The 115,343-nt window shown below is 36.4% G+C and carries 108 protein-coding genes, 3 tRNA genes, 1 rRNA gene and 1 other RNA gene (1 of these 113 running past the window's edge); 58 read left to right on the top strand and 55 right to left on the bottom strand.

Annotated features, from left to right (window positions below; all coding sequences use genetic code 11):
- The 7 genes from LB465_RS10760 to LB465_RS10730 all read left to right on the top strand — a co-directional run.
- A protein-coding gene (locus LB465_RS10760; RefSeq protein ID WP_224469865.1) for a radical SAM protein crosses the window boundary here: on the top strand, positions 1 to 950 show its 3' portion. 289 nt of this gene lie to the left of the window's left edge; the window shows 950 of its 1,239 coding nt (coding positions 290-1,239); its start codon lies off the left edge, out of view; the stop codon is at positions 948 to 950.
- A gap of 1 nt (position 951) precedes the next feature.
- Entirely contained in the window at positions 952 to 2,049 is a 1,098-nt protein-coding gene (locus LB465_RS10755; protein ID WP_224469864.1) for a class I SAM-dependent methyltransferase, read from the top strand.
- Positions 2,036 to 2,965, top strand: a complete 930-nt coding sequence (locus LB465_RS10750; RefSeq protein ID WP_224469863.1) for a glycosyltransferase — start codon at positions 2,036 to 2,038, stop codon at positions 2,963 to 2,965. The genes LB465_RS10755 and LB465_RS10750 overlap by 14 nt, the downstream gene beginning before the upstream one ends.
- 11 nt (positions 2,966 to 2,976) lie before the next feature.
- The gene (locus LB465_RS10745; RefSeq protein WP_224469862.1) at positions 2,977 to 4,134 is read left to right on the top strand and encodes an ATP-grasp domain-containing protein; all 1,158 of its coding nucleotides are present in this window, start codon (positions 2,977 to 2,979) and stop codon (positions 4,132 to 4,134) included.
- Between the two features lie 70 nt (positions 4,135 to 4,204).
- Positions 4,205 to 4,441, top strand: a complete 237-nt coding sequence (locus tag LB465_RS10740) for a hypothetical protein (RefSeq protein WP_224469861.1) — start codon at positions 4,205 to 4,207, stop codon at positions 4,439 to 4,441.
- Between the two features lie 107 nt (positions 4,442 to 4,548).
- Entirely contained in the window at positions 4,549 to 5,256 is a 708-nt protein-coding gene (locus LB465_RS10735; RefSeq protein ID WP_224469860.1) for a DUF4145 domain-containing protein, read from the top strand.
- Between the two features lie 300 nt (positions 5,257 to 5,556).
- Positions 5,557 to 6,234, top strand: a complete 678-nt coding sequence (locus LB465_RS10730; RefSeq protein ID WP_224469859.1) for an EcsC family protein — start codon at positions 5,557 to 5,559, stop codon at positions 6,232 to 6,234.
- On the opposite strand, the gene LB465_RS10725 is transcribed toward LB465_RS10730, so the two are convergent.
- From LB465_RS10725 to LB465_RS10665, 13 genes are all read right to left on the bottom strand, one after another.
- Positions 6,222 to 7,349: a helix-turn-helix transcriptional regulator gene (locus LB465_RS10725; RefSeq protein WP_224469858.1), complete on the bottom strand. Its 1,128-nt coding sequence runs from the start codon at positions 7,347 to 7,349 to the stop codon at positions 6,222 to 6,224. The genes LB465_RS10730 and LB465_RS10725 overlap by 13 nt on opposite strands.
- Before the next feature lie 17 nt (positions 7,350 to 7,366).
- On the bottom strand, positions 7,367 to 10,864 hold the full coding sequence (locus LB465_RS10720) for a DEAD/DEAH box helicase family protein (protein WP_224469857.1): 3,498 nt from the start codon (positions 10,862 to 10,864) through the stop codon (positions 7,367 to 7,369).
- A 53-nt stretch (positions 10,865 to 10,917) separates the two neighbouring features.
- Positions 10,918 to 11,502 carry a hypothetical protein gene (locus tag LB465_RS10715; protein WP_224469856.1) on the bottom strand — a complete coding sequence of 195 codons (585 nt, stop codon included), beginning with the start codon at positions 11,500 to 11,502 and terminating at the stop codon, positions 10,918 to 10,920.
- A gap of 16 nt (positions 11,503 to 11,518) precedes the next feature.
- Positions 11,519 to 12,808 (bottom strand): hypothetical protein, encoded by a 1,290-nt coding sequence (locus LB465_RS10710; RefSeq protein WP_224469855.1) that lies wholly within the window; start codon positions 12,806 to 12,808, stop codon positions 11,519 to 11,521.
- Between the two features lie 36 nt (positions 12,809 to 12,844).
- Positions 12,845 to 14,380 carry a reverse transcriptase/maturase family protein gene (locus tag LB465_RS10705; RefSeq protein ID WP_224469854.1) on the bottom strand — a complete coding sequence of 512 codons (1,536 nt, stop codon included), beginning with the start codon at positions 14,378 to 14,380 and terminating at the stop codon, positions 12,845 to 12,847.
- A 338-nt stretch (positions 14,381 to 14,718) separates the two neighbouring features.
- On the bottom strand, positions 14,719 to 15,927 hold the full coding sequence (locus LB465_RS10700) for a restriction endonuclease subunit S (protein WP_224469853.1): 1,209 nt from the start codon (positions 15,925 to 15,927) through the stop codon (positions 14,719 to 14,721).
- A 3-nt stretch (positions 15,928 to 15,930) separates the two neighbouring features.
- Positions 15,931 to 17,568, bottom strand: coding sequence for a class I SAM-dependent DNA methyltransferase (locus LB465_RS10695; protein WP_224469852.1), 1,638 nt, complete (start codon positions 17,566 to 17,568; stop codon positions 15,931 to 15,933).
- A gap of 74 nt (positions 17,569 to 17,642) precedes the next feature.
- The gene (locus LB465_RS18495) at positions 17,643 to 18,170 is read right to left on the bottom strand and encodes an HNH endonuclease (RefSeq protein WP_224469851.1); all 528 of its coding nucleotides are present in this window, start codon (positions 18,168 to 18,170) and stop codon (positions 17,643 to 17,645) included.
- A 149-nt stretch (positions 18,171 to 18,319) separates the two neighbouring features.
- Positions 18,320 to 19,234 (bottom strand): hypothetical protein, encoded by a 915-nt coding sequence (locus tag LB465_RS10685; protein ID WP_224469850.1) that lies wholly within the window; start codon positions 19,232 to 19,234, stop codon positions 18,320 to 18,322.
- A gap of 2 nt (positions 19,235 to 19,236) precedes the next feature.
- A complete protein-coding gene (locus LB465_RS10680) occupies positions 19,237 to 21,720 on the bottom strand; it encodes an N-6 DNA methylase (protein WP_224469849.1) in 2,484 nt (827 codons plus the stop codon).
- Between the two features lie 236 nt (positions 21,721 to 21,956).
- Positions 21,957 to 22,394, bottom strand: a complete 438-nt coding sequence (locus LB465_RS10675) for a hypothetical protein (RefSeq protein ID WP_224469848.1) — start codon at positions 22,392 to 22,394, stop codon at positions 21,957 to 21,959.
- Between the two features lie 69 nt (positions 22,395 to 22,463).
- The gene (locus LB465_RS10670) at positions 22,464 to 23,360 is read right to left on the bottom strand and encodes a helix-turn-helix transcriptional regulator (protein ID WP_224469847.1); all 897 of its coding nucleotides are present in this window, start codon (positions 23,358 to 23,360) and stop codon (positions 22,464 to 22,466) included.
- A gap of 96 nt (positions 23,361 to 23,456) precedes the next feature.
- Positions 23,457 to 23,945, bottom strand: a complete 489-nt coding sequence (locus LB465_RS10665) for a YqiA/YcfP family alpha/beta fold hydrolase (protein ID WP_224469846.1) — start codon at positions 23,943 to 23,945, stop codon at positions 23,457 to 23,459.
- A gap of 380 nt (positions 23,946 to 24,325) precedes the next feature.
- Here LB465_RS10665 and LB465_RS10660 point away from each other — a divergent pair, with 380 nt between their 5' ends.
- A complete protein-coding gene (locus LB465_RS10660) occupies positions 24,326 to 25,891 on the top strand; it encodes a Fic family protein (RefSeq protein WP_224469845.1) in 1,566 nt (521 codons plus the stop codon).
- A gap of 38 nt (positions 25,892 to 25,929) precedes the next feature.
- On the opposite strand, the gene LB465_RS10655 is transcribed toward LB465_RS10660, so the two are convergent.
- Both LB465_RS10655 and LB465_RS10650 read right to left on the bottom strand, forming a co-directional pair.
- On the bottom strand, positions 25,930 to 26,223 hold the full coding sequence (locus LB465_RS10655) for a hypothetical protein (RefSeq protein ID WP_224469844.1): 294 nt from the start codon (positions 26,221 to 26,223) through the stop codon (positions 25,930 to 25,932).
- Positions 26,224 to 26,230: 7 nt separating this feature from the next.
- Positions 26,231 to 26,467, bottom strand: a complete 237-nt coding sequence (locus tag LB465_RS10650) for a hypothetical protein (protein ID WP_224469843.1) — start codon at positions 26,465 to 26,467, stop codon at positions 26,231 to 26,233.
- A gap of 478 nt (positions 26,468 to 26,945) precedes the next feature.
- Between LB465_RS10650 and LB465_RS10645 the strand changes: the two genes are divergently transcribed.
- From LB465_RS10645 to LB465_RS10635, 3 genes are read left to right on the top strand one after another with little or no spacing between them, the layout of a single operon-like run.
- A complete protein-coding gene (locus LB465_RS10645; RefSeq protein ID WP_070053922.1) occupies positions 26,946 to 27,224 on the top strand; it encodes a helix-turn-helix domain-containing protein in 279 nt (92 codons plus the stop codon).
- A 1-nt stretch (position 27,225) separates the two neighbouring features.
- Positions 27,226 to 27,933 (top strand): hypothetical protein, encoded by a 708-nt coding sequence (locus LB465_RS10640; RefSeq protein ID WP_224469842.1) that lies wholly within the window; start codon positions 27,226 to 27,228, stop codon positions 27,931 to 27,933.
- On the top strand, positions 27,917 to 28,573 hold the full coding sequence (locus LB465_RS10635) for an ATPase (RefSeq protein ID WP_224469841.1): 657 nt from the start codon (positions 27,917 to 27,919) through the stop codon (positions 28,571 to 28,573). The genes LB465_RS10640 and LB465_RS10635 overlap by 17 nt, the downstream gene beginning before the upstream one ends.
- Before the next feature lie 401 nt (positions 28,574 to 28,974).
- On the opposite strand, the gene LB465_RS10630 is transcribed toward LB465_RS10635, so the two are convergent.
- Positions 28,975 to 29,331: a BfmA/BtgA family mobilization protein gene (locus tag LB465_RS10630; RefSeq protein WP_070053919.1), complete on the bottom strand. Its 357-nt coding sequence runs from the start codon at positions 29,329 to 29,331 to the stop codon at positions 28,975 to 28,977.
- A gap of 663 nt (positions 29,332 to 29,994) precedes the next feature.
- Here LB465_RS10630 and LB465_RS10625 point away from each other — a divergent pair.
- The 5 genes from LB465_RS10625 (at position 29,995) to LB465_RS10605 (ending at position 33,976) form a co-directional block, all read left to right on the top strand.
- Positions 29,995 to 30,270, top strand: coding sequence for a hypothetical protein (locus LB465_RS10625; protein ID WP_224469840.1), 276 nt, complete (start codon positions 29,995 to 29,997; stop codon positions 30,268 to 30,270).
- A gap of 365 nt (positions 30,271 to 30,635) precedes the next feature.
- Positions 30,636 to 30,932 carry a type II toxin-antitoxin system HigB family toxin gene (locus tag LB465_RS10620; protein WP_224469839.1) on the top strand — a complete coding sequence of 99 codons (297 nt, stop codon included), beginning with the start codon at positions 30,636 to 30,638 and terminating at the stop codon, positions 30,930 to 30,932.
- A gap of 11 nt (positions 30,933 to 30,943) precedes the next feature.
- On the top strand, positions 30,944 to 31,312 hold the full coding sequence (locus LB465_RS10615; RefSeq protein ID WP_198639243.1) for a helix-turn-helix domain-containing protein: 369 nt from the start codon (positions 30,944 to 30,946) through the stop codon (positions 31,310 to 31,312).
- 119 nt (positions 31,313 to 31,431) lie between these two features.
- Entirely contained in the window at positions 31,432 to 33,471 is a 2,040-nt protein-coding gene (locus tag LB465_RS10610) for a hypothetical protein (RefSeq protein ID WP_224469838.1), read from the top strand.
- A gap of 163 nt (positions 33,472 to 33,634) precedes the next feature.
- Complete coding sequence (locus LB465_RS10605; RefSeq protein ID WP_224469837.1) at positions 33,635 to 33,976, top strand: hypothetical protein; 342 nt, start codon at positions 33,635 to 33,637, stop codon at positions 33,974 to 33,976.
- A gap of 51 nt (positions 33,977 to 34,027) precedes the next feature.
- On the opposite strand, the gene LB465_RS10600 is transcribed toward LB465_RS10605, so the two are convergent.
- Positions 34,028 to 35,290, bottom strand: a complete 1,263-nt coding sequence (locus LB465_RS10600) for a site-specific integrase (RefSeq protein WP_224469836.1) — start codon at positions 35,288 to 35,290, stop codon at positions 34,028 to 34,030.
- Between the two features lie 248 nt (positions 35,291 to 35,538).
- Positions 35,539 to 35,942: a transfer-messenger RNA gene (gene ssrA, locus LB465_RS10595) on the bottom strand.
- Between the two features lie 120 nt (positions 35,943 to 36,062).
- Here ssrA and LB465_RS10590 point away from each other — a divergent pair.
- Complete coding sequence (locus LB465_RS10590; protein ID WP_224469835.1) at positions 36,063 to 37,268, top strand: NAD(P)-dependent oxidoreductase; 1,206 nt, start codon at positions 36,063 to 36,065, stop codon at positions 37,266 to 37,268.
- Here the strand turns inward: LB465_RS10590 and LB465_RS10585 are convergent.
- The 3 genes from LB465_RS10585 to LB465_RS10575 are packed head-to-tail and all read right to left on the bottom strand — an operon-like array spanning position 37,221 to position 38,742.
- Positions 37,221 to 37,643, bottom strand: a complete 423-nt coding sequence (locus tag LB465_RS10585) for a ribosomal maturation YjgA family protein (RefSeq protein ID WP_224469834.1) — start codon at positions 37,641 to 37,643, stop codon at positions 37,221 to 37,223. The genes LB465_RS10590 and LB465_RS10585 overlap by 48 nt on opposite strands.
- A gap of 33 nt (positions 37,644 to 37,676) precedes the next feature.
- Positions 37,677 to 38,441 carry an oxygenase MpaB family protein gene (locus tag LB465_RS10580; protein ID WP_224469833.1) on the bottom strand — a complete coding sequence of 255 codons (765 nt, stop codon included), beginning with the start codon at positions 38,439 to 38,441 and terminating at the stop codon, positions 37,677 to 37,679.
- A 10-nt stretch (positions 38,442 to 38,451) separates the two neighbouring features.
- Positions 38,452 to 38,742, bottom strand: coding sequence for a hypothetical protein (locus LB465_RS10575; RefSeq protein ID WP_224469832.1), 291 nt, complete (start codon positions 38,740 to 38,742; stop codon positions 38,452 to 38,454).
- A gap of 74 nt (positions 38,743 to 38,816) precedes the next feature.
- On the opposite strand from LB465_RS10575, the gene LB465_RS10570 reads away from it, so the two are divergent.
- Entirely contained in the window at positions 38,817 to 39,653 is an 837-nt protein-coding gene (locus LB465_RS10570; protein ID WP_224469831.1) for an endonuclease/exonuclease/phosphatase family protein, read from the top strand.
- 104 nt (positions 39,654 to 39,757) lie between these two features.
- Here LB465_RS10570 and LB465_RS10565 read toward each other — a convergent pair whose 3' ends face one another.
- The 4 genes from LB465_RS10565 to kdsA form a co-directional block, all read right to left on the bottom strand.
- The gene (locus tag LB465_RS10565; protein WP_224469830.1) at positions 39,758 to 40,615 is read right to left on the bottom strand and encodes a universal stress protein; all 858 of its coding nucleotides are present in this window, start codon (positions 40,613 to 40,615) and stop codon (positions 39,758 to 39,760) included.
- Positions 40,616 to 40,631: 16 nt separating this feature from the next.
- Positions 40,632 to 42,251, bottom strand: coding sequence for a BCCT family transporter (locus LB465_RS10560; RefSeq protein ID WP_224469829.1), 1,620 nt, complete (start codon positions 42,249 to 42,251; stop codon positions 40,632 to 40,634).
- 23 nt (positions 42,252 to 42,274) lie between these two features.
- Positions 42,275 to 43,429, bottom strand: coding sequence for a hypothetical protein (locus tag LB465_RS10555; protein WP_224469828.1), 1,155 nt, complete (start codon positions 43,427 to 43,429; stop codon positions 42,275 to 42,277).
- Positions 43,430 to 43,623: 194 nt separating this feature from the next.
- Positions 43,624 to 44,442 carry a 3-deoxy-8-phosphooctulonate synthase gene (gene kdsA, locus LB465_RS10550; protein WP_224469827.1) on the bottom strand — a complete coding sequence of 273 codons (819 nt, stop codon included), beginning with the start codon at positions 44,440 to 44,442 and terminating at the stop codon, positions 43,624 to 43,626.
- Positions 44,443 to 44,585: 143 nt separating this feature from the next.
- Between kdsA and LB465_RS10545 the strand changes: the two genes are divergently transcribed.
- From LB465_RS10545 to LB465_RS10530, 4 genes are all read left to right on the top strand, one after another.
- Positions 44,586 to 45,071 carry a DinB family protein gene (locus tag LB465_RS10545; RefSeq protein WP_224469826.1) on the top strand — a complete coding sequence of 162 codons (486 nt, stop codon included), beginning with the start codon at positions 44,586 to 44,588 and terminating at the stop codon, positions 45,069 to 45,071.
- A 40-nt stretch (positions 45,072 to 45,111) separates the two neighbouring features.
- Positions 45,112 to 45,309: a hypothetical protein gene (locus LB465_RS10540; protein ID WP_224469825.1), complete on the top strand. Its 198-nt coding sequence runs from the start codon at positions 45,112 to 45,114 to the stop codon at positions 45,307 to 45,309.
- A gap of 143 nt (positions 45,310 to 45,452) precedes the next feature.
- Positions 45,453 to 47,252: a translational GTPase TypA gene (typA, locus tag LB465_RS10535; RefSeq protein ID WP_224469824.1), complete on the top strand. Its 1,800-nt coding sequence runs from the start codon at positions 45,453 to 45,455 to the stop codon at positions 47,250 to 47,252.
- 89 nt (positions 47,253 to 47,341) lie between these two features.
- Entirely contained in the window at positions 47,342 to 47,605 is a 264-nt protein-coding gene (locus LB465_RS10530; RefSeq protein ID WP_224469823.1) for a YgjV family protein, read from the top strand.
- Here the strand turns inward: LB465_RS10530 and LB465_RS10525 are convergent.
- Complete coding sequence (locus LB465_RS10525) at positions 47,602 to 48,285, bottom strand: cell division ATP-binding protein FtsE (RefSeq protein ID WP_224469822.1); 684 nt, start codon at positions 48,283 to 48,285, stop codon at positions 47,602 to 47,604. The two genes, LB465_RS10530 and LB465_RS10525, sit on opposite strands and share 4 nt — an antisense overlap.
- Positions 48,286 to 48,446: 161 nt before the next feature.
- Here LB465_RS10525 and LB465_RS10520 point away from each other — a divergent pair, with 161 nt between their 5' ends.
- From LB465_RS10520 to LB465_RS10500, 5 genes are all read left to right on the top strand, one after another.
- The gene (locus tag LB465_RS10520; RefSeq protein ID WP_224469821.1) at positions 48,447 to 51,464 is read left to right on the top strand and encodes a tetratricopeptide repeat protein; all 3,018 of its coding nucleotides are present in this window, start codon (positions 48,447 to 48,449) and stop codon (positions 51,462 to 51,464) included.
- A 40-nt stretch (positions 51,465 to 51,504) separates the two neighbouring features.
- Positions 51,505 to 53,223, top strand: coding sequence for a TonB-dependent receptor (locus tag LB465_RS10515; protein WP_317198436.1), 1,719 nt, complete (start codon positions 51,505 to 51,507; stop codon positions 53,221 to 53,223).
- A 267-nt stretch (positions 53,224 to 53,490) separates the two neighbouring features.
- Positions 53,491 to 54,618, top strand: coding sequence for a hypothetical protein (locus LB465_RS10510; protein WP_224469819.1), 1,128 nt, complete (start codon positions 53,491 to 53,493; stop codon positions 54,616 to 54,618).
- 75 nt (positions 54,619 to 54,693) lie between these two features.
- On the top strand, positions 54,694 to 56,322 hold the full coding sequence (locus LB465_RS10505) for an amidohydrolase (protein WP_224469818.1): 1,629 nt from the start codon (positions 54,694 to 54,696) through the stop codon (positions 56,320 to 56,322).
- 49 nt (positions 56,323 to 56,371) lie between these two features.
- Positions 56,372 to 57,304: a peptidylprolyl isomerase gene (locus LB465_RS10500; protein ID WP_224469817.1), complete on the top strand. Its 933-nt coding sequence runs from the start codon at positions 56,372 to 56,374 to the stop codon at positions 57,302 to 57,304.
- A gap of 203 nt (positions 57,305 to 57,507) precedes the next feature.
- Here the strand turns inward: LB465_RS10500 and LB465_RS10495 are convergent, their stop codons facing one another.
- On the bottom strand, positions 57,508 to 58,149 hold the full coding sequence (locus LB465_RS10495) for a peroxiredoxin (RefSeq protein WP_224469816.1): 642 nt from the start codon (positions 58,147 to 58,149) through the stop codon (positions 57,508 to 57,510).
- A gap of 142 nt (positions 58,150 to 58,291) precedes the next feature.
- Positions 58,292 to 58,861, bottom strand: a complete 570-nt coding sequence (locus LB465_RS10490) for a thioredoxin family protein (protein ID WP_224469815.1) — start codon at positions 58,859 to 58,861, stop codon at positions 58,292 to 58,294.
- A gap of 168 nt (positions 58,862 to 59,029) precedes the next feature.
- Between LB465_RS10490 and LB465_RS10485 the strand changes: the two genes are divergently transcribed.
- Positions 59,030 to 59,365 (top strand): tRNA-binding protein, encoded by a 336-nt coding sequence (locus LB465_RS10485; RefSeq protein WP_224469814.1) that lies wholly within the window; start codon positions 59,030 to 59,032, stop codon positions 59,363 to 59,365.
- Between the two features lie 4 nt (positions 59,366 to 59,369).
- On the opposite strand, the gene LB465_RS10480 is transcribed toward LB465_RS10485, so the two are convergent.
- From LB465_RS10480 to LB465_RS10465, 4 genes are all read right to left on the bottom strand, one after another.
- Positions 59,370 to 59,780, bottom strand: coding sequence for a hypothetical protein (locus tag LB465_RS10480; RefSeq protein WP_224469813.1), 411 nt, complete (start codon positions 59,778 to 59,780; stop codon positions 59,370 to 59,372).
- A gap of 70 nt (positions 59,781 to 59,850) precedes the next feature.
- Positions 59,851 to 62,367 carry a M14 family metallopeptidase gene (locus tag LB465_RS10475; protein ID WP_224469812.1) on the bottom strand — a complete coding sequence of 839 codons (2,517 nt, stop codon included), beginning with the start codon at positions 62,365 to 62,367 and terminating at the stop codon, positions 59,851 to 59,853.
- Between the two features lie 122 nt (positions 62,368 to 62,489).
- The gene (locus LB465_RS10470; protein ID WP_079713867.1) at positions 62,490 to 62,870 is read right to left on the bottom strand and encodes a PUR family DNA/RNA-binding protein; all 381 of its coding nucleotides are present in this window, start codon (positions 62,868 to 62,870) and stop codon (positions 62,490 to 62,492) included.
- Positions 62,871 to 62,944: 74 nt separating this feature from the next.
- Positions 62,945 to 64,702: an ABC transporter ATP-binding protein gene (locus tag LB465_RS10465; RefSeq protein WP_224469811.1), complete on the bottom strand. Its 1,758-nt coding sequence runs from the start codon at positions 64,700 to 64,702 to the stop codon at positions 62,945 to 62,947.
- Positions 64,703 to 64,838: 136 nt separating this feature from the next.
- On the opposite strand from LB465_RS10465, the gene LB465_RS10460 reads away from it, so the two are divergent.
- From LB465_RS10460 to yajC, 4 genes are all read left to right on the top strand, one after another.
- Positions 64,839 to 65,942 (top strand): Glu/Leu/Phe/Val family dehydrogenase, encoded by a 1,104-nt coding sequence (locus tag LB465_RS10460; RefSeq protein ID WP_224469810.1) that lies wholly within the window; start codon positions 64,839 to 64,841, stop codon positions 65,940 to 65,942.
- An 82-nt stretch (positions 65,943 to 66,024) separates the two neighbouring features.
- Complete coding sequence (gene nusB / locus LB465_RS10455; RefSeq protein ID WP_224469809.1) at positions 66,025 to 66,969, top strand: transcription antitermination factor NusB; 945 nt, start codon at positions 66,025 to 66,027, stop codon at positions 66,967 to 66,969.
- 48 nt (positions 66,970 to 67,017) lie between these two features.
- Positions 67,018 to 67,482 (top strand): DUF1573 domain-containing protein, encoded by a 465-nt coding sequence (locus LB465_RS10450; protein ID WP_224469808.1) that lies wholly within the window; start codon positions 67,018 to 67,020, stop codon positions 67,480 to 67,482.
- 3 nt (positions 67,483 to 67,485) lie between these two features.
- Positions 67,486 to 67,812, top strand: coding sequence for a preprotein translocase subunit YajC (gene yajC / locus LB465_RS10445; protein WP_079713859.1), 327 nt, complete (start codon positions 67,486 to 67,488; stop codon positions 67,810 to 67,812).
- Between the two features lie 204 nt (positions 67,813 to 68,016).
- Here the strand turns inward: yajC and LB465_RS10440 are convergent, their stop codons facing one another.
- Both LB465_RS10440 and pepT read right to left on the bottom strand, forming a co-directional pair.
- Entirely contained in the window at positions 68,017 to 68,610 is a 594-nt protein-coding gene (locus LB465_RS10440; RefSeq protein ID WP_224469807.1) for a YdeI/OmpD-associated family protein, read from the bottom strand.
- Between the two features lie 23 nt (positions 68,611 to 68,633).
- On the bottom strand, positions 68,634 to 69,875 hold the full coding sequence (gene pepT, locus LB465_RS10435) for a peptidase T (protein ID WP_224469806.1): 1,242 nt from the start codon (positions 69,873 to 69,875) through the stop codon (positions 68,634 to 68,636).
- A 110-nt stretch (positions 69,876 to 69,985) separates the two neighbouring features.
- Between pepT and LB465_RS10430 the strand changes: the two genes are divergently transcribed.
- The 4 genes from LB465_RS10430 (at position 69,986) to LB465_RS10415 (ending at position 72,863) form a co-directional block, all read left to right on the top strand.
- Positions 69,986 to 71,011, top strand: a complete 1,026-nt coding sequence (locus LB465_RS10430; protein WP_224469805.1) for a quinone-dependent dihydroorotate dehydrogenase — start codon at positions 69,986 to 69,988, stop codon at positions 71,009 to 71,011.
- Positions 71,012 to 71,257: a hypothetical protein gene (locus LB465_RS10425; protein ID WP_224469804.1), complete on the top strand. Its 246-nt coding sequence runs from the start codon at positions 71,012 to 71,014 to the stop codon at positions 71,255 to 71,257. It begins immediately after the preceding gene.
- A gap of 3 nt (positions 71,258 to 71,260) precedes the next feature.
- Positions 71,261 to 71,875: a LysE family translocator gene (locus LB465_RS10420; protein ID WP_224469803.1), complete on the top strand. Its 615-nt coding sequence runs from the start codon at positions 71,261 to 71,263 to the stop codon at positions 71,873 to 71,875.
- A 124-nt stretch (positions 71,876 to 71,999) separates the two neighbouring features.
- Positions 72,000 to 72,863 (top strand): hydroxymethylglutaryl-CoA lyase, encoded by an 864-nt coding sequence (locus tag LB465_RS10415; RefSeq protein ID WP_224469802.1) that lies wholly within the window; start codon positions 72,000 to 72,002, stop codon positions 72,861 to 72,863.
- A gap of 79 nt (positions 72,864 to 72,942) precedes the next feature.
- Here the strand turns inward: LB465_RS10415 and LB465_RS10410 are convergent, their stop codons facing one another.
- Positions 72,943 to 75,168 carry a TonB-dependent receptor family protein gene (locus tag LB465_RS10410; RefSeq protein ID WP_224469801.1) on the bottom strand — a complete coding sequence of 742 codons (2,226 nt, stop codon included), beginning with the start codon at positions 75,166 to 75,168 and terminating at the stop codon, positions 72,943 to 72,945.
- A 225-nt stretch (positions 75,169 to 75,393) separates the two neighbouring features.
- Between LB465_RS10410 and LB465_RS10405 the strand changes: the two genes are divergently transcribed.
- From LB465_RS10405 to guaB, 4 genes are all read left to right on the top strand, one after another.
- Positions 75,394 to 76,437 (top strand): Fe(3+) ABC transporter substrate-binding protein, encoded by a 1,044-nt coding sequence (locus LB465_RS10405; RefSeq protein ID WP_224469800.1) that lies wholly within the window; start codon positions 75,394 to 75,396, stop codon positions 76,435 to 76,437.
- Between the two features lie 70 nt (positions 76,438 to 76,507).
- Entirely contained in the window at positions 76,508 to 78,079 is a 1,572-nt protein-coding gene (locus LB465_RS10400) for an ABC transporter permease (protein WP_317198435.1), read from the top strand.
- Position 78,080: 1 nt separating this feature from the next.
- Positions 78,081 to 79,067 (top strand): ABC transporter ATP-binding protein, encoded by a 987-nt coding sequence (locus LB465_RS10395; protein ID WP_224469798.1) that lies wholly within the window; start codon positions 78,081 to 78,083, stop codon positions 79,065 to 79,067.
- 95 nt (positions 79,068 to 79,162) lie between these two features.
- Positions 79,163 to 80,635 (top strand): IMP dehydrogenase, encoded by a 1,473-nt coding sequence (guaB, locus tag LB465_RS10390; protein WP_224469797.1) that lies wholly within the window; start codon positions 79,163 to 79,165, stop codon positions 80,633 to 80,635.
- Between the two features lie 75 nt (positions 80,636 to 80,710).
- Here guaB and LB465_RS10385 read toward each other — a convergent pair whose 3' ends face one another.
- Complete coding sequence (locus LB465_RS10385; RefSeq protein WP_224469796.1) at positions 80,711 to 81,235, bottom strand: OmpH family outer membrane protein; 525 nt, start codon at positions 81,233 to 81,235, stop codon at positions 80,711 to 80,713.
- A gap of 286 nt (positions 81,236 to 81,521) precedes the next feature.
- Between LB465_RS10385 and LB465_RS10380 the strand changes: the two genes are divergently transcribed.
- The 6 genes from LB465_RS10380 to LB465_RS10355 all read left to right on the top strand — a co-directional run bounded on the left by LB465_RS10380 (position 81,522) and on the right by LB465_RS10355 (position 88,332).
- Positions 81,522 to 82,388: a peptidyl-prolyl cis-trans isomerase gene (locus LB465_RS10380; protein WP_224469795.1), complete on the top strand. Its 867-nt coding sequence runs from the start codon at positions 81,522 to 81,524 to the stop codon at positions 82,386 to 82,388.
- The gene (locus LB465_RS10375; protein ID WP_224469794.1) at positions 82,351 to 83,808 is read left to right on the top strand and encodes a peptidylprolyl isomerase; all 1,458 of its coding nucleotides are present in this window, start codon (positions 82,351 to 82,353) and stop codon (positions 83,806 to 83,808) included. The genes LB465_RS10380 and LB465_RS10375 overlap by 38 nt, the downstream gene beginning before the upstream one ends.
- A gap of 10 nt (positions 83,809 to 83,818) precedes the next feature.
- A complete protein-coding gene (locus LB465_RS10370) occupies positions 83,819 to 84,772 on the top strand; it encodes an AAA family ATPase (protein WP_224469793.1) in 954 nt (317 codons plus the stop codon).
- The gene (locus LB465_RS10365) at positions 84,772 to 85,089 is read left to right on the top strand and encodes a PLDc N-terminal domain-containing protein (RefSeq protein WP_224469792.1); all 318 of its coding nucleotides are present in this window, start codon (positions 84,772 to 84,774) and stop codon (positions 85,087 to 85,089) included. The genes LB465_RS10370 and LB465_RS10365 overlap by 1 nt, the downstream gene beginning before the upstream one ends.
- Before the next feature lie 256 nt (positions 85,090 to 85,345).
- Positions 85,346 to 87,613: an aconitate hydratase gene (locus tag LB465_RS10360; protein ID WP_224469791.1), complete on the top strand. Its 2,268-nt coding sequence runs from the start codon at positions 85,346 to 85,348 to the stop codon at positions 87,611 to 87,613.
- Between the two features lie 155 nt (positions 87,614 to 87,768).
- Positions 87,769 to 88,332 carry a TlpA family protein disulfide reductase gene (locus tag LB465_RS10355; RefSeq protein WP_224469790.1) on the top strand — a complete coding sequence of 188 codons (564 nt, stop codon included), beginning with the start codon at positions 87,769 to 87,771 and terminating at the stop codon, positions 88,330 to 88,332.
- A gap of 95 nt (positions 88,333 to 88,427) precedes the next feature.
- Here LB465_RS10355 and LB465_RS10350 read toward each other — a convergent pair whose 3' ends face one another.
- Complete coding sequence (locus LB465_RS10350; protein ID WP_224469789.1) at positions 88,428 to 88,769, bottom strand: hypothetical protein; 342 nt, start codon at positions 88,767 to 88,769, stop codon at positions 88,428 to 88,430.
- A gap of 676 nt (positions 88,770 to 89,445) precedes the next feature.
- On the opposite strand from LB465_RS10350, the gene LB465_RS10345 reads away from it, so the two are divergent.
- The gene (locus tag LB465_RS10345; RefSeq protein WP_224469788.1) at positions 89,446 to 90,198 is read left to right on the top strand and encodes an XRE family transcriptional regulator; all 753 of its coding nucleotides are present in this window, start codon (positions 89,446 to 89,448) and stop codon (positions 90,196 to 90,198) included.
- 79 nt (positions 90,199 to 90,277) lie between these two features.
- Here the strand turns inward: LB465_RS10345 and LB465_RS10340 are convergent, their stop codons facing one another.
- From LB465_RS10340 to LB465_RS10320, 5 genes are read right to left on the bottom strand one after another with little or no spacing between them, the layout of a single operon-like run.
- Complete coding sequence (locus LB465_RS10340) at positions 90,278 to 91,414, bottom strand: lycopene cyclase family protein (protein ID WP_224469787.1); 1,137 nt, start codon at positions 91,412 to 91,414, stop codon at positions 90,278 to 90,280.
- Between the two features lie 27 nt (positions 91,415 to 91,441).
- Entirely contained in the window at positions 91,442 to 91,891 is a 450-nt protein-coding gene (locus LB465_RS10335; RefSeq protein ID WP_224469786.1) for a sterol desaturase family protein, read from the bottom strand.
- A 1-nt stretch (position 91,892) separates the two neighbouring features.
- A complete protein-coding gene (locus tag LB465_RS10330) occupies positions 91,893 to 92,732 on the bottom strand; it encodes a phytoene/squalene synthase family protein (RefSeq protein ID WP_224469785.1) in 840 nt (279 codons plus the stop codon).
- Positions 92,733 to 92,735: 3 nt separating this feature from the next.
- Positions 92,736 to 94,196, bottom strand: a complete 1,461-nt coding sequence (locus LB465_RS10325) for a phytoene desaturase family protein (protein ID WP_224469784.1) — start codon at positions 94,194 to 94,196, stop codon at positions 92,736 to 92,738.
- Positions 94,197 to 94,203: 7 nt separating this feature from the next.
- A complete protein-coding gene (locus LB465_RS10320; protein ID WP_224469783.1) occupies positions 94,204 to 95,097 on the bottom strand; it encodes a MerR family transcriptional regulator in 894 nt (297 codons plus the stop codon).
- A gap of 104 nt (positions 95,098 to 95,201) precedes the next feature.
- Here LB465_RS10320 and LB465_RS10315 point away from each other — a divergent pair, with 104 nt between their 5' ends.
- Together LB465_RS10315 and LB465_RS10310 are read left to right on the top strand one after the other, a co-directional pair.
- Positions 95,202 to 96,005: an SDR family oxidoreductase gene (locus LB465_RS10315; RefSeq protein WP_224469782.1), complete on the top strand. Its 804-nt coding sequence runs from the start codon at positions 95,202 to 95,204 to the stop codon at positions 96,003 to 96,005.
- A gap of 4 nt (positions 96,006 to 96,009) precedes the next feature.
- Entirely contained in the window at positions 96,010 to 97,389 is a 1,380-nt protein-coding gene (locus LB465_RS10310) for an aldehyde dehydrogenase (protein ID WP_224469781.1), read from the top strand.
- Between the two features lie 12 nt (positions 97,390 to 97,401).
- Here the strand turns inward: LB465_RS10310 and LB465_RS10305 are convergent.
- The 3 genes from LB465_RS10305 to LB465_RS10295 form a co-directional block, all read right to left on the bottom strand.
- Positions 97,402 to 97,485, bottom strand: a tRNA-Leu gene (locus LB465_RS10305).
- A gap of 85 nt (positions 97,486 to 97,570) precedes the next feature.
- Positions 97,571 to 97,643, bottom strand: a tRNA-Lys gene (locus tag LB465_RS10300).
- A 138-nt stretch (positions 97,644 to 97,781) separates the two neighbouring features.
- Positions 97,782 to 97,854 (bottom strand) — tRNA-Lys (locus LB465_RS10295).
- A 125-nt stretch (positions 97,855 to 97,979) separates the two neighbouring features.
- Here LB465_RS10295 and LB465_RS10290 point away from each other — a divergent pair.
- On the top strand, positions 97,980 to 98,498 hold the full coding sequence (locus LB465_RS10290) for a shikimate kinase (RefSeq protein ID WP_224469780.1): 519 nt from the start codon (positions 97,980 to 97,982) through the stop codon (positions 98,496 to 98,498).
- Here LB465_RS10290 and LB465_RS10285 read toward each other — a convergent pair.
- From LB465_RS10285 to LB465_RS10275, 3 genes are read right to left on the bottom strand one after another with little or no spacing between them, the layout of a single operon-like run.
- Complete coding sequence (locus LB465_RS10285; protein ID WP_224469779.1) at positions 98,493 to 98,993, bottom strand: phosphoribosyltransferase family protein; 501 nt, start codon at positions 98,991 to 98,993, stop codon at positions 98,493 to 98,495. The genes LB465_RS10290 and LB465_RS10285 overlap by 6 nt on opposite strands.
- A 59-nt stretch (positions 98,994 to 99,052) precedes the next feature.
- Positions 99,053 to 99,658, bottom strand: coding sequence for a methyltransferase domain-containing protein (locus tag LB465_RS10280; RefSeq protein WP_224469778.1), 606 nt, complete (start codon positions 99,656 to 99,658; stop codon positions 99,053 to 99,055).
- Positions 99,636 to 100,037 carry an RNA-binding S4 domain-containing protein gene (locus LB465_RS10275; RefSeq protein ID WP_224469777.1) on the bottom strand — a complete coding sequence of 134 codons (402 nt, stop codon included), beginning with the start codon at positions 100,035 to 100,037 and terminating at the stop codon, positions 99,636 to 99,638. The genes LB465_RS10280 and LB465_RS10275 overlap by 23 nt, the downstream gene beginning before the upstream one ends.
- Before the next feature lie 80 nt (positions 100,038 to 100,117).
- On the opposite strand from LB465_RS10275, the gene LB465_RS10270 reads away from it, so the two are divergent.
- Positions 100,118 to 101,023 (top strand): FKBP-type peptidyl-prolyl cis-trans isomerase, encoded by a 906-nt coding sequence (locus LB465_RS10270; RefSeq protein ID WP_224469776.1) that lies wholly within the window; start codon positions 100,118 to 100,120, stop codon positions 101,021 to 101,023.
- Positions 101,024 to 101,229: 206 nt separating this feature from the next.
- Here the strand turns inward: LB465_RS10270 and LB465_RS10265 are convergent, their stop codons facing one another.
- The 3 genes from LB465_RS10265 to LB465_RS10255 all read right to left on the bottom strand — a co-directional run bounded on the left by LB465_RS10265 (position 101,230) and on the right by LB465_RS10255 (position 103,791).
- Complete coding sequence (locus tag LB465_RS10265) at positions 101,230 to 101,823, bottom strand: outer membrane beta-barrel protein (RefSeq protein ID WP_224469775.1); 594 nt, start codon at positions 101,821 to 101,823, stop codon at positions 101,230 to 101,232.
- Between the two features lie 122 nt (positions 101,824 to 101,945).
- Positions 101,946 to 102,899 (bottom strand): transketolase family protein, encoded by a 954-nt coding sequence (locus LB465_RS10260; protein ID WP_224469774.1) that lies wholly within the window; start codon positions 102,897 to 102,899, stop codon positions 101,946 to 101,948.
- A gap of 43 nt (positions 102,900 to 102,942) precedes the next feature.
- On the bottom strand, positions 102,943 to 103,791 hold the full coding sequence (locus tag LB465_RS10255; RefSeq protein WP_224469773.1) for a transketolase: 849 nt from the start codon (positions 103,789 to 103,791) through the stop codon (positions 102,943 to 102,945).
- A 271-nt stretch (positions 103,792 to 104,062) separates the two neighbouring features.
- Here LB465_RS10255 and tgt point away from each other — a divergent pair, with 271 nt between their 5' ends.
- The 6 genes from tgt to LB465_RS10225 all read left to right on the top strand — a co-directional run bounded on the left by tgt (position 104,063) and on the right by LB465_RS10225 (position 110,994).
- Positions 104,063 to 105,193 carry a tRNA guanosine(34) transglycosylase Tgt gene (gene tgt, locus LB465_RS10250; RefSeq protein WP_224469772.1) on the top strand — a complete coding sequence of 377 codons (1,131 nt, stop codon included), beginning with the start codon at positions 104,063 to 104,065 and terminating at the stop codon, positions 105,191 to 105,193.
- A 3-nt stretch (positions 105,194 to 105,196) separates the two neighbouring features.
- Positions 105,197 to 106,273 carry an LptF/LptG family permease gene (locus LB465_RS10245; RefSeq protein ID WP_224469771.1) on the top strand — a complete coding sequence of 359 codons (1,077 nt, stop codon included), beginning with the start codon at positions 105,197 to 105,199 and terminating at the stop codon, positions 106,271 to 106,273.
- Positions 106,274 to 106,372: 99 nt separating this feature from the next.
- On the top strand, positions 106,373 to 107,326 hold the full coding sequence (locus LB465_RS10240; RefSeq protein ID WP_224469770.1) for an acetyl-CoA carboxylase carboxyltransferase subunit alpha: 954 nt from the start codon (positions 106,373 to 106,375) through the stop codon (positions 107,324 to 107,326).
- Positions 107,327 to 107,493: 167 nt separating this feature from the next.
- Positions 107,494 to 109,059 carry a replicative DNA helicase gene (dnaB, locus tag LB465_RS10235; protein WP_224469769.1) on the top strand — a complete coding sequence of 522 codons (1,566 nt, stop codon included), beginning with the start codon at positions 107,494 to 107,496 and terminating at the stop codon, positions 109,057 to 109,059.
- A gap of 145 nt (positions 109,060 to 109,204) precedes the next feature.
- A complete protein-coding gene (locus LB465_RS10230; protein ID WP_224469896.1) occupies positions 109,205 to 110,389 on the top strand; it encodes an asparagine synthetase B in 1,185 nt (394 codons plus the stop codon).
- Positions 110,390 to 110,571: 182 nt separating this feature from the next.
- Positions 110,572 to 110,994, top strand: a complete 423-nt coding sequence (locus LB465_RS10225) for a secondary thiamine-phosphate synthase enzyme YjbQ (RefSeq protein ID WP_224469768.1) — start codon at positions 110,572 to 110,574, stop codon at positions 110,992 to 110,994.
- An 87-nt stretch (positions 110,995 to 111,081) separates the two neighbouring features.
- Here LB465_RS10225 and rplT read toward each other — a convergent pair whose 3' ends face one another.
- The 4 genes from rplT to thrS form a co-directional block, all read right to left on the bottom strand.
- The gene (gene rplT / locus LB465_RS10220; protein ID WP_075327584.1) at positions 111,082 to 111,426 is read right to left on the bottom strand and encodes a 50S ribosomal protein L20; all 345 of its coding nucleotides are present in this window, start codon (positions 111,424 to 111,426) and stop codon (positions 111,082 to 111,084) included.
- Positions 111,427 to 111,561: 135 nt separating this feature from the next.
- The gene (gene rpmI, locus LB465_RS10215) at positions 111,562 to 111,759 is read right to left on the bottom strand and encodes a 50S ribosomal protein L35 (RefSeq protein WP_079714698.1); all 198 of its coding nucleotides are present in this window, start codon (positions 111,757 to 111,759) and stop codon (positions 111,562 to 111,564) included.
- 43 nt (positions 111,760 to 111,802) lie between these two features.
- Complete coding sequence (gene infC, locus LB465_RS10210) at positions 111,803 to 112,354, bottom strand: translation initiation factor IF-3 (protein ID WP_262707995.1); 552 nt, start codon at positions 112,352 to 112,354, stop codon at positions 111,803 to 111,805.
- Between the two features lie 23 nt (positions 112,355 to 112,377).
- A complete protein-coding gene (gene thrS / locus LB465_RS10205) occupies positions 112,378 to 114,324 on the bottom strand; it encodes a threonine--tRNA ligase (RefSeq protein ID WP_224469767.1) in 1,947 nt (648 codons plus the stop codon).
- An 814-nt stretch (positions 114,325 to 115,138) separates the two neighbouring features.
- On the opposite strand from thrS, the gene LB465_RS10200 reads away from it, so the two are divergent.
- Positions 115,139 to 115,343: ribosomal RNA gene (locus LB465_RS10200) — 16S ribosomal RNA — on the top strand; the annotation flags it as partial.

The raw sequence follows: 115,343 nt of genomic DNA, 5'->3' as shown, positions 1-115,343 counted from the left end.
AAACACCGGCAGTGCGAAATTTAGCGAAAGGTGTGGCCAAGATCACTTATGTCGAAGAACCTAAATATTATTCCCTATTTACTTCTAAAAATAGAAGCGTAAAAAGAATAATAAGTGCTTGTGGCTATGATGAAATGAACTTATGGCCCTGGCATGATTGTGCCGTGGATAAAAAATGCTCTTTTTGCGGCATTAATTCTACAAATAAAGGCTTAAAAAATAATGATTGGTTACACTCATTAAATTTGAGAAATGAAGATGGTGCCGCTTTTTGGAAATCAGCTAAAGAAGAGGTTTTAGAAGAATTGACAGAAGCTATTTCTTTGGCAATCGATGATGATTGTTACAAAGAGGAAGTTCATATGATCATGATCTCCGGAAATTTGGATAATGCACAACTGGATTTGCAAGCAGAAATTTATTCAGATATGGCTAGAGTCATTTCTGAGAATTTTCCTAATAGATTCAAGGAGGGAATAGTAGCTGTTACGGCTCCACCAAATGATTTATCGTATCTGGAGGTAATGAAATCCAATGGGATAGAGATTGGAGTTTTTAACCTTGAAGCTTTTACAGAAGAAGGATTTAATACTCATTGTCCCGGTAAAGCTGTAATTGGACGACAACATCATTTGGACACTTTGGTTAAAGGTGTCGAAGTTTTTGGATGGGGCAAATCCTGGACGAATTTTGTTTTAGGACTTGAAAATATTGATGAGTTGTTGGAAGGTTGTAATTTTTTGGCCAAACAAGGAATTAATCCGAGTGCAAATGTTTTACATATTGATTATGGATCTTCATTAAAAATTGAACCTCCCACCTATGACGATGTAATTTTCTTTTATACAGAATTAGCTTCTATTCTCAAAGAAAATAAACTTTCACCGTATTATTGCGCAAAAGCACTAAGAACCAGTTTGTCCAACGAAGCTTTTGAAAATAGATTCTGATATGGCTAAAACAAATAAGATAGAAGATCAAAACGCAGTCGTTTATATCAAAAATGTTAATAATCACAAAATATATGAAGATATTGAATGGTTAATGGAAGTAGGAAGATTTCCAGTCTCCTCCAATATTCTTGATATAGGTTGTGGAACAGGTTCACTTTTAAAACAACTGGGAAAAGAAACTGAATACAATAGGTATTTAAAAGGTATTGAAGGTTCTGTAAAAATGCATAATTGTGCTTCAGAAAATCTAAAGCACATAGAGAACGCAGAGATAATCTTATCTGACTTTGAAAAATTAGATAAGGATTTGTTATTAAGCTGGACTCCTGATATTATGATCATGTCCTTTTTTTTACATCACTGTAACAACATTGACCTGGTTTTCAATAAAGCTTCTGAAATTTTAAAAAAGGGAGGTAAATTGTATCTCTTCGACCGTTTTGCGATCTCAGATAATTTCAAATCTGATTTCGAATCATACTGGAATAACTGTTACGAGAGAAAGCATGAATGGAAAGAGGAAATGCCGAATATTCAATCATTAAAAGATATTGAGTTCTATTCCCAAAAACATGGATTTGTGGTCATCAACTATAAGATCAATCCACATGACGGTAAGATTGGTTGTAATTTATTTCCTAAATCTTTCATTGAACTCTGGAAGGTTGAAGCCACTATTTTTAGCTGTTTGATAATATCTCCAGCTTTTGACCCTAAAAAAGAAGAGATTTTAAACAAACTAATTGCTGAGACAAGTATCAATGATTTCAGCCTTTTGAAAATACCTTATACTAGATCTGTTTTAGAGCAAATCTATCCGGATGTGCCTTGGGCAGAGGAGTTCTTTAAATTTGCAGAGACCTATTCTCCAAATTCTGAAGCTACTGTCGTAGTCCCTAAAAATAGTAATTCTGTCCAAATTCTGTCGGAATTGACACAATTCAAAAAATTGTATAGAGGCGATTGGAAGGACATTGTAGGCGATGTTCATTCCGAGTCCTCAAATCCTCCGTTGATCCTACCTTTCCACGTACCTGAACCATGGGAAACTTATCAGATCAAAAAATTAATAGAAGAGTATAATGGACCAATATAAAGTTTGTATAATTTCATTTTTGAGAAATGATGAACTTAAACCTCAGTCCTTTGATATTTTAAATAAAAAGTTAGCAAATCATTATACAGTTATCCCAGTTATAATCTCTGAATCTGAATTGAATGATTTAGGTAGTGATGTGATGAATATTGTAATTCCTAATAGCACAAAATATAGACGTATTAAAATAGCCTTTAATTTTGTTGATACAGATTACTATTTCTGTATGGATTCAGATATTATTTTAGACATTGATAAGACCTTAAGTTTGATCCGACATACCATCGAAAAAGATTTAGATATTTCATGGGGGAGAATCGGTGTCAGTAGAACTGGCAACCTCATTGAAAAATTAATTGACATTGACAAAATTTTATCTCATTCGATCATTAGACCTACATTATGGAAGTTAAATATTGGGATAACTATTCCAGGTCAAACCTTCCTTTTTAAGAAAGAAAGCTTGATCCAAGCTTTCAATTTCAGAAATACTTTTCTAGATGATCTGGCAGTGGGAACTTATGTTCGCAAAAATATAAGATCTCTGAAAATTTCACCTACAAAAAACACCATAGGGTTTGAAGCCCCTTCTAAAACCTTTGCGGAATTATTAGACCAAAGAAAACGCTGGGCTAATGGATATAGATCAATGATCTTAGATACGAAGAACACTAGTTCTTTCAAGTATGTTCTAATTCATGGATTCTCATATCATTTTTTATGGATCTTTTTATTTGGTCTGTTTGGTTTAGCTTTGTGGCTCAATATTTACATATTTGCTCTTACATTGATCCCGACGATCTTTTTTCTTTCTGGAAAAAGTTTACCTAAATTCTTTTACAGTATTATTTACCTGGCTATTTTCCCGTTTTTTCATATATGGTGGTTCTACTGTTTTTTAGAAAAGGACGCTTAATTGCAGTGGATATGAAAATTGTTTTAGCAGGGGTAGCCACTATTTCCCATTTTGACTCCTTAATTAGGATACTAGATTCTAATAATATTGTTTATTATTTGATCGAAAATAATTTGCTGTTTCATAAAATTCCCAAAGAATATCATGATAAGGTTTTGATGACCGACCAATTACCTTTAGATGCGGACCTAATTATCCCTTTTAATGAGTATTGGATCTCGAAGATTCTTTTTATAAAAAAAAGGTATAGAAGAATAGGCCCTTCTTTAAATGCTTTGTATGCAAGTAGATCTAAATTAAAGATGTCTGAGATATTATTGTCAAAAGGAATTAAATCTGTAGCTAGATTCCCTTTGGACAAAATTTCATGCCTAAGAACAAAAAAGATCGTTATAAGACCAGATTGCGGATATTCTGGTTATGGTATCTTATTCACGGAAAAGGATAAAGTTTCAACTTTTGATCAAATTGAAAATATTGTCTTATCTAATATACCGGGATCAATGAATAAGATCTTAGGGATAGAACATAACCAGTTAATTTGTGAAGGATTTATCGAAGGGCAAGAATACAGTATTGATGTATTCAAAAACAAAGAATCTGTCAGCATTATTAGATTATCAAAAAAGAAAATTTCATATATAGATAATGTCCCTTGTGTAATTGGTTATTTACAAATAAAAGCCACCTCTAAATTCAGTAAGCAAATAAAAAGTTGGGTAGATGCTATATTTGATAAAGATGATATTTCCTTTGCTCAGTTTGATTTTATTGAAAATAGTAATAACGAACTGTTACCAATAGATTTTTCTTGTAGGGTAGGAAGTGGTGTAAGTGACCTCATCATAAATAGCGCTAACGCTAATTTATATGCCTATTGTATTTCTAATGTTATTCGAAAAGAAAAATATGAACTTTCATTTCAAGAAAATTGGGCACAATTTAATTTTATCCCTCAGAAATATGGAGGAGTTAAACAAATAGATATTTCATGGCCTACTCCTCACATTGTTATATATAAAAAGAATATAGGTGATCTTGTGAAAAAAAAACATTTTGGAAGCGCTGGAAACCGAGTCATAGAGGTCATTGAATTTTTGGACCATCCGGAACTATTTGATCTAAGATGTAAAGAAATTAATGATCGGATCAGTGTTGATCTATCATAATATATAAACTCGAAAATAGCTGTCCCTCTAAATTTTCTGAAGAAGTAAAAAAAATTGTTACAAAAACCAAGTGAAAAATAAACTTCAAACAGGCCCTGAAAAATTATTAAAGCTTTTGCTGGTTTATTATCAGTGTGACACTGCTGCATATACACAGGATGCAGGTGGTTCAAAATTCCTTGAACCCCTTTTCTGTAATAAGAATGGAATCAAAATGTTTGATAAGGGAGAAGGTTTGCTAAGGTGTTCTTCTATTTACTGCGAGAGATATTTAAAATTAAAATATGAAATACTGAAAATCTCATAATTATATAGTTATTTTTTTTAATTCTAAAGATCAAAAACAGGAAAAATCTTTATAAGGATAGTAATTTTTATTTTTACCCATATTTAATCTTGAAAAAAACTACACGAATGACATCCAAATTTCAAATACTTGAACCACAATATCCCAAGTTATATAAGATTTGTGAGATTGCAGAAGAACTTTTTCATATTGACCACAATTCTACAGTTTCGAAATTGAGATTGTTTACTGAAAAAGTAATTGAATTAATATATAGGTTAGAGAGCATTGACTTTCCTGGAACTGATATGGTCACTCAGATAAAAGAACTACATATTAAAAATTGTCTACCGACAGGTGTAAAGGACCTATTTCATCAGATTAGGAAAGATGGAAACAATGCAATTCATAGAGGAGATCTTTCTTCAAAGCATGCTTTTCGCGTTTTGAGCGCCTGTTATCGAATTTCCATTTGGATTATTGAAACATATGACAATATTTATGTTGAAGATTTCGAATACGTATTACCGGATAGTGCTAGCAAAAAGCCGGTTCAAACTTTGGAAGCGGAAATTGTCAAATCGCCGCTTATTTCAGAAAACTCTCAGGTAAAAGTTCTTCACTTGAACAGTATTTCTGCCACTATAGGAAATCGAAGACAGAGATCAAGAGAGAGTGCTAAAAGATTAAAACTTAGTCCTATGCTTATAAGTGCTGCTTGGGGTTTACCAGCAGCTTTTCTATTAGCAGCAGGCCCCATAGGATGGGCTACAAGTGCGATTAGTGGTTTGGGCTACCTAGGGTATAAGTATAGAAAACAAAAGAAAACAAAATAGTCCCCTATTTTTTTAATTTAATCCACCGGAAATAATGGAACCACTAATGTTGCTAAAGTTTGTTCCTTTATTTATGATTGCCTATTCCTTCTCAAGATTTGGTGGTGAAGAATTATATTTCCATAGCTCATTTATTCTTGACTATAGTAGTTTTGATCAAAGTAAGTTCTGGATGTTTTAAGTAGTCATAAAAGATTTCTGAAGAAGATCAAAGTGCTCTCAACTTATGTGTATTTTAAATGCACACAACTGCACCACATTTGTCGTAAGAAAAAAATAGTAATCCTAAAACCAACGATTATGAGCAATCAGGACAACTTCAGCAACGGCAAGAACGACAACAACAAACCCACATTACTCAAAGCAATTGAACTTATTTTAGCATCTCCTGCAGCAATTAAAAAAGAGTCTGAACAGATAAGAGCGCGTGTTCTTGAAAAATATTTAGGAAAAAAATCTACTAGCGAAATTAACGCACTAGCAGCCAAAAAGATTATTTCCCGGTACTCTTATTATGCAGCGTTTGCTGGTGGAGCTAGTAGCCTACCGGGTACTATTCCGGGGGTAGGAACTGTTGTTAGTACTGTAGGTGGGACTAGTGCAGACGTTGTGCTCACAATGAAATTTCAGATTGAAATGATCATGGCCATAGCTACTATTTATGGAATGGACATTGAAAATGAAGAACAAAAACGAATTTGTTTTTTGATTGCCGGATTAGGTGCACTAAACCAATCAGCAAAAGAAGGTGGTAAAAGAATGGGAAGCCAGGCATTTATTAAATTGGTTCGTCAGCATTTAAAAGGATCAGTCTTACTTGCCGTGAAAAAAGTTTTTCAGAAGGTGGGATTAACCTTTACCAGGAAGGCTCTTGAAAAAAGTATTCCGTTTGGAATAGGTGTAGTTTTGGGTGTTTCAATTAACAAAGGACTTACCCTATACGTTGGAAAAAAAGGTTTAGATTTTTACAGTGTATGATTGTTACCGGTAATTTCTTTTTGTTCAGATCTATAGTTTATGGTCATACCCTCAGAGATCATCTTCATACGTCTATGAAGATCGTCTGGTTTTATCACCTTCACATCAGCTCCAAAAGACAGAATGAGCTGTCTTAATTCCCAGTTCAATATCACCCGAATCTGCACCGTGCAGGTAGCATCGGTAAAGGTTTGAGTGAAGTGGAGAGGCTTTGTTTTGATATAATTATATCTGGACGGGTGGAACTTTAGAAAAACACTTTCTGGAGTTGAGTCAAATGATGGCCTGCTTACTCCAATAACGTGCTTGAGATACTCTTCAATATTTACAGACGATTCTTTGTAAAACTCTTTATCGGGATGGCATGGAATGGCCTTTTTTATCCGGTCTATTGGAAATATTGGCATGTAATTTACATCAGGTCTATCTTTTCGACTAGCGAACAAAAACCATCTTTTATTGTATTGTTTTAGATAGTATGGATAAACAATAATTATTTCCGGTTTTTCCTCGGTGTAAGGCTGATATAAAATTTCCAGTGCTTCTTTTTCTTTAATGCCATCAATAATGGTATTTAAATGTTCAAGGCCAACCAGTTGTTCGTTCTCATCGTAACCCATTATCGCCGGAAGTTCCTCATCATTTAAAAGATCACTTTTAAGTTTTAGAATGATTTCATTGAGACGACGGTATTCAGGTCTTCCTTTTATTCTGGTCATTACAGATAAAGCATCTTTGATCTGCGTTAGTTCAACATCGTTAAGATTATCCGAAGTAAGATTTATGCTTATGTCTCGGTAATAATAAGCCTCTTTTCTTCGAGCCTTCTCTTTTTTTTCATAGAAATCGTTAGGATGCAAGAAATCTTCATCTCTGCTATTGTTATCATCTTTAAGTTCTGAAACAATATTATTAGACAATTTTTCCTGCTCTCTTAAATTTCGTATATCTTTCCTTATGGTTCTCAATTGAAAGATCTTATGACCTGGATAGTGTTTTTGTACTTCTATGTTAGCGGCTACAATTAAATCCTCTATAAAATAGTTTTTGGTCTTATCCCTTAAACATTTGTCTATAGCCTTTATTCTTAAAAATTCCGGAGTATAAATATTCATTATTATTAACGTATGAATTAACCTGTTGTGCTATTTATCCTTCCAATAATGTCGAAGATCTGATCAGCTTGTTTTTGACTAAAAATACCATCTACAGCGTGAGGATGATAATTACTAAAAGGTGCGTCGTACAACTTTGCTGGATCAATTTTTCCTTTCTGGGTAATGAATTGTTTGATGGTATTTAAAAAGTTGATCTGTTTTGAATTCAATTTATATTTATTAATAAAGCTAGCAAACTCTTTATCTACATGCTCTTTAGAAAGGCCGTGTAGTGAAATGATCAATGGTACCAGGTTAATTGATTGCCCCAATTCCTTTTCAACATCTTCTTTTTTCAGCTCCCCGTTAAAGATCATACTTTCTAATGATTGCAACTCTTTTTGAGTAATCTTCTCACCATTTCTTATCCGGGCAATAGTTACATTGTTTTTATTCTCCCTGAGAATCTCCTGTAACCTTATGAGATTATTCTCAAAAGGTGAGGTATATTTCGTTTCTCCTTCTCTCGTTTGGGATGGTTCTTCTTTTCCTTTTCTACCCAGAGGCGGGATATCCAGTTCATCTTCGAAATTGGTGGTTACATATTTATGATCTGCGGGATCAATATATTTAACCAGGTCTCGGAGTCCAGCTCTTATCTTCTCCAAATGTTTTACGCCGTCTATTTTCCAAAAACTCTCTTCAAGAGGTTGTTTTACCAGTTTCTCCCTAGCTTTAACTGCCGGAATTGTAGTTTTCTTCAACAATTTCTTAGAAGTTGTAGCCACCTTTACGATTTGGATTTGAAATACATTCACAAAAACTTCTGTTTCCGGAGTTTCCAGTCGTTTTATCATTAAGGTATAAAGAAGTCGATCGTAAAACCTGGCGAGATCGTTGTCTCCTCTAGGTGGCTTAATCAGAGGAGCTATTTCATTTTCCAGAATTTGGAGATCCTTATTATCAAGGTGATTCCAGAGTTCGCGGTTCTCACTTCCGAATTCCAGAACTTTCTCCATTTTCATCTTTACATCAAATCGCTCTCTATCCAGGCTGGAGACTGTATGATGAAGCTCATCGAGTAGTTTTTTTCGGAAAGCTGTAAATTCTTTCTCTTTAGGAAATTTTTTTAAATACTGAGCAAGTTGAGTTTTCAAATTAAAAACTACCTCGGTTATACTTTTTTGAATGCTAGGTGGAATACCCTCAGGATTTTCATCAAAGAATTCAAAATTGCCACACATATCGAAGATCAGAAATCTCTCTTTATCCTGTCCCGGACCAAAAAGATCAGGTCTTAAGCGGGAACCCCGGCCTATCATCTGCCAGAATTTTGTGTAAGATTTAACTGGTTTATAAAATACAAGGTTTACTACTCGTGGCGCGTCGATTCCTGTATCCATCATGTCAACGGAAACGGCTACCTGAGGAAGACGTTCTTTTTCGTCTTCGCAAAAGCGTTCTAGAAACTCCTGTGCCTTGGGCTCGCTATGGGTAATTACCTTTACATAATCGTTCCCAAATTGTTCTTTATCTAGTTCCAGAAATATATCCTTTAGGAATTCGGCATGCTTTCGATTTCGTGCAAAGATTATAGTTTTCCCAATCTCATCGCCGCCTCGCTTTTTTATTCCGTTTTCAAGAATATACCTAAGAGACTTTATAGCAGTAGGCTTATTAAACAACCACTTGTTCAATTCAGCTTGAGAAATGTGTTCATTGCCTGTGGCTGGTTCTCCATCAAGGATCTCATCTTCAAATTCTGCCTGTTCTTCCGGAGAAAGTTCACTATATTTTATTCCTGACCGCATAAATTTAGTTGGAACCGGCACCGGAGCATAATCTACCAGGTGATCTTCATCTACAGCTTCCTGAAAAGTATAAGCATCTGTAGGAGATTTGTCTGGCAGGCCGAACACCTCATAAGTATTATGATGAATATGATGCTTTGGAGTTGCAGTCAATCCAAGATAAAGTGCGTCAAAATATTCAAAAATCGACTGGTATTTTTTATAAATAGATCTATGGGCTTCATCAATGATTACCAGATCAAAATGTCCCACTCCATAAAAGCGCTCATCACCATCTTTCACCCCATCAATCAGGTTCATCATTGTTTTATAGGTAGAGAAGGCAAGCCTTGTGTTAGGACTTTCTTTATCTTCCAACAGGTTTACTGTAGAGTATTCCGGCAGATGTTTTACAAAATTTCTTTGCGCCTGTTTTACGAGGCTAATCCTATCCGCAAGAAAGAGAATACGCTTCGCCCAGTTTGCTTCAAACAAGACCTTCGATAAGGCAATGGAAGTACGGGTTTTCCCTGTTCCGGTAGCAAGAACTAATAATGCCCTGCGGTTAGTGCCTATTAGCCTACCGGTTTGTTTATCGGTCCCTGAAAAATGTTCGGCAATACTTTTTATGGCCTGCATTTGGTAGGGACGGTTAACAATTTCAGTATCTATTTCCAGGTCTCGGATATCCTTACGATTTTCCCGGCGGTACATCATTGTCTGAAGTTCCTGTTTCGTGTAGAAACCGTTTACTTTTCTTGAAGCCTTATAAAACTGGTCATCCCAGAGGAAAGTTTCATAACCATTGGAGTAAAACATAACAGGCCTGCGGCCAAACATCTCCTCCAAGCTATCCGCATATAGCTGAGCCTGATTCTCTCCCTCCTTAGCATTGCGCAAGGTTTTTTTTGCTTCCACTAGGGCCAAAGGGAGACCATCATCATCCCAAAGCACGTAATCTATATAACCTGTTTCTGATTTATTAGTAGATTGGGGCATATACTTTACCTGAAATTCCTTATCCCGTGCTCCTTTAAGATCCCAACCGGCTTCCCGTAAAGAAACATCTATAAAGTAGCGCCGGGTTTCCTTTTCATTTACAGGATGATGAATCTTATCTTCTTCTTCAGCTTTTTCCTTATTTTTTTCTAATTCCGCTTTTAAATTCTCTACTTGTTTTTTGTAAAGGTCATTTTTCCTTTCAAGTTCCTTATTCTTTTCTTCGATCTCTTTAATCTGTTCTTGCCATTTATCGACTGAGGCTTCAAAAGTTTGAATAAGATCATCCAGCTCTCTCTTAGAGAGCTTTGGAGCTCCTTCTTCCGGAACAAATTCCCATTTGAACATTCCCGGTTTTTCACATTCATCAGGGGCATAGGAGGATGCAAGAAAGCGTGTAAAGTAATATGAATTTTCGATAGCCTGCAGGCTGTCCTGTTTGCTAACCGATTTATTATGAAGAGCAAGATTTCCCGCCTTACGAATTAAATGAAGATCATTGAGTATTTTAGATGGAACCTGGTGGGTAAAATTGTAATCCTTCATCAAACCATTAAGACTAGTGTCATAGGGCATTTCCAGAGCCGGATCATTTTCAAACATCCAGTTTACTGCCAATTCTAATCCCATTCGGGAATAGGCAAGCGAGGTTCGGGGGTCGGAAATGGCAAGTTCTTCTGCTTTTTCTAAACGATTAAAGATCTCCGGCCATTTCCCGGATATAAACTGAAAATTAGATTCCATTAATTGTAATTTTTATTTCATAAAAGCCTTCTCCTATCGGTTAAAGATAAAATTTAATATCTACAAAGGATTGGAGTGCCGTAATGCATTCGCCATAACACCTCTAATTCATTAGCATATTCCTTATAGATTTTCTCCACATCCCAATCCTTGGCTTCAGGTAGCTTTTTTAGGAGTTGATGATTCTCAGCATCATTAAAATCAAAAAAACTTACTTTCCAATCTTCCAGGTCTAATTCAAGCCCGGAGATATTAATAGTGCCTGTATTGGTATTATTACTAATTACTTCCTGATTAATCCTTCCTCTTAATCCGTAGTAGCTTCCTTTTTTCCACTTGGAATAACCTCCCATCCCATTGTATAAAACACGATATTCACCTTCTTTGATCTTACAAATATGGTCCAGGCCATTTCTATTGTGAAGCAATTTCTTGATAGGCACGTGAGCTCCACCGTGGTGATCGGTTTGTTTTAATTGCTCCAGAGGAGTTTTACACCATAACCAATATAAGCCACGACTTCTAGATGGTAGTATATCTGTTCCCTTACCTTTTCCACGACCTCGGAAATCTTTCAGACTTACCAGTGTTTTACGTTGGGATGCATCTATTTTTTCAATGATATTTTTAATAAACATATATCTACTATATTGCTTACTTTATAACTATAGAGCTCATTTTCCGGTTTATTTCTTCCATGAAACTAACTAATTTTGTTAGGTCATTTTTATTATTATCCCTTTGCTGAAATTCGGAATATGGAATTCTAAGAATCAAAACATAACCAAAAGAAATATCAAATTGAGATTTACCTGAACCTGTAACCTTTTCCTCCCAGCGACAATTTTTTTTCCAATCGAAATCATCTTTAAAATGCTCATCAAAAAGATCTTCTAATTGCGTCCAGTCTTTATCCCTTTTTTTGCGTCCGGAATATTTTACGAAATTTTCTTTTGTGTATAAAGGGCTTTCTAAAACATCCTCTTTAAAATCAAGACTTGTAAAGTAAGACTGGAAGCTAGTTAACTTGGTATGATAATCTTTAATTAAGGGATATGTATGATTACCCAGACTAATTTCATTTTTAAACTGTGGTTCTCCATTTTTTGTAAAAAGATGCCATCCCTGATTTTTAGTATTTCCAGGATATATTCGAACGTCTATAGTTTTTTCATCCTTATTTACTGCAAAAAGTATCTCATCTGCCCAAGCCTTTTCACAAACAAAACCAAGCCGTTTATTATCCAAGGGTCTTAAATCTGACTGGTCTATAGCTGTAGCGAGCCTATCGTAAATAGGAGCTGAAGCTGCCTTAATCTCAAGTGAGGACAGTGAAGCCTGTGGTAACCATTGAAAATTATGAACTCTTACGTATTGAATAAAGTCTTTTAGAAAACGGGAGGAATTACTGGTTGCCTTCTGAAAATTGTTTACCTGGATAGCTTTTTCCATCAGCTTTTTCCAGTGAAAATCTACAGGAGTCACTTCTCCCGATGTGATCTCATTTTCTTGAGAAGCATTTAGTGCCTGGTTAAACAGTTGCCCCGTACAATCGTGATTATTGGGTTTCACCTCTACTATAATCGCAATATTACCAAGTGTAATTAATAGATCTGTGATAGGATCGTATTTCCTTTCGTGAGTCTGAGAGAAGAAATTCGAGGTATTCATTTCGTGTTCACTTATGCTCACCGCGTATATATGATCTACTTCCTTAATAGAAGAAACCTTTTTTTGGATATCAATTTCAATTTCCTGCTTTCCTTCAAAATTATCGAAAACACTATTATAACCTTGTTTATCCAGAACTTCGTTCAGGAAGGTGTTTAAAAAAAGTTCATTTTCCAGTAATGTCAGGGCCAGTCCCCGGGTAAGATCATTTTCTAATTGAAATTCTCTTTCTTTCTTAGTGTAGGTTTTAAATAAATTCAGGTGGTTATTCATAAGTATTAGTTGGTTAAAATTTAAAATTTTGAGTATTTATATATTTTCTGATTTGCTTCGTTCTACTTTTTTAATTGCTTTGCCCATCAAGTCATTGAATCTTGACCAGCTCTTTCTGGATTGCTTTTTAATAATATCGCTTCCGTTGAAATCTTTAAAAGTATTATTGGACTTTTCCACATAACTTAAATAATTACCCCAATCATAGCGGTAAGTTTTAGTTTTTCCGTTTTGAATCATTCGTCTCTTAGCTCCTTTGTAGGTAAACTTTTTATAAAGTTTGCTTTTATGAATTTTGTCGTCTGTACTCTCTGCATTTATTGCCAGGGAAACCGATCGTTTAAAGGCTCTTTTCATCGAACGGTTAAATTTAGAGTAACCGGACGTCTTGATTAATGCTCGTTGTCCATCAAATTCAAATCCTAAAAATTCCAGGTTTTTATTTTTTCGCTCTTCTGTTACTTCATCTATCTCATAGCCAATAAATTTTCCATCTTCGTTTGCAAAATGGTAAACTTTGGTTTTATCAGGGTGGATTTCCAGATTTACCTTATCAGCTACTAAGGAACGTAGATGTGCTATTGCTTCACCTTTTTTATCTGAGGGAACAACCATTATCAAATCATCACTATATCTTTGATAAAAACCTTGCACTTCTTTACTATTGATATAATTCTGAACCTCTCCATCAAAGTCCAACATATAAATATTAGCTAATGTGGCACTCAATGCTGTCCCCTGCGGGATACCCTTAGTTCGGGTTGATTTTGAAACTAAATGAGTACTGTTTTTATAAAATTCATCAATTTCACAGAAAGAAATGGCATTATTGTCTTTTAGAAAGCGCTTATTTTTAACTGACTTTTTCCGTTCTGTAAATGTGATTGGATCGTTCTCTGTTGCGGTTCTAACCCAAATTTCATTTTTATAATTTCTGAAAAGTAAGTCTTCATTTACATACCTCATTCTTGTGAGAGACTTGTAAACCCTGTAGTGGTCTTTCTGAAGCGTATTCGAACCGTCCCAAACTTCTGCCCATTTTTGTTTCAAAATTTTATGGTCAAGGCAATCAAAGAATTTAGTGATATCGGCAACAATAACGGTTTGGTCTGTATTTTGATTTTCCTTGATGAATTTAAAAGCTTCATATGCAAAATCAATATTGCATTTATGTTTATTTTTTGTCCCTTCAATTCTAATTTTCCTATACGCAACTATTGACTTATCGAAGCTTTTAGACTTTAGGAGATCATTGTATTTTTTTGATAACAGATAGCTGTAGTAAGAATAAATCTGAGCATCTAAATGACTAGCAAAGAATATCTCGCGGGCCTTTGGTTTAGCTTTTACCCGGTTTCTCTTTTTGCTTTTATTCTTCAATCCATTTGGATTAGCTCTGAATTTTCTTTGAAAAATGGTGCGATGCAGAAAAGGAAGAAAACTATGCTTTGCGATTTTATTTTCATCGGTAATATAATTTTCCAGTTTTGGAATATCAGAACGCTCCAAAGGAAAACCTATATGAGGATACCTCTTCAATTTAATCCAGGGATGTTCTTTTCTTTTCTCCATATTAATAAATAAGGGCCGAGTTTTCACTTGTAGCAGGCTTATGATTGAACATGCTCTTTCGACACTTTCCCCATTTCTGGCTATAATGCCGCTACACTTTTCAGGTATAGAAATTGCTTATATTAGCTTAACAATTATCGAAATAACTGCTTCAATGATGAACAACCTCAAACTGAAACACCTGGCAAGGTTAATGCTCGCCATCCTGTCATATGTAGGTGGATTAATTCCAACTCTTGACATTGGTATTTAGTACTCACTTGACGTATATCTCAAGTGATAACATTCATGCTAAACGTTCTTCTCAGCCACTCGGCCCCATTTTAATTCATATTATTTTAATTTATTTCCAATTCCTTTTCTTTCACCAACTCCCCCTTAAATGCCTTTTGCAATAAAGCCTGGAATAAATCTTCACTTTCTTTAAGCTCCTGTTTTGCCAGTTCTTTTTGCTTTTCAAGCAAACTAATTTTATCGGCAAACTGGCTTTGAAGTTTAATTGGTGGAGTTATAATCTGAAACCTTTTCATTTCTGAAAGGAGTAGATTTTTAATAGCCGAACCGGAACCTTTAGTTGCAAAAGTTTTAAGCCGCAATTCAAAAACATATTGTAGAAATTCTGGAATTAAAATTTCTTTTTTAGTTTTAATAATTGCCACACTTTTTTGGAAAGTAGTTCTCCGGGTTTCAGGGATTTCCCTAGCAATTGCCAATCTTCCAATTGTAGACCCGGTATTTACCATTACCAAATCTCCGGGCTGCAAATTAGTTCTCCTATCAACTTCTTCAAATTCCTTTTTCGGTATTTCTCTAGTATTTGAATAATTAATGTTATTATTTCTGACATCTTTAGCGCTTATGAAATAATAGCCAGAATCCTTTTCATCATTACAATTGCCGTGCTTTCCATCTGTAATAAGGTTAGTTAAATCATCAAGTTTCTTTATGTCCCACCCCATAGAATTTTTCACTGGATCCCCAAACATTTCCAAAAAGATACTTTGCGCGAGTTGGTCGTATTCTTCGAGGAGTAGTTTGGTCTTGTCGCGCAGGGCGGTTGCGTTGTCTAAGATTTCGGCAATACGTTTTTGGGTGGCTAGTGAAGGCAGGGGAATTTCAATTTTATCAATATATCGAGCCAATTGTAAATTAATAATTCCCGTGGTTTTATTTTGAAACATTTCAGTTACCCTAAATTTGTGACTTGCATAAAGTATATAATGTAAATACTTCGGTTCTATGAGATTTTTATTGGGTCTTAATATTGAAGTAAAGTTATTGCATAGAAAAACTCCTTCCTCTTCAAAGAAAACCACACGGCCAACAGGTTGGGTGGGGCTTCCTCCAGATTTTTCAATGATGATATCACCTTTCATCAATTTCTTCGTCGCGATTTTTTTATCTGATATATCGCGCTTAATAACATTGGAAAGATCGAGGACACCTTTATTTGTGAAATTTGTAGTTCTTAACACAGAGACCTTTTCTCCTTCTATACCCCATTCGCCCGTTATCGGTTTATTTATCACGTTTTTTAGAAATGCCATAGATTATAACAGTTGAGTGAGTTTTGTATTTATACTCGTTCTTTCATTATCTAAATCTTGTATCCTGCTAAGTATAACTTTCGGCGCATCGTATTGGACTTCTTCATAAACAATTTCCTTGTAGCGGTTAATGGAAAGGTCCCAGTTGTTTTCCTGAATTTCTTTTAGAGGTACAAGGAAGCTTTGTGAGGTACGGTCGGCATAATTATGGGCACAGGTGTTCTCCATAAATTTGTCAAAGCCCAGGTTTTCAGGAGTATCTTTCACTTGTAGCAACTCTCCCTCTTTAGTATGCATTTTCCCCCAGTAATCACTTTTCAAATAGCGGTAGTGATCCAGGATTTGCGGTAGGTTAAAATTATCGTGCGCCTGTGCCATTTGTTCTAATTTTTCAGGAGTAAAGTCACCTTTGGTTTGCGAGAAAGCATCAAATAGTTCCTCGTCAACCAGAAGGTTTCGTTTATCGTCCAGGGATTTACCATCAGCTTTCATATCGTAGAACCATACATAATCGGTGCCGCCGCTATTGGTTTTGGTAAATATCATAATGGCAGTGCTCACTCCGGCATAGGGTTTAAAAACTCCGCTAGGCATAGAGATCACTGCTTCCAGTTTATGATTGTCTATAATTTCCTTGCGAATACCTTTATGGGCGTTACTGCTGCCAAAAAGAACGCCATCGGGTACAATCACTGCAGCACGGCCACCGGTCTTCAATTGGCGTAACATTAAGGCCAGAAAAAGCAACTCGGTTTTAGAGGTGTTAGTGATGTTTTTTAAACTTGGAGAAATTGTTTCTTTATCTATCTTTCCTTTAAAAGGTGGGTTAGCTAAAATAAGAGAATAGGAGTCTGCTACCGTATTGTCTTTTGAAAGCGCATCCACATCGTAAATATTAGGTTCTTTTACCCCGTGCAGGTAAAGGTTCATAGACGCGATACGCAGCATCGTAGAATCGAATTCCATCCCATTAAACATCTTTTTATCGATATGCTCACGATGGTCATCTATTTCAGTAAAACTGTAATTCTGGTCTATATATTCCTTTGCATTAACCAAAAAACCGGCAGTACCGGCAGAAGGATCACAAATGCTGTCTTCCAGAGAAGGTAGCATTAAGGCTACCATCATCTTGATAATATGCCGTGGAGTACGGAACTGTCCGGAGGTTCCACCGCCTTCCATCTTGGAAAGCATATATTCATAGATATCTCCCTTGGCGTCTTGGTTGCTCATATCAATAGTTTCCATCTGGTCCATCACTGAGTCCAGCAATTGTGGCTTGGTAATCCCAAAACTCGCGTTCCGCATATGGGTGGCAAACATACTTTTCTCTGCTCCCAGGTTTCTTATAAAAGGGAAGATCCCATCTTTATTATCGATAAAAAGCTGGTGCCGTTCATCTACAGACATTTCCTTTAGGTTCTTCCAACGAAACTGTTGCTGATCTTCGCTAAAGATTTTCTTATGTGCAAGGCCTCGAAGAGCTTTTAATTCATTATTAGTCTCAATTTCATCCAAGTTTTTGATGAAGATGAGGTAGGTAAGTTGTTCCACAATGGTTATAGTATTGGAAATTCCTCCATTCCAGAAGGTTTCCCATATTTTGTCGACTTTAGATTTATGGTCGGTAGTAATCATATAATGGGTGTGGTGTTAATTTTTGTTAAAGATAAAATTTTACAACAGGAATGTAATGTGGAAAACCACAATTCCTAATCTTTGACATAGGTTTTATTTCCATTAGAATTTATATAATACTTTCCGCCTCTGGAGCCGGTCTGTATAACTTTTGAAGAGTTATAACTTGGTACAGAATAGGAGGGAGCAGAGTAACTTGGCATTTTGGGTAATTTATAAGACGCAGAATTATAAGATGGAACTTTATAGGTGCTCGTTGGAGTAGAAAAAGTTGGGATTCCGGTTGTTGTGGTACTTCTCTCCCTTGCTGTTTTAGCCTTATGTTGATCTACGCTTAGTAGCTGCATATTATATGGACTATCGGTACCACCCTTTGAAAGTGGTATTATATGATCAACCTGGTACCCAGCAGGAGTTTTAGTATAACCCCTGGATTCCAAAAATGCCTTTTTATTAGCGGCGCTGCGTTTCACTTTCGGCAAGCCAGAAGTGGAATAGGTTTGATTGGAATAGTATTCAGTTTCACCAACAGTATAAGTTTGTGCGAAGGCTACGGTAGTAAATATAAAAAAAGCTAGGAAAAAACTAAGTAAAGATCTCATAGGATTGGTTTTCTGGTTGAACGTAGTACAAATATATATAGCTAGTGTGCATTTGGAATGCATGGTATTTCGATGCTGCATTTTGGAATTTCATTTTGAAAATACTATGTAGTTAACCTTATAATTCGTAGTATCTCACAATATCTATTTTAAATATTCTCCTTGTAGATTTTTTCGAACCAGAGAAGGAGTTCCATAAGCCCCATTTTAAGTGATTCAATAGCGTAATTGGATATCATATATTGATCGTAATGTTGACTTTCCAAATGATGGATATAACTTCCACATGTAAAATAAATCCATCTTTGGAGGTTTTCAATTTCGGGATTTTGGTAAACCGCAGTTGTGGCCTGCCAGTTACTCCGAGCACTTATATTTCCTGAAAGGTGTTTTATTTTTTGATTGGTAGAATTAATATTGTTTGGTATAACTCTAATACTGGCCAGTTTAAGAAAAATACTTTCCTGTACACTTCTAATATTTGTGAGCACAGCTTTCAACTCCGAATTATCACTAGGTAAGGGCTTGGCTAATAATTTTAAAACCTGGTCTTCTACTTCCTCTGGTAAACACCCCTTCTCAAAAATTTTAAAGATTTCAGGATTAGACAACCTGGCTTTTCTCTGAGGCCTCTTATCCGCTGCATCTTTTATTTCTGCCCACAATTTCTCTATATCTTCATCTTTATTCTTATCGAAAATTTTTCCCTCAGCATAACTTTCATCTTTGAAAAGTTTAATAAAAGGACTATCTCCCTTCCTAAATTTCTTTTGTCCTGATAATATGTACCAAGGCATAAAAATCTGCTTTGCTCTAAGATTAGAAAGAGCCTTTGCAACCTGCCCGAAAGCATTATCATCTAACTCCGTTCCCCTCTGGTCGGCATTTTCGTAAAACAGGCCGTCTAAGAGAACAGCATCGTATTCCTTGTAGCTTTCTTCTAACTCAACAATTCCGTCTTTAGCATTAGTATAACCAATAAGCCTAATGTCTTTCAACAAAGCTTCATCAGCAATTAATTCAGTAGTTTCATATTTATCATCAAACCAAAGTACCTTATACATATCTATTGTTTTAAAATTATAGGAAAAGTAAGTTCTATTGTAGTTACCAAGTCACCTGGAATACCTTCAGGCCCGGTTTCATCTGTAAAACCAAAGTGTCCTTTGTGCAGTTTCATAACCTCATTAATAAACCACCCACCAGTGCCATCTCCAGCATTTTTACCCGATGAGCTTCCTTTTCTTATAAATGAACCATGAGAATAATCTGGTGGCAGAGGATTTCCAGAGTTTGAAATATCCAGTTGAACTTCGGCATTTTTGAAATCATAAATGAATTCAAAAACTATTTTATTAGAAGAATCTATCTTATTATCAAATCCATGTTTTAATGCATTTGCGACTATATTATCGAATACCTGTCTTAATTTTTCCTTGTCTCCAAGAATATAAACCGTCTTAAGGTCATTCTCTAAAAGCGCAGCTTTGTCTTTATTCACCTCCAGAAGAAAATGATCTCCATTACGAGACTTAACTTCTTTTTTATAGTTCTCGACAAACCTTATTAGATCTATTTTTTCGACCTCAAGTTCTGTAAGGTCAATTTCTGTCCCAGCCTTGTTAAGGATTTTGGTAACACTAGAAAGGTCTCTATCCATAATTCTTAAATAATCACCTAATGTGCTTGACAGCTTGTCATTTGCTTTTAAATTATATAAGTCTGGCATTTCAGTTTTAACCTGATCCTCCAGTATTTTATTGATAAACTTAAAAGCACTTCTAAGGTTTTTCATTGATCCCGCGATCTGATGACGTAAAAAACTATTTTCGTCTGCAACATCAATATTAAAATCTGTAGAAATCTTTTTGACCTCTTCTAGCTTTTCTTGATGTAACCTATGATATTCTCGGCTAAGTTTTCTTTCCTGCTCAACAAAAGTAGGAACAACAATCTCTATCTTTAAAAGATCATTCTTTCGGATTCTAGGAATTCCACTTCCGCTTCGAATTCTATCTAATTGGTTTTGAACATAATCTTTATGTAGTTCCATCACGAGATATTCAGGAAGCACTAAGTCTGTATCAACAGTAAACGCCAAAATCTTACCTCTTTCATAAACAGTTTCTTTATTATCCGGTTGAAACAGTGTAGGCTTGATGCTGTTCCCCAGAGTAGCTATTAACATTGAACTTCTGCTAAGTAAGCTTGAGGAGGATTTCACTTCCTTAATCGGTAATCTACTTAACTCTATCTTAGAATTTAATTTATCGTCCGATAGTTCCCCTATATTGATCAATCTTGCTTCAAGCTGAGTTGGTTTTTCTATAGGTATTAAACTAATTATATCAGATAATTTTTCTAATCTAATTTCATCTAATCGGTCTATGACAGGTTTTTCAAAAACATAGCGATTAATGGAAAGATTATAATCGTTTTCCGCAATAAATTCAGAGTCAACAGATTTTGAAAGTTTTGAATTATTTTCCCGGTCAATCTCAGAAAACAACCTTTTTATATCAATTTTATTTAGTTTTCCAGATTCATTACTAAACAAATCAGATCCATCTACAAATCGAATTTTATTTCCAGACATTTCTTTTGACAGAACTATCACATTAACAGATATAGACGTGAAGTGGAGGATCTTTTCAGGTAAAGAAATTACATATTTTAAATAGTTATTCTCAGACAAGTATTTCCGGAATGCTTTATCCTTCGGTTTATTACTACTAAGAAAACCATTAGGCATTACGAAAGACATTGTCCCACTCTTTTTAAGTTTTTTAAAGGTTTGCGAAACAATCAAGGTATTCGCATTACGATAATCTCCAAATTTTTCATCTTCAAGAAGGTGAGGAAATGATTCATCTAATTGCAAATTGAAAGGAGGGTTATAAGAAATATAATCGTATAAACTATCTCCCGCTGTATAGCACCAACCTTCAATACTATTCTTATTTTTAAAAAGAAAATGGGCTGGACAATCATATATCATCATTCGCATTTTAGCCAATAGCCAAACAGATATATTTAATTCTTCTCCATAATAATTAATCGTTGAAGGAAGATCTATTGCTAGTGATGCTAGTCCACCGAATGGATTATAGTATTTTTGATTTTCATCTTTAGGTAAAAAATGATTTAAAAGCAGAGTTAACTCTTTTGGTTGGAGCTCATCTCCAGTAGATTGCTTTTCAATGTAGGTTTTAATACGACTGTCAAACAAGCTTGGTATTTCACTGTCATTAATCTGTTCTGTTGCAGATAAAATTGCACTGCATAAATTTGAAAAAAATGGTTTTCTAGCTTTCTCAACTATTTCCTTCAAGTAAGCATCATAAAGCTGAATTAACTCTATATTGGAAGATTTATATATTATTCTCTTAGCATCACTATTACCCACTTTGCTCAAAGAATTAAGTAATTCTTCTTTTTCCATTAATAACAAAAAACACTCAAGCAAAGTCACTTCTTGATCTGAGAGATTACTTTTATAAAGATTTCTTACTGTTTGGAATAAAGCTATAGTTGCTAATAAAGGAATCATATAATAGGTCTTGGTTAAATTTCTTTTTGTAATCGGATTACAAATTAAAGGCAATTGTATGCAATTCAAATACACACATAAATTTTAAAAATAAATAAATATTAATTTTGATGGGATTAATTGATAGAACAAAGGCAGCTGAAATATCCTGATTATCTATTTAGTTTAGGGAGACCTGCAAATTTTCTTAATAAATGTAAATTTAAACAAACTTTGAGAGCTTTAAAAAGTTTATCTTAATTAGCTAGATCCAGCAAAGCCACCAGTACCCATCTATCAGGGATGCCTTCAAAATAGAAAACTGCTTCCCCGTATTTGTCTTTTCGTTTTAAAACTCTGCCATCCAAATACCAGATTTTAGATCCGTACTTATCACGGTACCGGATGTAATAACCATCAAACTCATATAAACGATCTCCATATTTATTTTCGAGTTTTACCGTGTTGCCATCTAAATAATAGAGGCTTTTGCCGTATTTATTCTTTAGTTTAATTTCTTCGCCGTTCCAGTAGAATAGATCCTCTCCATATTTATTTTTTTGCTTTAGCGTATTGCCATCAACCAAATAAAGCTGCTCTCCATATTTGTTCTCTTCTTTTACCGCCTGGGCATTAACAGTACCATTAAGAAAGCAACTGAAGATAAAGATTTGGGCAAGTTGTTTGATGGTCATTTAAAAGCTTATTGAGAGTGATGAGTTTAGAAAATCTATTAAGGTAAATGCCTAAATAATGGCTGTCTTTTATTTATAGTTTGCTATGCAACGCTTTAATTCCTTTTTGATTTCCAATTTTAGGCTTTCGGGTTCTACTACTTTTACCTGGTCGCCATAAGAAAGAATTTCCATTCTAAAATCGTAGGTAGGACGAATAAAATAACTAAATCTAATCTCATCATCATTACTCAAAATTAACTGCTGACTATGGTGTAGTGGAAGTGATTCTACATACCTGCCTTCCCTGGGTGTAAATGATAGGATAACTTTAACTGGTTCTTCATCTGTGCCGTTTATTATTCCGAAGCTATCTTTGAATTCTTCGTGTGCCTGGTATTTAATTGGCTTAAACTTGTCTTTGGTAATTTCCAGATTTTTAATTCGATCGAGCGAAAAATTTTTAATAATATCGTCTTTAGTATCTTCTGCAATAAGGTACCAACGGTTCCGGGCTTCTTTAAGCGCAATGGGTTTCACCTTGCGATTACTAATTGAAGCATCCCAAAATTTATAATATTCAAACGCTACTTCTAAGAAATTCTGACTGGCGTGTAGTAAACCCGCTAAATGATGTGTGCCCAGGGGTTTTCTTTCCTCAAAAATAAGTTGGTTCCCAAAACTTTTTGAAAGTCTAATGGCATTTAAAAGATCAAAATTTTCCCGTAATCTCTGAGAATGCGTTTCCTCAACATCCTCGTTGATGTAATATTTATTAGTACTTCGATTACATTTTATTACAATGTTATGAATAGAAGCAATATCCTCGAGATCTCGTTGAAAAGTACGTTGAGAAGTTAGTAGCTTTTCCTCAACAGAATCGGGATCATCAGCCATTTCATCCTGAACATCCTCATAACTCATAGGGCGTAACCTAAGCAGAGAGATGATTTTATAATGGCGTTTTATAGTTTGGCGTAAAGACATAGTTTTTTTGTTATTTAATTGTAGTTCAAAAATTGTTCTCGATACAATCCCGATGCCATCGGAATTACTCTAACGGACGAACCAGGTTTAATAGTTTTAAGCACAAATATCTTTAAAGAATTCTTTAACCTGATCAGTAAAAACATCTATAGAAATTCGATGACCTAATTCCGGTAGCACTTTTATATTCAGTTCAGATTTTTGCAGGTTTTGTCCTAGAAAGTTTAAGGTTTCGGTTGCGTTCACCACATCGTCACTTCCTCCCAGTAATATATTTTTCGGAGAAAGTCCTCGAGTAAATTTATGGCTGAATTCTTTTTCCCGGTATTTAACCAAAGGCGGATTAAACAATAAAGCCGGCCTGCCGATAATCTCTGAAATAGCATAAGCATTTAACGCGCCCATACTACTTCCCATCACTACATTGAATTCTGTATTTGGTAATTGCTTTAGAATATTTTTCGGTTGAAAATGTTCTGTTGAATAATCAATGTCAGGTGCAAACACCTGGCCGTAATTTTCCAGTATTTCTCGTTTTGGTTTCTTCAGTTTACTCTTTAGTCCGTGGAGGTAAAGTACATTCATATTACTTGGTTTTTTCTTTGTTGGTTAAATCAGCTCTGAATGTTTTACCATCTTTTCCCCAATTCCAGATATCCGAAATTTCTTTTTTCTGCGGAAGCTCTTTTTCCGGAACTGCAATTTTTTCTTTTACGATTCTTCTTAATTTGCGATTGGCTTTTTCAGACGAAGCCTGGTAATAGGGGTTTTTCTATTGGATCTACTCATTATCTCGATTGTATATAACAAATTAAGGCATTATTAGCGACAAAGTATGTCGCTATAAAATGATTTAAATTTTCCTATAGCAATGCGCCTATTTTTAATTAAACTTTATATTATGCGCTCATTTTTTGTGTATTGCTCCTATTTTTCACTTATCTTGCGCTTAAATTTAATTTTAAATGCTTAATCCCGCCCATTTTTATTCTGATGCACCCGTTTTTCACGGTCTGGAAAAACCAGAAAGAGGCGTCGTCGTAGGATACGCCGCCATAATTGATAAGCTAGGTCTTAATATTCCTATCCACAAACCTGTGGCTTTGATTTGTGATCAAAACAAATCTTTTGAAACGGAGGACTGGCGGGTTTTCCAACCTAGTTACTTGCCCGAAGATCATGTAAAACTTTCCAGAATCGAGGCCCTTTATAAGCATTTGGTATTCAGTTTAAAATATGAAGGGGTAAATTTATTAGTGTTTAGTGCACTCACCAGGTACTTTTCTGAAGAAGAACTATATAAGCTGACGGATATTGAACCTACCGGGCAATATAGCCGGAGAATATGGTTCTTGTTGGAATGGATTATGGAAAAAGAGATTCCTCAAAAGAAGGTCCTCACTAAAAAAAGTTACGTTTTCGCTATAGATAGTAATCTTCAGTTTGCTATAAATGGAACAAAATCAAAACGTCATTTGGTGATTAATAACCTCCCAGGCACGCCATATTTTTGTCCATTGATTCGTAGAACCGCTAAACTTGAATTCTCTCAGGCCGATTTAGAGAAGAAAAAAACTGAATATTTAAAGGGTGTACGTAAGGATATCATACAAAGAGCTTCGTCGTTTCTTCTTTTAAAGGATTCTAAAGCTTCTTTCACTATAGAAGGAGAAAACCCTCCAAGCAAACGTGCAGCTAGATGGGGGAAAGCGATAGGACAGGCAGGAACAAAAGATCTTTCAGAAGAGGAATTCGTGAGATTGCAGCAAGTGGTGATTGAAAACAGTCGATTCATAGAGATGGGTTTCAGGGAAAAAGGAGGCTTTATTGGAGAACATGATAGGACAACTGGGGCACCAATACCAGATCATATTTCCGCAAAGCCTGATGATCTGCCTAAGCTAATAAAAGGCTTGCTTGATACAAATCAATTATTACTTGAAAATGATTTTTCAGCAGTCATGGCCGCAGCAAAAATTGCTTTTGGTTTTGTGTTTATTCATCCCTTTGTAGATGGGAACGGGCGGATTCATAGATATATAATCCATCATCTCCTGGCGAAGAAAAAATTTTCTCAACAAGGGGTAATATTCCCTGTCTCAGCTTCTATTCTTGATCATATTAATGACTATAGAAGGATTCTAGAAGATTATTCGCACCCACTTCTTGATCATATTGAGTGGGAACAAACATCAGACAACAATGTTCAGGTAATAAACGATACTCTGGATTACTACCGCTTTTTTGACATTACTAAGCAAACGGAATTTTTATATGATTGCGTAAACGATACCATAGACAATATAATTCCTGAGGAAATCCAATACCTTACAGCTTATGATGCTTTTAAAAGATGGTTGGATGACGAATATGAAATGCCAGATAAAATGGTAGCCCTCCTGGTAAGATTTCTTGAACAGAATGAGGGAGATTTATCTAAAAGGGCCCGCGAGAAAGAATTTGTAAAACTAAAAGCAGAGGAGATAAGTGAAATAGAGGAAACCTACAGAGAGTTATTTATGAAAAATTAGTACTTTCTAACTTGCTAGGTGTATTCTCAAATCTATATTTATAAATTCACATCCTCAAGCTCCTCTTCGGTAATCCCGTTAATATTTGCCAGGGAGTTCATAAGGTTTTCTAGGTCATCGAAAAAAGTCAGTAGTTTATTCAGGTTATTGTCTTTAGTTCCTCGAAATTGTTCAAGATCAAATTTATAGGTGTCGCCGGGCTTAAAAACTATATTTACTTCAGCGTATTCTCCGGTCATTCCAACATTAATTATCTTGGTGAGCAGTTCCTCGTGCATTTTAAGTAACTGTCTATAGGTAAGAATTATTTTTTCTCTATATTCTGATATCATTATTCTTTTAGTTACAGGAAGATTGTTTATTAAAAATTTTAAAAGTCCATTCTACTTCTCCAAGATCAATCTTATTAATATAATTCATCTCCAAATAAGTATAGATATTTGGTACGCCAACGTGAAGCGTAATTTCATATCCCCCGAGAGTCTCTTCTTCAAGAATTGTCCTGCCTCCATATTTGATTTCTTCCTGAATATATTGGTATTGCTCTTCGGTAAGTGTTATCTCTAATTTTCTCATCGCATTTATTTTGTACTGCAATAATATACTCAGATAACGACAAAATATGACATCTTCTTATTTATTTTTATCCTAATGAGCTATAAAATATGGCATTGTAAATATCATTTCCCTGTTTGAGGTAGTCTTTAATGAAAGCTAGAATAACCAAATGCCTGGACGGAATTACCTAAAATTTCGAACAAAAAGTGAACCGGGAAAATGAGCTATAATTTTTCGGTAGGTGAACGTAACTCCGAAAATGCCATTTCTATTCCTTTTTTTAAATTTTTTCTCTTCAAAATTGTCCAAACTCCTCAATTTCAGCCTCGTTTACATCCATTTAGGAATGGTGTTAAATTTTCTCGTAGTCCGGTGTAACTAGTGAAATTATTTTCTTAAAGCTGCTCAAATTTGTCTTAGAAGTCAAATCAACAAAATCCCGCCGTGTAAAAAAGTGTAACCATCGGTGGGATTTTAAACTAAAACCATTTTAAAAATGCCAAAAGAAATAATTACTACCGATGATCTAATGAATTTTAAGCTGGAGTTATTTGAGGAGCTTAAAAAATTACTTAAAGAGCATTCAACCGGAATCCATAAAAGGTATTTGAAATCTTCTGAAGTTAGAAAACTGCTGGATATTAGTTGGGGAACTTTACAGAATATACGAATAAATGGTAATCTTCCTTACACAAAAATAGGAGGTACCGTCTTTTATGATTGGGAAGATGTACAACGATTAATGGAGAAGTATAAGATAGATAATAGTGATTAATATGAATTACATAAAGCACCTTACCGAGGTTTTTTATCGATTTAATGAAGATAACCGGTTAAATCCCTCACATGTAAGTATTTATTATGCTTTATTCCAGTATTGGAATGTATTTAGGTTCTGTAAGCAATTCTATATACAAAGGCAGGAAATTATGGAAGCTTCAAAGGTTGGTTCGCTTTCAACCTACCATAAATGCATTAGAGAACTAAGTGACTGGAATTACATTTTGTATTTGCCTTCTAAAAACCCCTTGAAAGGCAGCCAGGTTAAGATGTCCATTTTTTGGACTAGTGATAAACAAGCAGAAGATGAGCATTCAATTTGTAGTGTAAATGACCTGGATAAGTTTGAGACTTTTTTAGAACAGGTTGCAGAAGAGTCTGGTAAGAGTAACGAAATAGCTCCGGTATATGAAACAAACAATATTAAACATACTAAACAGAATAAAACTTATTGGCCAAAAAGTGAATTTGAAGTTTTAAAATATTTTAAAGAAAAGGGCTGGCCGGATAATGAAGCTTCCAAATTCTATCACCACTATGAAGCTGTAGGTTGGAAAATTAATCGTGATACCCCAGTGGTAAACTGGCAGGCTTTAGCACACCGATGGATGAAAAAATCTAAAGAGATTCAGCAAGATCTAAAACTGAAAAATCCTGATTATTTAAAAATTAAAAAAGAAAAGAATTATGGAAAACCCTTGTGAAATAATAGAAGGCGGAATAGTCTACAAGATTGGAAAATTCAGAGGAAAAGAAGTATTTTATGATTTTCCGTTGATGCTTGAATATCTCCAGGTAAAAGGCAAGATGCTCTTTGGAAAAGAATTTCAGCTGTACAAAAAAGATGAAAAATTACTTTTCAAACTCTGCAATTATATAATTGCGGATAAGGAAAAATGCCAGAAATTCGATCTTGACCCTGCAAAAGGAATTTTACTAACCGGGCCTGTGGGTTGTGGAAAAACTAGCTTTCTTAAGCTTTTGCGTTATCTGGTGCCCCACCAAAAAGAATATCAGGTTATTCCTTGCAGAAATATTGCTTTTGCTTTTCACCATTTGGGGTTTAAAACAATTGAAGATTACGGGAATAGCAGTTATTTATGCTTTGATGACCTTGGTGTTGAACCGGCAGGAAGGTTTTATGGTCAGGATTGCAATGTGATGGGAGAAATTCTTCTCTCCCGATATGAATTATTTCTTAATCATAAAATAAAAACTCACGCTACAACAAATTTAGATTCCGATGAACTTGAAGAGCGTTATGGCTCCAGGGTGAAAAGCAGAATGCGCCAGCTTTTTAATTTGATCTCTTTTGATGAAAAAACTGTTGATAAAAGAAAATAGCCAAAATCTTAATTTCAATTAGGATTGGATAACAAAAACCTCATTTTAACCACTGCAAATTACCAATCGTAGGTTTTAATCTACATAATTTCACCTGACTTTATAATTATTAAAAACCGAATTTTCATTTTCATAAAATTTTATCTCATTTGAGATCTAAATACCTCACATAGGAGTAAAACTTCGGTTTCTTCGTTTCCAATTTAGCGATATTGGTATCTACTTCTTTTACAACATCTTCCAAAAAAAATCATCTTCTTTCTGATTTAAAAAAAAGCTCCTCATTCTTTTCTTCTATACGCGGAATCGCATTTTCTTTTTCCAGGTAATCAACATACTCTGCGGTGCTTTGAGAATACTCTTCTTAATTTCTTTGGGGTGGTTGTAATGTACATAGTGAATTATTTATAAAAGTCGGGATGAGTGTCATCTTGCTCATAATCTCTTAGTCGATTGGAGTAATTGTTTTTTGGATCAGCAGCCTCCAATAGGGCCTGCAAAATAGCTAAAGTTGGGTTAACTTTATTCTTCTCCATATCCCTTGTTATTGCGATCACTGCATTAATTCTTTTCTTGATAATATTTTCAATTCGCCTGCCGGTAGGCCCAAAATTTTCTTTTGGAGAAATCTCATTGTAGAAGAAAAAATCCAGCATTCCGGCCAAAGCTTCAGAGTGTGTTTTGTAATGTATTCTGGAAAATTGCTGAAAGCGTTCAGCCGTTTTCTTTTCAATAGTAATGTTTTTAACTGCTTTCATAATTCAGTACTTTTTAAGATTTACTGGTTTTTTTAACCATTTTATTGGGGGTTCAAGCCCAAAACCAGTAAATCAATATTTTTATAGCATTAATCATATTATTTAAATAATTGATAGTCAATAATTTAAAATGTAAAAGGTAGTTTTTAACGGGCTCTGCCCGTTACCCTCTTGCTCTACCTTTTCGTCCCGCAGGGACAAAAATGTTGACTATTAAAATGAATTTAATAGCCTTTTAAATGTTTAGAAACTGAATCCTAATTTTTATGATTTGAAAAGAAAATCTTTGAAGTTTACTATAGAGAAATGATCAATTGATTGAGAATTTCGTAAAATGAAAAACAGATCATGAACATCATAATCCGTTTTTAAAATCTTATTCTTTTTTTTATAAAATCCCATCATCGGGAAAACTGAAATAGTCGGGCAGAATTTAAAGCTATATATCTGATTTTAATTGATTTACTTATTGTATCCTGAGCGTTTTCCTTTTTTGATTTTTTAATTCCGCTTCCTTTTTGTGGATTTTTGCATGATTTCATTTTTCCGTTATTCGATTTACTTCCCGTAGAGCCGTCACTGTTACCTTTTTCTGATGCTGATACATTTTTAAGATTTAGAATTAGGGAGGACTTATAAAAAGGGAGCACAGCAACCGGCTTTATGCAGTGTGGACTAACTTCTAAATCTTGGTATTTTGCATTACAGAAAAAGGTAGTTGCAGTGAAGGCCGGGAATACTTCAAATAGTAAAATGGAAGAGTATAGAAGGAGGAGGAAGCGGAATAAATTAAATATGAAATCCAATCTGGCGGACTTCTTCGAAAAATTTCGAACTGTAATGGAGCGTTCCGATTTTTCATCGGGTCAGCGTAATGAAAGTCGCAAATTGTTTGATGGTGTCCAGGATCTTTATAGAGAAGCGCTTTCCCCGAAATGAAGCTTTTGCGAAATGCAGCGGGAATGGGCTGAACGGGTATTAAATTATGCGCTAAGGATTCCTCTCCTTAAAAGCCAACTTCTAATTTTTGTGCAATGAAACGGGATTTGATTAAGAGGTGGTCTTTAATCACTGCTGGGGAAAGAGTATTTTATGGTTTTGCAAAAACTACATAATATCCTATCAGGAGTTTAAAAATATCTATAGAATATCAAATTCCTCTTTAAAGTCTACAATAATATTTCTTATTAAAAGAAAATTAAATGTGATATAACGAGTTACCCTTTATTTTCACAAAGGAAAAACTGACAATAAAAGTTCTAAAATAGAGAACTTTTATTTATATTTGTCGTAGAAATTAATCGATGAAAAGAATAATTGCAAAAAGAACTTTACGTGAATTTTGGGATAAGCATTCCGATTCCGAGCAATATTTGAAAACCTGGTATGAAACGGCAAAATCTTCAAATTGGAAGTCGCCAAACGATATTAAGGAAACGTACATAAACGCAAGCATTCTAAAAGATAGCAGAGTGGTTTTCAACATAAAAGGAAATTCCTATCGATTGATTGTAAAATTCAACTATGACAGACAATGGGCGTTTATACGATTTGTGGGAACTCACGCCGAGTATGATAAAATAAATGCGGACACGATTTAAAACAAAAGACTATGAAAATAAAACCTATAAAAACAGAAAAAGATTACGAACAAGCTTTAGAAAGATTAGAAGTGATTTTTGATGCTGACTCAAATTCAAAAGAAGGAGACGAAGCGGAAATCCTATCACTTTTAATCGAGAATTACGAAAATCAACATTATCCAATAGAAGCTCCAGATCCAATAGAAGCAATTAAAATAAGAATGGAAGAAATGAATCTCAAACAAAAAGATTTAGTTGGTATTATTGGAGGAAAAAGCAGGGTTTCGGAAATCTTAAACAAAAAGAAAAGATTGACAGTAGATATGATTCGAGAATTAGAACGGATTTTACATATTTCTGCTTCAGTACTTGTGAATAATTATAAGCTGTCGAAGTAAAAAACAAAGGGTAGCATCGGTTAATAAACAATTGGTAATTGAAAAGGTAGATTAATTCAAAACCTGAATACCAATTGTTGTTAACCCTGACCAATGCCATAAATACACAAAACATACGAATGAGGAATTTATTTTTACTACTTCTATTATTAATTTCAAGTCAAGAGAGTTTTTCTCAAAATGAAATTATAGCTGAAGAAGACATTCCAGTATTGGATATTATTATAGATTCATTGGAAACCGAGTATCAGAACAGTTCCAGATCCAATATAGAATCACTGCCTCAAGGAACCGGGGATTATTTTGAAGTAAAAACGAATAAACCTGAAGAATTTATTCTTGCTTTGACCAATAAAGTAGAACTAGACTCTTTGTTGAAAAATTTCCCAAATCTTCAAATTGATCGAGATCTACTGGTTTTAAAAAACAGGGTAGAATATTCCAATGGCGAACAAAAACTACAAATTAAATCTTTTCAAATAAAAAATAACAGTGAGCATCGCATTACAATTGATTATACAGATTCATTGTCTAGGGAAAATATTAAGTTTTATTATACTTCCTACACAAATAAGGAATTAAATTCAACAAATATTAGAGGTTTTAAGATTAAGGAGCATTTTTCAAAGGTCATCTTACCCGAAAAATATGCTGACTGGGTTTCATATACAGACTTTCTTGTTTTACCCAATCAAAATTTATTTTTCAATACTGATAGTAACCACAACTCACTATATAATCGGCAGGATAATATTATCGATTCCTTAGTTAATTATTATGCAGTAAAAACAAATAAACCAAAGCGCTCTAAAGATCAGGAATTTATTTCTTTCCAAAAAAGCTTAAATGATTGGGAGAAAAAAAGATCATTTTTTGCTGATAGTTTGTTTAATGAAGATTCAAAATTTAAGGAATTACTTAATCTATCTTTAGAATATGCCGAAAACGAAGAAAAATCTAACGGTGAATTGGAATTTTTCACTGCGGAGTTAATTTCTAAAGAAAAAGCATTGAAATTAATGCGTTTCAACCAGCACGTTGGTTCGTGTAGTTTTGATAATGGTCCCATTATTCAACAAAAAAGGATGGCTAGTTTGGCAGCCCAAATACCAAATTGGGGTGTCTTTATAAAATCATTTTTGAATGTGATGAACGATCAGGTTTCAAGAGTAGCTAATAGTAATATTGCTTCTAACGCGAGAAAAACATATATAGAAGAATTGAGTAAGCTAAATCTTAATATTCCAAAATTATTATTAGGGTCAAATTTGAGAATTGATAATGAGAACCAGCAACATTACTTTTCGGATGGCTCAAAAATAGGTAAAGCTTTTTCCGCATTGGATGAAAAAAGTCAGGCGTTTTTTGAACAAACTATTTCAGATTTAATTCAGGATGAGCATGTTGATGCTTTCAATAAATTACATTTTTATAATACTTTAAAACATTATCAATATTTCATAAAAGATACTATTAAAAAGAATGAAATAGAACAAAGAATTACAAAACTAGAAGAGCATATGCCGCCAGTTCTACAATCAAGATTTAAGAATCCAAATAAAGAACTTAAAGATCTTCTACGTGACGAAATAAATGAACTTGAAAAATTTGAAATTTTAGATACCTCTATCGGTAATATATTTTCTTATAGTTATGGCGGAGATTGTTGGATGGCGGAAATTCGAGATAAAGAGAAAAATAGCAAAATAATATATGATCTTACAATGCCAATTGAGGACAGTATTACTCCTCTAGAAAACTTTCTACTTAAAAAAGATTCTTTAACCAATAAAATTAAAGAACATGATTTTATAAATAAACTCTTAAGTACAAATTCAGAGAATCAGTTATATCTTAAATTTACTGGAGATAGGTCATTTTCAAATTTTAGGAATAGAGTTCTAAAAGAATTGCCTAAAAAACTTCAGAAATTAAATTACAATAATGCAATATCCTTCTATATCTCTTATCCAAATAGAAAATATGTTCGATACATTCTACTAGAAAATAGTAATGTAATTATGCTAAGTATACCGAAAGATTTTGAAATCCCAGGCTATAATTTTGAAGAATTACTCACGGAAACTAAAGAAAATTTTCTTTCCAAATCCTACAATAGTTACAAGATATTTGATGAAAATGGGGAAATGCTGAATTAATAAAGATAAGAAAGTGTCTTACTGCCAACAAAGAAGAGATGATTATACTCTAGATGTGATACTAGTTTAGGTAAAACGATTTATTGTAAGCTTCTCTTAAAAGCGAACTTTTTAAAAGTAAAAATTATTATTTTTAATTAATTAGCCTGTAAATTAAATTCTAATGTTAGAACTGGGAAAAGTTTATTTACCAACGTGGCTTTCTTATGACCCGGAAACAAATATGATTTCCCTGGATTTGCCTGAAATTCATACTCCGGATTATTTTAAGAACGTTTTCTATTCTCTACAATTAGCTTTTAGTGGGAATCGTGTTTCTGTTATGTATTATGGTGAAGATGATACTTACCTCTCACAGGTTCTTCACTTTGAAGATTGGGATATTGCCGGGGGAGATTTAGAATTAGAAAGTTTCGGTAAAATTCAGGAAAGAGCATTGCGGGCCCTGGGTAATTATATTCCAGACCTTAATAGGGAGGTATACGATCTTTTTAACGAAGAGTAGACTCAATTAAATAGTGAAAGTTTTTCACTTGGAATTATAAAAAACGACCTACTATTTTTTCTTCTTAGAATTGGTTTTTTTTGAGTCTTTAGCGGCTTTTTCTTCTAGCTTCTTCCTTAACGCTTTCATATCCTCACTAATTTTTCTATCCACAATTTTTGCGTAATGTTGGGTCGTTCTCAGATCCTTATGGCCTAGCATTTTACTTACAGACTCTATAGGCACTCCATTGGAAAGCGTTACAGTCGTCGCGAATGTATGACGAGCCAGGTGCGTGGTAAGTGTCTTTTTTATTCCACAAAGCACAGCAATTTCTTTTAAAAAAGCATTGTAGTTTTGATTACGTGGAACCGGAAGAATCAAGTCCTTGCCCTTTACTCTTGGATAATCTTTATATCGTTCAATAATCTCTTCAGCTATTGGAAGTAAGGGGACACTGGTTATAGATTTAGTTTTCTTTCTTTTTGTTCTTATCCATCTTCCCCCATCTATACCTTTAACAATATCTTTTTCAGAGAGTTTCTCTAAATCACCAAAAGCTAAACCGGTATGACAACTGAAAACGAACATATCCCTCGCAATTTTTAAACGGTCAAAATGAAGTTCTTTTTCAACCAGGGCTTTTACTTCATCTTCATTTAGGAATTCCCGATCTACGGTTTCATATTGAACCTTATAATTATAAAAAGGATCCCTGTCCATCCATTGATTGGCTAGTGCTATACGAACTATCTTTTTAAAATTATTGACGTATTTCAAGGCTGAGTTATGATTACACTTTCTTGTAGTTTTTAAAAAATATTCAAATCTTGTAATGAACTGATGGTCTATATCTTTCATTCGGAAATCCTCAGTTTTATAAACCTCCTTTAGGAATTGCTCAAGGTGGTTATAACAGGTCCAATAACGCTTTGCGGTGCTCTTAGAAATACTTTTTCCGGAAAGGCGGTCCATTTGTTCATTGTGCTCTTTAAACACCTCTAAGGTCATTTTAGATTTGTTTTTACCAATTCCTTTAAGTTCTCTTATTAAGGTTGTTGCTGTAATTCTTTGATCCTGTTCTACAAGTTTTTGTTGGATTCGTTTTAGTTTATTTTTTAAAACATCCATATAATTATTTAATTCCTGAGCCTCCTGGCTTCTTCCCATCATTTTTTCAGAACTTACATTCCATTTTCGAGGGTCAACCTTTCTTCCGATACTCATATCAGACCGCTTGGAATTAACAGTAACGCGCAGATAAATATCACTCTCTGATGATTTATTACTACGGCTTTTTCTAATGTAAAATGATACGTGATGATAAGTGTCCATAATTTTGAGTTTAAATTGAGGAATTAATGTACACTATTAAATGATAGGTTGAAAAACTTTAATATTTCGTAAACAATTGATATAAAGGTGTTTTGGACGTTCGTAGTGTGCAATTTCCCCCTGGATTATTGGTCACCGAATTGCACACATAATTTTTGATATTATTTAGGTTATTTTGATATTCTTAAAAACAAAAAACCCCGTAAATCCTAGGATTTCGGGGTTTTTGATACATTTTGGGATGTATAAAGTGGAGTCGGAGGGGTTCGAACCCTCGTCCAAACAAGCAATTCAGATGCTTTCTACACGTTTAGTTTTCACTTAAATTGTCGGGAAAAAGTCTGGCCGAAAACTACCTAACTTCTTCCGTATCCTCGATTAGATTTTAGAACTGCATCAAGGTCCTACAGTTCCTATATTTACTTTATCGGTGCCCCTAATGCGAATGCCGTAAATCAAGGCCTTCGCGGGACATCTTGGCTCCCTACCTTGTAGGGACTAAGCAAATCCTACTGTGATTCGGATTATGCAGCCAAGGCGTAGTTATCTTCGCCGTTTAAAAAAGTGTGAAATATGAGATTTACGAGCTATATCCCAGCGCTCGACGTGCTTACAACTCAATTAGACTCGCTGTCAAAACCAAGTCGACCCCATAAATAAAGAACATTGTAATTTAAAACTTAAGTATAACTAATCTTAAGGCCTGCAAAGATACAATTTTAAATTCATATCTTTGGAAGACACTTATAAACAAACAAAACCCGTACCAAGAATGATAAGATTTGCGTTGATTAAAGAAGAAAAGACACCACCAGACAGGCGTGTTGTTTTTTCTCCAAATAAACTCAAAGAACTCGTAGAAAAGTTCCCTGAAGCAAATTTTAAAGTACAAAGTTCTGATATTCGAATATTTAACGATCAGGAATATCGAGATGCAGGTTTTGAGGTTACGGGAGATATTTCAGATTGTGAGGTTTTACTTGGGGTAAAAGAAGTGCCTTTGCCGGCTTTAATTCCGAATAAAAAATATTTTTTCTTTTCTCATACTATTAAAAAACAGCCTTATAATCGTGATTTATTAAGGGAAATACTTAAATATAATATCGAATTATACGATCACGAGGTTATTGTAAAGGAGAGTGGAGCAAGGCTTATAGGCTTTGGTCGATACGCCGGACTTGTAGGTGCGTATAACGGATTTCGGGGAATTGGTTTAAAAGAAAATTTATTCAATCTTCCGAAAGTAGAATCCCTGCCAGATCTTAATGCCATGTTGGCAGAACTCGATAAAATTGAAATTCCGTCTATAAAAATCGTACTGACTGGCGTAGGTAAAGTAGCCAGAGGAGCAAAAGAGGTTTTAGATCATTTAGGAATTAAGAAATTAAGTGTAGAAGATTACCTCGAATTTGAAGAAAAAGAACCGGTTTATTGTAATATAGACGTTCTGGATTACAATAAAAAGAAAGACGGTTCTAAGGGGAATCACCAAGAGTTTTTTAAAGAACCGGAAAAATATGATTCCAATTTCTTGCGTTTTACCGAAGTCAGCGATCTGTTTATTTCAGGGCATTTTTATGGAGATGGTGCCCCAGTATTTTTGACTGCTGAAGATGCCAAATCTAAAGATTTCCGTATAAAATATATAGCGGATATCTCTTGCGATATAGACGGCCCAATTGCCAGCACCATTCGACCTTCAACCATTGCTGAACCATTTTACGGCTACAGTCCCGAAACGGAATCTGAAGTAGATTTCCGTGAGAAAGAGAGTATTTTAGTGATGGCTGTAGATAATTTGCCTTGTGAACTTCCAAAAGATGCGAGCGAAGGTTTTGGCGAAATGTTTATGAAACAAGTAATTCCTGCATTTTTCAATAATGATAAAGACAGTGTACTAGAGCGCGCCAGGATGACTCAAAATGGAAAATTAACTCCTAAATTTAGTTACCTGCAGGATTTTGTAGATGGAGTTTAGGTTCTGATATTCCAGGAAAAGACAGGATAGAAGTCCGAGAAGGTAGGCAACCAGATCCCAGACCGAAAAACTACTCCCCAGAATAATCATTACGAATTCAGGTGGTTGGTATTGAAGTACTTTTGCAATGTTAATAAGCTGGAAAAATTCTACGGCAAAAGAAAATATTAAAACAATCAATAGACCTTTAAATATTGAAATTTTGCTAATTCCCATCACAAAACAGTAGAGTAGGATCACAACCAGGAAATCTCCGAGATAAGGCCTTATAAAATCATCTTGTATATATACTGCGATAAGTATTTCAATAATCAGAAGGAATAGAAACCCGACGAGATAGCTTTTTCTGGAATTTCTTCTAATTGATTTTAACAATATCGATTATTTATAGAATACTGATTATCTGGTTTATGCACTTTGCCTGTCCAATGAATTTATCTCTGCTTTATATTCAGATGGCAGAATAAGTGATTTAAGAAGTCCGTCTAATTTTATACTTCGGCTAATTTTATATGCCGGGATGACCGGGCTTAAGAATGAAAAGCTTCGCAAATTTAAATATTGGCGAACGCTAACGGGAGTGATAAGGCTTTGTGTTTCCAGTAAAAGCTGATAACGTACCAGCCCCAAATGTTTGCGATATTGCTTGTAAAGATCCCTGGTATATTTACCATATTCCAGGTCTTGCTCAAGATGACTTTGCCGTATCGTTTCAAATTCTCTCAAATTTTGAGGCAAATCTCTTAAGTTCATTCTTTTTCCAACCCGCCAGAAAACATCAAAAACTTCTTCCTTCTCAGAAATATTAAGTTTGCGTTCCAGGGTTTCAAAAGACCTGATGGAATAATCTATAAGCATGAAAAGTACATCACGATAAGCCCAGTCCGGAATACTTTTTCCGCGTTCGACTTCAACTGATGTGTGTATAGAGTTAATGCGATCTATTGCCTTTTGCGCAGCGTGTTTTTCAGCAAAAACTATTTCCCGGGCATAAGAAACCGTTGAAAAAAGCCTTCCTAACGGATCTTTAGGTAATTTCCTGGTAAAATAGAGCCAGTCTACAGCTTTATTAAGCGCAAACTCAGCCGAAGCACCGGCGAAAATAAAAAGAATGGTATCGCCTTTTCCCCAGATTTCCCGAACTATTGATTTTTTGTTTACAAAGTATTCCATTGATAAAAATTTAACTTCCGGCAAACGGACTTCCAAAAATTCCAACGGCCAGTTCTGCCCAAATCACAAAAAATACTGCAAGAACAATTCCACCGATTATAAGTCGGTTTTTGCTGCTGGAAACCTTTCTCAACACAAGGTTAATTCCCAGCCCGGTAACCAGGAGTAAAATTCCCATAATAATAAAATCTGAAGCAGTCCAAACCACTTCATTGCTAAACTGCATCGCAATTAACGGTATTAAAAGCAGCATTCCCACAATCAGAAGAATAATTAAAAAATTGTTGCGCTTTACTTCCATATTTTTTGCTAATAATTTAGTGAATTATGCAATTGGAATTTTGAAAATTCCGAACTTTATAGAAAATCAGGATCATGAGAACTCGAACTTTATTTCTTCTCTTACTATTCGTTCTTACGGGAACTACTTTTTATAGCCAGGAGATGGAAGTGATGAGCTACAATATTAAATATGCCAATGAGAATGATGGCGAAAATTCCTGGTCTAAACGAAAAGACCATATCACCAATCAGATAAAATTCTATGAACCCGATATTTTTGGAGTTCAGGAAGCTTTGGTGAGTCAGTTAAAACATTTTCAGTCTGAAATGGATATTTATAAATATGTTGGAGTAGGGAGAGACGATGGGAAAGAAGCAGGAGAATTTAGTGCGATTTTCTATAATTCTGAAAAGTTTGAAGTTCAGGAAGAAAATACTTTTTGGCTTTCAGAAACTCCTGATGAAATCTCGGTAGGTTGGGATGCTGCGATGGAGCGGGTTTGTACCTATGCGAAATTCAAAGAGAAAAATTCAGGGAAAATATTTTGGGTTTTTAATACACATTTTGACCACGTAGGAGAAAAAGCAAGGGAAAATAGCGCAAAACTTATCTGGGAAAAAATTTCAGCAGTAAATAAAGAAAATTTGCCGGTAATTTTAATGGGAGATCTAAATTTGGAACCCGATACAAGCGGAATTCAATTCCTTATGCAGAAGATGAATGATTCTAAAGCAGTTAGCAAACTGGATTTTGGCCCAGAAGGTACTTTTAATGGCTATAATTTTAAAGAGCCGGTAACGAGGAGAATTGATTATATTTTTGTTTCAGATAATATTGAAGTTAAGAAATATGCCGTTTTAAGCGATTCAAAAGATTTAAAATACCCATCAGACCATCTTCCGGTTTGGGTGGAAGTGAATTTTAAATAGGACCGTTTATTGAAACTACTATTCAATGTATTAGATCCTGAAACAAGCCCGCCTGAACGATCGGGCAGGTTCAGGATGACGAGTTATTGATTAAATCCTAAAACCTATTTAGAAATCCATAATGGGATCTCTGGGTTTTTTCCAAATAATTCTTCAGTCACACTTCCAACTAAAAGACTGGAAATGTTATTGGCGCCTTTATCGGCCACTATCAAAATATCAACATTATTTTTTTTTGCATATCCCAGTAGGTTACTGGCTACACTGGCCTCCCTGCCGGGAATAATTAAAGGAGTCACTTCGCCTTTGTAATCTAATTTACTTAGGAATTTTTCTCCTTTCTCCCTTGCGTGTTTTTCAATCTTGGGAGCCATAGCTTCTTTAGGAACATAGGGCGAAAATTGCACCGGAACTGAATAAACATGGGCTGCCGTCACGGGAGCCGAAGTGGCTTCCTGAAGCATCTGCGCTATATTGAAGATTTTCCTTGATTCGCGGGAAAAATCGGTTCCTGCCCAAATTGTTTTAATCTCAGGATGAAAATCTCTTGGAACAGATAGAATATCACATTTTAAAATTCGGAGCAATTTGTTACTCACAATGCCGGTGCCTTTTTTCCTGTTTTTATTTCCTACTATCACCAGATCTATATAGTATTTATTGGTGATATAATTTATTAAAGATTCGGTATAAGGATCTTCAGAAATTAGAACTTCCCATTCTGCTTTGCTGTTAAAATGGGTTTCTACTTTTTCATTGAGCTCGTCTCCAATAATTTCATCCAGATTCACATCTTTCATTTGTTCATCAAAAAGCGAAGAAATCTCGTATTTCTTAATATTATGTACAAAATATACCTTTTGAATCTTTAGCTTCTCGGATAAAAAAGAAGCGTATTTTATAATTGAATTATCAATGTCTGAAAGGTCTAAGGCAACCAGAATATTACTGAATTTTTCCATAACGCCTGTTTTTTAGTTATTCTTTATTTTTTTCTAGTTTTCTTTTTTGAACGATATCATTTATGATCTCCTCGTAATTTTCCATCTCTTTTTGTTCTTTTTTATCCTGCATTTCTACAAGATCTTCTTTTAAACCTTTGTAGAGCGAATAGCACATAATAAGCAGAATAACTGCAAAAGGCAATCCGGTTACAATGGTTGCAGTTTGCAGTGCCTGTAATCCCCCGCCAATTAATAATACCGCTGCCACAGTTCCTTCAGTAACTGCCCAAAAAATTCGCTGGCCTTTTGGAGCGTCTATTTTTCCTCCTGAAGTTAAACTGTCAATTACCAATGATCCTGAATCGGATGAGGTTATAAAGAAGCCGGCAATTAGAATAACTGCTACCACGTTTATGACCATAGAAAGCGGATAATCTTCAAAGAAAACGAATAGGGCAGTAGCAATATCATCATTTACCGCATCTATTATACTCATATCTCCGCCAAGTGCTTGTTGAATTGAAACACTACCAAAGGCCGAGAGCCAAAAAAAAGTTACTAGAGACGGAACTAATAAAACTCCTAAAATAAATTCCCTAATTGTTCTACCTTTAGAAATACGGGCGATAAACATCCCAACAAATGGCGACCAGCCAATCCACCAGCCCCAGTAAAATACTGTCCAGTCATTTTGCCAGGAACTATTGGTGAAAGTTTCACTCCAGGTAGAAATTTCAATGAAATTGAAAAGATAACTCCCGGTATTTTCAATAAAAGATCTAAAAATAAATACGGTAGGTCCAAGGATTATAGCGAGACCAAGCAGAACCAAGGCCACCCTCATATTCCATTCACTAAGAAATTTAACACCTTTATCTACTCCAAGAACTACAGAAATTGTAGCAATAAGCGTAATCCCGGCAATTAACAAGACCTGGGTGATAATTCCGCTAGGGATATTAAAAACGTGATTCAGACCTGAAGCTATTTGCTGGACTCCAAATCCTAGCGATGTCGCCAGCCCGAATAACGTCGCTAAAACTGCAAAAATATCTATCGCATCTCCAATCTTACCGTATATTTTATCGCCCAGAAAAGGATAAAAAATGGAACGGATGGTAAGTGGTAAGCCCCGGGTGTAGGTGAAATATGCAAGTGCAAGACCTACAAGTGCATAAACACCCCAGGCGTGAAAACCCCAGTGTAGAAAAGTGAAATTCATAGCTTCTTTGGCAGCGGCTACAGTTCCGGCTTCGGCTGTGGGAGGAGCTGTAAAATGCATTACAGGTTCTCCCACACTAAAAAATAATAATCCAATTCCCATTCCGGCACTAAACAGCATCGCGAACCAGGAAAGCGTTTTAAATTCAGGTTTGGCATTTGGTCCGCCTATGCGCATATTTCCAAACTGGCCTAGCGCAAGGTAGACCAGGAAAACCAGGAAGATATTAACGCACATGATAAAAAACCAGTCGGCGTTGTTTGCTACCGCGGTTTGAATATCTGCAAAAACTGTTTCTGCCTGTTTCTCAAAAATGAGGGTTAGGGCGATACTGATGATGATGATAAAAGAGGAAATGAAGAAAACGGGACCGTTTACCTCCAATCCAAAAATTGACTTTTTCTCATCGCTTCTGGTAACTTTCTTAGCCATATAATTGGTTTTCACAAATTAAATTAAAAATAGTAACCTATGTTGATGTTGAATCTTGCTTCCCATTTTGCATCGGGATTACCCGCTGCAAAATCGTCTACAAAATCACCTCCCAACCAGGAATGGTTATACCCGGCAGCGTAATCTATGTAAGTATAAACCTGCCCGGCAGTGACCAAAACCCCTGTAACATTCATATAAGAATCAGTAAAACTGCTCTTATGTTTTTGCATATAACCAAAATCATTGTAGAATTCCAAATTAGAAATGGGTCCCAGGTTTACCGGGATATTTCTGGAAATTGCGAGGGAATATAAATTAAAGTTGGCAGCAACCTCATAGGGAAAGCCATAAGCACCAAAACTTAGAGTTTCTCTGCTTTCTCCTTCGGCATTTATTGGGTTGTGTGAAGCGGTTAAAGCCTGTGCTTTTAAATTCCATCGGTTCTGAGTAATCTCATAATGAGCTGCTAGGCCGTAATGATTTCCAGTTTCTTTAGTGTCAAGATTGTAAAGACCTCCGTATTGGGCAGAAACTCCTAACCTATTCGCTGCTCTATCTCCAAATTTATAAACAAATTTTCCGTTAAATTGATTCACTTCTTTGTTTCTGCCAACCACATCATAGGAATATCGGCTGGTAGAAGATTCGGTATTGCTCCCAAATCGTAATTCCTCAGCATTTTTGAAGAAGGCAAAATGATATTCATATTTATCACCGGCGTGAATGTATTTTATCCCCATATCGTGGTCGTCTTCAAGTCCCATATAATAAGTTAGGTTGAAGAACCAATTGTGGGAATTATATTGCTGAATGCCAAATGGAACTTGTGTTAACCCAATTTGAATTTCGTCGATATCATTAAATTTATAGCCCATCCAGCCCTGTTTCATAACACCACCGCCAAAAGCATCAGAGTATAACCTGTATTCAGCATTTAAGTAGACGCCTTTGTATTTTGCGTTGAAGTTTACTCGAAAAATATCGTAACCAAAATCACCACCGCGGTTTTTTTGTCCGTCTTTCCAGGAAGAGAGGTTATAATTATAACGAAGCGCTCCACCAACAGATACTTCTGGTTCTTCCTGGGCAGTTAAGGGAGCTATTGTAAATATACAGAAAATAGCCAAACTGAATTTCCAGGAAAATACACCTCGGGAAATGGGTTGGTTTTGCATTAAGGTTTTGATTGGTTGAAATTCAAATTAAAATAAATTAAAATTAAAACCCTTAATGCATTTTGGGATTAACTTTTGTTTAGGTTTTTTAAGTAAATAGTACCCGATATTATTATGAATATTATTTCTTATTCAGAATCAGGTTTCAGTGCGACCTGGTGCGGATAATATGTAGATTTGGTGACTTTGGTTTTTTATAATTTATTCACTGTTTGCCTAATTGCTACCAAATTGCTTAATAGTTTCTCCAGGTAGTTAAGGTCTAACATATTAGCGCCATCGCTTTTTGCATTTGCAGGATCAAAATGGGTTTCTATAAATAAACCATCTACTTTGTTTACTATCCCGGCACGGGCTATAGTCTCTATCATTTCCGGTCGTCCTCCGGTAACGCCGCTACTTTGATTGGGCTGTTGCAATGAATGCGTAACATCTAAAACAGTAGGCGCAAACTCGCGCATAGTTGGAATTCCTCTAAAATCTACGATCATATCCTGGTACCCGAACATTGTTCCACGATCGGTAACCATCACCTGCTCATTATTACAGTCGGTTACTTTGGTCACGGCATGTTTCATACTTTCAGGACTCATAAATTGACCTTTTTTAAGGTTTACGACTTTTCCGGTTTCTGCCGCTGCAACTACCAGATCGGTTTGACGAACTAGAAAAGCGGGAATTTGCAGAATATCTACATATTCAGCAGCCATTTTTGCATCGCTAACTTCGTGAATATCGGTTATAGTTGGAATCTCAAAAGTTTCTGAAACTTTTCGAAGAATTTTTAAAGCTTTTTCATCTCCAATTCCAGTGAAACTATCAATTCGGCTGCGGTTAGCCTTTTTGAAAGATCCTTTAAAAACATAAGGGATTTCCAGTTTGTTGGTGATTTCCACTACTTTTTCGGCTATACGAAGGGCCATTTCTTCACCTTCAATAGCGCAAGGCCCTGCAAGCAGAAAGAAATTGTTGGCATTGATATGTTTTAACTGTGGAATCTTTTCAAGTTTCATAAAATGGGAATTAGGAAAGCAAATATAACGGAATTAAGCGGGTGTTACAATTCAAAAATAAGTGTTTTCCCGAGTTCATTTTTATGGATATGACTCCAAAGCAAGAAGTTTTTGTTGTAATTTTCCTAAGTAATCTTTGAAATATGGAACTGCAAAATCTTCTAATATCTGAACTTCAACACGAGGTAGTGCTCACTGAAAAGTTTCTAAAACGTATTCCAGCCGATAAATTGAACTGGCGACCGCATAAAAAATCGATGAATATCCGGCAATTAGCGAATCACCTGGCGGAAATTCCCAGTTGGATAACCACTACAATGGAAATGGATGAGATGGACATGGCCGGTTATAAATCTCCCGATTTTGATACTGTTGAAGAAATGATTGAATTATTACAAAATAATACCTCTGAAGCTGAAGCAGCTTTAAGAAAACCGGATAAAGAATATGAGAAAAACTGGAAAATGATGCAGGATGGAAAGGTTTTAATGGATATGCCTAAATATTCTGTACTTAGAATGATGGTGCTTAATCAATTGCCGCATCACAGGGCGCAATTAGGGGTTTACTTCAGACTACTGGATATTCCGGTGCCGGCTACTTATGGTCCATCGGCCGATGAGTGTTAAAGATCAATTTTAAATTCATAGCTTTGCAAAAATATTTGCTATGGAAGGATTAAAAGAACAGTTCAGTAACTATTATACACCAAAGCGTTTACTTATAAACGCGTTAATAATGACGGCTGCTACCATTTTCTTTATTTACCAAAGACCGGAAGAACCTTTGTTAGGCATTGGTTTTGGAACAATTGCCGCAATTTATTTTGGTTTCTTCGTTTACAAAAAGCTTAAAGCCACCTCCTAATTTTATTGATTCTTTTCTTTTAAATTAACCTATTGATTTACAGTCAGTTCAGTTGCTAATATTTTATTTTGAATAAGTAGCATTAGATACTTGTTTCTTTAAAATAAGCCGTACATTTGCAGCCTTAAAAATGAGGCGCTTATATGACAGCTATTAAAAACATCGCGATTATCGCGCACGTTGACCACGGTAAAACTACCCTGGTAGACAAAATTATGTACCACTGCCGTTTGTTCAGGGACAACCAGAACACCGGAGATCTTATCCTAGATAACAACGATCAGGAACGTGAACGTGGTATTACAATTACTTCAAAAAACGTATCGGTAGTCTATAAAGACACCAAAATCAATATTATTGATACTCCTGGTCACGCCGATTTTGGTGGAGAGGTAGAGCGAGTATTGAATATGGCCGATGGGGTTCTATTATTGGTAGATGCCTTTGAAGGCCCAATGCCACAAACTCGTTTTGTTTTGCAAAAAGCTATTGACCTTGGTTTAAAACCTTGTGTTGTAGTGAATAAGGTAGATAAACCAAACTGTACTCCAGATGAAGTACACGAAAAAGTTTTTGACCTTATGTTTGAATTGGGTGCCGAAGAATGGCAGCTTGATTTTCCAACAGTTTATGGTTCTGCCCTAAACAATTGGATGAGCGACGATCCAGATGTAAAAACAGAAAATATTGAACCACTTCTTGATATGGTTTTGGAACATATTCCAGCTCCTAAAGTTCAGGATGGTTCCCCTCAAATGCTTATTACTTCTTTAGATTTCTCTTCTTTTACAGGAAGAATTGCAATTGGAAGAGTACAACGTGGACATTTGAAAGAAGGTATGCCGGTTTCTTTAGTGAAACGTGATGGTAGTATTAAAAAGACAAAAATTAAAGAACTCTTTATTTTTGAAGGTTTAGGCCGTAAAAAAGTAACAGAAGTTCAACCGGGTGATATTTGTGCAATTGTTGGTCTTGAAGGTTTTGAAATTGGTGATACCGTTGCCGATATTGAAAATCCTGAAGGTCTTAAAACTATTGCTATAGATGAGCCTACGATGAGTATGCTTTTCACAATTAACGATTCTCCTTTCTTCGGAAAAGATGGAAAATTTGTGACTTCAAGGCATATTAAAGAAAGGCTTACCAAAGAACTAGAGAAAAACCTTGCCCTTAGGGTGAAGGAAACCGATAGTGCCGATAAATTTTTAGTTTATGGCCGTGGAGTGATGCACCTTTCTGTTCTTATTGAAACAATGAGAAGAGAAGGTTATGAACTTCAAATTGGGCAACCACAGGTAATTATCAAGGAAATTGATGGTGAAAAATGTGAGCCGGTAGAAGAACTAACTATAGATTTACCTGAAGAAGTTTCAGGAAAAGCTGTAGAAATGGTGACGATGCGAAAGGGAGAAATGCTTAGCATGGAAACCCGTGGCGAGCGAATGATTATTCAATTTATGATTCCTTCAAGAGGAATTATAGGTTTGCGTAACCAGTTGCTTACCGCTACTGCAGGTGAAGCTATTATGGCACACCGTTTTAAAGAATACCAGCCGTTAAAAGGGGGAATTCCACAAAGACAAAACGGGTCGTTGATTTCTATGGAACGCGGAAAAGCAATTCCTTATTCTATAGATAAACTTCAGGATAGAGGGAAATTTTTCGTAGATCCGGGAGAAGAAATTTATGAAGGTCAGGTAATTGGTGAAAATTCACGTCAGGATGATATGGCGGTAAATATTACCAAAACCAAGAAACTTTCTAACGTACGTTCTTCTGGTGCAGATGATAAAGCGAAGATTGTTCCTGCACTTAAGTTTTCTTTGGAAGAAGCTTTAGAATATATTCAGAAAGATGAATATGTTGAGGTTACTCCAAGCCACATTAGGTTAAGAAAGATCTACCTTACCGAGAACGAGCGAAAAAGAAATAAAATAGTTTAATAACAGTTAGCTTTAGCTAAATGTTTTATTTAGAATTATAATAGAAAAGCCCGTCATAGATGGGCTTTCTCTATTTTAAAACTTTGGGTATGAATGATTTTTTAGGTATTAGTCTTACTGAATGGATAGGTTATCTGGCCTCCTTTTTTGTAGCGATTTCTTTTTTTATGAAGAATATCATAAAGCTTAGAATTGTAAACAGCCTGGGATGTATTTTGTTTGTTATCTACGGAATTTTGATAAGTTCCTGGCCGGTAAGTATAACTAACGGAATTATTGTAGCCGTAAATTTCTACTATCTTTTTATCAATAAAAAACAGCACAGGGTAAAAGCAGATGAAGTTCAGCCTTAAACTGATTTCTGGACTACTTCAAAAACACGTTGCCCATCGCATTTTAAGGTTTTTGAAGGATATTTTAGTAATAAAGCATAATCGTGCGTAGCCATAAGAATGGTATTCCCGTTTTTGCTGATTTCCTGAAGTACTTCCATAACTTCTACCGAAGTTTGTGGATCCAGGTTCCCGGTAGGTTCGTCGGCAAGGATGAGTTCAGGATCGTTTAAAAGCGCTCTGGCAATTGCTACACGCTGCTGCTCCCCGCCGGATAGCTGATAAGGATATTTGAATCCCTTAGATTTCATCCCTACTTTATCCAGCACTTCATCTATTTTGCTATCCATACCTTTTTGGTCTTTCCAACCGGTAGCTTTCAACACAAAAAGTAAATTGTCTTTAATATTTCTATCGGTTAACAATTTAAAATCCTGAAAAACCACACCTAGTTTCCTTCTTAGAAAAGGAATGTCTTTTTCCTTAAGCGTTCTCAAATTAAAATCTACAATAGTTCCTTCGCCTTCGGTAAGTGGTAAATCGCCGTAAAGTGTTTTCATAAAACTACTTTTCCCAGTTCCGGTTTTACCAATAAGATAAACAAATTCGCCTTTGTTTATGTGTACATCTACTTCAGATAAAATAAGGCTTTCACGCTGATAAATAGCAGCGTTATTTAATTCCAGGACGGTATTAGACATAGAGTTTAAGGCTTTTCTTCAGTGTAAAAATATCTGTAAATATACATTTTTCAAAAGGCGCGGGTTTACTTTTTTTTACATTAACATAATTATCACTTTATATGAGCGTTAATAAAGCAAGGTTTAAATTATCTTTGAATCATCAACTTAAAAATCTATAAATGACACCTAACAAAAGTTTACTGTTTGTTGTTTTAATTTTCTTCTCTTTTAAAGGAATTTCACAGCGATCGGCCACCTATACACACGATCTCGCTGAATTTAACAAGGCCCTTGAACTTTATAATAATCAGCAATTTTTGGCTGCCCAAAACTTGTTTGATGAAGTAAAAGAGCAAACTGAAGACGAGAAAATTGAAGGAGATTGTGCTTATTATATTGCCAACGCGGCCGTAAGGTTAAACCAACCGGGCGCCGACAGATTGATGGAGCGTTTTGTAAGTCGTTATCCTACCAGTACAAAGACCAATTCGGCTTATCTTGATGTAGCCGATTACTATTTCCAAACCGGAAAATATTCCCTGGCCCGTAAATGGTACGATAAAGTTGATGAGAATAGCATGAGCCGCGCAGATAAAGAGCGCTTTTATTTCAATAATGGATATGCCTATTTTAGAGCAAAACAATATGACGAAGCTCGTAAATATTTAGAGCGGGTTCGTAATTCCCAGGAATTTGGCTCCCAGGCCAAATATTACATAGGTTATATGGCCTATGAGGGCGATGACTATGAAGAAGCCAACGAGAATTTTGAAGCGGTGAGTAATAACGATCGTTACAGCGAAGATCTTTCTTATTTCCAGGCCGATATGAATTTTAAACTGGGGAACTTTGAAGAGGCGATTAAACTGGCTAAAGATCAATTGCAGAGTTCTAACCGCATAGAGCGTTCACAATTAAATAAAATAATTGGGGAGAGTTATTTCAACTTAGAACAGTATGAAGAGGCTTTGCCTTACCTAACGGAATACAGCGGAGAACGCGGTAGATGGAATAATACAGATTATTACCAGTTGGGTTATGCTTATTATAAACAGGGAGATTATGAAAAAGCTATCTCTGAATTCAACAAAATTATAGACGGTAAAAATGAAGTTGCGCAAAACGCATATTATCATTTAGCGCAGTCTTATTTGGAATCTAACCAAAAGCAGCAGGCTTTAAACGCTTTTAAGAATGCCAGCGAAATGGATTTAAATCCTAAAATTCAGGAAGATGCGTATATGAATTATGCAAAACTGAGTTATGAAATAGGAAACAGTTACGAGAGCCCGTCTCAGGTATTAATCAATTTCATTGAGAAATATCCTGAATCTGAAAACAGGGCGGCTATGGAAAGTTTGCTTATAGATTCTTTCCTTACTTCAGGAAATTTTGAAGAAGCTATGCGTTTGTTGGAAAACAACCGCAATTTTAGCGATAAACAAGCTTACCAGAAAGTAGCTTACTATTACGGGCTTCAGCTATATGAAGATGGTGATTATGCAAAAGCCATCACTAATTTTGAGAAAGCACTTTCTGAGCCCAGAGACCAAAAGATAACCGCTAAAGCAACTTTCTGGAAAGCTGAAAGTGAATATAATATTAATAGAATTGATGATGCAATAATTGGTTATCGTGAGTTTGCAGGGATGAATGCCGCGCAAGGCACAGATGAACTGGAAAACCTGGATTATAACCTTGGTTATGCCTATTTCAAAAAGAATGAATATTCCAGAGCGATAGAATATTTTAAGCGTTATTCTGAAAACGGATCTAACGATGTTGCCCGTAGAAATGACGCCTTATTAAGATTAGGAGACACTTATTTTGTGAGCAGCCAATACTGGCCTGCGATAGAAGCTTATGATAAAGCACTTTCGCTAAGTGGAGATAATGATTATGCCGCTTTTCAAAAAGCAATGAGCTACGGATTTATTGACAGAAGAGATACCAAAATTTCTGAACTTCGCAGCTTTATCAATCAATATTCTCGTTCTTCTTTTAGAGACGATGCCATGTATGAGCTTGGGAACACTTATGTTTCCGCAAATAATACTTCTGAAGCATTATCTGCTTACGATCGTTTAATAAGAGAAGTGCCACAGAGTGCATTCGTGCCTAAGGCAATGCTACGCCAGGCGCTTATTCATTATAATGCTGATAATGGAAATCGTGCTCTTGAGAAGTTAAAGAAAGTGGTTAGCGATTACCCAAATACACCAGAATCTAAACAGGCGGTTTCTACCGCAAGAATGGTTTATGTAGACCTTGGCCGCACCGATGAATATGCAGATTGGGTGAGAAACATAGATTTTGTTGAGGTTACCGATGCCGATTTAGATAATACTACTTACGAATCTGCCGAAAATCAATATTTTAATAATGAATATGATAGGGCGATAAGCGGATTTGAAAATTACCTGCAACGTTTTCCTAATGGAATTCATTCCATCAACGCTAATTTCTATTTAGGGCAGTTGTATTATCGAAATGACAATAATGACAAAGCAGAAGCGAATTATCGATTTGTAGCCGATAAACCTAAAAATGAATTTACCGAAGAAGCACTTTCCAGGCTATCTGAAATATTGCTTAAAAATGAGAACTATCGCGAAGCCGTTGGTTATTTAGAAAAGCTGGAGAAACAAGCCAGCTCAGAACAAAATGTGATTTTTGCGCAATCTAACCTTATGAAATCTTATCTGGAATTAAATCAGCCTGAAAAAGCTGCTAATTATGCCGATAAGGTATTGGCTAATTCCGAGTCAGATTCAGAAGCAAGAAACGATGCCCGGGTAATTGTGGCGCGTGCTGCTTTTGCTTCAGGAAATATGAGTAAAGCAAAAAATGCTTATTCAGAAGTACAAAAAACTGCTAAAGGAGAATTGGCTGCCGAGGCTTTATATTATGATGCTTACTTTAAAAATGAAAGCAGAAATTACGAAGCTTCCAATGCGGCGGTGCAAATTCTGGCTAAAGATTTTTCCGGTTATAAACGCTGGGGGGCCAAAGGCCTGGTATTAATGGCCGATAATTTCTACGAACTGGACGATGCTTATCAGGCAACTTATATTCTGGAGAATGTGATTAATAACTTCTCTAACTATCCTGAAATTGTTCAGGAAGCCAGGGAGGAACTATCCAGAATAAAGACAGAAGAGGCAAAAACCAATTCTTCGGTAGAAGCAAATAACTAATTCAACTTTAAATCTAACATTTAAGAATTTCTATATGCAAATGTTTTCAATAAAAAGAAACCTGTTTTTAAGTCTGTTTTTAATTAGTGGGGTTCTTTTTGCTCAGGATCCTATAGACAGCGAAACTGTAACCGTAGTAAAACCATATACCCCAACAGTTAAAGATGCGAATAAAATAAAGCAAACCCCTACAGAGGCAGATTCTGTACGGACTGAAAAAAGACCGGTGCAATACAGCATCTTTTCAGTTCCCGTGGCTTCTACATTTACGCCTGCAAAAGGGCGTGCTACCACGGTAGAAAGAGAGCGACCCGTAAAAGTTTATGATAATTATGCGAGTCTTGGTTTTGGAAATTACGGCAATCTTCTGGCTGAATTTTACAGTAACCTTGAGGTGAGCCGAACTGATAATTTTGGAATCTATTTAGAGCATAACTCGTCTCAGGGCGGGATTGATGGTATTGCATTAGATGATAAGTTTTATGATACCGAGCTTAACCTAAGTTATAATTCTAAAACCCGCGATTTAGGTTGGAAAACCGAAGTAGGAGCGCAGCACCAACTCTTTAACTGGTATGGTCTGCCACAAAATGCTAATTTTAGCAATACAGAAATAAATGCTGTAGATCCTGCACAAAATTATTTCTCAGCCTATGCGGGTGGTGAAATAGAACTTTACGATTCGTTTTTTGATAATGCAAGGGCAAAATTTAGGCATACTGGGGATTCTTATTCTACTACAGAAAATCATTTTGACGCCCGTGGAACTTTTGAAGTCAATATCGCCGATGAATTAATTACCACAAATATCTATACCGATATTGTAAATGGACAAATGGGGGAACAGTTTCTGGCGACAGAAAACTATGAATATACCTTTATGAACTTCGGGATTAATCCAAGTTTATTGATTTTAAGGGACGATCTAACCATTAATCTTGGTGTGGCTTTTTTCTATAGCCAGGATGTAGAAAACAGTGATGGTAACTTTTATATTTACCCAAAAGTAACAGCCAGTTATAGATTAGGCGGTGATTATTTTACACCTTATGCTGGTTTAGAAGGTGGTTTGCAACAAAACACCTATTATAAATTTATTCAGGAAAACCCTTATGTTTCTCCAAGTTTAGAAATAAAACCAACCGACAATGAGTATAATGCTTATGTAGGTGCGAAAGGAAAATTAAGTAATAGTATTTCTTATAATTTTAGAACAGGTTATGAATCGCAATTCAATAAAGCTTTGTTTAAACGCAATGCCCAGGCGAACGATATCACAACCGAGAATTATGCCTACGGAAATTCTTTTGAAGTAGCTTATGATGATGTTAAAACCCTTTCTGTTGCCGGTGAGTTAAATGTTGATGTAAACCGAAACTTCCGTTTGGGAATTAATGCTGAATATTTTAATTACAGTACAGAAGATGAAGTAGAAGCCTGGAACCTTCCAGATTTTAAAGCCTCTCTAAATGCCGATTATCAAATTAATGAAAATTGGTATACCGGGGCCAACTTGTTTTATATTGGCGAGCGTTTTGACCAGGAAAGAGTTGCTTCAGCAGGAGAACCATCAATGAGTACAATTAGCCTTGATAGCTATTTTGATGTAAATGCTCATTTAGGCTATAGGTTTAATGACAGGCTTTCGGCATTTGCGAAGGGAAGTAACCTTTTAAATAACAATTATCAACGATGGACTAATTTCCAGGTACAGGGATTACAGGTTCTTGCAGGAGCAACGTATAAATTCGATTTTTAATAAGAAAAGCTATCTTAAAATTTAAAAAAGCACCAATTAATGGTGCTTTTTTACGTTATTAATAATATCTTCATTGAAATTATAGTTCTTAAAAACCCTGTGATCAGTTGGTTAATAGGGTTTGCTAGCTAAAATTCCTTAACAATAACACAACATTGAAAATTCAGAATTAACATTAGAACTACCTAATATTGTACCCAAATTTTTAATACGGTTTTTAAAGGAAACCGGTTTCAAATATACCAAAATTATAAAAAAGGCTACTTAATGGCAAAAGGCAAAAAATTTCAACGTAGTGACCGGTCCCGCCCGTATTTGAATATTCTGGACTTTATGGTTCAGGAAAAAGCTTTCCTAGCAATTGTAATTGTAGGTATTATTATGGCAGGAATATTTACCGGTAATAAAACTGCAGCTATGTGGCTGGGTTTTTTCTTTGCTGCCTATGCCACTGTTGCTAATGATAGTATTCAGTCTTTAGGAACTTTTATTGAGAGTAATAAAGCCAAGCGTTGGTGGATTTTGTGGCTCTATGTGGGAACCATTTTCTTGGGAGTAGTTACCTTTAGCTGGTTTTATTTTGATGGAGACGTTACCTTTCAGCGCTTATTAAAACCCGATGGAACTTCGCCATATCCACATCCAGAGAGCTTCAGTTTCTTTCAAATTATAGCGCCTTTAGTTTTATTAATTCTAACCAGGCTTAAAATGCCGGTTTCTACCACCTTTCTTATTTTAAGTGTGTTTAGTGCCGATACTTCAGGAATTACTTCGGTAGTTTGGAAAAGCTGGTCTGGGTATGTAATGGCTTTTATATTATCCTTTCTGGTTTGGTATTTTTCCTATAATTTTATAAGAAAATATTTCAAAAGCAGGAAATTTAATCATAGCTGGACAGCAGTTCAGTGGATTGTAAGTGGTACGCTTTGGGGAGTTTGGGTAATGCAGGATGGTGCTAACATAGCAGTATTCCTTCCAAGAAGTCTTGATGCTTTCCAGTTTGTAGTATTTGCACTTACCATTTTTGGTGGTCTGGGATTATTATTTTACCTGCGCGGAGATAAAATCCAGGAGGTAGTTAGTGAAAAATCACGGATTTCTGATATTCGAGCCGCAACTCTGGTAGATTTAACTTATGTAATTCTACTTATTTATAAGCTATTTATTAGTACGGTACCAATGAGTACTACCTGGGTTTTCCTTGGTATTATTGGTGGTAGGGAAATCGCAATAAGTTTGGCGAGAAATAAGAAAGGTAAGAAACACCGTAAGAAAGCCGGTAGAATGATCTTTAAAGATTTTGCTTACGCGATGATTGGTCTCTTTGTTTCTATAGCACTTGCTGCTGCAGCAAACCAAAGTATACGTGACCAGATTATAGATGCGATTTTTTAACTTATTATTTAAATAAACATACTAAAATGCGCCTTTAACGGGCGCATTTTTTATTTTTATCTAAAAATTGAGAAAATGAGAAAAATATTACTTTTTAGTGTTTTAAGTATAATGCTTATTTCCTGTAATTCTGAAGATAGAGAAGAAGCAGATCTCCTTGTTTTTAATGCCGAAATTTATACTGTAGACGATAGTTTTAGTACCGCTGAAGCCTTTGTCACTAAAGACGGGAAATTCCTGCAAATTGGGACTACTGAAGCTCTTGAGGAAAAATATAAAGTTGCAGAAAAATTTGATGCAGGAGGTAAAAGCGTTTTTCCCGGGTTTATTGATGCCCACGCACATTTTTATCGTCTTGGGTTACAGCAGCAACGCGTAGATCTATCCGGCACCAAAAGTTTTGATGAGGTTGTGCAGCGTATTGTAGATTTTCAGAATAAAAGAGGTGTAGAATTTATTACCGGAAGAGGTTGGGATCAAAATGATTGGGAAAATAAAGAATTCCCTACTAAGGATACCTTGGATCAATTATTTCCAAATACTCCAATTTCCGTTACCCGTATAGATGGCCACGCGCTTTTGGTAAATCAGGCTGCTTTAGATAAAGCCGGGATTACTACCGAAACTGCTTTTGAAGGTGGAGATATTGAACAAAAAGATGGTAAACTTACCGGGATTATTATAGATAATCCTATGAGTCTTATTGCCGATGCTCAGCCTGAACCTTCTACCGAAGAGCAAGTAAATGCATTACTTGAAGCTCAAAAGATTTCTTTTGAATATGGATTAACAACAGTTGTTGACGCCGGAATTGATAGAGAAACCATAGAACTTATGGATAGTCTGCATAAAGAAAGAAGCCTTAAAATAAGGTTATATGCGATGATTAGTAATACCGAAGAAAACCTTGATTATTACCTTGATAAAGACCCGATTAAAACTGAACGATTAAATGTGAGATCGGTTAAATTTTATGGTGATGGTGCGCTTGGCTCAAGAGGAGCGGCTTTAAAAGAAGAGTACAGCGATAGAGCCGGTCATTATGGAGCTTTGCTATCCCCGGTTGAAGATTTTAAAGAAACCGCAAAACGTGTAGCTGCTTCAAAGTTCCAGTTAAATACCCACGCCATTGGAGATTCAGCAAATTACCTGGTTTTAGAAACTTATGATGAGCTTTTAAAAGGTGATGAAGACCGTCGCTGGAGGGTAGAACATTCCCAGGTGATCGATACTTCAGATTTTAAATATTTCAGCAAAAATATTATTCCTTCTATTCAGCCTACCCACGCAACCAGCGATATGTATTGGGCCGAAGACCGCTTGGGTGAAGAAAGGCTGCAGGGTGCTTATGCCTATAAGAAATTATTGGACGAAGCCGGGATCGTGGCTTTAGGAACCGATTTTCCGGTGGAGGAAGTGAGTCCGTTTCTTACTTTTTACGCAGCAGTGTCAAGACAGGATACCGATAATTACCCTGAAAATGGTTTTATGATAGATCAGGCTCTTTCCCGGGAAGAAACCTTAAAAGGAATGACGATATGGGCTGCCTACGCTAATTTTGAAGAAGAGGAAAAAGGAAGTATTGAAGCAGGAAAATACGCCGATTTTATAATATTAGATAAAGATATTATGGAAGTGGATGCTTCAGAAATTCCTGAAATCAAAGTATTGGAAACTTACGTAAACGGTGAAAAAGTATATTAAATCATTCTATTAAAAATGGATATCTTTGCACCTCTAAAAATATAAGAAAATGAACGACGGATTATATGCTAAATTTTATACCACTAAAGGCCAAATTTTAGTGGAACTGGAATACGAAAAAGTACCCGGAACAGTAGGAAACTTTGTAGGTCTTGCCGAAGGTAAGTTGGAGAACGATGCTTTTGCTCAGGGAAAACCTTATTACGACGATCTTAAATTTCACCGTGTGATTCCTAATTTTATGGTTCAGGGTGGTGATCCACAAGGAACAGGAGTTGGTGGTCCCGGTTATAAGTTTGAAGATGAAATTCATCCCGATTTAAAACACGATGCTCCGGGAAAACTTTCTATGGCCAATGCCGGTCCCGGAACGAACGGCAGCCAGTTTTTTATTACTCATACCGAAACTCCCTGGTTAGATGGGAAGCATACTGTTTTTGGTAGTGTGATTGAAGGGCAAGATGTGGTTGATAGCATTAAACAAGGCGATAAAATTGAAAAACTTGAGATAATAAGATCTGGTGAAAGTGCGCAGAATTTTAATGCGGTAGAATCTTTTAGACAGTTTGATGGTGCTAAAGCTAAAAGAGAAGAAGCCGCTAAGCAAAGAGAAGAAGAATTGTTGGGAAAATTATCTCAGGGATTTAAAACCACAGAAAGCGGACTTAGATATAAAATTGAAAAGAAAGGCGAAGGAGCAAAACCTGAAAAAGGTCAAACCGTTTCAGTACACTACAAAGGAATGCTTACTGATGGTAGCGTTTTCGATTCTTCTTATAAGAGAAACCAGCCGTTGGAATTTCCGGTAGGAGTAGGGCACGTAATTAGCGGATGGGATGAAGGTATTCTTAGGTTGAATGTTGGAGACCAGGCCCGTTTCGTTATTCCGTCGCATTTAGCTTACGGGGAACAAGGTGCCGGTGGTGTAATTCCACCAAACGCAGCTTTAGTTTTTGATGTAGAATTGGTTGCAGTAAAGTAAAAAGCCCCAATCATTAAATTTTAAATAAAAATACCTCTCAAGTTTCAGAAACCTGGGAGGTATTTTTATTTAATAGAGGAAGTTTTAAAAGTATTTTTTTCCGTCAAGCTGAACTTGTTTCAGCTTCTAATGTTTAAAAATATAGATCCTGAAATGAATTCAAGATGACGATTTGGTATTTTAAAACTCTTTTTTCTTAATCTCTACTTAGAATCCGGTTGCGGGGTCATTCTAAGGTATGGTTTTACCTCTTTAAAACCTTTAGGGAACATCTCTTTGGCATCTTCATTAGAAACCGAAGGACTTATTACTACATCTTCTCCTTGCTTCCAGTTAGCCGGTGTAGCCACTTTTTGATAAGCAGTAAGTTGTAGCGAATCTATCACCCTTAGTAATTCATCAAAATTTCTACCGGTACTGGCCGGATAGGTAATCATTAGTTTAATCGTTTTGTCTGGACCAATTACGTAAACTGAACGTACCGTAAGTGTGTTATCGGCTTTCGGGTGGATCATTCCATACAGGTTTGAAACCTTTTTATCTTCATCGGCAATAATCGGGAAATTCACCGTGGTGTTTTGAGTTTCGTTAATATCTTCAATCCAGCCTTTATGAGATTCTACGCCATCTACACTTAGTGCCATTACTTTGGTGTTTCGGGCTTCAAATTTATCTTTGTATTTCGCAACCGTGCCTAGTTCTGTAGTACAAACTGGGGTATAATCTGCAGGATGCGAAAATAAAATTCCCCAGCTATCCCCTAAATAATCATAAAAGTTGATTTTTCCTTCTGAAGTTTCAGCATCAAAATTTGGTGCTTTATCTCCTAATTTTAATTCGCTCATAATGCTATATTTTTAGTGATTCGAATTATAAAATTAACGAATAATACTCAGGAAAACCTATCAAACCAATAGGATTTGTTTGCTTTGTGATAAAATTAACTGATTGCCGCTTTTTTAATTTCAACTTGAAGATCTAGGAATATTAGGATTCGGGTGTGTACTTCCATTTTATATTACAGCCCATACTGGGTTTCTGATTCTCTGGAACTGTTTTATTCGAAAGCACGGCATCCATCGCATCACGTAAATGCCGCCCGTTAACCGGAATTCCATTTCCCGGCCGGGAATCGTCCAGCTGCCCACGGTAGATTAATTTCAGCTCATCGTCAAAAAGATAGAAATCTGGCGTGCAGGCGGCTTTATAAGCTCGTGCCACTTCCTGGGATTCATCAAAGAGATAAGGAAAAGAGTATTGATGCCTTCTGGCAACCTCATTCATATTATCGGGATGATCTGCAGGGTAGTTTTCTACATCGTTACTCATAATGGCAGCAAACCCAAATCCCAGTACGCGATAGTCACCGGCCAGTCTTACTATTTCCTCGTTTACATGTTTCACGAATGGGCAGTGGTTACTTATAAACATAATTAAAGTGCCTTTATTACCCCTGATATCTGCTAAGGAATATCGATTATTGGTGATAACATCTATAAGGTTAAAATCGGGTGCCGGTGTACCCAGTTCTATCATATTTGAAGCGGTTCTGGCCATTTCCTTTGTTATAAAATTTACTTGATAATCGAGATTTAAAATATTCCGGTGCTTGCCTAGAAATTAAAATAGTGTTCCATATTTATGCTTTACTAGCTCAGCCCGAAGTAATTTACGAATTCACTTCGGAATATTGACTTTTTTTCTAATTTGGATTAAAAATTAAAGATGGAAATTTCCTGGAAGGATTTTGAAAAAGTAGAAATGAGAATAGGAACTATTACGGAAGTTTCAGACTTCCCTGAAGCTAAAAATCCTGCTTATAAGATGGTGATCGATTTTGGATCAGTAATTGGCCAAAGAAAAACTTCGGCTCAAATTACAAAACGCTACAAAAAGGAGGACTTACTCAACCGGCAAATTGTTGCCGTTGTCAATTTTCCTAAGAAACAAATTGCCAATATTATGAGCGAATGCCTGGTTTTGGGGGCAGTAGGAAAGGAGAATGATATTGTACTACTAAACCTCGATTTTAGAGTGGAAAATGGACTGCGAGTAGGATAAAAACCTAATCTTCTAATTTGCTGTACTTACTACCACAGGCTTCAATGCATCTTGGATTGTGTGGGGTAACAAATAACTTACCTTCTTTCAATTCGTAGCTTAGTTCAACATTCCTGTCCGCACAATTTGAGCTAATCATTTTCTCTGAAGCATCGTACGTTGCTTCGTTAATTTCCTCACCATAACAGAAACTTGTAGAAGAATAAACCATTCCATCTTCATCAAATTCCAGGGTTTTGCCGTTTTCTACCGTTTGCCAGGTACCGCTTCCATCACCAGGATCGGCCAGGGATTCGGTTAACTGCCATTTTCCGGTAATATCTTCTTTATCTAAAGAGATATCCGGGCTATTAGGAGCTGTAGAACAACTGCAGGTCATAGTGGCAAGTAATACTATAAGGAGTAAATTTTTCATCCTTCTTGTTATTGTTTCTATTATATAGATGCACATAACCAATAAAGGTTGCGTGCATCTATATCAAGGTTTACATTTCATCACCAAAGAAGATGGCATTCATCAATAATTTATTGGTTCCAAACCAGAAAGCCCTGAAATTAGTATTATCGGTAAATAGAATTACGTTACCGCGTCCCATTCCTGTATGTTTAAATGGAACTGTACCTGCAATAGCTTCTAACCTGGGAGCGCTAATGTAACCGCTCAGTAAAGGATTTTGGGTATATTGGATTGGATTGTTATAGCTTTGTTTATCGGCTTCAACAAAGATCGTGGTATTTCTAAATAAAGGAAGTTTGTCATCAGTATAACCAAAGTTTACAGGATGTGAACGATCTATATTTGCTTCAAAGATAGCGCCGCCAATTCCCCGGGCACCTCTAAAATCTCTTTGTTCTTCAAAACTTATATTTTCGGCTACCAGACTATCTTTTTTGATTTCGAGGTCCATAAAATCTTCTTTTTCAAAAAAACGGGCAGCATTCCGGTAACCAATTAGAGTTCCTCCGTCACGAACCCATTCTTTGAGTTTTTCTACATCTCCATTCTCTAAAGCACTGCCCCAGGAATTTGGAAGAATAATATCGGTATATCTGCTTAGATCTGCCCTCGAAAACCTCCTGGTGTCCAGTTTGGTGATTTTCATATCGTAGCGCTGATCAAATAAATGCCAGATTTCTCCGGCATCGTACGGCGTAATCCCTTCACCGACAATTAAAGCTACTTTTGCAGGCTCTAATGCTCTAAATTGATTACTTCCAAGGTTTACACCCTGGGTTAATCCGGTGTCTACCCCATCAATTTGTACATTAGATTTTTCTGCTATATTTTGTAGAAATTTGTGCATTTCATCTGCATCCAATTCTTGATTTTGAACAGGAATTAAAATTGTTCCGTAGTCGTACTCTTTATTTTCTAAAGAGAATGGCTGCATTCCAACCTTTGCACGCAGGCCTTTCTCCAATACCATATTTAAAGCTTTTGGCGAATAGAAATCGTGCCATTGCATCACATATGCATAATTGCTTTTCTGTACTGGCTGAATTTCCGGTTTTTCCAGATTTTCTATTTTCTGGCCAGCTTTGTTCATTTTTACGTCTTCAGCAAAATCGAGGTTGAACGCCAGTGGAAGCGTCCAGGCTGAAATATCGTAGAATAAACTATCTTCAAATTCTGTTCTGCGCTCAAACATTGCTTTTACCAATCTATGCTGGCGCTGATTTTTAGGAACTACATAAGCGGAATTCTTTTTGAAATCCTTTCCATCGGTTTCGAAATTTTCCTGTAATTGGTGGATCTCTACTTTATGTTTCTCGAGGATTTTGGCCAGTTCGTAGGCTGAAGAAGCATCTTTTTCACTTCCAAACACGTAAGCTCCGTTTTCGGCAGAATTGCGGGCGTTTTTATAGAAATTACGCTGATAATTAAGGATTTTCTCACGCATATTTTTAGCTGCCTCCAAAGTAGAAAGCGCAGCTGTAAATTGATTTCTTATAGTAAACGGAAAGGTTAAAATGCCATTTTCAGTTTCCTGGGCGTGGCCACGGGAACTTCCTTGTTCAAAGAGAATTCCTATACTTCCGTTAATATCGGGGAAAGTAGAGCCTTTTCCGTAATAAAAATCATCATAATTTTCTTCGGTATAATAAAAGGAGCCTAATTCGTCGAAAGCAGCAGCGTGGTAAGTTCCTATTTCTTTGGTGAGTTCCTGGTTAATATCCGGGGTAAGCGGATGTGTTCTGGAAGGAATTCCCGGTTGGAAGAAAAAGCTGGAATTAGAACCCATTTCGTGATGATCTGTCAAAATATTGGGAGACCATTTATGAAAAGTTTCCAAACGTGCCTGGGATTCGGGTAACTGTACCGGTAACCAGTCACGGTTCATATCAAACCAATAGTGGTTGGTTCTACCTCCTGGCCAAACTTCGTTGTATTCACGATCTTGCGGATCTGGGTTTATATTTTCACTTTTATTGGTATTAGCCCAATAAGCGAAACGTTGCAGCCCATCGGGATTAAATGCAGGGTCAAAAAGAATAATTGTGTTATCTAATAATTCTTGAATTTCTTCGCCCCCGGCTGCAGCGAGATAATAAGCTGCCAGAATCGCTGCGTTAGATCCGCTGGCTTCGTTGCCGTGAATCGAAAATCCCTGGTTTACAACAATGGGCATTTCTTCGGTATTCAGGGAAGAAGCGTTTTCCTGTGTTAAAGCAAGGTGATTTTTTCGAATTTCTTCCAGGTTATTATGGTTTTCTTCTGACGTGATTGTAAGCAGGATTAAAGGGCGCCCTTCATAGGTTTCACCTCTATTCTCTAGGGTAATTCTGGGAGAAACCCTGGCAAGTTCCCGCATATAATTTAAAAGTAAATCGTGGGATACGTGCCATTCGCCGGGAATGTAACCAATTATATCCTGGGGCTTTGGAATTTCCTCGCTGTAACTAACATCTTGAGGTAAATAATAATCAAGACTAAGATCTTCTTGCTGAGCGAAAGAGTTAAAACAAATAAAGAAAATTAGTAAGGGTAAAAGTTTTTGCATGATAATTTTTTATTAGGGCTATAAATATAAAAAAACCGTCCCGATATTTTCGGGACGGTTTTATATAGTTTTCATTTCGAGGTAAGCCTCGGAGTATTTAATCTCGATACTCGAGTAAAGTTTTAGATGTCGTCAAAACTTACATCTGTAAACTTCTCTGGAGAAACTCCTTGCGCTTCGCCATTTTCTGAAGTTTCATATTCTTTTTTGAAATCTTTTTGGTGACGTTCGCTAATTACTTCCTCTCCTTTTTCATTAAGGATGAAGTCGGTCATTTCCTGTAGAATTTCATTAAAACCGGCAAAATCCTCCTTGTAAAGGTAAATTTTGTGTTTTTTGTAGAAAAAGGAACCATCGTCGTTGGTAAATTTTTTACTTTCAGTAATAGTCAGGTAATAATCGTCTGCACGCGTGGCTCTCACATCAAAGAAGTATGTTCTTCTTCCGGCCCTTAGCACTTTAGAGAATATTTCTTCTTTCTCCATCATTCCCTTGTCGCTCATAAAATAGATTCTTTATAGTTTTGTTTTAGTACTGTTCAAAAATCTAAAAATTTTTAACATCTAGCAAAATATTTTCACATTTCTTTTTCATTTAGCTGTTTTGCGTACAATTCTTTGTAATAGCCTTGCTGGTTTAGTAATTGTGAATGAGTGCCTTGTTGAACAATTGCACCGTCTTCCAGAATTATAATTTTATCAGCATTTTTTGCGGAAGAAATTCTGTGACTCACAATTATTGTAGTTTTCTCTTTTGAAATTTTAAAAAGGTTATTCAGGATTGCTTCTTCGGTTTCGGTATCTACCGCTGAAAGGCAATCGTCGAACAGTAAGATTTTTGGATCGTGGATAATCGCGCGAGCAATAGAGACACGTTGCTTTTGACCGCCTGAAAGTGTAATTCCGCGTTCTCCCAGTACGGTGTCATAGCCTTTGCTGAACCCAACGATGTTCTTATGCACTGAAGCATTTCTAGCGGCTTCAAAAATCTCTTCGTCGCTGGCGTCGGTTTTTCCGAATTTGATATTGTTTTTAATAGAATCGCTGAATAAAAATGCATCCTGCGGAACGTAACCGATGCTATTTCTTAAACTATCCAGGTTGAGGTTCTGAATATTTTTGCCGTCTATACAAATTTCCCCTTCTGGTACATCATACAACCTGCCAATAAGTTCGAGAATAGTAGATTTTCCTGAGCCTGTTTTCCCAATAATTGCAAGAGTTTCTCCGCTACTTACTTCAAAAGAAAGATTTTTAATCGCGGTGATATTTGTATCATCATAAGTAAAACTCACGTTTTTAAAAGCGATGCTTCCGTGAATTTCATCGGGTGTTTCTTTCTGGTTTGTGATTTCAGGAGCTTCATCTAAAAACTCGTTGATTCGTTCCTGTGAAGCATCGGCCTGCTGCACCAAAGATGTAACCCAGCCAATGGAGGCGATAGGCCAGGTAAGCATATTTACATAGAGGAGGAATTCAACAATAACCCCAATATTTTCAATTTCCCCTTTTATATATTGATTACCGCCAACATAAATTACAAGTACGTTACTAATACCTATTAGCAACACCATAAGTGGAAAGAAAAAGGCCTGCACTTTTACAAGATCAATATTTTTGTCCCGGCTTCCGTTGGCAAGATCTACAAAATTATGATTGATCTGGTTTTCCATTCCGTAGGATTTTATAACAGCAATTCCGCTAAAACTTTCTTGTGTAAAAGTGTTAAGTCTTGAAAGATATTGCTGCACCACGGTGCTACGTTTATGAATGGCAACACTAATTTTGTAAATAGAAAATGCCAGAACGGGCAGTGGTGCTACGGTGTATAAAGTAAGCTCCGGCGCTGCCTGAACCATAAAAATTAAAACAACAACAGTAGAGGTGAAGGTAGTTACCGTATACATAATGGCCGGCCCAAGGTACATTCGCACTTTGCTTACATCTTCGCTAATCCGGTTCATTAAATCGCCAGTACGGTTCTTTTTATAGAAATTAAGCGAAAGATCCTGGTAATGCTGGTAGATCTCATTCTTAAGATCAAATTCAATATATCGGGAAACTACAATAAAGGTTTGCCGCATTAAAAAGGTAAGAAATGCAGCGATTAAAGTAGCTCCTATAATAAGAGCGATGTTAACGGCAAGTTCGGTTTTTAGCACTTCCAAATCACTTATCTCACCATTTATATATTGCTCTATCGCATCAGTAGAATCGCCAATAAGCGGGATATAATACAGCGCGAAGATTCGGGCAACAATGGTTATTACGAGACCAATTAATAATTTCCATTTGTACTTCAGGAAATATTTATTAAGATGTTTAAGGTTTTTCATCTAATAGTAAAAAAGCTAAATTTTGAGGATATGTCATTTTAACACGTTTTAAAAACCTCTTTGTTGTAATATTCTTTATTTTTGCACTGTGATTTTCAGAAAAACGAAAACACTAAATTATAAAATTTAACAAGTTATGCAAGTTGATGTTCTAAATGCAAACGAACTAAAAAAATCTGCACCGGTATTCGGTCAGCTCTCTTTTGACAACCACGAACAAGTAGTTTTTTGCAACGACAAAGATACAGGTTTAAAGGCAATTATTGGTATTCATAACACGGTTTTAGGACCGGCATTAGGTGGTACCAGAATGTGGAATTACAGCAGTGAGTGGGAAGCATTAAACGATGTTTTGCGTCTTTCACGAGGAATGACTTTTAAAAGTGCGATTACCGGACTAAACCTTGGTGGCGGTAAAGCTGTAATTATTGGTGATGCTAAAACACAAAAAACTCCAGAACTAATGAGAAGTTTTGGACGTTTTGTAGATTCCCTTAGCGGAAAATATATTACTGCAGAAGACGTGGGAATGGAAACTGCAGATATGGATACCGTGCGTGAAGTTACTAAATATGTTACTGGAATTTCTGAAGACAAAGGAGGAGCGGGAAATCCTTCTCCAATTACCGCTTACGGTGTTTTTATGGGTATAAAAGCCGCTGCGAAACACAAATTTGGAAGTGATGATCTGGAAGGAAAGTCTGTATTGGTTCAGGGAATTGGTCACGTTGGTGAAAGCCTTGTTGAGCATTTAACTCAAGATGGCGCTAAAGTTTTTATTAGTGACATAAACCAGGAACGTCTTGAAGCAGTAAAAAATAAATATGGTGCTATAATTTATAATGACTCCGATGTATACGCGGCCGAAGTAGACATCTATGCGCCTTGTGCTCTTGGAGCAACGATAAATGATGACACTGTGAATCGCATTAAGGCAAAAATTATTGCCGGTGCAGCCAATAACCAGTTGGCCGATGAGGTTACTCACGGTACAATTTTAAGAGAAAGAGGTATTGTTTACGCTCCTGATTTTCTAATTAATGCCGGCGGGATTATAAATGTTTACGCCGAATTAGAGAATTACGATAAAAAGGAAATTATGCGTAAGACCGAAAATATCTACAATACTACCTTAGAAATTCTTTCTAAAGCAGATAAGGAAGATATGACGTCGCACTTCGCAGCGCTTAAAATTGCACAGCAAAGAATTGAAGACAGAAAAAAACAGAATTTGAAGTAATCAATTTCAAAAGTTTGGTATTTTTGCAGGGCGAAAGAATATTCTTTCGCCTTTTCTAATTCTAAAAAGTTCTTTTACACTTATGTTGACAAGAAGACATATTCGAGTTAAAGTAATGCAATCACTCTACGCCTTTAACCAAAGCCAAAACGACAACCTGGGAACCGAAGAGAGGTTCCTGCTTAAAAGTATGGAAGAGATGTACGATCTTTTCCTGGTGCAATTAAGTTTAATAGCCGAATTAAAAGGCCAGGCTGAAAACTTTTTAGAAAAATCTCAACAAAAGCACCTTGCCACCAGCGAGGATAAAGACCCAAATAAAAAATTTGTTTCTAATGCCGTTTTCGAAATTCTTGAGCATAATGAAAGTTTGCAGGATGCGCTGGAATCAAGAAAAATAACGCACTGGAAGCGCGACGATGATTATGTGCAAATTATCTGGCAGGAGATAAAGAAAAGCGATCGCTACGAAAATTACATGGAAACCCGTGATTCCAGCTTTAAAGAAGATAAAGAGTTTATCATTGCTATTTTCAAAGAAGTAATTGCACCCAACGAAAAATTATATGATTATCTCGAGGATGCAAAACTTACCTGGGTAGACGATCTTCCGCTGGTAAATACTGCCGTGCTGAAATTCCTTCAGAAATTAAAGCCTAATTCTGCTGAAAATCTTAAGATTGCTAAGCTTTATAAAAATGAAGAGGATAAAGATTTTGCAAAAGAATTATTCAGAAAAACTTACTTGAACGATGATTCTTTAGCAAATGAAATGCTGGGTAAAACGCCCAACTGGGATAAAGATAGAATTGCCGAAATTGATATGATTCTTATTAAAATGGCAATTTGTGAATTTTTAAAGTTCCCATCAATTCCGGTAAAGGTTACAATTAATGAATACCTGGAGCTTGCAAAGGAATATAGCACTCCGAAAAGTAGCATTTTTATTAACGGAGTTCTGGATAAACTTTCTAAAGAATATAAGGAAGATAATAAGTTAAATAAAATAGGGCGGGGCCTTATGTAGTCAATAAAATTTCTTATTTTTAAAAATTAAATTATAAAGTTCACTATTATGAAAAATGGAATCTTAATGTTAGCAGCAGTAGGGGCACTGCTATTTACTTCTTGTAAAGAAAACAACGATAACGCCTCAGAAAAAGTTAAAGCCGAAAACGTAGAGAGCGCTGCAGAGCGTGATGCACAGGCAACAGTTTATCCAAAAATGGAATTCGCTGAATCAGAACATGATTTCGGGAATATTCCTAAGGGTGAAAATGTAGAGCATACGTTTACTTTTACAAATACCGGCCAGGCGCCTTTAGTAATTACAAATGCAAGAAGTACTTGTGGTTGCACAGTACCAACCTGGACAAAAGAGCCAATTCAACCGGGAGAAACCGGCGAAATGTTGGTTAAATTCAACGGTTCCGGAAAAGGGCAGGTAACAAAAACTGTTACAGTAACTGCTAATACTGAAGCTGGTACAGAGCGTCTTAGAATTAAAGCCTTTGTAGAAACCGAAGAAAATGCTAGCTAATAAATGGATCAATTAACACAGTTTGCCCCAATAATATTAATGTTTGTGGTTGTGTATTTTTTTATGATACGCCCACAAATGAAAAAAGCTAAACAGGAACGTAATTTTGCTTCAGAATTAAAACGTGGTGACCGCGTGGTAACCAAAAGTGGAATGCACGGCAAAATTATTGACTTTAGCGAAAAAAATAATGCAGTAATCATTGAAACCGGAGCAGGAAAAATAACCTTTGATCGTTCTTCCATCTCGATGGAAATGAGTAAAAAACTCAACGAACCGGCAAAGCCAGAAAAAGAAAGTAAGGCTAAAGCCATTAAAGAAAAGAAATAGTTTTTCTGTTTAATAAATAGAATTTAAAATCCCCGGGGCAAAAGCTCGGGGATTTTTATTTTTAGAAGATTTAATAGCTTTTAAACGTCATTATGACTTGTTTTAGAATCTAAGATGTTAGAACTCCGAACAAATTTCGGAGCAAGCTCTGAAAAAACTTCAGGTTGACGTAAAAAATAATTTATCAAACAGCGTCTATTCTATTTAGCAGTTTTTATACTTATCGTGAAGTCCCACGCCATCTTTAATCATTGGCTTTACTTTCCCCAGGCGTGAATGTTTTGTAGCTTCACGTTTGGCTTCAGTAATATAATCAGCGTATTCTCTTTGCTTTCCTTTAGTTAATTGCTGAAATGATTTCTTTAATTCTTCATCTTTCTCCAAGGCTGCTTTTAATTCTGGAGGAAGTACCAGTTTTTTATCTGTTACCGGTTTTATCTCTTTTCCTTCTCGCTGATTCTGTATGGCTTCGGTTACATACTTCTGAAGAATTTCTGGTTTTATTTCATCTCCTTTTTCAAACCTGATCTGTCTTAAAGCTTTAGTTTTTCCTTCCTGGGCGTTATGAAGCAAAGCGGTATTTTCCTTTAATAAAGCACCATTAAAAAACCAGAGTGCACTATGATTCTTAAAAGCTGTAATTCCCACAACATTTTTTTCCTCTAATGCATAAACGGGAGTGCCCCATTTTATACATTCTTCCAATTCGGTGTTTTGTAAAACTTCTCTTAATAAAAGCAATTCCTGTTCCCAGGTTGGGTGCGTTTCAATATACTGGTCTACCGATTTTACAGCCATCTTTTTCTTTGTTTATAAAACCCTTATTTATATTTTTTTGAAGTCAGCTCGGCAATTTTCACAATTACTTCAGTGGCTTTTTGCATACTTTCTACCGGTACATATTCATATTTTCCGTGGAAATTATGGCCTCCGGCAAAAATATTAGGGCAGGGCAGTCCCATATAGCTCAGTTGCGCTCCATCGGTTCCTCCTCGAATTGGTTTTAGAAGTGGCTCAACATTAACTTCTTTCATTGCACTTTTAGCAATTTCTATAATATGCATCACCGGCTCAATTTTTTCTCTCATATTAAAATATTGGTTGGTAATTTCTACGGAAATACAATCACTCTCATACTGCGAACAAATTTCTGAAGCCAGGTCCTGTATCATTTCCTTACGTGCTTCAAAATGCCCTAAATCGTGATCCCTAATTATGTATTCCAAAACGGTTTCTTCTACATCACCTTTCATATCGCTTAGATGAAAAAATCCCTGACGGCCTTTAGTGTGTTCCGGGGTTTCCAGTCTTGGTAACGAATTAATAAAATCTACGGCAATATATTGGCTGTTCACCATTTTATCCTTGGCATAGCCGGGATGTACGCCTTTCCCTTGAAACTTAACAATAGCTTTCGCGGCATTAAAATTCTCAAATTCCAGTTCGCCTATCTGGCTACCATCCATGGTATATGCCCATTCAGCGCCAAATTTTTTAACATCAAATTTATGCGCTCCACGACCAATTTCTTCATCTGGTGTAAATCCTATTCGAATCTTTCCATGAGGAATTTCAGGATTATCCAACAGATATTGCATCGCCGTCATAATTTCGGTAATTCCGGCTTTATCATCGGCACTTAAAAGGCTGGTGCCATCGGTTGTAATAATGGTTTGTCCTTTATATTGTTTTAAATCATCAAAATACTCAGAAGACAGGATGATATTTCTTTCTTTATTTAGAATAATATCTTCGCCGTCATAATCTTCAATAATCTGTGGTTTTATATCGGTAGCGTTAAAGTCTGGGGAAGTATCAAAGTGAGAAATAAAACCAATCACCGGCACTTTATGAGCAACATTAGCCGGAAGCGTGGCCATCACATAAGCGTGATCATCTATACTTACCTCGGTCATTCCCATTTCTTTTAACTCTTCGGCTAATTTTCGGGCTAAAACCCATTGTTTTTCGGTGCTTGGTGTGGTATTGCTGTCCGGATCGCTTTGGGTGTCAATCGTAATATAGCTAATAAAGCGATCTATGATACGCTGTTTGTTAATCATTGGTTAATAGTTTAATTCAAAATTAAACATTCGAATTTCAGCTTCAAAACCTTTTAAGATTTACTACCGGTATTTTATGATTTCTACTATTTTTGCACAAACCAATTACCATGTACAAATCTTCGCTTAGGCCTTTATTATTTCGTTTTGACCCAGAATGGGTGCATCATTTTACTTTTAGAACGCTTAAGAAAATTGGCAAAACTTCTGCTTTTAGAAGTTTTGTACGGAAGAATTTTCAGGTGGAAGATCCACGCCTGGAAAGGGAGCTTTTCGGTTTAAAATTTAAAAATCCGGTTGGACTTGCTGCAGGATTTGATAAGGATGCAAAGCTTTTTCAGGAATTATCAGATCTAGGATTTGGGTTTATAGAAATTGGAACTGTTACTCCAAAACCACAACCCGGAAATGAGAAAAAGCGGTTATTCAGATTAAAAGAGGATAACGCGATTATTAACCGAATGGGTTTTAATAACGATGGAGTAGAAGCGGCGGTTGAAAGACTGAAAAAAAATAAAAATGTTTTAATTGGTGGGAATATTGGTAAAAACAAGATCACACCAAATGAGAATGCGGTAGACGATTATAAGATTTGTTTTGAAGCGCTTTACGATTACGTGAATTATTTTGTGGTAAATGTAAGTTCGCCAAACACTCCAAACTTAAGAGCATTACAGGACAAAGAACCGCTCACCAATTTGCTAAACACGCTACAAAGTTTAAATGCTGAAAAACCAAAGCAGAAACCAATTCTACTAAAAATTGCACCCGATCTTACCGATGCGCAACTTTTGGATATTATTGATATCGTGAAAGAAACTAAGATTGCCGGGGTGATTGCTACAAACACCACAATATCGCGCGAAGGTTTACAATCGGAAAATAAAAAAGAAACCGGCGGATTGAGTGGAAAACCTTTAAAAAATCGTGCTACAGAAGTTATTCGGTTTCTTTCTGAAAGAAGTAATCATGCTTTTCCGATAATTGGTGTAGGCGGAATTCATTCTGCTGAAGATGCTTTGGAGAAACTTGAGGCAGGTGCCAGTTTAGTCCAGCTTTATACGGGCTTTATTTATGAAGGCCCAGCATTAATAAAAAAGATTAATAAGGCGATTTTGGCCAAAAACATTAAATAAATGAAGAGATTCTACCTTAGTTTTTTATTGTTAGTGATAATATGCTTTGATGCATATAGTTTTTCGGAAACCACTGAAGTCAGTCGTTCGGTAATTACAAATGGAATTAGTTTGGGTTCCGTAGTTGCAGCAATTACTTCCTGGGAACGCAACCGGTCAGTTTTGTGGATGATTGTTCATGGCATTTTTAGCTGGTTATATGTGATCTATTTTTTGCTCACAAGGAAGAAATCTGAAAGAAAATAAATTTTGTTAGAGCAACTTATTCCATTTTTAACTGCTTCTGCAATCCTCACGATTTCTCCGGGGCCCGATATTATCTATGTAATGGTACAGGGAATTGCTAATGGGAAAAAATACGGATTTGTCACTGCTCTTGGGCTTGCTACCGGAATTATTATTCACACCAGCCTGGTGGCATTCGGGGTTTCGGCAATAATTAAAAATTCTGAAACCCTCTTTTTTATCATCAAACTTTTCGGTGCCGTTTACCTTTTATATTTGGCCTGGCAAGTTTGCAAAAGTGATCCTGAAATTGCTTATTCTGCTGAAGGAATTAAAAAAAAATCTTTGTTTTCCCTTTTTAAGCAAGGTTTTATAATGAATGTATTGAATCCCAAAGTAACCATCTTTTTCCTCGCCTTCTTTCCCGGATTTCTTTGGGAACCAGGTGGGAATACAGTAATTCAGTTTTATATTCTGGGAGCTATTTTTATGCTTTTAACGATTCTGATTTTCGGAACTGTAGCCTTGCTGGCCGGAAAAATCTGTATCTACCTTAAAAAGCATAAATATTCGGGAGCGGTTTTAAAATGGCTGCAAATTGTTGTATTTATAGGAATCGCGGTTTTTATACTAGTTTAAAAGTTTCAGTACTATTTCGTTACAAGAAACTTAGTGAGTGAGGTAATTAAATGCTTTCAATTAAATAAAATGAATTAATTTCTAAGGGTTTTTAAATATTCTCCAAAATACTATCTTTGGAGGTATGGATAAAATCAAGCTTATTGAGTGTCCGCGAGACGCAATGCAGGGAATTAAAACCTTTATTCCTACCGACAAAAAAGTGCAGTATATTCAATCACTGTTGCGTTGCGGATTCGATACTATAGATTTTGGGAGTTTTGTTTCTCCAAAAGCAATCCCACAAATGGCAGATTCGGCTGAAGTTTTATCCAAATTAGATCTAAGTACTACAAAAAGCAAATTGCTTGCAATTGTGGCAAATACGCGCGGTGCGCAAGATGCTTCGGTACACCCGGAAATTGATTATCTGGGGTATCCTTTTTCTATTTCTGAGAATTTCCAGATGCGTAATACCCATAAAACCATCGCTGAATCGGTAGAAATATTAGGTGAAATCCTTGAGATTGCCGAAAAAACTGATAAAGACGTTGTAGCTTATCTTTCTATGGGTTTTGGAAATCCGTATGGAGATCCGTGGAATGTAGAAATAGTAGGGGAGTGGACCGAAAAGCTGTCAGGAATGGGAGTAAAAATCCTTTCCTTATCTGATACCATCGGTAGTTCCACGCCAGAGATCATCGAATATCTATTTTCAAATTTAATTCCCGAATATCCTGAAATTGAATTTGGAGCTCATCTCCATACCACGCCAGCAAAATGGCACGAAAAAATTGATGCGGCTTATAAATCAGGTTGCCGAAGATTTGATGGCGCAATCCAGGGGTTTGGTGGTTGCCCAATGGCCAAAGATGAATTAACCGGAAATATGCCTTCAGAAAAAATGCTTTCCTATTTCAATTCAAAAAAAGCCGATTCCAATATAAAAATGACGAGTTTTGAATCTGCTTATAATGAGGCATCAAAAATCTTTGGGGCATATCATTAAAAATCTCGTGTTAGTATAATATAAAAAAAGCCGGAAGTCACAAAACTCCCGGCTTTTACTTTTTACAACATTCTAATCTTTAGAATCTGGCACTTATTCCACCATAGATTCCAAATGGGTGTCCTGGTCTAAGACCTGCAGGGACACGTGCAACTGCATATTCATTATCCAGAAGGTTAATTGCATTTGCAGTTAGGCTTAAATACTCGGTTAAATGGTATTTTGCTGAAAGGTCTACCACAAAATTGCTTTCAATTTTTTGGTTGGCAGCAATTACGCCACTACCGGCCATAGTTCTAAATTCTCCCATATAACGCCCGCTTAAATGGGTTTCAAATTTATTGTGCTCAAAGCTGATCCCAGCGTTAAATTGATGATTTGGAATGTAAGGCATTTCATCGCCTTCGTTCACCATTCCCCAAATACCATCGGCACTATCAAAACTGTTTTGAAACTCGGTGTTGGTGTAAGTGTAAGAAAAACTAAGGGGTAATTTAAAGTCACTGCTAGATTTCAATAGATCGTAATTAAGTAATACTTCAAGTCCGTGTACTAAGACCTCGCCAGCATTAAACTGGTCTAAAGTTCCTGTGCCGCCGGTCGCTGCCAGGTCGCTTCCTAACAGGTTACTGTAATCGTTATAGAAACCTACAACTTCACCCTGGAAACCTGCAAAATTAAATCTGGAACCCAATTCTATATTTATACTTTCTTCCGCATCTTCTCCGGTTGAATTTCCGGGAGGTGCAAAGCCTTTGTGAACCCCGCCAAAAAAGCTAAGCCCAGGGTGAGATTTGTAATTAAAGCCAATTCCGGGAATAAAGACATCTATCTTATTTTCACGTGTGCTAATATCACTTCCGGTCCTGTCAAGATCGGCAGTTCCATAATCTGTTCTTCCCAGGGTGATATTTTCATATCTAAGTCCCGGAGTAAACGTCCATTTTTTATATTTTAATTTGTACAAAGCGTGGGCTGCGAAAGCTTTTGCGTCACTTATTCGGTTGGCATTGGATCCGGGAACTCCTGCATTACTTAACTGCATTTGACCGTTATTCATCTGGTAATCGTCTACCCATTGGAAACGGTCCTCTTCGTCTACGTGGTAACGCAACCCAACTTCAAGATCGTGAGACACCTGCCCTGTGGCCCAGTGATAGTCAAGTTTTGTTTGTACTCCCTGGGATAAATATTCGCGATTATTATTTTTAACAGCTAACGCACTTGCATCAGAGTTTCCACCAGTTACTACATTATAAGCATCTGGAAATTCTCCCGGGTTGCTTAGTAAATTAGAAATTCCAACATTTTCTCCATTTACGGTGACATCGTTTAACTTATACCAGTTTCGGCTGAATTCATTTCTATATCCGGTTGTGGTGATTCTAAAGTAATCATTGAAATTTAATGTGTGTGTCGCCATATACTGAAGATGATCAGCATTCATCTGGTCTTTTTGAGACCCGGCATATCTTCTAAAAGGATCTGCAGCATAATCATCTGCCGTCAATCCTAAATAAGTTTCATCGGAAACTTCATCAGAATATTGAAATTTAAGGTCTAAAGATTGTCTAATTTGAGTGCCACTACTGGTATTCAGTCTTAATTTGGCAACAAGGTCATCTTTATTAAAGCCGGTATCTCCGCCGCTGTCAAGGTTTTTAAATCCATCTGATCGGTAATTTTGGTATTCAAGCATATAGCCAACATTTTCATAAGAATTTCCAACTTTGGCGTGTAAATTTGACGTATTAAAACTTCCGTAATTAGCATTTAAAGAGCCTGAAAAATCTTCCGGAATCTGCGAAGAGATAAAGTTAATAGCGCCTCCCGTAGTGTTTGGTCCAAACTGAATTTGGCTACTACCTTTCAATACTTCTACCGCCTGCATTCTCCCTACCGATGGGAAATAATAAGCTGCCGGAGCACTATATGGGGCAGGAGCGATAAGCACGCCATCTTCCATAATGGTAATTTTCGAACTTCTTTCAGGAGAGGTACCACGTAAACTAATATTTGGACGAAGCCCAAACCCGTCTTCTTCATAAATATTAACTCCGGGAACCTGGCGAAAAACACGGTTTATATCGGTATAATTATGTTTTTGCAAATCTTTAGGAGCTAAAAAATATGCCGAACCGGTGCGGTTTCTGGCTTCAAATTTACTTCCAAAGAATACATTTGCAGAGATTACTACCTCTCGAAGATTTTCAATACTGTCCTGCTTTGTTTCATTCTCCCTGTTCTGCGCTTTGAGGAAGCCAGTAAAAGTTAAACACAAGGAAAAAAGTAGTAGCTTTTTCATTTTATTTAGATTAGTTTTAAATAGCGATGCAAAAATATATTGCACTATAGATATCCGCAAACTTATTTAGACTTATTTCAAATAAAAATTTAAAACATTCAGTTATCCAGCCTTTTAAGCGTTAATTTTAACATTTACTACACTGAATAGACATGAAATTTTTTCTGAAATTTATTTAAACCTATTCTAAATAATTATATTTGCTCAAAATTTAAACCCCGGAAAATGAAAAAAACACTAGTTGGACTTTTAGCATTAACCTTAATGTTTTCCTGTAAAAATTCAGAGGAAAAAAACGAAAATGCTGAGAGTGAAAATCAGGAAGTAAATGTTTATACGCACAGGCATTATGAATCTGATCAGGAATTGTTTAAACAATTTGAGGAGGAAACAGGAATTACAGTAAATGTAATAAACGCCAGTGCCGATGAACTTATTCAAAAAATGAGAATGGAAGGCGAACAGTCTCCTGCAGATGTTTTAATAACGGTAGATGCCGGGAGATTAGAAAGAGCTAAAAGCAGTGATCTTTTGCAGGCTGTATCTTCAGATATTCTTGAAGAAACTATTCCCTCTCACCTTAAAGATGCCGATAATCACTGGTTTGGTCTTACAAAAAGAGCTCGTGTTATTGCTTATGCAAAAGATAGGGTAAACGAAAGTGAATTATCTACTTACGAAGATTTGGCTTCAGATAAATGGAACGATAAATTATTGATTCGTTCTTCGGGAAATATCTATAACCAATCTTTAATGGCTTCTATTATGGTTCATAACGGGGAAGAAGAAGCGAAAGAATGGGCAGAAGCAGTAGTAGAAAATATGGCTCGTGCGCCAAAAGGCAACGATCGTGACCAGGTAAAAGCCGTGGTTGCCGGGGAAGGTGATCTTGCCGTGGTAAATACTTACTATATTGGTAAACTTTTAAATTCTGAGGATCCTGAAGAAGTGAAGGCAGGAGAAAGTATTGAACTTTTCTTCCCAAATCAGGAGGGACGTGGTACCCACATCAATGTTAGTGGTGCCGGCGTTGCAAAATATGCTCCCAATAAAGAAAACGCCATTAAGTTTATTGAGTTTTTAATTTCTGAAGACGCGCAAAAAATATTCGCGCATTCCAATTTCGAATATCCGGTGAACGAAGATGTAGCTCCTGCAGATTTACTTCAGGAATGGGGAGAATTTAAGGAAGACACACTTAACCTCTCTAAATTGGGAGAAAATAATAAAAAAGCAGTAATGCTATTTGATGAAGCAGGCTGGAAGTAGTCATATATTTTCTTTAAAGTCAAGGCTTAAACGCCTGAAAAGAGATACAAATCGATGGTCAATATTTACATTGGCCATCGTTCTTTTTATTGCCCTACCCGTAATTGCCATCGCGGTAAAACTACTGGAAGGACCCGGAGAAACCTGGGGTCATCTAGTAGATAATCTTTTGGTAGATTATATAGGAAATTCCTTTTTCCTGATTTTTTCCTGTAGTTTGTTGGTGCTTATTATGGGAGTAGGCACCGCCTGGTTGGTTGCCCGTTTTGAATTTCCTTTTAGAAAGCAGCTTGAGTGGTTACTTATTTTGCCTCTCGCCATTCCGTCCTATATTGTTGCCTATGCCTACGCCGGTGTTTTTGACTATGGCGGAAGTCTTGAGCTAATTTTAAGAGGATTAAACTTAGAATTTATTCGGATAGATATTATGAATAAATTCGGATTGGCTTTTGTGCTTAGTATTTCGCTTTTCCCTTATGTATATGTTAGTTCCCGAGCGTTTTTTTTAAATCAGGCAGGAAATTTACTGGAAGCCTCAACGATGCTTGGAGTAGGGGAGTTTAGATCTTTTTTCAGGTTGATGTTGCCCCTGGCCAGGCCGGCAATTATCGCCGGACTTATCCTGGTTTTAATGGAAGTTTTAAACGATTATGGTGCTGCTCAATATTTTGGTGTGAATACCTTTACCACCGGAATTTTCAGGGCATGGTTTTCTTTAGAAGAACCGGAAACTGCAGTCTACCTTTCGGCTTTGCTTATTTTTATTGTTTTTGCCCTTATTTTATTCGAAAAATGGCAGCGAAAAAATATACAATTTACGGGAAATAAAGCTTCCGGGCGTACCCATAGAAAATTAGGAACCAGGCCAATGCAATGGGTAAAATTCATCCTGGTTTTAATACCCGTAATCTTAGGTTTTTTAATTCCTGTAGGGCAATTGATCTACTGGGCGGTTTTAACTGCAGAAAAAGTATTTGATCTCGATTTTATTATGCTCTCGTTGCAAAGTTTTGGGATCGCTTTAATCACTTCGCTGGTAACCGTTCTTTTTGCCACTTTACTTATATATTTTGCGAAATGGAGCAGTATAAACGGAATTAAAAGTATCTCCAGGTTAGGGATTTTAGGTTACGCTATTCCCGGGGCGGTTGTGGCTATTGGTATTATGATTCCAACCCTGGCTTTTGATAAGTGGTTTATTAATATAATGGATTCGGTTTTTGGTATTGAAACCGGTTTTTTATTCAACGGTACTCTCGTTGCGCTGGTTTATGCATATAGCGTTAGATTTTTAGCGGTGGCCTATAATCCTATAGAATCTACGGCTTTAAAAGTAAGCAATAGTATTCCAGATTCTTCTAAAATGCTAGGGGTTGGGAATTTTAAAACTTTTCTTAAGGTAGAATTCCCGCTGATTAAAACAGGAATTTTGAGTGCGGTAATTCTTGTGTTCATAGATGTTTTAAAGGAATTACCACTAACTTTAATTTTAAAACCATTTCATATTAATACCCTCGCTGTGAAAGCTTTTGAGTATGCAAGTGACGAAATGGTCATGGAGGCTGCAATTCCTTCATTATTTATTATCTTCACGGCTACCATTCCCGTGATATTTTTGAACAGATTATTGATAAAAGAATAAGATGCTAAGCATAAATTCCATTTCCAAAAGCTTCGATAAAGGCAAAAATTTTGCTCTTAAAGAAGTTTCTTTTAATTTAAAAGAAGGAGATGTTTGCGCTATTGTTGGTGAAAGCGGAAGTGGGAAAACCACCTTAGTCAGGCTTATTTCCGGTTTGGAACGTCCCGATCACGGTAGTATTATCCTCAATAACAAAGAACTTTCCTCAGTTAGAAAGTTGGTGCCACCTGAAAAGCGAAAAATAGGACTGGTATTTCAGGAATATGCATTGTTCCCGCATTTTGACCTTCTTAAAAATGTAAGCTACGGAATTTCAAAACTGAAAAACAAAAAAGAACGGGCATTGGAAATGCTGGAGCTAGTTGGGCTTAACGGACTTGAAAAACGCTATCCGCATCAACTTTCTGGTGGGCAGCAGCAACGCGTGGCCCTGGCCAGGGCTTTGGCTCCAAATCCATCTTTATTGATCTTAGACGAGCCTTTTAGTAACCTGGATGCTATGCTTAGAATGCAATTGCGTAGCCAGGTTTTTGAGATTATAAAGAAAACCGGTGTCACGGCAATTTTTGTAACCCATGATACGCAGGACGCACTTTCTGTAGCTGATGAAATCCTTATCCTTCAGCACGGAAAAGTTATTCAAAAAGATCAGGCTTCTAATTTGTATATTAAACCGAATTCGGTTTATGTCGCCTCTCTATTTGGAAATACCATTCAGCTGAATAAAGATTTACAAACGGCCTTTGATTGTCCTTTGAATCCGAATTGTAACCACGCCATTCGGAATGAAAACTTTAGTATCAATGAAGAGTGTGAATATGTAACCCACGCCAGGGTCTTGAAAAAAACTTTTATGGGAAATGCAACCCAATTGCTGCTGAAATTAGATAACGGACATCAAATTTCAGTAGTAACCAAAGATACCAATGTGGCAGATCGTATAAAAATTGGTTTTAATTCTACAGATGTCCTGGAGTTTGCCGGATAAAAGCTTCCGAAGTAATTTTCTGAATACTAAACAGTTTTAAGTCAGTTTCTGCTATAAAAAGTGTACATTTGCACGCAATTAAATCTTTAATTGCTATGATCGCACACGAATCTAAAATATTAGGAGAAGGCCTTACTTACGACGATGTATTGCTTGTTCCCGCTTACTCTGAAATATTACCTCGAGAAGTAAGCATTCGCACAAAATTCACCAAAAATATATCTATAAACGTTCCCATTGTTTCTGCAGCTATGGATACGGTTACCGAATCCAGAATGGCCATTGCCATGGCTCGTGAGGGAGGAATTGGTGTTTTGCATAAAAATATGACTGCCGAACAGCAAGCGCTAAAAGTTCGAAAAGTAAAAAGAGCAGAAAGCGGAATGATTATAGATCCCGTAACCTTACCAATTACGGCTAATGTGAGCGATGCTAAAGCGAGTATGCGTGAACACAGTATTGGCGGAATTCCTATTGTAGACGATGAAGGCAAATTGTTGGGAATTGTAACCAACAGGGATTTGCGTTTTGAGAAAAACAACAACAGGCCAATTGCTGAGGTTATGACTTCAGAAAATCTGGTAACTGTTGCAGAAGGTACTTCGCTGGATGAGGCAGAAGATATTTTGCAGGAATATAAGATTGAAAAATTACCGGTTATTAACGATAACAAAAAGCTGGTGGGGCTTATTACATTTAGGGATATTACCAAACTTACCCAAAAGCCGAATGCCAACAAAGATAGCTTTGGAAGACTTCGTGTAGCCGCTGCCATTGGTGTTACTGCTGATGCGGTTGATCGCGCTGAAGCTTTGGTGAATGCGGGTGTAGACGCCATAATTATTGATACCGCCCACGGGCATACCCGGGGTGTTGTATCGGTTTTAAAGGATGTAAAAGCTAAATTTCCAGATCTGGAAGTTGTAGTAGGAAATATAGCTACTGCTGAGGCCGCCAAATACCTGGCAGAAGCTGGAGCAGATGCAGTAAAAGTAGGAATTGGTCCTGGATCGATTTGTACCACACGAGTTGTGGCGGGAGTTGGTTTTCCTCAATTTTCTGCAGTTCTTGAAGTTGCAGCAGCACTAAAAGGAACTGGTGTACCGGTAATTGCCGATGGTGGAATTCGTTATACCGGTGACATTCCAAAGGCATTAGCTGCAGGAGCCGACTGTGTGATGCTTGGTTCATTATTGGCCGGAACTAAAGAATCTCCGGGAGAAACCATAATTTACGAAGGAAGAAAATTCAAATCATATCGCGGAATGGGATCGGTAGAGGCAATGCAAAAGGGCTCTAAAGATCGTTATTTCCAGGATGTGGAAGATGATATTAAAAAACTGGTGCCTGAAGGTATTGTGGGTCGTGTACCTTATAAAGGAGAACTTGAAGAAAGCATCCACCAGTTTGTAGGTGGCCTAAAAGCCGGAATGGGCTATTGTGGTGCTAAGGATATTCCTGCGCTTAAAGAAAACGCAAAGTTTGTAAAAATTACAGCTTCGGGAATTCACGAGAGCCATCCTCACGATGTAACTATTACCAACGAATCTCCTAATTATAGTCGATAGTTTTGTTGCTTTAATCAAAAAAGTAGATCCCACAGATTTGTGGGGTCTACTTTTTTATCTCGGTTTCACTATAAACTACTCTTCTTCAGCAGGGGCAGGAATTTCAATTCCCATTTTCGTCATTACCTTTTCGGTAATATCATAATCCTGGGCAGAAAAAGCAAGGCTGTTTCCGCCGGCGTGCAGAATTTGCGTAAAGCCTTCTTCCTGAATTACAGCCCGCATTGCGGCATCAATCTTTTCATAAAGCGGATCGGTTAGTTCATTTCTGCGCATTTGCATCATAACCTGGGCTCTTTGTCTAAATTGTTTAATCTGGTTTTCCAGTTCTATAATTTCAGATTCACTTTGCTGGCGGGCATCATCGGCCAGGCTTGCGGCATTTGCCTGATAGGTTTTTACCAGGGTGTCATACTTTTGAACATTCCCCTGAAAATCCTGTTGTAATTGTTGATCGTAGGCTTTTAATCCTTCATTTACCTCTTGCATTTCCGGCATTTGCGCAAGAATGTAATCGGTGTCTATGGTTCCTACTTTTGTTTGTGCGTTAACAAGAACGCTAAAACATAAAAAAGCAATTAATAAACTGCTGCGTATCATAATAATATTGTTTTTGACAAATATAATAGCAGCTTTTAATTATTCATACTAAATCTCTTAAAACTATTTTACTGTTCAAACACTTCGGTTATAGGGTTTGAATTACTTCCCAATCTATGGGACTTAAAATACTTCGAAAAATTCATTTTAAAACTATAATTTTTGGATGCTTATAATCGTTTAAGCATAAGCTTGTAGAACCTACAGGAATTCTTATTTTTGCCTACGCGCAAATTACAGGCTGTTAGTCATTTGAAAATGGTATGTAAATTGCTATCTCAACTTAATGAATTTGAAGATATCACCGCTTTTTATAGGTTTATTTGTAGCCGGTTTTTTACTCGCAGGTTGTTCTTATTTTGAAAAAGAAGAAGAACGTAAGGTAATAGTAAGGGTTAACGATTCTTATTTGTATGAAGAAGACATTAATGCTTTAATAAACGAAAACACCTCTAAAGAAGATAGTTCTCTTATTGTGTCTAACTATATTACCCGATGGGCTACACAGCAATTACTTATAGACAGGGCGCAATTAAATCTTCCAGAAAGTCAGCAAAGGGAGTTTAGAGATTTAATAGAAAATTATAAAAATGAACTGTATACAAGTGCATATAAAGATGCAGTAGTAGGAAGGCAGTTAGATAGTAGTTTAACGAAAGAAGAGAAGAAGATTTATTTTGAAGAAAATAAAGGCAATTTTAAACTTACTGAAGATTTATTGAAATTAAGGTATGTAAGCCTGGCTGAAGGTAATACTAATTTAGATGAAATAAAATCCTCCCTCAAACGCTTTAATGAAGAGGATAAAGAAGAGTTGGATAAACTATCGCTTCAGTTTAAAAATTATTCTTTAAACGATTCGGTTTGGGTAAAGATAAAGACGGTTTACGATAAAATTCCCGCTTTATCATCTAATGATAGGGATAATCTATTAAACAAATCCAATTTTCTTCAGGTAGAAGATTCATTAGGTGTATATTTGATCTACGTAAATGATGTTTTAGAACATGGCCAGGACGCTCCATTTGAATATGCAGAGCCTACCATAGAAAGGATTTTGCTTAACAAGCGAAAACGAAATTTAATAAAAGAACTGGAAAAAGATATTACAAAAGATGCAATTAAAAATGAACAATTTGAAATCTATAATTAAAAATACCGGCTTTCTTTTGGCCGTTTTAATCGGTTTTACCGGTTATTCACAAGATGTGATTGTAACCGATAGTACTTCAATACAGCCGGAAGATGAAATCGCACAAAATACCGTTGCCGAAACCAATAGCTCAGAGCGTAGAAAGGTGGATGGAATTGCTGCCGTAATTGGCGATTATATTATTCTTGATAGCGATGTAGATATGATGTACAAGGATATGCAAAGCCAGGGAATGTCTACAGCAGATGTTACCGATTGCCAGCTTGCAGGTTCTCTTATGGAAAACAAACTTTATGCACACCACGCCATTCAGGATAGTATTATCGTTATGGATGCTGAGGTTAATAGTTATATAGATCAGCAAATTTCTGAAATGGTACGCCAGGTTGGTTCCATGGAAAAAGTCCTTGAATTCTATAACAAGGAAAACGAAGCTGAATTTAGAAGCGAATTATTCGAGCTTAATAAAGAGCGGCAGCTGGCCAGCCGAATGCAACAACAAATTGTTGAAACTGTAGAAATTACTCCAGAAGAAGTAAGAGCCTATTACGAAAGTATTCCGGAAGATGAACTCCCAGTTTTCGGTGAAGAAATTGAGCTTTCTCAAATTGTAGTTGAGCCTGGAATTCCAGAAAGTGAAAAGCAAAAAGTAATAGATCGTTTGAACGATTTTAGGGCAGATGTTTTAGATAATGATGCCAGTTTTGCCACCAAGGCCATTTTGTACTCACAAGATCCTGGAAGTGCCAAGGATGGTGGTAGAATTTCTCTCTCAAGAAAAGATAATTTTGTAAAAGAATTTAAGGATGTTGCTTTTAGCCTTCAGGCAGGAGAAGTAAGCGAACCTTTTGAAACCGAATTTGGTTATCATATTATCCAGATAGATAGAATTAGAGGGCAAAACGTAGATTTAAGACATATTCTACTTATCCCGGACGTTACCAATGCTTCTGTTGAAGAAGCTAAAGCAAAAATAGATAGTATAAGAAAAAGAGTAGACGAAGGCGTTTTAGATTTTGCTGAAGCCGCTCGTGAATTTTCTGATGAAGAAGAAACCCGAGGAGATGGTGGTAAACTTATTAACCCCAGAACCGGCGACACACGTTTTGAGCTTTCTAAGATAGACCCTAAATTGTATGATGAAGTTGGGGAATTACAGGAAGGCGAATTGTCTTTAAGAATGCGTGATCAGGATAGAACCGGTCGTCCATTCTTTAAGTTGATCAAAGTAAATAAAAGAATCGCAGAGCACGAAGCTAATTACGCAACAGATTTCACTAAGATCAAAGAACTAGCACTACGCGATAAACAGTTAGAAGTTATAGAAGAGTGGCAGAAAGAAAAGATAGGGGACACCTATATTAAAGTGAACGGAAAGTTTAAAGACTGCGAGTATAGCAGTAACTGGTTAAAAAAATAGCATTTTATCAATGTCAGACGTTGCTCTTGTAGAAAAACTGGTGGTTAAACATCAGGATTTAAAAAAAGAAATTGCCAAAATAATAGTAGGGCAGGATGTGGTTATAGACCAGATCCTGCTTTCGGTTTTTTCAGGAGGGCATTCGTTGCTGGTTGGGGTTCCCGGTTTAGCCAAAACCTTGATGGTAAATACTATTTCCCAGGCTTTGGGCTTAGATTTTAAAAGAATACAATTCACCCCAGATCTAATGCCCAGCGATATTCTTGGGGCAGAGATCCTGGACGAAAACAGGACGTTTAAATTTATAAAAGGCCCGGTGTTTTCAAATATTGTTCTTGCCGACGAAATTAATAGAACTCCTCCTAAAACCCAGGCAGCTCTTTTAGAGGCTATGCAGGAACGATCAGTGACTGTAGCAGGGCATAATCATCAGTTAGCCAACCCTTATTTTGTGCTAGCTACCCAAAACCCGATAGAGCAAGAGGGAACCTATCCTTTGCCCGAAGCTCAGTTAGACCGGTTTATGTTTTCTATTCTACTGGAATATCCAAGCTTTCAGGAAGAAGTAGATGTGGTAAAAAGTACAACTTCAGATAAAACACAAAAGATAAATGCTTTGTTTTCTGCGGAAGAAATCGTAGAAATTCAGCAATTGATTCGAAGAATTCCTGTTGCGGATAATGTGATAGAATACGCGGTTAGGCTAGTAGGAAAAACCAGGCCAGCTGCTGATGAAGCTCCCGAATTTGTTAAGAATTACCTCGATTGGGGTGCAGGCCCAAGAGCTTCACAAAACCTAATCCTTGCCGCTAAATCTCACGCCGCGGTAAATGGAAAATTTTCACCCGACATTGAAGATGTTCAGGCCGTAGCTATTGGAATTTTACGCCACAGAATAATTAAAAACTATAAAGCTGAAGCTGAAGGGATTTCAGAAGAAAAAATTATCAGGGATCTTTATTGATGATTAAAACCTTTGTTAAATACCGGGTCTTAATAAGTGTGCTTTTCTATATTTTATGGGGAAGGGATTTTTTTACTAATATTTTAGATTTAGATAAAGAGGTAAGTAGTTTCCTAAACTGGACAGCCGTTGGAATTCTTTTTGTATTCTGGCTATTTATACTTATAGATATGATTCAGCAAAAATTACACAATAAAACCTTTTGGATCGTTTCTATGTTTTTACTTCCTTTTTTCGCGCCGGTGGTTTATTTATTCCGAAGAAAAAAAATACTACATCTTCAAAATAATATGTTTAGAAACTCTAAACGATCTTAGATAGCGTTTCCTTATCAAGAATGGGTTTAAATTTTGTTTTCTTTCCTCTTACTCATTGATTTTTTTACAATTCATTTTCTTTAATTTGTGAAATTCATAATATTCAACCATTAAATTATATTTAGTTAAATTTTAAGTATCATAAATTATGAAATGCAAAATTATTTTCATTAAATTTTGATAATCACCTCTTATTTTCAAAATCCGTTCGAAATCCTTAAATTTGCGAGACTTTTTAGAACAAATACACAATAATATGGCATACGATATTGATATGATCAAGAAGGTTTACAGCCAGATGGCCGAACGTGTGAATACTGCACGTGAGGTGGTTGGGAAACCTTTAACCCTTTCAGAAAAAATCCTTTATTCGCATTTATGGGATGGGGCGGCCAAAGAGGCCTACACAAGAGGTAAAGACTATGTAGAATTTTCACCAGACAGGATTGCCTGCCAGGATGCAACCGCCCAAATGGCTTTATTGCAATTTATGCAGGCCGGGAAAAAACAGGTTGCTGTACCAACTACGGTGCATTGTGATCACCTTATCCAGGCCAAAATGGGAGCCGCAATAGATTTGCAGGCTGCCAATAAATCTAGTAGCGAAGTTTTTGATTTTCTTGAATCTGTTTCCAACAAATACGGAATTGGTTTCTGGAAACCCGGTGCAGGAATTATTCACCAGGTTGTATTAGAAAACTACGCATTCCCTGGAGGAATGATGATTGGTACCGATTCTCACACAGTAAATGCTGGCGGACTTGGAATGGTTGCCATTGGTGTTGGTGGAGCAGATGCGGTAGATGTAATGGCCGGAATGCCGTGGGAACTTAAATTTCCAAAACTTATTGGGGTTAAACTAACCGGAAGCCTTTCTGGATGGACTGCCGCAAAAGATGTGATTTTAAAAGTAGCCGGAATTCTTACCGTAAAAGGTGGAACCGGAGCAATTATAGAATATTTTGGTGAAGGTGCCCGATCTATGTCGGCTACCGGAAAAGGAACCATTTGTAATATGGGGGCTGAAGTTGGTGCAACCACTTCAACTTTTGGTTATGATGAATCTATGGACCGTTACCTGCGTGCTACAAACCGTGCAGATGTTGCTGATGCAGCAAACCAGGTTAGCGAACACCTAACAGGAGATGATGAGGTTTACGCAAACCCGGAGCAATATTTTGATGAATTAATCGAAATTAATCTTTCTGAATTAAAGCCTCACCTTAACGGGCCGTTTACTCCGGATTTAGCAACACCTATTTCTGAAATGGGCGCTAAAGCAAAAGAAAACGACTGGCCAATTAACGTAGATTGGGGATTAATAGGTTCTTGTACCAACTCTTCTTACGAAGATCTTACGCGTGCGGCTTCAATCGCTAAACAAGCGGTAGATAAAAAAGTAAAGGCGAAATCTGATTTTGGTATTAACCCGGGATCAGAAACAATTCGTTTTACGGCAGAGCGTGATGGACTACTTCAAATTTTTGAAGATCTTGATGCAACAATTTTTACAAATGCCTGCGGACCTTGTATTGGACAATGGGATCGTAGCGACAGAAAAGGTGAGGAAAAGAATACAATTGTACATTCTTTTAACCGTAATTTCTCTAAACGTGCCGATGGTAATCCAAACACACACGCCTTTGTAGGTTCTCCAGAAATGGTAGCCGCAATTGCAATTTCAGGACGTTTGGATTTTGATCCTACTCGTGATAAATTGATGAACGAGGACGGTGAAGAAGTAATGTTAGACGAGCCAACAGGAATTGAATTGCCAACCAAAGGTTTTGCAGTTGAAGATCCTGGATATATCGCACCAAACGAAGATGGAGCAACTGTTGAAGTGAAAGTAGCTGAAGATAGTGAAAGACTGCAATTATTAACTCCGTTTGAGCCCTGGGACGGTAAAAACCTTACCGGAGCTAAATTGCTTATTAAAGCTTTTGGAAAATGTACTACCGACCATATTTCTATGGCAGGACCGTGGTTGCGTTACAGAGGGCACTTAGATAATATTTCTAATAACTGTCTTATTGGAGCGATTAACGCCTTCAATAAAAAGACAAACTTTGTAAAGAGCCAACTAAACGGTGAGTACGATGGCGTTCCCGCTGTACAACGTGCATATAAAAAAGAAGGTGTTCCAACCGTTGTGGTAGGAGATCATAACTATGGTGAAGGTTCTTCAAGAGAGCACGCGGCTATGGAGCCTCGTCACCTTGGAGTGAAAGTGGTATTGGTAAAATCTTTTGCCCGTATTCACGAAACCAACCTTAAAAAGCAAGGTATGTTAGGATTGACTTTCGATAATGAAGCCGATTACGACCTTATTCAGGAAGACGATACCTTTAACTTTATAGATCTTGAAGGTTTTGCTCCAGATAAGCAAATTACTGTAGAGATTGTACATGCTGATGGTAGTAAAGACACCATAAAAACAAACCATACTTATAACGAACCTCAAATTGAGTGGTATAAACATGGTTCAGCATTAAACTTAATAAAGAAGCAAAACGCTGCTTAATTAAGTTTAGAAAATTATTAATTTATAGAGGCTGATTAATTTTTTGCACACCTTAGAAGGGCGGAGCGATTACAATTAATCAGCCTCTTTTTTTATGCTCAAAATTCAGATGTTAAGTACCTTTGTTCTCTACGTCTAAGTATTAAAATTCAGCAATGAAAAAACTTTTCAGTAACCAGTGGGCCAACATAATATTTATTGTTTTAATCCTTGTTTTGATTATCCCGCAAACCCGAAAACCCATTCAAATTGTGGTGAATAAGATTTTTGCATTTAGCCCTTCGGTTACCGATGAAGAAGACAGGAAAGAACTGGAAACTTACAATTGGACCCTGGAAACAAAAGATGGGAATAGAGTTGATTTTGCTGAATCCAAAGGAAAAGTGATTATTGTAAACTATTGGGCCACCTGGTGTCCTCCCTGTATTGCTGAAATGCCAAGTTTCCAGGAACTTTATACCGATTATAAAGATGAAGTGGAATTTTATTTTATTTCCGGAGAAGATCACGAAACCACTAATAATTTTCTGAAGCGTAAAGGCTATCGCTTTTCCAGTTACCGGATGCTTTCTGAAGATCCCAAACCTTTAGATGGTTATACCTTGCCTTCTACTTATGTAATTGATAAGAACGGAACCATTGTAGTTGATAAAAAAGGTGCCGCAGATTGGAATAGTCAGACTTTTAGAAACATTATTGACGGGTTGTTGGTAGAATAACTATCAAACCAGGTTTTAAGTTTTAAATAAAAAAACCCCGAAGAAAACTTCGAGGTTTTTGACTGACTGTTAATGCCCCAATCGTTAACAGCCAATCATAAATCTTTAATCAAATAGCTTTCAATTTTATCTTTCTGTTCGAGCAACAGTTCGGTTATATTGTGCGGAAGGTTTTCGGTATATAATAAATTATAATACTGACCTACATTTTCTAATTCACAGTTATGACATTTATCCCATTCATTGGGAGCGAAGGAAAAAGAATCCTGTAGAAAAGTATCCACTTTTACAAGAGATAGTAAACAGGATATACTAAGCTTGTTGAGAGGGCATTTTTTATTGGTAAAATAAGATCCGCCTATACATTCCTCCAACTCAAATTTTATATTTTCACGCAACCCCTTTCGCATAGCGATGTTGTTTTTCTTCAAATTCATATCCGTGTTCGCAGATCCACACAAGAGTGAAGAGTAAGTTTCCAACAAAGTTGTGTTTGATATGGAAAGCCGGAGGATTCGAAGATAAAAGGTGGTGTAAATCAAGTAATTATATTTCTGTTTGGTTGATAGTATTCGAATGTAGCCAGACTTCTAGAGGTGATAACCCTGGGGGATAGATTAACATCCATTTAACTGAAAGGCATCCGTATTTATGATTTTTAATTATAAAAAAATGATGATTTCCCAATTATTCATAATTTATAATTATATGGAGAATGAAGAATAGGACTATTCTGAGATATTGGAGCCGAGACCTTTTATTTCATCGGCGGCATATTTACATATATTATTGAGAGATTAAAAATCACCTGATTTTTCAGTAAAATTTTCCGGTAGTAAAGTTGAGCTTATTAAATACTTCCCTCGTGGTTTTCCTCTATTAAATTGTAAATAATAGATCTTTTATTTTCATCGAAGTCCAGCTTATTCTTAAGTAGACCAGGAAAATATCAAGTCCTTAAAATTTTTCATGTAAAAATATAATTTATTATTATATATTAACATAAAATTAACTGTATAAATATTATTATTATGATAAATAATTATAAAAATAGATGATAACCTAACTTTTTAATAATTTTGCATTATAAAAAATATCAAGTTAGATTTTAGGATGAAAGAGGATGGTGCAATAGGAAAAAGGATTAAGGAACTTCGGAAAAAAAACAAATTATCTCAAGATTACGTCGCTAAAAAGCTTTTTATCTCGCAAGCCGCATATTCACTTATTGAAAATTCACAAAATGGTGTAGCGATAGGTCATATTGTTAATTTAAGTAAACTTTACAACGTAACAACCGATTATATACTTAAAGGGGAAAAATTATTAGTTGAAATTTCTCCAAATAATGGTTTTATCCCGTTAGTGAAAGATATGGCCCATGCGGGATTTATAAAGAATTTTAAGGAACAACACTCTTATGAAGAGTATGAATGGTATCGCATTCCCGGGTTTAATCCTAGTTTAGATCAAAGCCTTTTTGAAGTGGAAGGTGAAAGCATGTCTCCTACACTTTTGCCGCGTGATATTGTGGTTTGCCAAATACAAAAGATTGAGAAAGTTATAGATGGTGCCATTGTGCTTTTAATCACAAAAAACGAAACTACAATTAAGAGATTGCGTTTAGATGGAAATCAGGATTATTTGCTGGTAGAAAGTGATAATCCCCATGAAGAAGGGGTGCAGAAAGTGAAAAAAGAGGATATTAAGCAGCTTTTGGTTGTGCTTGGCAAAATAAGCAGTAGCCTGATTCCCCACCATCAAATTGTTTCCACCGGAAAAATTAAGGGATTAGAGGAATCTGTTGATCATTTAAAACGAGAATTGTATTCTATAAATAAAAAGCTTAATTCCCTAAAAAATTAGCTGTTCTTATTTTCTCTCTTCGGTAGAATATATCGATTCTTATTTAATAGAATGTTTTTCTTCAATCTTGAATTTTGAATTAAAAAGATTTCCTGAAAAATGACTTTACAAAATCGAAACTGTAGAGTGATAGCATAATTTTTAAGTCTTCAGAAACTGAGGTTTCTTCATCTAAATATTTAAAAATTTCTTGAGGTGAATTTTTGGTATAGAATTTAGTGAAAATTTCTTCTCCCTTTTGATTATTTTGGGCGAGTACATCCAGGAAAATTGCATCGTATTTTCTGAATTTGTTATTAATTAAATTTTCTCCGGGTAATTTCCCACTTTTAATATTTTGAATAATTTTCGCAATGCGTTTCTCGGTATTTTTAAATGAATAACCGGTAGAAGGTTTTACCCAGCCACCACCTGTTCCTATTTTGGTAACTTGTCTTGTATTTGCTTTATCAAAGGGGAAATCGGTCATTGGGATAACGCCTGTTTCAGTGCTTTTAATCTGGAAATCTTTGGTTTTTAAAATCTTTTCAAAGTACTTCTGAAGCATTTCATCATAGACTTTATCTTCAGTTAAAAAGGGAGAGAAAAAAGTATATTCAACTAAAGCTTTGTTTTTTGTGAACGGAAGAATATAAGTAAAAGCAGTAGCATCTGGATATTTAATTCGGTAATCCATCATCGTAAAAGAATCAGGCGTAAAAATGGACTTTTCGGTTTCCACTTCCCAGCCCTTAAAATGCTGAAAAATAGTAGTATGTTTTTTACTTTCGAGGTATGTAGGATCTATCCTGCTGTCAAAGAAATGCGTAGCACCATAAGACTTTTTTCGGCCTTTGGCTTTCATAGTTACTGGATCTATTTTCTGAATTTCATCGGTAATAAATTCTATATCACCAGATTCTTCTATCTCTTCCTGTAGTTTTTGATGATAATCTTTTGCTTTTATCATCTTATAAGAATAAGGAGATAAGCGTAAATCCATATTTTCATCTGAAGATATAAACTGGCTTTTATTCCAGGATTTGGTAAGTAAGTGATCCCATTTGCCTTCGCCCTTTTCCCAAAAACACCAGGTTTTAACCGGCATTGAAAAATCGGAATCTATAATGGCAATCTTTTTTCCTTTGAAAAAAACATCCCGGCTAAGTTGCCGGGCTAACTGAAGGCCTGCAAGTCCTCCACCAATAATTACATAAAAATATAAGGGACCTAGCATAGAATTACTAAACGCAACATTATCATTTTATTTTTTAAAATATTTTAAAGGTACGAATAACATTCCAAAACATTCGCCATCGTCCTTACCAAGATGTTTATGATGCATTTTATGTGCCCTTCTTATTCCTTTTGCAAATCGGTTATTTGCGTTCCTAAAAATTTTAAACCGTTGGTGGATAAAAATATCATGTACAGTGAAATAAGTGATTCCGTAGGCTAAAATTCCTAAACCAATAGGTAAACCAACCCAAACATCTTCATAACGCCAAAGTAGGAAAAAACCAATACTTACCAGGGCATAGAATATAAAGAATAGGTCGTTGCGCTCCCACCAGTGACTGTGATCTTTGTGATGATGATCTTTATGCAACTTCCATAGAAGTCCGTGCATTATATATTTATGGGTAAACCAGGCCATTCCTTCCATACCTGCGAAGGTGGCCAGAAAAACCAGTATCCATAATAAAATATCCATATTATATAAGTTTTAATCTATAAGAAATATACGATTTGGCCAGAAGACCTGCTTTTTCATAGTCGGGAACCCGAATCCTGCTATTCCTAATTTCCAAAGATGGTACTTTCTTAAGTTTATGTAATAATTTTCTGTAATAAATATAAGCGGTATAAACTCCAAATTTGGCTTCTACAGGTAAATGTGAAATTCCGCTTAAGCCATGTTTAAAATCTTCTTCAATTTCTGCAATAATCCTTTGCTTACTGGCTTCATCTAATTCAGCCAGGTTAGTTCCGGGAAAATAACTTCGGTTAAGATCATCAAAATCGGCTTTTAGATCTCTCAAAAAATTCACTTTCTGAAAAGCAGAACCTAAACTCATCGCAGATTGTTTCAGCGATTCATATTTTTTATTATCTCCTTTTACGAAAACCTTTAAACACATAAGGCCAACAACATCTGCACTTCCGTAGATATACTCTTTGTATTCGGCGACACTAAGATAATCAGATTTGTGCAAATCAAGCCGCATACTTTTCATAAAAGCACGGTAAAGAGATTCGTCTATTTCGTATTTATGAACTGTTTCCTGAAAAGAATTTAAAATGGGGTTTAAACTGATTTTATCTTCAATTGCTTTATAAAGCTCTACTTCAAAATCGTTAAAAAGTCTTTCCTTCTCATAATCGTGAAAAGTGTCTACAATTTCATCGGCAAAGCGCACAAAGCCGTAAATATTGTAAATGTCTTGACGAATAGCAGGGGATAGCATCCTTGTTGCGCTAGAGAACGAGGTGCTGTATTGATGAGTAACAGTTTTACTACAAGCCCGTGAAACGTTGTCAAAAATGGCTTTCATAATTTAATTTTCTTTTTGAATTAATCCGGCGGCGAGCTTTCCTGAAATTAGGGAAGGGGGAACCCCGGGGCCGGGAACACTTAGCTGCCCGGTAAAAAATAATCTGTGCACTTTTTTGCTTTTCAATTTAGGCCTTAAAAATGCAGTTTGCAAGAGGGTGTTTGCCAGTCCATAGGCATTACCTTTATAAGAGTTATAATCTTCTTTAAAATCCTTTACACAGTAAGATTCTTTAAATAGAAGATGGTCGGTGACGTTTTGGTTGGTTAAACTTTCGAAACGGGTAATAATTTTCTGAAAATATTTTTCTCTTATTTCTGGTGTGTCTTCCACATCTGGTGCCAACGGAATTAAAAAAATGCCAGCTTCTTTACCATCCGGTGCAGCTGAATCATCGGTTACCGATGGGAAACTTGCATAAAACAAAGGGTTTTCGGGCCACTCGGCATCATCGTAAATCGCTTTGGCATGTTTTTCAAAATCTGTATCAAAAAACAAGGTGTGATGCGTTACATTTTCCAGTCTCTTGTTGAAACCTGCAAAAAAAAGAAGGGCCGAAGGAGCAAAAGTCTTTTTTCGCCAGTAAGATTCTTTATACTGTCTTTTGTATTCCGGAAGTAAGGTTTCGGTGTGATGATAATCGGCGCCACTAAGAATATAATCGGCTTCTATTTTTTTGCCATTAACCTGCATTCCTGTAGCGGTGTTATTTTCAACAAAGATTTCGGAAACCGGCGCATTGACGTTAATCTTTATACCTAGCGATTTAGCCAGGCTTTCCATCCCTTCAATTACTTTATACATTCCGCCTTTTGGGTGCCAGGTTCCAAGGCCAAAATCGGCATAATTCATAAAGCTGTAAAATGCCGGAGTATTGCTGGCTTTAGCGCCAAGAAATAAAACTGGGAATTCAAGAATTTGAACCAATTTTGTATTGTTAAATTCTTTTCTAACTTCTTTTGAAATCGTGCTAAAAAACTGACTTATTTTCCCTGCGGTGGTTGGAGTTACCAGTTCTAATGGAGAAACTCCAGGGCGATATACCAGGTCTTTAATAGCAATATCATAATTATCTTTGGCTTCTTTAATAAACTCTTTCAGTTTTTTGGAACTTCCCGGTTCTTCAGCTTCAAAGGCAGCGCAAATTTTATCCAGGCTGTCTTCTATGGTAATACTGTCTTCTTCTCCGAAGAAAACTTTGTACGCCGGGCTTAATTTTTCCAGTTCATAATAATCTGAAGGCTTTTTGCCGAAATCGGCGAAAAAACGTTCAAAAACATCTGGCATCCAGTACCAGGTTGGGCCTATATCAAAACAAAAACCATCCTTTTTAAGCTGGCGTGCACGCCCGCCTATATTTGAATTTTTTTCGAAAATCTCTACTTCATAGCCGTCTTTAGCGAGGTAGCAAGCGGCGGCAAGAGAAGCGAATCCGGAACCAATTATAGCAACTTTTTTCTTCATAATATTCTTAAAGCTTATCAATAAATTGGTTTAAGTTGGTATGTGTCTTAACAAAAGCAGGAAGTTCTTTATGCTGAATTTCCCTTAGTTTATGTCCAAAAAGCAACAGTTCATAAGTTTTCTTCTCGCAAACCTGCTCGTTAAATTGGGTTATAAAATCTTCAATATCTCCAGGTGCGGTTGTAAAATAACTCACAAAATTTATATAATCGTGGCGCTCTAATAAATACCCAAGATCTGTTAGTGGTAGACTTGGTCCCAGGTAAATAGCTTTATTTCCATGATATAAAAGTTCGTAATATAGATAAATAATCCCGATATCGTGGATTTCATTTTCTGGGAGAAAAAGCACATATAGCTTATCGGAAGTAGGTTTGATTTCTTTCTTTATTTCCGCAAGATTAAAATATAACTTTTGTTTAATGAGATCAACAATATAATGCTCGTGAATTGGCTTAATGGTATCTGTTTGCCAGAGCATTCCAATTTGCTCCAGTAGCGGAAGGAATACCTGGTGAAAAATTTCCCGGAAACTTTTATCCTTTTGCAGGTTGTCGTAAGTAGCATTAAAAAGATCTTCATCAAAATTCATCATAGCAAGCTTAAATGAATTTTGAGCTCGATTTTCTTTGCTGGAACTGGCAGAGATGCCTCGCACCATTTTAGAAATTTCCTCATCACTCAACTTAGAGATTCTGGAAATCTTATAACCGTGAACGTTTAGAAAAGCGACGTTTAGGATCTTTTGAAGGTTAGAACTATCGTATGTTCTTATATTAGTAGACGTACGATTGGGATTTAGAATATTATATCTTTTTTCCCAAATTCTTATAGTGTGAGCCTTGATACCGCTTAAATTTTCAAGGTCTTTTATGCTGAAATTTTGCTTAATTAGTTCCATATTGTGTTTAAGATAGTCAAATCTAATTAAAATTGAACATTAAACAGTTTACGGAAGTGTTAAAATGTTTAATGGTTTAGTTAAAAAGTTAAACAGTAAATTTTATGACGAAAATTTCATCGAAAATTGTGCTTATTACCGGTGGTGCTTACGGTATTGGTAAATTAATGGGGCGTGAAGTACTGAAACGAAGTGGCAAGCTGGTAATCTGGGATGTAAATAAGCTCAATTTACAGCAAACACTTAAGGAGTTTGAAGAATTTGGGGAGGTTTACGGATATACTATAGATATCACCAATACGGTTTGGGTAAAGGAAATGGCAAAACAGGTTGAGGATGAAATTGGTCCGGTAGATGTTTTAATTAATAATGCCGGAATTGTTTACGGAGGTTACTTTCACGAGAATTCTTCAGAGAAAATAGAAAAAACGATGAAGGTGAATGCGATCGCCCCGATGCAACTCGCCCAAACTTTTCTCCCGGGAATGATGACAAGGAAAGAAGGCCATATTTGTAATATCACTTCTTCTGCCGGCCTGGTTTCAAATCCTAAAATGGCCGTTTATGCGGGAAGCAAATGGGCGGCTACCGGCTGGTCAGACAGTTTGCGCCTGGAGATGAAGCAGCTTAAATCTGGAGTTGGCATTACAACCGTTACTCCTTACTATATAAATACAGGAATGTTTGATGGGGTGAAATCTAATATTCCCATTCTCGACCAATATAAAGTATCTAAAAGAATCATTAGGGCTATAGAGAACAATCGCGTTTATTTGAGTATGCCCTGGAGTATGCGTTTTGTAAGATTTTCGCAAGGGCTTTTCCCTATTTGGTTTTACGATTGGTTTGTGGGAAGGGTAATTGGAGTTTATAAAACAATGGACGAATTTAAAGGCCGAAAAAAATAAAATTATGATTGAAGAAACATCAGCAAAAACAATTTCCGATACTTATAAGTCTCAAAGAAGATTCTTTATCTCTCAGGAAACCAAAAGTATTACCTTCAGACTTCAACAGTTAAAGACGCTTAAAAAGGCTATTAAGCAGTATGAAGATAAAATGAATGAAGCTTTATGGAAAGATCTGCATAAATCTAAAGAGGAAGCTTTTCTTACGGAAACCAGTTTACTAATAGAAGAGATAGATTACCATATTAAGAATCTTAAAAGATGGGCAAAACCCAAGAAAGTCGGGACACCCTTGCAAATAAAACCTTCGGGCTCAAAGATCTTTTATGAGCCGCTGGGAATAGGTTTAATAATCGCGCCCTGGAATTATCCGTTTCAGCTTACTATAAATCCGTTAATTGGAGCCATTTCTTCTGGATGTTGTGCGGTGCTAAAACCTTCGCCAGACACTCCAAATGTAGCCAGGGTTATAGAAGAAATGATTTCAGAATTTTTCCCTTCAGAATATATCGCGGTAGTTCAGGGTGGGAAGGAAGCGAACCAGGAATTGTTTAAATTTCCGTTTGATATTATGTTCTTTACCGGAAGCCCGGGTGTTGGTAAAATAGTAATGAAAGCTGCCGCAGAGCATTTAAGCAGAGTGGTGTTGGAACTGGGGGGGAAGAGTCCTTGTATTGTAGATAAAGAAGCGAATCTAAAAATCGCTGGAAAACGGATTGCCTGGGGTAAAATTATAAATGCAGGACAAACCTGTATTGCGCCAGATTATTTGCTGGTTCATAAAGATGTCAAAAAAGATTTGCTAGCTGAAATTTCAAAATCTTTTGAAGAAATGCTGGGAGAAGATATTGCGAATAGTAAGCATTATGGACGAATTGTAAATCCAAATGCAATGGAGCGTTTGATGAAATATTTAGTAGGAGACGTTTATTGTGGAGGAAGAACAAATGAGGAAGAAAAATATATCGAACCAACAATCTTAAATAATGTGCATCCCGACGATAAAATTATGCAGGAAGAAATCTTCGGGCCTATTTTACCAGTAATGGAATTTGGCGAAATAGACGAAGCCTTATCTTATATTAATAAGAATGAAAAGCCGCTGGCGCTATATTATTTCGGAAAAGATAACGGAGCTGAAAAAGTTTTGCGTGAAACAAGTTCTGGAGGAGCCTGTATTAACGATACGCTTTTGCACGTAGCTAATCATAAACTACCATTTGGCGGGGTGGGGAACAGCGGAATGGGGAAATATCACGGTAAAGAAAGTTTTCTTGCTTTTACGCACGAAAGAGGAGTAGTGAACTCAACTACAAAACTGGATATACCTTTAAAGTATCCGCCTTATAAGTTTTTTGGTTTGATAAAGAAAATAGTGGGATAGTAATTTAGAAAGTGCCCGGAGCGGGAGTCGAACCCGCACGCCCTAATGGACACATGGCCCTCAACCATGCCTGTCTACCAGTTCCAGCACCCGGGCTTAAAACAAGTCTGGAAATAGTGAATTTCCAAGGGCTGTAGCAAAAAAATGAATTCCAATGTTAAGAATTCTGAACTTAAAAATGTGATCTGGCTGGGGCTCGAACCCAGGACCCTCTCCTTAAAAGGGAGATGCTCTACCAACTGAGCTACCAGATCGGTTTATTTATTTCAAAAAATGAATTCTATTAAGAATTCTGAACTTAAAAGTGATCTGGCTGTGGCTTCCCGAAACTCTACTTCACTGCGTTTAGTTCGAGACAGGCTTCTCGCCCAACTAAATCAAAATTTATTTTGTGATCTGGCTGGGGCTCGAACCCAGGACCCTCTCCTTAAAAGGGAGATGCTCTACCAACTGAGCTACCAGATCAATAAAAAGCATCCGTCTTTTTGCGAATGCGGGTGCAAATATACATTCATTAATTTATTTTTCAAGCCTAAATTGAGATAAATTTATATTAGATTTGAATCCTCCTAATAATAAGTACTTTAACAATGAAAATATTTTTAACTGGATATATGGGCTCGGGTAAGTCGGTGGTAGGTGAGAAGCTGGCTAAAAATCTGAAATTCAAATATGTAGATCTCGACGATCAAATAGAAGTGATCCAGGGCAAAAGCATACATGATATTTTTGAAGACAGGGGTGAATTATATTTTAGAAAACTGGAATCACAAATTTTAGATGATATTTTACAAAATAATTCAGATATGGTGATCTCATTAGGTGGAGGAACACCTTGTTACGGAGATAATTTTGAACGAATTTGTGAGCAAAAAGACGCCAAAACCGTTTATTTAAAAGCTTCAATCCAAACTTTAACCGAAAGGCTTTTTCTTGAAAAAGTTCATCGTCCGGTGATTAGTCACCTGGAAACCCGTGAGGCTTTAGAAGAATTTATAAGAAAACATCTTTTTGAGCGTGCTTACTATTACAGCCAGTCAGACATTACTGTAAATGTAGACGAAAAGGAACCTGCCTTTATTGCCGATCAAATTATAGAAAAGCTATAAAAGTTCTGCCTTAAAGTTATTCGCTTCAAAAGAAACTTCTACCAACTCATTTAAAGAAGTTGAGAGGGAAATTCCTTTAAAATCGGCTTTTACGGGGTATTTTTTATGATTTCTGTCCACCAGTACTGCAGTTTTAAACTGTTTCAGAGGAACATTTAAAAAGTGTCTCACGCCATAAATTAAGGTAGTCCCCGAGTTTAACACATCGTCTACAAGAATAACCGATTTATCCTGATAAGCTTTCGGCTCAAGTGAGGTGGTAATTTCTTCTAACGGATTTTTCTTGTTCACATGAACTTCGCATAACTGAATTTTAAGGGGAGAAATAGTTTCTAAAGCTTCCTTTAAATGGTTAGCTAAATGGTAACCTTTTTTGGCAATCCCAGCCAGGATAATTTCTTTTTCATCAATATTACTCTCGTAAACCTGGTAGGCTATACGTTTAATTTTATGCTGAATTTGCTCTTGATTTAAAATAAGTACACGTTCTTTCATTTATTTATAACTTTAATCCCAGACGGGAATTTATCACAGGTTTCTAATTGGGTTCAGCATTAAGCTGGTTTCTTTCTAAGTTTTAAAAACAACTCATTTCCCTGCCTTGGTTTGATAGAATTGTAACAGGGTTCCAAAATTTCTATCTCAAAATACTGACTAAAATACGTTAAATATTCATCTTTGCTTCCTCCAAAAGGAGGGCCATTTTCTGTAAGCGGAAAACTAAAAAGTAGGCCGGTTAACAATCCATTTTCTTTTAAAAGCTCAGCCGATTTTTTGGCGTAGTTCTGCCTGGCATCTACCGGAAGCGCGCAAAAAAATGTTTGTTCTAAAATAAGATCAAAGGAATTTTCAATTTCAAAGAAATCAATATGTAATAACTGTTCTTCAGGAAATTCGGGAACGCGGTTTTTTAGATTTTTCAGCGGTTTTTCGCTAATATCGGCTACATAAACGTTTTTAAATCCATGCTGAAATAAATATTCGGCTTCGTAAGCATTTCCGGCCCCTGGAATTAATATCTTAAGTTCCCTGTCTTTAAGCTGGGCTATATAATTTTTAAGTGGGGAAGATATTTCCCCAATATCCCAGCCTGTATGGTTTTGCTCATAACGTTGTGACCAGAATTCTGAAGAAAAACTATGCTTCTTTATCTTTGTCATCAGGATTTGTATCTGTGTTTTCAAACCAATCGTCTATATCACGACGATCTTTTTTGGTTGGTCTTCCGGTGCCTTTCTTCCGGTAATAATCTTTAGAATATTTTAAAAGCTCCAGTTTTTCAAATGCTTCTTTAGGAGTAACATCTACAATATAAAGGTTCACCAGTTTTGCGCCCACCCGGCTTGGAGGTAGGTCAATGACTTCCATTTCGTAATCTATCTGGTTTTTTCTTACTGTAAGTTTATCGTTGGGGAAAACTTCCTTAGATGGTTTTACATTACTGCCGTCCATTTTCACTTTTCCCTGCTTGCATGCGTTGGTAGCAATGCTTCGGGTTTTAAAATATCTTACGCACCATAAAAACTTGTCAACTCTCATAAAATCTCTCCTTTAAAACTGCGTTAATCCTTAAACAAAAATACAAGAATATTGTATCTTGCGCGCCAAAAATAAAGACAATGCGATTAAACAAATTTTTTATTCTAAGCCTTATTTCAGCTTTAACTTTAATTTCCTGTGATGAAGATGACAATAGGAATACTCCGGAATTTGAGGAAAGAGACCCCGAAGAACAGGCTTTGACTGATGCAGATTCTATAAATAATTTCCTGGAAACCCATTTTTATAATTATGAGGAGTTTGAAAATCCTTCTGATGATTTTGATTATATGGTTAGAATAGATTCTATAGCCGGTGAAAATTCTGATAAAACACCACTTTCTGAAGAAGAAAACCTAATGATGAAAACGGTGGTGAACAATGATGTAGAATATAATATGTATGTGCTAAAAGTTAGAGAAGGTGAAGGGCAACAGCCAAAATTCACCGATTCTACCCTTGTTAGTTACCGCGGAGAATTATTAAACCTTAGTGCATTTGATAACGCAAACACCCCAATTTGGTTTGATCTTACCACGCTAATTAAAGGTTTTTCTGCAGGAGTTGTAGAATTTAAAGGAGCTTCAGGTTATAAAGTTAATCCTGATAATACTGTTGATTTTAATGATGACTACGGAATTGGCGCTCTTATATTTCCTTCAGGTCTTGGGTATTTTTCTAGTGGACAAACCAGTATACCACCATATAGTCCACTTATTTTTAACGTTCAATTATATCGCGTAAATGAAACTGATCACGATGGAGATGGTATTCCTAGCTGGATGGAAGATTTGAATGAAAATAATGATGTGATGGACGATGATACTGACGAGGATGAAACGCCAAATTTTGCTGATGCAGATGATGATGGTGATGGAAAACCAACTCGAGAAGAAATAATTATTAATGAAGATGGTACTCTCGAATTTCCAGATTCTAACGGAAACGGAACACCAGATTATTTAGATCCTGATACTTTTGAATAAGTAAAAGCTTAAGTAATTTTAATAGGAAAGAGGTTAAGTAAAAAAATAACTTTAAAAACGTCATCCTGAACTTGTTTCAGTATCTAAGTTGTTTTAAAACATGCTAGAAGCTGAAACTAGTTCAACTTGACGAAGAAAGTCTTTTTACTGAACCTCTTCCTTTTTTATTAAACAGAATAGAACTTTCCTGTTTGGTTGCTTTTAACTTAAAAAGCGTAAGACAAACTCAAGATCCATTGAGAAGGTCTTGAATCTATTGAGAAATTATCTGACGCCTCTTCACTAAAAGCGGTGTTTTCGGTAAATGCGCCTTCATATCTTACATCAAAGCCCAAACGGCCAAGGTTTATGCCAGCACCAACCTGGTAACCAACGGTGATATCTTTTTCAACGTCGCCAATTTTTAGCGTAGTATCTTCAAGTTCGTTATTAAGTATATATTGAAAAGAAGGTCCTGCCTTAATATTTAAAGGACCAAGAACATTTACACCTAGCAAAATAGGAGCGTCTATTTTATCAATTTTATAATTGAAAGTTTCATATTCGGTATTCAAGCGTGTGAACATTAATTCTGGCTGAAGAAAAATTCCCACAATCTCAAAGCGACTGAAAAGCCCTATATGATAACCAGATTTTTCTTTTCCTTCTATAATTTCACCTAAATCGTTCGCAGCGCTTTCTCTTTCAAGATCACCGGTAGCTCCATAGTTGAAACCACCTTTAATTCCAAAATCTGCTTCCTGGGCCATAAGCCCTATGGAGGAAAACAAGAAAACAGCGATAAACATTAATTTCTTCATAGTAGATTGTTTTATTGTTAGGTTTTGATAACGCATAAATAGTGCCTTTTATTTTTAATAAAATGAAAAAAGCCTTTAAGAATCTTGTTCTCAAAGGCTTTAAAGATAATTAAAAAGATGTTTTATTTTCTTTTTAATACTTTTTCAGTGGCTTTAATAATCGCTTCTGCGTTAAGTCCGTATTTCTCAAAAAGTTGTTCTGGTGTTCCACTTTCTCCAAAGGTATCCTGGGTGGCCACAAATTCTTGCGGTGCAGGATTATTTTCAGCTAGGGTACGAGCAACGCTTTCTCCAAGTCCACCAAGGAAGTTATGTTCTTCTGCAGTAACTACACAACCGGTTTTTTTCACCGACTTGATAATGGCTTTAGCATCTAAAGGTTTAATCGTGTGAATATTTATCACATCGGCGCTAATCCCTTTTTCTGAAAGTTTCTGTGCCGCTTGTATGGCTTCCCATACCAAATGGCCGGTAGCGATAATAGTTACATCTTCTCCATCATAAAGTTGAACGGCTTTCCCAATCTCGAACTTCTGATCTTCAGCAGTGAAATTAGCTACTTTTGGTCTTCCAAAACGAAGATAAACCGGCCCATCGTGCTCGGCAATTGCTAATGTTGCTGCTTTGGTCTGGTTATAATCGCAGGTGTTGATTACCGTCATTCCAGGTAACATTTTCATAAGACCTATGTCTTCCAGGATCTGGTGGGTTGCCCCATCTTCTCCCAATGTCACTCCCGAGTGAGATGCGCAAATCTTTACGTTTTTCCCTGAATAGGCGATAGATTGGCGAATTTGATCGTAAACCCTTCCTGTAGCAAAATTGGCAAAAGTTCCTGCAAATGGGATTTTTCCGCCAATGGTAAGACCGGCAGCCATTCCCATCATATTGGCTTCTGCAATTCCTACCTGGAAAAATCGCTCAGGATTTTCATCTATAAAATCCTGCATTTTAAGTGATCCTACAAGATCGGCACAAAGTGCTACCACATTAGGATTCGTTCTTCCAAGCTCGGTAAGTCCATCCCCAAAACCGGAACGGGTATCTTTCTTTCCTGTATCTGTATATGTTTTCATGCTCTTATTTCTTTGTCATTTCCGCGAAGGCGGAAATCTATGTTTAATAGTCTCCTAAAGTTTCCGGGTTTTGTGAAAGCGCGGTTTCCAACTGCTCATCGTTAGGCGCTTTTCCGTGCCACGCGTGAGTGTGCATCATAAAATCTACGCCGTTGCCCATTACTGTAGTCATTAATACGCAAACCGGTTTTCCTTTGCCGGTGCGGGATTTGGCCTCGGTTAAACCATCAAGTACCTGTTGCATATCGTTACCATCTTCAATCTCCATAACATCCCAGCCGAAAGCCTCAAATTTGGCTTTTAAGTTGCCCATTGGCAAAACAGTTTCGGTACTTCCGTCAATTTGCTGTCCATTAAGATCTACCGTAGCAATAATATTATCGACTTTATTTCCAGCGGCATACATAATAGCCTCCCAGTTTTGACCTTCCTGAAGTTCTCCATCACCGTGAAGTGAGAATATCAAGTGACTATCTTTATTAAGCTTTTTGGCTTGTGCGGCACCAAGTGCTACAGACATCCCCTGACCAAGTGAACCTGAAGCTACACGAATACCCGGTAGGCCTTCGTGAGTTGTTGGGTGTCCTTGTAACCTGGAATCTATAAGACGAAAAGTATTCAATTCATCTACAGGAAAATAACCACTTCTGGCTAAAACACTATAAAAAACCGGCGAAATATGGCCGTTAGAAAGGAAGAATAAATCTTCGTCTTTCCCATCCATATTAAACTCGGGTTTGTGTTCCATAATTCCGCCCTGATACAACGCGGTAAAAAATTCGGTGCAACCCAAAGAGCCTCCTGGGTGACCTGAATTCACTTTATGAACCTGCCTTAAAATATCCCGGCGAACCTGGGTAGCAAAATCTTCTAATTCTTTGATTTTTGACATTAAAGTAAAATTGTGTTGTTAAAATAAATAATAGCCACAAAAATAGGTTTTTATAAAGCTTTGTCAAAGTGCTTGCCTCCCAGTTATTAAGAAAACTAATCAAGTAACTAACAAATTTCTTTTTTTGACTTCTTTTATTTGGTTTTTACTCGATAATCGAAATTTAAATGCTCTAAGTTTGTCTCGAAATCAAAAAAAAATATTTTAATGCCACTTGGGTTTGCCAAAAGGGAGTTTACTTAAGTATCTTTGCACTCACTTAAAAAGCATTATGAAATTTGATTTGTTGAGTACCGATGCCGGTAGTAAAGCCCGTGCTGGGACCATTACAACCGATCACGGTAAGATTGAAACCCCAATATTTATGCCTGTGGGAACAGTGGCTTCGGTTAAAGGAGTACACCAGCGGGAACTTAAAGAAGAAATAAATCCAGATATAATTTTAGGGAATACCTATCACCTTTATTTACGCCCCCAAACCGAAATTCTTAAGAAAGCCGGCGGCTTACATAAGTTTATGAACTGGGATCGAAATATTTTAACCGATAGTGGCGGCTACCAGGTATATTCACTTTCTGCAAGAAGAAAAATCAAGGAAGAAGGCGTAAAGTTTAAATCGCATATAGACGGTTCCTACCACGTTTTTACACCGGAAAATGTGATGGAAATTCAACGTGCTATTGGTGCCGATATCATTATGGCTTTTGACGAATGTACACCTTATCCCTGTGATTATAAATACGCTAAACGTTCTATGCATATGACGCATAGATGGCTAGACAGGTGTGTGAGCCATTTGGATAAAGTAGATCCTTTATATGGATTTAATCAAACGCTTTTTCCCATAGTTCAGGGGAGTACTTATAAAGATTTAAGAGAACAATCTGCAGAATATATTGCTTCAGTTGGCGCTGAAGGAAACGCGATTGGCGGACTTTCAGTAGGAGAACCAGCTGAAGAAATGTACGCGATGACAGAAGTTGTCACTGAAATTCTTCCGGAAGATAAACCACGATATTTAATGGGCGTGGGAACTCCTATAAATATCCTGGAAAATATTGCGCTGGGTGTAGATATGTTTGATTGTGTGATGCCTACAAGAAATGCCCGAAACGGGATGCTTTTTACAGCACACGGTACGATCAATATTAAAAATAAAAAGTGGGAAGACGATTTCTCTCCTATAGATGAAATGGGAACCACTTTTGTAGATACCGATTACAGCAAAGCTTATGTTAGGCATTTATTTAGCGTAAATGAACTTCTCGGCAAGCAAATTGCTACTATTCATAATCTTGGATTTTATATGTGGTTGGTGCGTGAAGCTAGAAAACATATATTAGCCGGGGATTTTACCAGCTGGAAAAATATGATGGTAAAACAAATGGACAAAAGACTTTAGACCTTGAAGATTTTAGATTGGTACATATTAAAACGCTATTTGGGAACTTTTTTTCTGATGCTTTTGCTATTTATACCAATTGGAATTACGGTTAACCTTGCGGAAAAAATTGGAAAAATATTGGATAATGAAGTGCCTTTTATAGAAGTGGCCCTTTATTATGTAGATTTTACAATCTATTTTGCTAATTTATTATTTCCGCTTTTCCTGTTTTTATCGGTGATTTGGTTTACTTCCAAACTGGCTAATAATACCGAAATTATAGCTTTTTTAAGTAGTGGGGTTTCTTTTTGGAGGTTTTTAAGACCATATCTTATTGGCGCTACCATTGTTTGTATTTTAGCCTTAATTCTAGGAATGTTTCTTGCTCCAAAAGCCAGTAAGGGCTTTAATGAATTTAAATATGAATATCTTAAGAAAGGAACCGAAACCCAGGAAACCAGGGATGTTTACAGGCAAATAAATGATGATGAGTTTATTTATGCCAGTCATTTTCAGCCCTTGGGGAAATCGGCTCGAAATTTTACTTTAGAGCATTTTGAAGGAAATAAACTTGAATTTAAAATAAGTGCTTCCAGTCTAAGATTTAATCCAGAAGACACGACTTATTCTTTAAGGAATGTCAATAAGCGCATTGTTGGCGTGGATGAAGATTCTATTTTTCATCAAAATAAACTGGATACTATTCTTCCGTTTGAATTTGATGAACTTACTCCTGAAACTTATATCGCTGAAACCTTAAATTATACTGAATTAAACGAATTTATTGAACAAGAACGTCGCCGCGGGTCTGGAAATATAAACCGTTACCTCGTGGTTGCCTATAAAAGATGGAGCACCCCGGTTTCGGCATTTATTCTAACAATTATCGCGGTGGCTGTCTCTTCTATGAAACGTCGTGGAGGAATGGGTGTTAATCTTGCCGTAGGAATCACTTTGGCCTTCATTTTTATATTTTTCGATAAGGTTTTTGGTACTATGGCAGAGCAGTCTACCTTTTCGCCATTAATTGCCGTTTGGTTTCCAAATATCAGTTTTGGTATTCTCGCTATTTTCCTGCTTTATAGAGCCAAAAGATAAGCGGGGAAATTTCTCAAAAATTAATGGTCTTTCTACATAATTCTTCCTTTTAAAGTTTGTTATATTTGTAAGCTAATAAAAAACAAAGCATAACAACTTATGGAATATTTAGAATTTGAATTACCCATTAAAGAGTTGGAAGAGCAGTACGCAAAAGCCTGTAACATAGGTAAAGAAAGTGATGTTGATGTTACGGCTACTTGCAGGCAGATTGAGAAGAAATTAAAGGAGACCCGAAAAGATATATATAAGAATTTAACGGCCTGGCAACGGGTTCAGCTTTCCAGGCATCCAAATCGCCCCTACACCTTAGATTACATAAATGCTATTTGCGGAGATACTTTTTTAGAGCTTCACGGCGATAGAAATGTAAAAGACGATAAAGCGATGATTGGTGGTCTTGGTAAAATAGAAGATCAGAGTTTTATGTTTATTGGTCAGCAAAAAGGCTATAATACTAAAACCAGGCAATACAGAAATTTTGGGATGGCAAATCCCGAAGGTTACCGCAAAGCTTTACGTTTAATGAAATCGGCAGAGAAGTTTGGGCTTCCTGTGGTGACATTTGTAGATACTCCGGGCGCTTATCCAGGACTTGAGGCTGAAGAACGCGGCCAGGGTGAAGCGATTGCCCGAAATATCCTGGAAATGACAAGGCTAAAAGTGCCAATTATTGTCGTTATAATTGGTGAAGGTGCTAGCGGTGGTGCTTTAGGAATTGGGGTTGGAGATAAGGTGATGATGTTAGAAAACACCTGGTATTCTGTGATTTCTCCTGAATCTTGTTCTTCTATTCTTTGGCGCAGCTGGGAATATAAAGAACAAGCTGCAGATGCTTTAAAGCTTACTGCCAAGGATATGAAAAAACAGAAACTTATAGACGAGATTGTAAAAGAACCAATTGGAGGAGCTCACAGTAATAGAGAGGAAACTTTCGATACGGTAAAAAATGCAATTTTAGGAGCATATTCTGAATTTAAAAACTTATCACCAACAGACTTAGTGAATAAAAGGATGGATAAGTATTTAGATATGGGAGTTTTTAAAGGCTAAAACCTTACATATCATAACTTCTTAAATTTCCGAAACCCTGGTTTCGGTTTTTTTTGCACTTATCAACACTATTATTAAGTTTTCAACAAGTGAATTGTTGATGACTGGTTAATTAAGTAACGTATCTAAAATTAAGATGCTCTTAACAAATTTAATACTTTCGTGATATGGAAAAAATCACCGCCCCACAGCAATTTTCAGCAAAGAAAAGCAACGTTATTAGCCTTGAAAAAGGAAAACTTCCGCCTCAAGCGGTTGATTTAGAAGAGGTTGTGTTAGGGGCAATGATGATTGATAAAAAAGGGGTAGATGAAATTATTGATATCCTTAGCCCTGATGCTTTCTATAAAAACTCTCATAAATTAATTTTCGAAGCTATACATAAACTCTTCGAAAACACAGAGGCGATTGACTTATTAACCGTTTCTAACCAATTAAAGAAGGATGGTAATTTTGAAAAATCGGGGGGCGATTATTACCTGATTCAGCTAACCCAAAAAGTTTCTTCTTCGGCGCATATTGAGTTTCACGCGCGTATTATTCTTCAGAAATACATTCAGCGCAGTTTAATAAAAATTTCCAACGAAATTATTGAAGAAGCTTACGACGAATCTACCGATGTTTTTGATCTTTTAGATAGCGCTGAAGCCAAATTATACGAAGTAACCCAGGGGAATATTCAGAAATCTACCGAGACCGCTCAGAGTTTGGTTATACAGGCCAAGAATAGAATTGAGGAGATCTCTAATAAAGAAGGTTTAAGTGGTGTTCCGTCAGGTTTCGATAAGTTAGACCAATTAACTTCCGGCTGGCAACCCAGTGATCTTATTATTGTTGCTGCACGTCCCGGGATGGGTAAAACGGCTCTAACCTTATCTATGGCCAGGAATATTTCTGTTGGGCAAAATATGCCCGTGGCTTTCTTCTCTCTGGAGATGTCGGCAGTACAGCTAATAACCCGTTTAATTTCTTCGGAAACCGGACTTTCTTCAGAAAAATTAAGAACTGGAAACCTAGAAAAACACGAATGGGAGCAACTTAACGTAAAGGTGAAAGATTTAGAAAATGCACCTTTATTTATAGATGATACACCTTCACTTTCCATCTTTGACCTTAGGGCAAAAGCGAGAAGGTTAGCTTCCCAACACGGCATTAAACTTATTGTAATTGATTATTTGCAGTTAATGACGGCAGGTGGAAGTCAAAAAGGAGGAGGAAACAGGGAACAGGAAATTTCTACTATTTCCCGAAACCTAAAGGCTCTTGCGAAGGAATTAAATATTCCGGTGATTGCACTTTCTCAGTTATCGCGTGCGGTAGAAACCAGGGGTGGAAGCAAGCGGCCACTGCTTTCTGACCTTAGGGAATCTGGAGCGATTGAGCAGGATGCCGATATTGTTTCCTTTATTTATCGTCCAGAATATTATAAAATTGAAGAATGGGATGATGAAGAACGTACTCCAACCGATGGGCAGGGTGAATTTATCGTTGCTAAGCACAGAAACGGTGGCCTGGATAATATACGTCTTAAATTCATTGGTCATCTTGGTAAATTTGATAACTTAGAAGAGTTCGATTCGCCTTTTGAATATCATTCGAAAATGAACACCGGTGAAAATGAAGGGAACGAGTTTGGATCTCCAAATCTGCCAAATCCCAGCGCAAATGAAGCTTTTGGCAGTTCGATGAACAGTGGATTTAATAATGATGACGATGACGAAGTGCCATTTTAAAATTTCTAATAAAATAAGAAAGAATAGCTTAACTAAAATATTTCAAAAAGACCAGAAAAGCGGCAAAACAGCCGTTATTCTGGTCTTTTTTGTTTCGCTGCTTTTTAGTTGTTTCCAGGTTTCAGCCTCACAACTGCTTATTCCTATGGATGAAGATTCCCAGAAGAATCATTTAAAAGCCTACGGAATCACCTATTTTGCTTTAGAAGAAGAATTAGAAGTTAGGTGGTTGCTCAACTACCGCGGAGGTTCTTTTTTAATTTCTGATACTGAAGAATTACGACGGGAATGCAAAATACGCGGAGTTTCTTTTGAAGTTATAAGCAACGATAAAACTCAGTCAATTTTAGAAGAAATTAGTAGTCCTTCCCAGAATATGGAAAGCGTAGAATTGGAAAAAGCCCCCAAAATCGCGGTGTATTCTCCACAGGGAAATAAGCCCTGGGATGATGCGGTGACCATGGCGCTAACTTATGCCGAAATTCCTTATAAAACCATTTATGATGAAGCTGTGCTAAATGATGCCCTGGTTTTATTTGATTGGCTGCATTTACACCACGAAGATTTTACCGGTCAATATGGGAAATTTTATAGAACATTTAGAGCCACGCCCTGGTATATTCAGGAAAAGGAAGAGTCTGAAGCTTTGGCTCAAAAATTAGGTTACGATAAGGTTTCTGAAGAAAAGTTAGCTGTCGCTTTAAAAATAAGAGATTATGTAGTTGGTGGTGGATTCATGTTTGCAATGTGCAGTGCGACCGATAGTTTTGATATCGCTCTCGCTGCGGAAGGAGTTGATATTGCCGAAACTATGTTTGATGGTGATCCCAGCGAGCCCGGTTATCAATCTAAAATAGATTTCAGTAAGACTTTAGCTTTTACCGATTTTACGTTAGAACGCAGTCCGATGGTTTACGAGTTTTCTTCAATTGATATGACTGCAAAAAGAAACATTCCGAAGGAAACAGATTATTTTACTTTAATGGATTTTTCAGCTAAATGGGATGTGGTGCCTACTATGCTGACTCAAAATCATACACGTCTGGTTAAAGGGTTTATGGGACAAACTACTGCCTATAATCCAGATAATATTAAGGCCAATGTTTTGGTGATGGGAGAAAGTAAATTAAATGGTGAAGCGCGCTATATTCACGGCATAAAAGGAAAAGGCTTTTTTACCTTTTACGGCGGGCACGATCCTGAAGATTATCAGCATAGAGTAGGGGATCCAAAAACTGAACTGGAATTACATCCAACTTCTCCGGGATATCGACTTATTTTGAACAATGTTCTTTTTCCCGCAGCAAAGAAAAAACCACAAAAAACTTAAAATGAAGTTCAGCATTCTGATAAAAGTATTAAGTGTTGTAAACTTAATTTAGTGATTTTTCTGGTATTAGATTTAACTGATGTAATCGAGTTGTCTTCTTCAGTTTATTCTATATTATTAATTTCAGTTGGTATTTTAGCTTTTACAGGAATATATTTAAAAGAAAGTAATAAGAAATAACTATGAAATTTTTTCAGAGAGAAATAAAATTAAAAGCAAGACAGAGGGGTTTTCATATCGTAACCGATGAAGTGGAGAGTCAATTACCTGAATTGAAGGAAATTAATTCAGGAATGCTAAATGTGTTTATTAAACATACTTCCGCAGGAATTACTATAAACGAAAACGCCGATCCGACAGTGCGCGAAGATTTTGAAAGTCATTTTAATGAGATGGTTCCTGAAAATATGCCGTATTATAAACATACTTTAGAAGGATCAGATGATATGCCTGCTCATATTAAGGCCTCCTTACTTGGAAATTTACTTCAGATTCCCATCACCAATGGAAAATTGAATTTAGGAACCTGGCAGGGAATTTATTTGGCAGAACATAGAGATAATGGCGGCTCCCGAAAACTGGTTTTAAGCCTTTACGGAGTTTAAATTATTTCCAAAGAAAAAACAAAGCATAAAAAAATCCGGTTCAATAAAGAACCGGATTTTTAAATAAGAGAGTATAATTGTTTGTATTTACTTTACTTTATCTACAACTGCTTTAAAAGCTTCTGGATGATTCATTGCCAAATCGGCAAGTACCTTACGGTTTAAACCTATTCCATTTGCTTTCGCAGCTCCCATAAATTGAGAATAAGACATACCGTGTTCACGGGCTGCAGCGTTGATACGCAATATCCACAGTGAACGGAAATTACGTTTCTTTACTTTGCGGTCTCTATATGAGTAAAGCATTGCTTTTTCTACCGCGTTTTTGGCTACTGTCCAAACGTTTTTACGACGTCCGAAGTAACCTTTTGCTTGCTTAAGAACCTTTTTTCTTCTGGCTCTCTTTGCAACTGAATTTACTGATCTTGGCATATTTTTGTGTGTTTTGTAGCAGGCGGTCGATAGTCGACACTTTTAACTTAAACTTCAAACTGTCACACTGAGCGCAGTCGAAGTGTTGCCCAACTCCAGGGTTTTTAAATTATTTAAACCGTTAAGAGCTTAATGTTACTTTAAACGCAACATAAGTTTAACATTGGACTTATCTGCATCGTGTACTAAAGTACTATGCGTTAAAGCCAGCTTACGTTTTTTAGACTTCTTTGTTAAGATGTGACTCTTAAACGCGTGCTTTCTTTTTATTTTCCCAGTACCGGTTAGCTTAAAACGCTTTTTGGCACTAGATTTTGTTTTCATTTTCGGCATGTTATCCTCTTTTTATATTATAACTCTCTTATTATTCTTTATTCTATTTTGCTTTTCTTGGAGATAAAAACATTGTCATACGTTTTCCTTCCAGTTTTGGCATTTGTTCGACTTTTCCAAGTTCTTCAAGATCCTGAGCTAATCTAAGCAATAGGATTTCTCCTTTATCCTTAAATACGATAGATCTACCTTTAAAAAATACGAAAGCTTTAAGCTTTGCACCATCCTTTAAGAATTTCTCTGCATTACGTTTTTTAAATTCGTAATCGTGATCATCGGTATTAGGACCAAAACGTATTTCTTTTACAACAACTTTGCTCGCTTTGGCTTTCATTACCTTTTCGCGCTTCTTTTGTTCGTAAAGAAACTTTTTGTAATCCATCGCTTTTACCACCGGTGGTTTTGCATCTGGAGATATTTCTACCAAATCCAAACCTAAATCTTCGGCTATAGTTAATGCTTCCTTGGTTGGATAAACGCCCATTTCTACATTATCACCTACAAGGCGAACTTCTTCTGCCCTGATTTTTTGGTTAATCCGGTGTTGATCCTCTTTAACTGCTCTAAGCGGTCTTTTCGATTTTTTTCTACGTATTGCTATGGCTGATCTATTTTTGGTTAAACTTCAAACGTCTTCAACGTTTTTTTGATTTCGTTATTTATAATTGCGGCAAAGTCTTCTACCGGCATAGTGCCAATATCGCCTTCCCCTCTCTTTCGTACAGAAACCGTACCATCCTTCTCTTCCTGTTCCCCTATAATCAACATATACGGGAATTTATTCATTTCGGCTTCCCGAATTTTCTTCCCGATGGTTTCATTTCGGTTATCTGCCAAAGCGCGAATTTCGTTATTTTCGAGCAAAGTTAAAACTTTTTGAGCGTATTTTTCATATTTCTCACTGATTGATAGCACCATAGCCTGTTCTGGCATTAACCACAATGGGAAGTTACCCGCGGTATGCTCCAGTAAGATAGCGATAAAGCGCTCCATACTACCAAAAGGTGCGCGGTGAATCATTACCGGACGGTGTGTCTCGTTGTCACTTCCTTTGTAACTCAGTTCAAAACGTTCTGGCAGGTTGTAGTCTACCTGAATGGTGCCAAGTTGCCAGCTTCTGCCAAGTGCGTCCTTTACCATAAAGTCCAACTTTGGTCCATAGAAAGCAGCTTCCCCGGTTTCTACCACGTAATTTAATCCTTTTTCTTTAGCTGCGTTAATGATGGCAGTTTCAGCTTTCTCCCAAACATCGTCAGATCCTATATATTTTTCTTTATTCTCTGGATCTCTCAATGAAACTTGCGCGGTGAAGTTATCAAAGCCTAAAGAATCGAACACATATAAGGTAAGATCAATTACTTTTTTGAATTCTTCATCTAACTGATCTGGAGTACAGAAAATATGCGCATCATCTTGAGTAAACCCTCTAACCCGCGTTAACCCATGTAATTCCCCGCTTTGTTCGTAACGGTAAACAGTACCGAATTCAGCAAAACGTTTTGGGAGATCGCGATAACTCCAGGAAGTAGCATTATAAATTTCGCAGTGGTGCGGACAGTTCATAGGTTTTAATAGGAACTCTTCACCTTCATTAGGAGTTTTAATAGGCTGAAAACTATCTTCCCCATATTTGGCATAGTGTCCTGAAGTTACATATAGTTCTTTTTGCCCAATATGCGGACTTACTACCATTTCATAACCAGCTTTTTTCTGAGCCTTCTTCAAGAAATCTTCCAGACGTTCCCTTAAAGCAGCTCCTTTTGGAAGCCATAGCGGAAGTCCTTGTCCAACTTTTTGAGAGAACGTGAATAATTCAAGTTCTTTCCCAAGTTTTCTGTGGTCTCTCTTCTTTGCTTCTTCAAGCAGCTCTAAATATTCTTTTAATTCTTTTTGCTTCGGAAATGATATTCCGTAAACACGCGTTAACTGCGGATTATTTTCGTCCCCGCGCCAGTAAGCCCCGGCAACACTCATTAGTTTCACGGCTTTTATAAATCCGGTATTCGGGATATGACCACCGCGGCAAAGATCGGTAAAGGTATCGTGATCGCAGAAAGTAATTTCACCGTCGTCCAGGTTCTCGATTAATTCTACTTTAAACTGATTGTTTTGTTGCTTATAATAGGAGAGGGCATTTGTTTTTGAAACCTCCCTTAATTTAAAATCATGTTTTTCGCGGGCAATCTCCAGCATTCTGTCTTCGATCTTTTTAAAATCGTTTTCAGAAAGCTTGTGTTCGCCAAAATCTACATCATAATAGAATCCATTTTCAATCGCCGGGCCAATGGTTAATTTAGAATCTGGATACATTTCTTCTATAGCCTGGGCCATTACGTGAGAGGTAGAATGCCAAAAAGCTTTTTTGCCTTCGTCATCTTTCCAGGTAAATAGGGTTAAACTTCCATCTGTGGTTAATGGCGTAGAAACTTCTACAATATTGTTGTTGAATTTTGCTGAAATAACGTTTCGGGCCAATCCAGAGCTAATACTATTAGCTACGTCCATTGGAGTAGATCCTTTTTCAAATTCTTTTATACTGCCATCGGGCAAGCTTACCTTAATCATGTATATGTAGTTTTTAATGAGCGCAAAGATAATAGGTTGATTTTGCCTGCGCAATATACTTATATATAAAGGACAATATTTCTTGATGAATTACAAATAGAGAGAGGTTGCTTTATTCTGAAACATTAACTAAATTCTTTTAAAATATTTCTCAAAATTTTTTTATCTTACAAGTTCCTTTTATTGAGAGTCTTAGAGGATGGTTTTAAGATTTCATTAAAAAATTGTTATTTGGGGCTTGCGGGGGAATAAAACCCGCGTATATTTGCACCCGCTTTGAGACACAACGAGGGTTGGGGAGTAAAGTGGTAAGTTCATTACATACTGGGAGATGCAAGGTTTTTAAGGTTTGAAAAAGCTTTAAAAATTAAAAGTAAAAAAATATTATTTTTTACTTGTGAGAACTAAAAGGGGTTGTATATTTGCAGCCGCAAAAACAGCGAAGGTTTTGTTTAGAAAACGGTGTTGTTTTTAGAGTTCTTTTAAGGAGTTGCTTTTTAAAAATAAAGTCAAAAATTTTATTAAAAAATATTTGGCTTGTAAAGAAAAAGTAGTGTATATTTGCAGCCGCTTACAGCGGAAACAAGTTCCCAAAATATTGAAAAGAAATCCCGGGTGGGTAAGTAAAGAGTAAAGGTTCGAGTCCTTTTGTTTTAGCAAGAATATCTCGGGTAATACCGGGGAAGTTCATTGATTTATTGAATTGACAGCGCGTAAAATTGCATTAGCAATTTTTACAAATAATTTAGAATTAAGACTAGAAAAGTCATCTTTGAGTACAGACGTTTGATTGTTGTAATTATATTAAGAAACAACGATGAAGAGTTTGATCCTGGCTCAGGATGAACGCTAGCGGCAGGCCTAACACATGCAAGTCGAGGGGTAACAGGGGAGAGCTTGCTCTTTTGCTGACGACCGGCGCACGGGTGCGTAACGCGTATACAACCTACCTTTTAGCGGGGAATAGCCCAGGGAAACTTGGATTAATGCCCCATAGTATGGAGGTCTCACCTGAGATC

Origin of the sequence: Salegentibacter lacus (assembly GCF_020164555.1) — a bacterium.
In the GTDB taxonomy this organism is placed as follows: Bacteria; Bacteroidota; Bacteroidia; order Flavobacteriales; family Flavobacteriaceae; genus Salegentibacter; species Salegentibacter lacus.
Note: the sequence above shows the minus strand (reverse complement) of the source record. Positions and strands in the feature narration are given on the sequence as shown.

Coding starts and splice junctions, on each gene's coding strand:
- LB465_RS10520 (WP_224469821.1), top strand. CDS start 48,447: ATGACACCTAACAAAAGTTTACTGTTTGTTGTTTTAATTTTCTTCTCT.
- LB465_RS10640 (WP_224469842.1), top strand. CDS start 27,226: ATGAATTACATAAAGCACCTTACCGAGGTTTTTTATCGATTTAATGAA.
- LB465_RS10560 (WP_224469829.1), bottom strand. CDS start 42,251: ATGGCTAAGAAAGTTACCAGAAGCGATGAGAAAAAGTCAATTTTTGGA.
- LB465_RS10285 (WP_224469779.1), bottom strand. CDS start 98,993: ATGAAAGAACGTGTACTTATTTTAAATCAAGAGCAAATTCAGCATAAA.
- guaB (WP_224469797.1), top strand. CDS start 79,163: ATGATCGCACACGAATCTAAAATATTAGGAGAAGGCCTTACTTACGAC.
- LB465_RS10330 (WP_224469785.1), bottom strand. CDS start 92,732: ATGAAAGCCATTTTTGACAACGTTTCACGGGCTTGTAGTAAAACTGTT.
- LB465_RS10255 (WP_224469773.1), bottom strand. CDS start 103,791: ATGTCAAAAATCAAAGAATTAGAAGATTTTGCTACCCAGGTTCGCCGG.
- LB465_RS10360 (WP_224469791.1), top strand. CDS start 85,346: ATGGCATACGATATTGATATGATCAAGAAGGTTTACAGCCAGATGGCC.
- LB465_RS10405 (WP_224469800.1), top strand. CDS start 75,394: ATGAAAAAAACACTAGTTGGACTTTTAGCATTAACCTTAATGTTTTCC.
- LB465_RS10510 (WP_224469819.1), top strand. CDS start 53,491: ATGGCAAAAGGCAAAAAATTTCAACGTAGTGACCGGTCCCGCCCGTAT.
- LB465_RS10315 (WP_224469782.1), top strand. CDS start 95,202: ATGACGAAAATTTCATCGAAAATTGTGCTTATTACCGGTGGTGCTTAC.
- LB465_RS10715 (WP_224469856.1), bottom strand. CDS start 11,502: ATGTTTATTAAAAATATCATTGAAAAAATAGATGCATCCCAACGTAAA.
- LB465_RS10565 (WP_224469830.1), bottom strand. CDS start 40,615: ATGGAAAAATTCAGTAATATTCTGGTTGCCTTAGACCTTTCAGACATT.
- yajC (WP_079713859.1), top strand. CDS start 67,486: ATGGATCAATTAACACAGTTTGCCCCAATAATATTAATGTTTGTGGTT.
- LB465_RS10395 (WP_224469798.1), top strand. CDS start 78,081: ATGCTAAGCATAAATTCCATTTCCAAAAGCTTCGATAAAGGCAAAAAT.
- LB465_RS10340 (WP_224469787.1), bottom strand. CDS start 91,414: ATGCTAGGTCCCTTATATTTTTATGTAATTATTGGTGGAGGACTTGCA.
- LB465_RS10410 (WP_224469801.1), bottom strand. CDS start 75,168: ATGAAAAAGCTACTACTTTTTTCCTTGTGTTTAACTTTTACTGGCTTC.
- LB465_RS10450 (WP_224469808.1), top strand. CDS start 67,018: ATGAAAAATGGAATCTTAATGTTAGCAGCAGTAGGGGCACTGCTATTT.
- rpmI (WP_079714698.1), bottom strand. CDS start 111,759: ATGCCGAAAATGAAAACAAAATCTAGTGCCAAAAAGCGTTTTAAGCTA.
- LB465_RS10645 (WP_070053922.1), top strand. CDS start 26,946: ATGCCAAAAGAAATAATTACTACCGATGATCTAATGAATTTTAAGCTG.
- LB465_RS10380 (WP_224469795.1), top strand. CDS start 81,522: ATGAATTTGAAGATATCACCGCTTTTTATAGGTTTATTTGTAGCCGGT.
- LB465_RS10280 (WP_224469778.1), bottom strand. CDS start 99,658: ATGACAAAGATAAAGAAGCATAGTTTTTCTTCAGAATTCTGGTCACAA.
- LB465_RS10370 (WP_224469793.1), top strand. CDS start 83,819: ATGTCAGACGTTGCTCTTGTAGAAAAACTGGTGGTTAAACATCAGGAT.
- LB465_RS10635 (WP_224469841.1), top strand. CDS start 27,917: ATGGAAAACCCTTGTGAAATAATAGAAGGCGGAATAGTCTACAAGATT.
- LB465_RS10545 (WP_224469826.1), top strand. CDS start 44,586: ATGGAACTGCAAAATCTTCTAATATCTGAACTTCAACACGAGGTAGTG.
- LB465_RS10495 (WP_224469816.1), bottom strand. CDS start 58,149: ATGAGCGAATTAAAATTAGGAGATAAAGCACCAAATTTTGATGCTGAA.
- LB465_RS10355 (WP_224469790.1), top strand. CDS start 87,769: ATGAAAAAACTTTTCAGTAACCAGTGGGCCAACATAATATTTATTGTT.
- rplT (WP_075327584.1), bottom strand. CDS start 111,426: ATGCCAAGATCAGTAAATTCAGTTGCAAAGAGAGCCAGAAGAAAAAAG.
- LB465_RS10725 (WP_224469858.1), bottom strand. CDS start 7,349: ATGAATATTTATACTCCGGAATTTTTAAGAATAAAGGCTATAGACAAA.
- LB465_RS10675 (WP_224469848.1), bottom strand. CDS start 22,394: ATGACCATCAAACAACTTGCCCAAATCTTTATCTTCAGTTGCTTTCTT.
- LB465_RS10275 (WP_224469777.1), bottom strand. CDS start 100,037: ATGAGAGTTGACAAGTTTTTATGGTGCGTAAGATATTTTAAAACCCGA.
- LB465_RS10415 (WP_224469802.1), top strand. CDS start 72,000: ATGGATAAAATCAAGCTTATTGAGTGTCCGCGAGACGCAATGCAGGGA.
- LB465_RS10460 (WP_224469810.1), top strand. CDS start 64,839: ATGCAAGTTGATGTTCTAAATGCAAACGAACTAAAAAAATCTGCACCG.
- LB465_RS10440 (WP_224469807.1), bottom strand. CDS start 68,610: ATGGCTGTAAAATCGGTAGACCAGTATATTGAAACGCACCCAACCTGG.
- LB465_RS10720 (WP_224469857.1), bottom strand. CDS start 10,864: ATGGAATCTAATTTTCAGTTTATATCCGGGAAATGGCCGGAGATCTTT.
- LB465_RS10680 (WP_224469849.1), bottom strand. CDS start 21,720: ATGATTCCTTTATTAGCAACTATAGCTTTATTCCAAACAGTAAGAAAT.
- pepT (WP_224469806.1), bottom strand. CDS start 69,875: ATGATTAACAAACAGCGTATCATAGATCGCTTTATTAGCTATATTACG.
- LB465_RS10480 (WP_224469813.1), bottom strand. CDS start 59,780: ATGAAAAATTTACTCCTTATAGTATTACTTGCCACTATGACCTGCAGT.
- LB465_RS10345 (WP_224469788.1), top strand. CDS start 89,446: ATGAAAGAGGATGGTGCAATAGGAAAAAGGATTAAGGAACTTCGGAAA.
- LB465_RS10530 (WP_224469823.1), top strand. CDS start 47,342: ATGAATGATTTTTTAGGTATTAGTCTTACTGAATGGATAGGTTATCTG.
- LB465_RS10700 (WP_224469853.1), bottom strand. CDS start 15,927: ATGGCATTTCTAAAAAACGTGATAAATAAACCGATAACGGGCGAATGG.
- LB465_RS10670 (WP_224469847.1), bottom strand. CDS start 23,360: ATGTCTTTACGCCAAACTATAAAACGCCATTATAAAATCATCTCTCTG.
- kdsA (WP_224469827.1), bottom strand. CDS start 44,442: ATGAAACTTGAAAAGATTCCACAGTTAAAACATATCAATGCCAACAAT.
- LB465_RS10755 (WP_224469864.1), top strand. CDS start 952: ATGGCTAAAACAAATAAGATAGAAGATCAAAACGCAGTCGTTTATATC.
- typA (WP_224469824.1), top strand. CDS start 45,453: ATGACAGCTATTAAAAACATCGCGATTATCGCGCACGTTGACCACGGT.
- LB465_RS10555 (WP_224469828.1), bottom strand. CDS start 43,429: ATGCAAAACCAACCCATTTCCCGAGGTGTATTTTCCTGGAAATTCAGT.
- LB465_RS10430 (WP_224469805.1), top strand. CDS start 69,986: ATGTACAAATCTTCGCTTAGGCCTTTATTATTTCGTTTTGACCCAGAA.
- LB465_RS10365 (WP_224469792.1), top strand. CDS start 84,772: ATGATTAAAACCTTTGTTAAATACCGGGTCTTAATAAGTGTGCTTTTC.
- nusB (WP_224469809.1), top strand. CDS start 66,025: ATGTTGACAAGAAGACATATTCGAGTTAAAGTAATGCAATCACTCTAC.
- LB465_RS10745 (WP_224469862.1), top strand. CDS start 2,977: ATGAAAATTGTTTTAGCAGGGGTAGCCACTATTTCCCATTTTGACTCC.
- LB465_RS10610 (WP_224469838.1), top strand. CDS start 31,432: ATGAGGAATTTATTTTTACTACTTCTATTATTAATTTCAAGTCAAGAG.
- LB465_RS10710 (WP_224469855.1), bottom strand. CDS start 12,808: ATGAATAACCACCTGAATTTATTTAAAACCTACACTAAGAAAGAAAGA.
- LB465_RS10230 (WP_224469896.1), top strand. CDS start 109,205: ATGGATGAAGATTCCCAGAAGAATCATTTAAAAGCCTACGGAATCACC.
- LB465_RS10590 (WP_224469835.1), top strand. CDS start 36,063: ATGATAAGATTTGCGTTGATTAAAGAAGAAAAGACACCACCAGACAGG.
- LB465_RS10490 (WP_224469815.1), bottom strand. CDS start 58,861: ATGGCCAGAACCGCTTCAAATATGATAGAACTGGGTACACCGGCACCC.
- LB465_RS10425 (WP_224469804.1), top strand. CDS start 71,012: ATGAAGAGATTCTACCTTAGTTTTTTATTGTTAGTGATAATATGCTTT.
- LB465_RS10485 (WP_224469814.1), top strand. CDS start 59,030: ATGGAAATTTCCTGGAAGGATTTTGAAAAAGTAGAAATGAGAATAGGA.
- LB465_RS10605 (WP_224469837.1), top strand. CDS start 33,635: ATGTTAGAACTGGGAAAAGTTTATTTACCAACGTGGCTTTCTTATGAC.
- LB465_RS10660 (WP_224469845.1), top strand. CDS start 24,326: ATGCTTAATCCCGCCCATTTTTATTCTGATGCACCCGTTTTTCACGGT.
- LB465_RS10500 (WP_224469817.1), top strand. CDS start 56,372: ATGAACGACGGATTATATGCTAAATTTTATACCACTAAAGGCCAAATT.
- tgt (WP_224469772.1), top strand. CDS start 104,063: ATGAAATTTGATTTGTTGAGTACCGATGCCGGTAGTAAAGCCCGTGCT.
- LB465_RS10260 (WP_224469774.1), bottom strand. CDS start 102,899: ATGAAAACATATACAGATACAGGAAAGAAAGATACCCGTTCCGGTTTT.
- LB465_RS10630 (WP_070053919.1), bottom strand. CDS start 29,331: ATGAAAGCAGTTAAAAACATTACTATTGAAAAGAAAACGGCTGAACGC.
- LB465_RS10685 (WP_224469850.1), bottom strand. CDS start 19,234: ATGTATAAGGTACTTTGGTTTGATGATAAATATGAAACTACTGAATTA.
- LB465_RS10505 (WP_224469818.1), top strand. CDS start 54,694: ATGAGAAAAATATTACTTTTTAGTGTTTTAAGTATAATGCTTATTTCC.
- LB465_RS10385 (WP_224469796.1), bottom strand. CDS start 81,235: ATGATACGCAGCAGTTTATTAATTGCTTTTTTATGTTTTAGCGTTCTT.
- LB465_RS18495 (WP_224469851.1), bottom strand. CDS start 18,170: ATGAGATCTTTACTTAGTTTTTTCCTAGCTTTTTTTATATTTACTACC.
- LB465_RS10270 (WP_224469776.1), top strand. CDS start 100,118: ATGCGATTAAACAAATTTTTTATTCTAAGCCTTATTTCAGCTTTAACT.
- LB465_RS10730 (WP_224469859.1), top strand. CDS start 5,557: ATGAGCAATCAGGACAACTTCAGCAACGGCAAGAACGACAACAACAAA.
- LB465_RS10625 (WP_224469840.1), top strand. CDS start 29,995: ATGCAGTGTGGACTAACTTCTAAATCTTGGTATTTTGCATTACAGAAA.
- LB465_RS10650 (WP_224469843.1), bottom strand. CDS start 26,467: ATGAGAAAATTAGAGATAACACTTACCGAAGAGCAATACCAATATATT.
- thrS (WP_224469767.1), bottom strand. CDS start 114,324: ATGATTAAGGTAAGCTTGCCCGATGGCAGTATAAAAGAATTTGAAAAA.
- LB465_RS10265 (WP_224469775.1), bottom strand. CDS start 101,823: ATGAAGAAATTAATGTTTATCGCTGTTTTCTTGTTTTCCTCCATAGGG.
- LB465_RS10735 (WP_224469860.1), top strand. CDS start 4,549: ATGACATCCAAATTTCAAATACTTGAACCACAATATCCCAAGTTATAT.
- LB465_RS10515 (WP_317198436.1), top strand. CDS start 51,505: ATGTTTTCAATAAAAAGAAACCTGTTTTTAAGTCTGTTTTTAATTAGT.
- LB465_RS10695 (WP_224469852.1), bottom strand. CDS start 17,568: ATGATTACTACCGACCATAAATCTAAAGTCGACAAAATATGGGAAACC.
- LB465_RS10335 (WP_224469786.1), bottom strand. CDS start 91,891: ATGGATATTTTATTATGGATACTGGTTTTTCTGGCCACCTTCGCAGGT.
- LB465_RS10325 (WP_224469784.1), bottom strand. CDS start 94,196: ATGAAGAAAAAAGTTGCTATAATTGGTTCCGGATTCGCTTCTCTTGCC.
- LB465_RS10350 (WP_224469789.1), bottom strand. CDS start 88,769: ATGAATTTGAAGAAAAACAACATCGCTATGCGAAAGGGGTTGCGTGAA.
- LB465_RS10470 (WP_079713867.1), bottom strand. CDS start 62,870: ATGAGCGACAAGGGAATGATGGAGAAAGAAGAAATATTCTCTAAAGTG.
- LB465_RS10570 (WP_224469831.1), top strand. CDS start 38,817: ATGAGAACTCGAACTTTATTTCTTCTCTTACTATTCGTTCTTACGGGA.
- LB465_RS10705 (WP_224469854.1), bottom strand. CDS start 14,380: ATGGAGAAAAGAAAAGAACATCCCTGGATTAAATTGAAGAGGTATCCT.
- LB465_RS10465 (WP_224469811.1), bottom strand. CDS start 64,702: ATGAAAAACCTTAAACATCTTAATAAATATTTCCTGAAGTACAAATGG.
- LB465_RS10600 (WP_224469836.1), bottom strand. CDS start 35,290: ATGGACACTTATCATCACGTATCATTTTACATTAGAAAAAGCCGTAGT.
- LB465_RS10225 (WP_224469768.1), top strand. CDS start 110,572: ATGAAATTTTTTCAGAGAGAAATAAAATTAAAAGCAAGACAGAGGGGT.
- LB465_RS10580 (WP_224469833.1), bottom strand. CDS start 38,441: ATGGAATACTTTGTAAACAAAAAATCAATAGTTCGGGAAATCTGGGGA.
- LB465_RS10620 (WP_224469839.1), top strand. CDS start 30,636: ATGAAAAGAATAATTGCAAAAAGAACTTTACGTGAATTTTGGGATAAG.
- LB465_RS10475 (WP_224469812.1), bottom strand. CDS start 62,367: ATGCAAAAACTTTTACCCTTACTAATTTTCTTTATTTGTTTTAACTCT.
- LB465_RS10615 (WP_198639243.1), top strand. CDS start 30,944: ATGAAAATAAAACCTATAAAAACAGAAAAAGATTACGAACAAGCTTTA.
- LB465_RS10540 (WP_224469825.1), top strand. CDS start 45,112: ATGGAAGGATTAAAAGAACAGTTCAGTAACTATTATACACCAAAGCGT.
- LB465_RS10240 (WP_224469770.1), top strand. CDS start 106,373: ATGGAATATTTAGAATTTGAATTACCCATTAAAGAGTTGGAAGAGCAG.
- LB465_RS10290 (WP_224469780.1), top strand. CDS start 97,980: ATGAAAATATTTTTAACTGGATATATGGGCTCGGGTAAGTCGGTGGTA.
- LB465_RS10655 (WP_224469844.1), bottom strand. CDS start 26,223: ATGATATCAGAATATAGAGAAAAAATAATTCTTACCTATAGACAGTTA.
- LB465_RS10575 (WP_224469832.1), bottom strand. CDS start 38,742: ATGGAAGTAAAGCGCAACAATTTTTTAATTATTCTTCTGATTGTGGGA.
- LB465_RS10525 (WP_224469822.1), bottom strand. CDS start 48,285: ATGTCTAATACCGTCCTGGAATTAAATAACGCTGCTATTTATCAGCGT.
- LB465_RS10750 (WP_224469863.1), top strand. CDS start 2,036: ATGGACCAATATAAAGTTTGTATAATTTCATTTTTGAGAAATGATGAA.
- dnaB (WP_224469769.1), top strand. CDS start 107,494: ATGGAAAAAATCACCGCCCCACAGCAATTTTCAGCAAAGAAAAGCAAC.
- LB465_RS10375 (WP_224469794.1), top strand. CDS start 82,351: ATGCAATTAAAAATGAACAATTTGAAATCTATAATTAAAAATACCGGC.
- LB465_RS10310 (WP_224469781.1), top strand. CDS start 96,010: ATGATTGAAGAAACATCAGCAAAAACAATTTCCGATACTTATAAGTCT.
- LB465_RS10665 (WP_224469846.1), bottom strand. CDS start 23,945: ATGAATGTACTTTACCTCCACGGACTAAAGAGTAAACTGAAGAAACCA.
- LB465_RS10320 (WP_224469783.1), bottom strand. CDS start 95,097: ATGGAACTAATTAAGCAAAATTTCAGCATAAAAGACCTTGAAAATTTA.